This is a genomic window from Rhodanobacter sp. T12-5, assembly GCF_008329435.1.
Classification (GTDB): domain Bacteria; phylum Pseudomonadota; class Gammaproteobacteria; order Xanthomonadales; family Rhodanobacteraceae; genus Rhodanobacter.
The window spans coordinates 745,192-860,534 of sequence record NZ_NPKN01000001.1; the positions used below are offsets into that span (position 1 = coordinate 745,192).

General features: G+C 64.7%; 89 protein-coding genes and 1 tRNA gene (2 of these 90 only partly in view). 48 read left to right on the plus strand and 42 right to left on the minus strand.

What is annotated here, in order from left to right:
• Nucleotides 1-550, plus strand: the 3' end of a protein-coding gene (locus tag CIW53_RS03135) for a glycine betaine ABC transporter substrate-binding protein (RefSeq protein ID WP_149363228.1). It extends 932 nt beyond the left edge of the window; only the last 550 of its 1,482 coding nucleotides appear in the window; its start codon lies beyond the left edge, outside the window; its stop codon occupies nt 548-550.
• Nucleotides 551-559: 9 nt separating this feature from the next.
• On the opposite strand, the gene CIW53_RS03140 is transcribed toward CIW53_RS03135, so the two are convergent.
• The 12 genes from CIW53_RS03140 to CIW53_RS03200 all read right to left on the minus strand — a co-directional run bounded on the left by CIW53_RS03140 (nt 560) and on the right by CIW53_RS03200 (nt 14,261).
• The gene (locus CIW53_RS03140) at nt 560-2,155 is read right to left on the minus strand and encodes an MFS transporter (RefSeq protein WP_149363229.1); all 1,596 of its coding nucleotides are present in this window, start codon (nt 2,153-2,155) and stop codon (nt 560-562) included.
• Between the two features lie 153 nt (nt 2,156-2,308).
• The gene (locus CIW53_RS03145; protein ID WP_197736608.1) at nt 2,309-2,611 is read right to left on the minus strand and encodes an antibiotic biosynthesis monooxygenase; all 303 of its coding nucleotides are present in this window, start codon (nt 2,609-2,611) and stop codon (nt 2,309-2,311) included.
• A 79-nt stretch (nt 2,612-2,690) separates the two neighbouring features.
• A complete protein-coding gene (locus CIW53_RS03150; RefSeq protein ID WP_242451748.1) occupies nt 2,691-3,044 on the minus strand; it encodes a cupin domain-containing protein in 354 nt (117 codons plus the stop codon).
• A gap of 121 nt (nt 3,045-3,165) precedes the next feature.
• On the minus strand, nt 3,166-3,375 hold the full coding sequence (locus CIW53_RS03155) for a DUF1737 domain-containing protein (protein WP_149363231.1): 210 nt from the start codon (nt 3,373-3,375) through the stop codon (nt 3,166-3,168).
• Between the two features lie 73 nt (nt 3,376-3,448).
• Nucleotides 3,449-3,844: a VOC family protein gene (locus CIW53_RS03160; protein ID WP_149363232.1), complete on the minus strand. Its 396-nt coding sequence runs from the start codon at nt 3,842-3,844 to the stop codon at nt 3,449-3,451.
• Nucleotides 3,845-3,931: 87 nt separating this feature from the next.
• The gene (locus tag CIW53_RS03165) at nt 3,932-4,795 is read right to left on the minus strand and encodes a methyltransferase domain-containing protein (RefSeq protein WP_197736609.1); all 864 of its coding nucleotides are present in this window, start codon (nt 4,793-4,795) and stop codon (nt 3,932-3,934) included.
• 126 nt (nt 4,796-4,921) lie between these two features.
• On the minus strand, nt 4,922-5,353 hold the full coding sequence (gene arr, locus CIW53_RS03170) for an NAD(+)--rifampin ADP-ribosyltransferase (RefSeq protein ID WP_149363233.1): 432 nt from the start codon (nt 5,351-5,353) through the stop codon (nt 4,922-4,924).
• Nucleotides 5,354-5,811: 458 nt separating this feature from the next.
• Nucleotides 5,812-6,201 carry a VOC family protein gene (locus tag CIW53_RS03175; protein ID WP_149363234.1) on the minus strand — a complete coding sequence of 130 codons (390 nt, stop codon included), beginning with the start codon at nt 6,199-6,201 and terminating at the stop codon, nt 5,812-5,814.
• Nucleotides 6,202-7,827: 1,626 nt separating this feature from the next.
• The gene (locus CIW53_RS03185; RefSeq protein ID WP_149363236.1) at nt 7,828-8,223 is read right to left on the minus strand and encodes a hypothetical protein; all 396 of its coding nucleotides are present in this window, start codon (nt 8,221-8,223) and stop codon (nt 7,828-7,830) included.
• 554 nt (nt 8,224-8,777) lie between these two features.
• Entirely contained in the window at nt 8,778-10,460 is a 1,683-nt protein-coding gene (locus tag CIW53_RS03190) for an alpha-amylase family glycosyl hydrolase (protein ID WP_149363237.1), read from the minus strand.
• A gap of 109 nt (nt 10,461-10,569) precedes the next feature.
• Nucleotides 10,570-12,057: an MFS transporter gene (locus CIW53_RS03195; protein ID WP_242451749.1), complete on the minus strand. Its 1,488-nt coding sequence runs from the start codon at nt 12,055-12,057 to the stop codon at nt 10,570-10,572.
• A 14-nt stretch (nt 12,058-12,071) separates the two neighbouring features.
• A complete protein-coding gene (locus CIW53_RS03200) occupies nt 12,072-14,261 on the minus strand; it encodes a Six-hairpin glycosidase-like protein (RefSeq protein WP_149363239.1) in 2,190 nt (729 codons plus the stop codon).
• Between the two features lie 313 nt (nt 14,262-14,574).
• Between CIW53_RS03200 and CIW53_RS03205 the strand changes: the two genes are divergently transcribed.
• The 6 genes from CIW53_RS03205 (at nt 14,575) to CIW53_RS03230 (ending at nt 23,234) form a co-directional block, all read left to right on the plus strand.
• Nucleotides 14,575-15,585 (plus strand): LacI family DNA-binding transcriptional regulator, encoded by a 1,011-nt coding sequence (locus CIW53_RS03205; protein ID WP_149363240.1) that lies wholly within the window; start codon nt 14,575-14,577, stop codon nt 15,583-15,585.
• 355 nt (nt 15,586-15,940) lie between these two features.
• Nucleotides 15,941-18,442 (plus strand): glycoside hydrolase family 3 protein, encoded by a 2,502-nt coding sequence (locus tag CIW53_RS03210; RefSeq protein ID WP_242451750.1) that lies wholly within the window; start codon nt 15,941-15,943, stop codon nt 18,440-18,442.
• A 257-nt stretch (nt 18,443-18,699) separates the two neighbouring features.
• Nucleotides 18,700-19,815 (plus strand): histidine kinase, encoded by a 1,116-nt coding sequence (locus CIW53_RS03215; protein WP_149363242.1) that lies wholly within the window; start codon nt 18,700-18,702, stop codon nt 19,813-19,815.
• Complete coding sequence (locus CIW53_RS03220; RefSeq protein WP_149363243.1) at nt 19,812-20,552, plus strand: LytTR family DNA-binding domain-containing protein; 741 nt, start codon at nt 19,812-19,814, stop codon at nt 20,550-20,552. Before CIW53_RS03215 ends, CIW53_RS03220 begins: the two co-directional genes overlap by 4 nt.
• A 143-nt stretch (nt 20,553-20,695) precedes the next feature.
• Nucleotides 20,696-22,000 (plus strand): FtsX-like permease family protein, encoded by a 1,305-nt coding sequence (locus CIW53_RS03225; RefSeq protein ID WP_149363244.1) that lies wholly within the window; start codon nt 20,696-20,698, stop codon nt 21,998-22,000.
• A gap of 1 nt (nt 22,001) precedes the next feature.
• The gene (locus CIW53_RS03230) at nt 22,002-23,234 is read left to right on the plus strand and encodes an FtsX-like permease family protein (RefSeq protein ID WP_149363245.1); all 1,233 of its coding nucleotides are present in this window, start codon (nt 22,002-22,004) and stop codon (nt 23,232-23,234) included.
• A gap of 295 nt (nt 23,235-23,529) precedes the next feature.
• Here the strand turns inward: CIW53_RS03230 and CIW53_RS03235 are convergent, their stop codons facing one another.
• A complete protein-coding gene (locus tag CIW53_RS03235; protein ID WP_149363246.1) occupies nt 23,530-25,947 on the minus strand; it encodes a TonB-dependent receptor in 2,418 nt (805 codons plus the stop codon).
• Nucleotides 25,948-26,119: 172 nt separating this feature from the next.
• Here CIW53_RS03235 and CIW53_RS03240 point away from each other — a divergent pair, with 172 nt between their 5' ends.
• Complete coding sequence (locus CIW53_RS03240) at nt 26,120-27,712, plus strand: tryptophan halogenase family protein (RefSeq protein ID WP_149363247.1); 1,593 nt, start codon at nt 26,120-26,122, stop codon at nt 27,710-27,712.
• 195 nt (nt 27,713-27,907) lie between these two features.
• On the opposite strand, the gene CIW53_RS03245 is transcribed toward CIW53_RS03240, so the two are convergent.
• From CIW53_RS03245 to CIW53_RS03270, 6 genes are all read right to left on the minus strand, one after another.
• Nucleotides 27,908-29,464, minus strand: coding sequence for a glycosyl hydrolase family 39 (locus CIW53_RS03245; protein WP_149363248.1), 1,557 nt, complete (start codon nt 29,462-29,464; stop codon nt 27,908-27,910).
• A gap of 201 nt (nt 29,465-29,665) precedes the next feature.
• Entirely contained in the window at nt 29,666-31,693 is a 2,028-nt protein-coding gene (locus tag CIW53_RS03250; protein WP_149363249.1) for a glycoside hydrolase family 13 protein, read from the minus strand.
• Nucleotides 31,694-31,853: 160 nt separating this feature from the next.
• The gene (locus CIW53_RS03255; RefSeq protein WP_242451751.1) at nt 31,854-34,229 is read right to left on the minus strand and encodes a TIM-barrel domain-containing protein; all 2,376 of its coding nucleotides are present in this window, start codon (nt 34,227-34,229) and stop codon (nt 31,854-31,856) included.
• Nucleotides 34,230-34,431: 202 nt separating this feature from the next.
• Nucleotides 34,432-35,982 (minus strand): alpha-amylase family glycosyl hydrolase, encoded by a 1,551-nt coding sequence (locus tag CIW53_RS03260; RefSeq protein WP_149363250.1) that lies wholly within the window; start codon nt 35,980-35,982, stop codon nt 34,432-34,434.
• Nucleotides 35,983-36,061: 79 nt separating this feature from the next.
• Nucleotides 36,062-37,609, minus strand: a complete 1,548-nt coding sequence (locus CIW53_RS03265; protein WP_149363251.1) for a tryptophan halogenase family protein — start codon at nt 37,607-37,609, stop codon at nt 36,062-36,064.
• A 125-nt stretch (nt 37,610-37,734) separates the two neighbouring features.
• On the minus strand, nt 37,735-40,641 hold the full coding sequence (locus CIW53_RS03270; RefSeq protein WP_149363252.1) for a TonB-dependent receptor: 2,907 nt from the start codon (nt 40,639-40,641) through the stop codon (nt 37,735-37,737).
• Nucleotides 40,642-41,103: 462 nt separating this feature from the next.
• Here CIW53_RS03270 and CIW53_RS03275 point away from each other — a divergent pair, with 462 nt between their 5' ends.
• Nucleotides 41,104-42,726 carry an alpha-glucosidase family protein gene (locus tag CIW53_RS03275; RefSeq protein WP_149363253.1) on the plus strand — a complete coding sequence of 541 codons (1,623 nt, stop codon included), beginning with the start codon at nt 41,104-41,106 and terminating at the stop codon, nt 42,724-42,726.
• A gap of 5 nt (nt 42,727-42,731) precedes the next feature.
• A complete protein-coding gene (locus CIW53_RS03280) occupies nt 42,732-43,754 on the plus strand; it encodes an alpha/beta hydrolase-fold protein (RefSeq protein WP_149363254.1) in 1,023 nt (340 codons plus the stop codon).
• A gap of 90 nt (nt 43,755-43,844) precedes the next feature.
• Here CIW53_RS03280 and CIW53_RS03285 read toward each other — a convergent pair whose 3' ends face one another.
• Nucleotides 43,845-45,503, minus strand: a complete 1,659-nt coding sequence (locus CIW53_RS03285) for a M28 family metallopeptidase (protein WP_149363255.1) — start codon at nt 45,501-45,503, stop codon at nt 43,845-43,847.
• A 147-nt stretch (nt 45,504-45,650) separates the two neighbouring features.
• A complete protein-coding gene (locus CIW53_RS03290) occupies nt 45,651-46,085 on the minus strand; it encodes a PepSY domain-containing protein (RefSeq protein WP_149363256.1) in 435 nt (144 codons plus the stop codon).
• A 195-nt stretch (nt 46,086-46,280) separates the two neighbouring features.
• Here CIW53_RS03290 and CIW53_RS03295 point away from each other — a divergent pair, with 195 nt between their 5' ends.
• The 4 genes from CIW53_RS03295 to CIW53_RS03310 all read left to right on the plus strand — a co-directional run bounded on the left by CIW53_RS03295 (nt 46,281) and on the right by CIW53_RS03310 (nt 56,508).
• Nucleotides 46,281-48,713, plus strand: coding sequence for a PQQ-binding-like beta-propeller repeat protein (locus CIW53_RS03295; RefSeq protein ID WP_149363257.1), 2,433 nt, complete (start codon nt 46,281-46,283; stop codon nt 48,711-48,713).
• Between the two features lie 159 nt (nt 48,714-48,872).
• Nucleotides 48,873-53,609 carry a PAS domain S-box protein gene (locus CIW53_RS03300; protein WP_149363258.1) on the plus strand — a complete coding sequence of 1,579 codons (4,737 nt, stop codon included), beginning with the start codon at nt 48,873-48,875 and terminating at the stop codon, nt 53,607-53,609.
• Nucleotides 53,606-54,064 carry a response regulator gene (locus tag CIW53_RS03305; RefSeq protein WP_149363259.1) on the plus strand — a complete coding sequence of 153 codons (459 nt, stop codon included), beginning with the start codon at nt 53,606-53,608 and terminating at the stop codon, nt 54,062-54,064. The genes CIW53_RS03300 and CIW53_RS03305 overlap by 4 nt, the downstream gene beginning before the upstream one ends.
• Nucleotides 54,061-56,508, plus strand: a complete 2,448-nt coding sequence (locus CIW53_RS03310) for an EAL domain-containing protein (RefSeq protein WP_149363260.1) — start codon at nt 54,061-54,063, stop codon at nt 56,506-56,508. Before CIW53_RS03305 ends, CIW53_RS03310 begins: the two co-directional genes overlap by 4 nt.
• Nucleotides 56,509-56,526: 18 nt before the next feature.
• Here the strand turns inward: CIW53_RS03310 and arsB are convergent, their stop codons facing one another.
• The 7 genes from arsB to CIW53_RS03345 all read right to left on the minus strand — a co-directional run bounded on the left by arsB (nt 56,527) and on the right by CIW53_RS03345 (nt 63,106).
• Nucleotides 56,527-57,594, minus strand: coding sequence for an ACR3 family arsenite efflux transporter (gene arsB / locus CIW53_RS03315; RefSeq protein ID WP_149363261.1), 1,068 nt, complete (start codon nt 57,592-57,594; stop codon nt 56,527-56,529).
• Entirely contained in the window at nt 57,584-58,093 is a 510-nt protein-coding gene (locus CIW53_RS03320) for an arsenate reductase ArsC (protein ID WP_149363262.1), read from the minus strand. Before CIW53_RS03320 ends, arsB begins: the two co-directional genes overlap by 11 nt.
• Nucleotides 58,094-58,095: 2 nt before the next feature.
• On the minus strand, nt 58,096-58,572 hold the full coding sequence (locus CIW53_RS03325; RefSeq protein ID WP_149363263.1) for an ArsI/CadI family heavy metal resistance metalloenzyme: 477 nt from the start codon (nt 58,570-58,572) through the stop codon (nt 58,096-58,098).
• Nucleotides 58,569-58,964 (minus strand): metalloregulator ArsR/SmtB family transcription factor, encoded by a 396-nt coding sequence (locus CIW53_RS03330; protein ID WP_242451752.1) that lies wholly within the window; start codon nt 58,962-58,964, stop codon nt 58,569-58,571. The genes CIW53_RS03325 and CIW53_RS03330 overlap by 4 nt, the downstream gene beginning before the upstream one ends.
• A gap of 393 nt (nt 58,965-59,357) precedes the next feature.
• Nucleotides 59,358-60,125, minus strand: coding sequence for a ribonuclease H-like domain-containing protein (locus CIW53_RS03335; protein WP_149363264.1), 768 nt, complete (start codon nt 60,123-60,125; stop codon nt 59,358-59,360).
• A gap of 182 nt (nt 60,126-60,307) precedes the next feature.
• Entirely contained in the window at nt 60,308-62,719 is a 2,412-nt protein-coding gene (locus CIW53_RS03340) for a DEAD/DEAH box helicase (RefSeq protein WP_149363265.1), read from the minus strand.
• A gap of 90 nt (nt 62,720-62,809) precedes the next feature.
• Nucleotides 62,810-63,106 carry a 2-hydroxyacyl-CoA dehydratase gene (locus CIW53_RS03345; RefSeq protein ID WP_149363437.1) on the minus strand — a complete coding sequence of 99 codons (297 nt, stop codon included), beginning with the start codon at nt 63,104-63,106 and terminating at the stop codon, nt 62,810-62,812.
• 315 nt (nt 63,107-63,421) lie between these two features.
• Here CIW53_RS03345 and CIW53_RS03350 point away from each other — a divergent pair, with 315 nt between their 5' ends.
• From CIW53_RS03350 to CIW53_RS03360, 3 genes are read left to right on the plus strand one after another with little or no spacing between them, the layout of a single operon-like run.
• Nucleotides 63,422-64,936: an efflux transporter outer membrane subunit gene (locus CIW53_RS03350; protein ID WP_242451753.1), complete on the plus strand. Its 1,515-nt coding sequence runs from the start codon at nt 63,422-63,424 to the stop codon at nt 64,934-64,936.
• Nucleotides 64,926-66,128 (plus strand): efflux RND transporter periplasmic adaptor subunit, encoded by a 1,203-nt coding sequence (locus tag CIW53_RS03355; protein WP_149363267.1) that lies wholly within the window; start codon nt 64,926-64,928, stop codon nt 66,126-66,128. The genes CIW53_RS03350 and CIW53_RS03355 overlap by 11 nt, the downstream gene beginning before the upstream one ends.
• A complete protein-coding gene (locus CIW53_RS03360) occupies nt 66,125-69,250 on the plus strand; it encodes a CusA/CzcA family heavy metal efflux RND transporter (protein WP_242451754.1) in 3,126 nt (1,041 codons plus the stop codon). Before CIW53_RS03355 ends, CIW53_RS03360 begins: the two co-directional genes overlap by 4 nt.
• 85 nt (nt 69,251-69,335) lie before the next feature.
• Here the strand turns inward: CIW53_RS03360 and pyrC are convergent, their stop codons facing one another.
• The 3 genes from pyrC to CIW53_RS03375 form a co-directional block, all read right to left on the minus strand.
• Nucleotides 69,336-70,394, minus strand: a complete 1,059-nt coding sequence (gene pyrC / locus CIW53_RS03365; RefSeq protein WP_149363268.1) for a dihydroorotase — start codon at nt 70,392-70,394, stop codon at nt 69,336-69,338.
• 103 nt (nt 70,395-70,497) lie between these two features.
• A complete protein-coding gene (locus CIW53_RS03370) occupies nt 70,498-71,292 on the minus strand; it encodes a lysozyme inhibitor LprI family protein (RefSeq protein WP_149363269.1) in 795 nt (264 codons plus the stop codon).
• Nucleotides 71,293-71,471: 179 nt separating this feature from the next.
• Nucleotides 71,472-71,547 (minus strand) — tRNA-Phe (locus tag CIW53_RS03375).
• 570 nt (nt 71,548-72,117) lie between these two features.
• Between CIW53_RS03375 and CIW53_RS03380 the strand changes: the two genes are divergently transcribed.
• Together CIW53_RS03380 and CIW53_RS03385 are read left to right on the plus strand one after the other, a co-directional pair.
• Complete coding sequence (locus tag CIW53_RS03380) at nt 72,118-73,953, plus strand: P-loop NTPase fold protein (protein ID WP_172969566.1); 1,836 nt, start codon at nt 72,118-72,120, stop codon at nt 73,951-73,953.
• Between the two features lie 89 nt (nt 73,954-74,042).
• On the plus strand, nt 74,043-76,286 hold the full coding sequence (locus CIW53_RS03385) for an AAA family ATPase (protein ID WP_149363271.1): 2,244 nt from the start codon (nt 74,043-74,045) through the stop codon (nt 76,284-76,286).
• 15 nt (nt 76,287-76,301) lie between these two features.
• On the opposite strand, the gene CIW53_RS03390 is transcribed toward CIW53_RS03385, so the two are convergent.
• Entirely contained in the window at nt 76,302-79,175 is a 2,874-nt protein-coding gene (locus tag CIW53_RS03390; protein ID WP_149363272.1) for a DNA methyltransferase, read from the minus strand.
• A 208-nt stretch (nt 79,176-79,383) separates the two neighbouring features.
• On the minus strand, nt 79,384-79,734 hold the full coding sequence (locus CIW53_RS03395; RefSeq protein ID WP_149363273.1) for a hypothetical protein: 351 nt from the start codon (nt 79,732-79,734) through the stop codon (nt 79,384-79,386).
• A 79-nt stretch (nt 79,735-79,813) separates the two neighbouring features.
• Here CIW53_RS03395 and CIW53_RS03400 point away from each other — a divergent pair, with 79 nt between their 5' ends.
• The gene (locus tag CIW53_RS03400; RefSeq protein ID WP_172969567.1) at nt 79,814-80,236 is read left to right on the plus strand and encodes a DUF1488 family protein; all 423 of its coding nucleotides are present in this window, start codon (nt 79,814-79,816) and stop codon (nt 80,234-80,236) included.
• Nucleotides 80,226-81,080 (plus strand): DUF4238 domain-containing protein, encoded by an 855-nt coding sequence (locus tag CIW53_RS03405; protein ID WP_242451755.1) that lies wholly within the window; start codon nt 80,226-80,228, stop codon nt 81,078-81,080. Before CIW53_RS03400 ends, CIW53_RS03405 begins: the two co-directional genes overlap by 11 nt.
• 418 nt (nt 81,081-81,498) lie before the next feature.
• On the opposite strand, the gene CIW53_RS03410 is transcribed toward CIW53_RS03405, so the two are convergent.
• The 4 genes from CIW53_RS03410 to ftsY form a co-directional block, all read right to left on the minus strand.
• Nucleotides 81,499-81,777 (minus strand): oxidative damage protection protein, encoded by a 279-nt coding sequence (locus CIW53_RS03410; RefSeq protein WP_149363276.1) that lies wholly within the window; start codon nt 81,775-81,777, stop codon nt 81,499-81,501.
• A 100-nt stretch (nt 81,778-81,877) separates the two neighbouring features.
• Entirely contained in the window at nt 81,878-82,918 is a 1,041-nt protein-coding gene (gene mutY / locus CIW53_RS03415; protein WP_149363277.1) for an A/G-specific adenine glycosylase, read from the minus strand.
• Nucleotides 82,919-83,086: 168 nt separating this feature from the next.
• A complete protein-coding gene (locus tag CIW53_RS03420; RefSeq protein WP_149363278.1) occupies nt 83,087-84,166 on the minus strand; it encodes an AsmA family protein in 1,080 nt (359 codons plus the stop codon).
• A 17-nt stretch (nt 84,167-84,183) separates the two neighbouring features.
• A complete protein-coding gene (ftsY, locus tag CIW53_RS03425; RefSeq protein ID WP_149363279.1) occupies nt 84,184-85,320 on the minus strand; it encodes a signal recognition particle-docking protein FtsY in 1,137 nt (378 codons plus the stop codon).
• 74 nt (nt 85,321-85,394) lie between these two features.
• Here ftsY and rsmD point away from each other — a divergent pair, with 74 nt between their 5' ends.
• From rsmD to CIW53_RS03460, 7 genes are all read left to right on the plus strand, one after another.
• The gene (gene rsmD, locus CIW53_RS03430; RefSeq protein WP_149363280.1) at nt 85,395-85,976 is read left to right on the plus strand and encodes a 16S rRNA (guanine(966)-N(2))-methyltransferase RsmD; all 582 of its coding nucleotides are present in this window, start codon (nt 85,395-85,397) and stop codon (nt 85,974-85,976) included.
• 28 nt (nt 85,977-86,004) lie between these two features.
• Nucleotides 86,005-86,556 (plus strand): pantetheine-phosphate adenylyltransferase, encoded by a 552-nt coding sequence (gene coaD / locus CIW53_RS03435; protein WP_172969569.1) that lies wholly within the window; start codon nt 86,005-86,007, stop codon nt 86,554-86,556.
• Entirely contained in the window at nt 86,549-87,049 is a 501-nt protein-coding gene (locus tag CIW53_RS03440; RefSeq protein WP_149363281.1) for a hypothetical protein, read from the plus strand. Before coaD ends, CIW53_RS03440 begins: the two co-directional genes overlap by 8 nt.
• A gap of 100 nt (nt 87,050-87,149) precedes the next feature.
• A complete protein-coding gene (locus CIW53_RS03445) occupies nt 87,150-87,410 on the plus strand; it encodes a YfhL family 4Fe-4S dicluster ferredoxin (protein WP_149363282.1) in 261 nt (86 codons plus the stop codon).
• A complete protein-coding gene (gene ggt, locus CIW53_RS03450) occupies nt 87,407-89,152 on the plus strand; it encodes a gamma-glutamyltransferase (protein WP_149363283.1) in 1,746 nt (581 codons plus the stop codon). Before CIW53_RS03445 ends, ggt begins: the two co-directional genes overlap by 4 nt.
• Nucleotides 89,153-89,161: 9 nt before the next feature.
• Nucleotides 89,162-90,034 carry an MBL fold metallo-hydrolase gene (locus CIW53_RS03455; protein WP_149363284.1) on the plus strand — a complete coding sequence of 291 codons (873 nt, stop codon included), beginning with the start codon at nt 89,162-89,164 and terminating at the stop codon, nt 90,032-90,034.
• Between the two features lie 17 nt (nt 90,035-90,051).
• A complete protein-coding gene (locus tag CIW53_RS03460; protein ID WP_343192077.1) occupies nt 90,052-91,068 on the plus strand; it encodes a TMEM43 family protein in 1,017 nt (338 codons plus the stop codon).
• Nucleotides 91,069-91,165: 97 nt separating this feature from the next.
• Here CIW53_RS03460 and CIW53_RS03465 read toward each other — a convergent pair whose 3' ends face one another.
• From CIW53_RS03465 to CIW53_RS03485, 5 genes are all read right to left on the minus strand, one after another.
• Nucleotides 91,166-92,446: an HDOD domain-containing protein gene (locus tag CIW53_RS03465; RefSeq protein WP_149363286.1), complete on the minus strand. Its 1,281-nt coding sequence runs from the start codon at nt 92,444-92,446 to the stop codon at nt 91,166-91,168.
• A 107-nt stretch (nt 92,447-92,553) separates the two neighbouring features.
• A complete protein-coding gene (locus CIW53_RS03470; RefSeq protein WP_149363287.1) occupies nt 92,554-93,000 on the minus strand; it encodes a flagellar protein FlgN in 447 nt (148 codons plus the stop codon).
• Entirely contained in the window at nt 92,997-93,320 is a 324-nt protein-coding gene (gene flgM, locus CIW53_RS03475) for a flagellar biosynthesis anti-sigma factor FlgM (RefSeq protein WP_149363288.1), read from the minus strand. Before flgM ends, CIW53_RS03470 begins: the two co-directional genes overlap by 4 nt.
• 111 nt (nt 93,321-93,431) lie before the next feature.
• Complete coding sequence (gene flgA, locus CIW53_RS03480; protein ID WP_149363289.1) at nt 93,432-94,151, minus strand: flagellar basal body P-ring formation chaperone FlgA; 720 nt, start codon at nt 94,149-94,151, stop codon at nt 93,432-93,434.
• The gene (locus CIW53_RS03485) at nt 94,148-95,452 is read right to left on the minus strand and encodes a methyl-accepting chemotaxis protein (RefSeq protein WP_149363290.1); all 1,305 of its coding nucleotides are present in this window, start codon (nt 95,450-95,452) and stop codon (nt 94,148-94,150) included. Before CIW53_RS03485 ends, flgA begins: the two co-directional genes overlap by 4 nt.
• Before the next feature lie 194 nt (nt 95,453-95,646).
• On the opposite strand from CIW53_RS03485, the gene CIW53_RS03490 reads away from it, so the two are divergent.
• The 20 genes from CIW53_RS03490 to fliF form a co-directional block, all read left to right on the plus strand.
• Nucleotides 95,647-96,585: a chemotaxis protein gene (locus CIW53_RS03490; protein ID WP_149363291.1), complete on the plus strand. Its 939-nt coding sequence runs from the start codon at nt 95,647-95,649 to the stop codon at nt 96,583-96,585.
• Between the two features lie 169 nt (nt 96,586-96,754).
• Nucleotides 96,755-97,171 (plus strand): flagellar basal body rod protein FlgB, encoded by a 417-nt coding sequence (gene flgB / locus CIW53_RS03495; RefSeq protein ID WP_149363292.1) that lies wholly within the window; start codon nt 96,755-96,757, stop codon nt 97,169-97,171.
• Complete coding sequence (gene flgC / locus CIW53_RS03500) at nt 97,171-97,587, plus strand: flagellar basal body rod protein FlgC (RefSeq protein WP_149363293.1); 417 nt, start codon at nt 97,171-97,173, stop codon at nt 97,585-97,587. Before flgB ends, flgC begins: the two co-directional genes overlap by 1 nt.
• A gap of 25 nt (nt 97,588-97,612) precedes the next feature.
• Nucleotides 97,613-98,263 (plus strand): flagellar hook assembly protein FlgD, encoded by a 651-nt coding sequence (locus CIW53_RS03505; RefSeq protein ID WP_149363294.1) that lies wholly within the window; start codon nt 97,613-97,615, stop codon nt 98,261-98,263.
• A gap of 37 nt (nt 98,264-98,300) precedes the next feature.
• Nucleotides 98,301-99,524, plus strand: coding sequence for a flagellar hook protein FlgE (gene flgE / locus CIW53_RS03510; RefSeq protein WP_149363295.1), 1,224 nt, complete (start codon nt 98,301-98,303; stop codon nt 99,522-99,524).
• Nucleotides 99,525-99,615: 91 nt separating this feature from the next.
• Complete coding sequence (gene flgF / locus CIW53_RS03515; RefSeq protein WP_149363296.1) at nt 99,616-100,356, plus strand: flagellar basal-body rod protein FlgF; 741 nt, start codon at nt 99,616-99,618, stop codon at nt 100,354-100,356.
• A gap of 52 nt (nt 100,357-100,408) precedes the next feature.
• Nucleotides 100,409-101,194: a flagellar basal-body rod protein FlgG gene (gene flgG / locus CIW53_RS03520; RefSeq protein ID WP_149363297.1), complete on the plus strand. Its 786-nt coding sequence runs from the start codon at nt 100,409-100,411 to the stop codon at nt 101,192-101,194.
• Nucleotides 101,195-101,205: 11 nt separating this feature from the next.
• Nucleotides 101,206-101,892, plus strand: a complete 687-nt coding sequence (flgH, locus tag CIW53_RS03525; RefSeq protein ID WP_149363298.1) for a flagellar basal body L-ring protein FlgH — start codon at nt 101,206-101,208, stop codon at nt 101,890-101,892.
• A 224-nt stretch (nt 101,893-102,116) separates the two neighbouring features.
• Nucleotides 102,117-103,181 carry a flagellar basal body P-ring protein FlgI gene (locus tag CIW53_RS03530; protein ID WP_242451763.1) on the plus strand — a complete coding sequence of 355 codons (1,065 nt, stop codon included), beginning with the start codon at nt 102,117-102,119 and terminating at the stop codon, nt 103,179-103,181.
• Between the two features lie 15 nt (nt 103,182-103,196).
• Nucleotides 103,197-104,273 carry a flagellar assembly peptidoglycan hydrolase FlgJ gene (flgJ, locus tag CIW53_RS03535; protein ID WP_149363299.1) on the plus strand — a complete coding sequence of 359 codons (1,077 nt, stop codon included), beginning with the start codon at nt 103,197-103,199 and terminating at the stop codon, nt 104,271-104,273.
• A 198-nt stretch (nt 104,274-104,471) separates the two neighbouring features.
• Nucleotides 104,472-106,346 (plus strand): flagellar hook-associated protein FlgK, encoded by a 1,875-nt coding sequence (flgK, locus tag CIW53_RS03540; RefSeq protein WP_149363300.1) that lies wholly within the window; start codon nt 104,472-104,474, stop codon nt 106,344-106,346.
• A gap of 3 nt (nt 106,347-106,349) precedes the next feature.
• Nucleotides 106,350-107,552 carry a flagellar hook-associated protein FlgL gene (flgL, locus tag CIW53_RS03545; RefSeq protein ID WP_149363301.1) on the plus strand — a complete coding sequence of 401 codons (1,203 nt, stop codon included), beginning with the start codon at nt 106,350-106,352 and terminating at the stop codon, nt 107,550-107,552.
• Between the two features lie 131 nt (nt 107,553-107,683).
• The gene (locus tag CIW53_RS03550) at nt 107,684-109,150 is read left to right on the plus strand and encodes a flagellin (protein ID WP_242451756.1); all 1,467 of its coding nucleotides are present in this window, start codon (nt 107,684-107,686) and stop codon (nt 109,148-109,150) included.
• Nucleotides 109,151-109,213: 63 nt separating this feature from the next.
• Nucleotides 109,214-110,608 carry a flagellar filament capping protein FliD gene (fliD, locus tag CIW53_RS03555; protein WP_149363303.1) on the plus strand — a complete coding sequence of 465 codons (1,395 nt, stop codon included), beginning with the start codon at nt 109,214-109,216 and terminating at the stop codon, nt 110,606-110,608.
• 12 nt (nt 110,609-110,620) lie between these two features.
• A complete protein-coding gene (gene fliS, locus CIW53_RS03560) occupies nt 110,621-111,031 on the plus strand; it encodes a flagellar export chaperone FliS (RefSeq protein ID WP_149363304.1) in 411 nt (136 codons plus the stop codon).
• A complete protein-coding gene (locus CIW53_RS03565) occupies nt 111,028-111,333 on the plus strand; it encodes a flagellar protein FliT (protein ID WP_149363305.1) in 306 nt (101 codons plus the stop codon). The genes fliS and CIW53_RS03565 overlap by 4 nt, the downstream gene beginning before the upstream one ends.
• 140 nt (nt 111,334-111,473) lie before the next feature.
• Nucleotides 111,474-112,025 carry a PilZ domain-containing protein gene (locus CIW53_RS03570; protein WP_149363306.1) on the plus strand — a complete coding sequence of 184 codons (552 nt, stop codon included), beginning with the start codon at nt 111,474-111,476 and terminating at the stop codon, nt 112,023-112,025.
• Between the two features lie 358 nt (nt 112,026-112,383).
• A complete protein-coding gene (locus CIW53_RS03575; protein ID WP_149363307.1) occupies nt 112,384-113,808 on the plus strand; it encodes a sigma-54 dependent transcriptional regulator in 1,425 nt (474 codons plus the stop codon).
• 118 nt (nt 113,809-113,926) lie between these two features.
• A complete protein-coding gene (fliE, locus tag CIW53_RS03580; RefSeq protein ID WP_149363308.1) occupies nt 113,927-114,256 on the plus strand; it encodes a flagellar hook-basal body complex protein FliE in 330 nt (109 codons plus the stop codon).
• Nucleotides 114,257-114,302: 46 nt separating this feature from the next.
• Nucleotides 114,303-115,343, plus strand: partial view of a flagellar basal-body MS-ring/collar protein FliF gene (fliF, locus tag CIW53_RS03585; protein WP_149363309.1) — the 5' portion only. The gene runs 657 nt beyond the window's last position; the window shows 1,041 of its 1,698 coding nt (coding positions 1-1,041); its start codon is at nt 114,303-114,305; its stop codon lies beyond the right edge, outside the window.

A 115,343-nucleotide genomic window follows, 5' to 3' on the forward strand; every position in this document is an offset into this window, starting at 1 on the left:
CGTGCTGGCGATCCCGCTGGGCATTCTCGCGGCGCGGCTGCAGCGGCTCGGCCAGGTGGTGCTCGGGCTCACCGGCATCCTGCAGACGGTGCCGTCGCTGGCGATGTTTGTGTTCATGATTCCGCTGTTCGGCATCGGCACGTGGCCGGCGGTGGCGGCGCTGTTCTTCTACAGCCTGCTGCCGATCGTGCGCAACACTTACGCCGGCCTGGTCGGCATCGCGCCGGAGCTGCGCGAATCCGCCGCCGCGCTCGGTCTTCCGCCCGGCGTGCGGCTGCGCGAAGTGGAGCTGCCGATGGCGATGCGCTCGATCCTGGCCGGCGTCAAGATCGCGGCGGTGATCAACGTCGGTACCGCCACGCTGGCCGCCTTGATCGGCGCAGGTGGTTACGGCCAGCCGATCCTCACCGGCATCCGCCTCGACGACATCGGCTTGATCCTGGAAGGCGCCGTGCCCGCCGCGTTGCTGGCGCTGCTGGTGCAGGGCGTGTTCGAAGGTATCGAACGCTGGCTCACGCCGCGCGGCCTGCGCATCGAGGCGCGGCTGTGATACCCGGCGTCAATCCGTGGCGTCCGCGGTGCGTTGAAACTTGCCGTCGAGCAGCAGCCATGCGCACAGCGCGCTGAGCAGGGCGAGGCCGGCGGACAGCCACATCACCCAACGGAAACCGGCCACGAACGCGTTGCCGATCGCTTGCCGCAAGGCCGCCGCCGCGGCCGCCGGCGCATCGTGGGGAATCACGATGCCGGCCAGCTTGGCGCGTTGCTCCACTACGGCCGAGGCGACGCCGGCCGGCGGCGACAGCTGTGCGAGCGCTTCGTCGAGGCTGGCGTCGAACGCCGCCGTCAGCACGAGGCCGAACGCCGCGATCGCCAGCAAACCGGCCGCGCGCGACACCGCGTTGTTCACCCCCGACGCGGTGCCGGCGAGCTCCGCGCCCACTGCGTTCATCACGGTGGTGGTCAGCGGCGCCACGGTGATGCTCATGCCCAGGCCGAGCACGCAGATCGCCGGAAAAAATCCGGTCCAGTAGGCCGCGCCGGTCGACGGCAGGGTGAACAGCGCGAACCCGCACGCCGCGATGGCCGGACCGACCATCAGCGGCAGCTTCGAACCGAACACGTCGACCAGGCGGCCCGCCCAGCGCGACAGCAGGAACATGATCGCGATGAACGGCAGCAGCGCCGCGCCGGCCGCGGTGGCGCCGTAACCCTGCACCTGGATCAGGTTGAGCGGCAGGAAGAACAGCGCGCCGCCGAGCGCCGCGTACAGCAGCAGGGTCAGCAGGTTCGCGCCGGCGAAATCGCGCTGGCGAAACAGTGCCAGCGGCAGCATCGGCGCGTTGCCGCGCGCCTCGACCCGCACGAACACCACCAGCGCCAGCACACCGATCGTGGCAGCCAGCAGGATCGGCGCGGCCGTCCAGCCGCGCGCCGGCGCCTCGATCAGCGCGAACACCACGCCGGCCAGTCCCAGCGTAACCAGCATCGCGCCAACCACGTCCACTGGCTGGCGTCGCGACGCGCCCATGCTTTCGGGCACCTTCATCGCGCAGACCACCAGCAATACCGCGCCGACCGGCACGTTCAGCAGAAACGCCCAGCGCCACGAATAGTGTTCAATCAGAAAGCCGCCGATCACCGGCCCGACCGCCGCGGTGATACCGCTGAACGCCGACCACGTGCCGATCGCCGCGCCGCGTTCGGCCTGCGGGTAGGTGGCGCTGATCAGCGCGAGGCTGCCCGGCACCAGCAGCGCGGCGCCGATACCCTGCAGTGCGCGCGTAGCGATCAGTTGATTCACGTTGCCGGAAAGCGCGCAGCCGATCGAGGCCAGCGTAAACAGCGCCACGCCCAGCATGAACATGCGTCGGCGACCGAAGCGATCGCCGAGCGCGCCACCCACCAGCAACAGCGAGGCGAGGAACAGCGCATACGACTCCATCACCCACTGCGCATCGGCGGTGCTGGCATTCAGATCCCGCTGGAGGGCTGGCAGCGCCACGTTGACCACGGTGCCGTCGACGAACGCCAGGCCGGAACCGATGATCGCCGCCACCAGCGTCCAGTGCCGCGACGAAGCCGGGCACGTTGTCCCCGCCTTGCCACTCAGGATGACGGCGGAATCGCAAGGTGGTTTTCCGATATGGCTCATGGCGATCGCAATAGTGGAACGCATCCAGGCTTAGCCACCCACACCCACTTGTAGGAGCGACTTCAGTCGCGATGCTCTTCGCCCGGAATCCCGTCCGCCCATCGCGTTTGAAGCGATGCCTGCAAGAAGCTGACGAGACATCCCTGCGGAGCGTCAGCCGGCTTCCGCAAACGCCGTGACAACGAAATGCTGCACCTGGGGCTCGAACTCCAGAAGGAAGTCCCGATCCTCAGGATAGTATTTGGCTTTGAGGAGCTCATCGCCCGCAAAGGCGCGGATGCTCTCCTCCGAGTCCCAACGCGTAACGGTCATGAAGTGCGTGAGCTCGGACTCGTCGCGTCGCAGCACGGCAACGCTCAGGTTGCCGGGGACGGAACGGTAATCCGGAACGGCCCGTTGCTCCAGGAAGGCCTCATACGCATCGGCCTTCGAACGTGCGGTGACCCCATGCCACATGCGACAAATCATTGAACCCTCCCATGCCACTGAACGCCGGCGTCAAGCGGCGGCGCCGCGATCCGCCTTGACCGAAATGTCAGGTGACGGCTTCGACAAACACCGTCTGTGCGCCTTTTCTTTCGCAGGTGAGGTTGACCGTGCGACCGATGGCTCGCGTCCGATGCACCGTACCCGCCGGGATGACGACGCTTTGCCATTCGGTGAGCTCGATACAGTTGCCGCCCGCGAGATCGATTTGCAGCGTGCCCGCCACCACCAGAAACAGCTCGTCGGAATCCGGATGCTGATGCCAGCGATACTCGCCCTCGAACACCGCCAGCCGCATGCAGTCGGAGTTGACGTCGACCAGCACCTGGTTGCGGTAAGACTCGGTGACTTCGGCTTGTTCCGCGCGAATGTCGATGACCGCCAAAGCGGGATGGCGTGCCATCTGCGCTGAATACTCCTGTGCGGAAGGGAATTGCGATGTCATGTGGGTGCTCCAGTTCGCGGGCCAGCTCGCAACAAGGCACGCGCGTGAACAAACACAAGTGGCCACGGTGCCAAATTCATCATGGCGCAGTGCTCGACGAATGATGTTTCGTGCCGGGCCAGATGATGGCTTGCGCCAGGATGACCTGGTGGCCGTCGAACGTGGCTGCCGGCGGACCATAGAGTTCGTAGCCAAGCGCCAGCGCTTCGCTGACCCGGCGGCAGAAAGCCGCATCGTCCGGACCGGTCAATGCGCGATACACGGGCAGGTCGTTTGGCGGATGTTTCATGGTGACCTCGACGGCGTTGATGGGTCCCGGACTCAAACCCCGCCGCATCGCGGCGGTCGGTCCGGGCGAATGGCTAGTCCGTTTTTCTTTCGCGTAGCTGCAACACGTTGCCTTCCGGGTCGTGTCCATCACAGACGGTGGATTGCTGAAAGCGCCATTCTTGTCCAGGCGGATTCAGTTGGCCACCCAGCCTGGCTGCCGCCTCGCGAGATGCAGCGATGTCGGGCACGAAGAAGACGAGCTTGATGGGCGTTTCTGCGCGCCGCGCCGGTGGGCTTGCGATTTCGATGGATGACGCGATGGTCGGGGGAATGGCAAGAACAACCAGCTGAAACGCCGGCGATTCAAGCACGACGTGGTTCGCTTCCGTGTGCGCCACGTCTAAGCCGATAGTGCCGGCGTAGAACTTGCTGACCAGCGAAATGTTCTTCGCATAGATGACGGCGCCGGCCATAGCCTGACTGGACATGGATGCTCCCTGTGTTGGATGCGCTCAAGGCGCGGAACGCGAGCTCTTGCTGGCTGGCACATCCGCGGAGAGCCGATCCGCGGCCTGTCATCGGCCATGCACGGGTGAAGATGGCTTGCGCCCACGGACGGAAATCATGGGCGGTTGGGAAAGGTCAAGCATTCCGGCGCGCACGTTCTCAAGGTGCTGCTCGATCTCGTCATCCGCGACTATGCCATGGCTCAGCAGATCGCTTCGTATCATCTTTATCGTGGCAATTTCCAATGGTACGCATTCGGGCAGGGCGATCGGGAAATACGCCTCGGCCGCCATGTCCGCCAGGCCAGCTTCGCGAAACATCCGCGGCAGCTTTCGGCCGAAAGACAGGTCGGCGCCCCGATTCGACAACAGCGCCCGGAACCCCGATCTGATCCTGTTGGCCAGTTCCTGCTCGGCGCCGTATGGGTCGATGCAGCTCAAAGGCTGCAGTGCAGGATCGGCATCTTCGACCACCAGCCAGCCGCCGGGTTTCAGCGCGGAAATCATGTTGCGGAAGGCGCGCTCCCGTTCGGGTACGTGAACCAGGACCAGCCGGGCGTGCACCAGATCAAACAACTCATCGGGCGGTGGGTCGCGGGCCACGTCATGCTTGCGCACTTCCACGTTGCGGGTCGCCGCCTCTTTCGCCCAGGAGTCGTCGATGTCGGTTGCCAGTACGCGACCGGCCTGCCCGACGCGCTCGGCGATCATCCGAGCCAGCGCAGGCCCTCCGGCACCGACCTCCCAGCAGCGCCATCCGGCAGTCATGCCACAGGCATCGAACTGACGAAGCGTGCCTGGATTGAACAGCGCCGACAGTGCCGTGAAACGCTGTGCCGCTTCCGTGTTCCGGTTTTCCAGCAGGTAATCAGTCTCGGACATCTCTTCCTCGGTTCGAGCGTCATGTTGCGAGTTAAACGAGCTGTTCGCCATGAATACACCATTTCGATATGGTCGATCCAACTAGGCCGGTTACAAGCAGTCTGACAAGGTAAAATGGGGGCGGAGAAAAATCGAATGGAATTAATTTCCTGCGCCCCTTTTTTTCCTCGCTTCCTCTTAGTTGATGATTTCACCCATGCCCGTTTCGATGCGACTTCTCAATTGCTGGATGAACCCCGGGTCGTAGGGTTCCCAGCTTTCAAGTTCGCCAATGATCTTTAAAGGAAAATCACTCCGGTATGACTGAGTTGGGTTGCCTGGGAACTTCTTGTTTGTGACATTCGGGTCATCTTCGAATTTTCCCGTCGGTGCAATGACATAAACTCGCGGCCTTCCATCACCCTTGGCCATTTCAGCAGCAAGACCAGCTCCCTTTGGCAAGGCTGTGAAATAGATGTGATTCATCACAATCCTATCGTCGTAGTTGGATATGAAACCTGGAGTTAACAAATCGCCGACCGATAGGCTTGCCTTTGTACCGTGGTAGAACGGACCAGCCACCGAATCGCAGTTTTCATGGGAGACGGGAATCCACTCGTCATCATGCATTATCCGGGTTACCTCACGCTTTCTGCCCTATCGACAGGGTGGCGATTCTAGTTCCCACCTCGGGCCTTGTCGCAAGCCTCCGTGGCTGGTATAAATTCGTAGTGGGAGGCGCAATGCGCCTCCTTTCTTATTTTGGGTGCCACCACATCTTTCGTGGTGGACATTCAGGATCATCCGGTGCTTGGGTCAAGCGGTAGTTCGTGCCTGAGGGTCGCTATCTCCTGGCCGCGTGGCACGCCCGGCCCGAGAAAGCCTTCGTCTTGCCGGCCTGCAGTTCACGCCGTCGACGCCCAGAACCCCTGCACCCATGCCGATGTCGCGGATCACCTGACTGAGCTGCGCACCCGGGAGACGGGTCAGGGCGACGGCTTCGCGTGTGAGCTCGTCGTTGAACTTTCTTCGCTTGGACATGACACTCTTTTTTTTGGCCATGATCGGCCTTCATGGAAGTGCCCGCATCAACGGGGTAGAACCCCACTGACCATGACGTAATACCCATCAGGATCGCGCAGAGCGAATTCTCTGGTGCCCGTGTTGGGACTGACATTAGGCTCCTCCGCAAGCGCGGCTACAAGAGAGCATGCGCGAGACAGCGTCCCATCAAAATCATCCACGCGGAAAAAAAGAAGCAGCCCGTTACCAGGCTCCGCGCGTTCCGGACTGGCGAGGGATGGATGCTCGTGGTCTCCCCACCGATGAAGGCAGAGTAGGACGGTCCCGTCTGTGTCGATGATCTGCCCAAAATAGGCATGGGCCGGCTGCGCGGCAGGCAGCCCCAAAAGCGACTGATACCACGCGAAGCTGCGAGTAACGTCAGTGACACCGATGATTGTCCACAAGCGCTTCATAGTTGGTTCTGCGGCCTAACGCTGGAGTTGAGCGGCGCGCGGCTATTCGCGCGTCCGCTTGGACGATTGGTTAGAACGACCGGCCGGGAACATCGCCCCGGTTGACGCTCCAAAATGTACTACCAGAATGTTTGCGGTCGACAAAGTAGTGATGGTTCTTGCTCGAGATTGCGTCTATGGCGGCGGCAGCGGCAGCGCGGGTCTTGGGATCTGGGTGAACTTGCAGTGACGTGAGCTGGGGAATGACGTCGGGCCGCAGCGAGTACGCCAAGATTGAACAGGCATATTCCCGAACGATGTATGAGCGGTCGGACAGTGCTGATAGCGCGAGTGACACGACATCTTGACGCACCCGAGCATAACGAGGGAGCCAAAAAAGAATCCTGGCTCGACCGCTGCCTCGCCGTATGAGTAGATATGCGCTCGCAAGCAAGGGAATTAAGGGCTCAAGGCCGTGCTGTTGAAACAAGCGATGCTCGGCCTGGCCAACGTCACCGCCCTTAACCTGGCTATACAGCGCTACAAGCTCATCAACTGTAGGCAGAGACATAAGAGTTCTAACGCTGGAGTTGAGCGGCGGCGTAGCCGTCCGCCTCGAACGAGTGGTTAGGTGGCCACTCGGTGAACCACGAATTGAAAGTACAGAAATGCGCAAACCGCCAAGGCGCAAATTGCAAATTGCACCTTGCGCAGGAACATGTATCGGTCAGCATTGATAGTGAGCCCGACGTCGTGCAGATGTTTGTAACCACGCTGAGATAACCACATTGATAATTCGCTGTACTCTGTAGGTGGCCGCACGTCTAAATTTATTGGTCTCGAAGTAGCGTAGTCCCTAAATCTCGTGAAATATGTGGGTTCTGGGCTGCCCATTGCAAGCCATAAAGGCATATCAACTTGCTTTAGACGCGCCACTACACGCCTTAGGCTGATCTGCATTGCGACGTACGTGATCAGGAAAGCCGCGCCCGCCAAGATTATATATACAGTGGGTATGTAGTCGATCATGGGCACCTAACGCTTGAGGTAAGCGGCGGCGGAACGCCGTCCGCTTGACCGAGTTGTTGGGCGGCAGGCACCACGTTCGCGATGCAATGGCGGCCAACGGAGATCCAATAATGGAATCATCCGTTGCGTCGCATTATTGGGTGAGAAACATGCCAACAACTTTGGCGTCCTTTGCGTTGAGGTCAATTTCGAGTCCACCACCTATGACATCGTGGCCGAGTGGCTTCTCGCGAACATGCCATACCCCGTTAGACAAAGTCGCGATCATGCTCTGTTGCCAATAAAGCTCCGAGACCTTCGGCAAGGTGGGATTTGTTGAGAACCAGATGGCACGAGCAATTGTTATTGCTGCTACGCCGTTTCTGATAACACCTTGCGATGGAGGCTCCCACGTAACCCGATTGTCCTTTGTGCCGGAGTGCCAAGTGGCACACGCGGAGACGCACAGCACAATCAACACTGGTGCACTACGAAGAAAGGCAGTCATTGTGTCACGTGATCTCATGCTCCTGCATTCCACCCGGATTACTTTAACCGATGCCGTCCACTGCCGCCCAACGCTGGAGTTGAGCGGCGGCGGAGCCGTCCGCCTCGAACGAGTGGTTAGGTGCCGCCCGCTTACGGTACATAGACTAGATGAATCTGCATGAGGAAGCCCGGATTGGCCTCATTTACTCGTACGTGCAACACCAAATCGCTTTGACCCTCCTCTTGTGTCCAGAGGTCTACTAGAGCATCCCAGTGGTCGCCGTACCAGATACAGACGGAAGAACCCCAGGTTGTGTCTGGCAATGCTATGAGTGTCGCGCCGTAGTCCTGAAGATATTCGCGGATGCACGAAGCGGTCTCGGCGGATACCGGTGCGACGTTGGCCACCCTTTTCTCTAACCCGTAGTCACCAGCGACGAAAGCCTCAACGATGGCACTGAGAGTTTCTCGCCACGCCGTCGGGATCGGTCCCTCAGCCTCATTTTTGAGCGCGATAACTTCGCCGTTGGGACTCGTACTCTTCATGCTGCGAGGCGTTCCATTGCGGCACCTAACGCAAAAGTTGACCGGCTGCGGCGTGCAGCGCTCGGTTGTCGCGACATCCTATACCCGCAGTCCGGTCGAACGCATAGTTCGGGAGCGAGAGTGGCGGGGGCCCGATGGCTTGATCTGGTCGTGTCATTTCCGATAGCGGACCGCAGCGACGACGCTGTGCGTCTGAAACCAGCAAGGCGCCTGTGGCGGTCGGATCAACACAGTTATCCGACCGCCACAGGCGCCTTGCTGAGTATGCGTGGTCGCGCAGCTTCGTCAATCAGGGTGCACCGATATCTTACGCAGCGACTTTCCCCTGAAACGTGTCCGCCGCTCTTGATGCCGAACGCTTATTAGACCCCACATCGGGTCATAAGCACTGATGGTGGGCCGTCTGGTGGCCACGCGTCAACCGCAAATATTCTCGTTCGGTCAGGGTGTTGCGCCATAGCCGGTGTTCTGGGCGACGTAAATCCTTCATTTGCTTATTGCGCCACTTGAGGTCATAACGCTTATCACCTCGTTTCCGCAGCATATGCACGGTTTCAGCGTTCTGGATGCCCTCGTTCGTCCATCAGCCGTGTCAGCTCCGCGACCAGGTCCGCACGCTTCGCCACCGCATCCAGCAGGTAGACCTGCACGTCGTGCGCGGCGACGTCGGCGTGCAGGCTGCCGCCCTCGGACACATTGATCGCAGCGCCGCTGAAAGCTGACGTCCAGCGACCGGCCTGCAGATAATCGCTGACGTCGAACTGCGCAGTGGTATCGCCCTTGTTGAGCAGCACCAGCGCGATCTGGTGCATGTCGCCTTTCTGGTACACGCGATAGAACGCGGCCTGGTTGCCGGCGAAGCGGAGCGGCAGCATCAGGCCGCGTTGCAGGGCGGGTGTCTTCTCGCGCAGCGAGGCGATGCGCTTGAGATGCTGATAGATCGGACTCTTCGATGCGGCGTCGACACGCTGCTGGCCGTAGTAGTTGCGGTTGCCCTGATGTTCGGCCTTGCCGCGTTCGAAGCCGGTTTCGGAGCCGTAGTAGATGGCGGGGATGCCGCGCGCGGTGAACAGCCAGTTGTTGGCGTCGATGAAGCCGTTGTCGCTGGCGTCCAGGCGCGCCATGTCGTGGTTGTCGTAGAAGGTGACCAGTTCGTAGGGATTCGCGTAGGGGCCGTTGGTGAGGTACAGGCGGTCGAGCAGTTTGGCGTAGTCGCTGCCGGGGTGTTCGAACACGTCGGCGATGCGGCCGCGCAGCGGGAAGTCGAGCACGCTGATGCCGCCGTTCTGCGGCCAGGTGTACTGGCCGATGTTGTCCGGGCTGTAGTCGAAGGCTTCGCCGAACATGAAGAAGCCGGGATGCCTGGCGCGGATGCGCGCGGCGAACTGTTTCCAGAAGGTGGTGGACATGTGGCTGATGGTGTCGATGCGGAAGGCATCGGCGCCCTGGTCGGCCCACTGCAGGTAGGCGCCGACGAAATATTCCAGCACGGCCGGGTTCTGATCGTCGTTGTTGGACAGCTGCACCAGGTCGTCGTACGCGTGATAGAAGCGGTGCAGCGGATTGCGCACGGGGTCGAGCCGGTACGGCGGCAGGTTCTGTTCGTCGGCGACCAGCTTGCCGGCCTTGTCGTAGATCTGGCCGAACATCGGCTGCGCCTTCGGCATCGTGAAGGCGGGCGAGCCGTGGTTGGCGACGATGTCCTGCACCACCTTGAGTCCATCCTTGTGCATCGCTGCGGTGAACTGGGCGAAGTCGAGACCCTTGCTGGGCAGGTGTTCGTCGAGCTTGTAGAAGTTGACGCCCCAGTAGCCGTGGAAGCCGGTCTTGCCACGGTCGGTGAATTTCGAGCCCCAGCTGACCGGGTCGCCGCCGGTGAACGCCTCGTTGGGGTTGTCCACGATCGGCGTGATCCACACGGCGCCGAAGCCCATGCCGCGGATGTAGCCGGCGTTGTCCAGCACGCCCTTGAAGTCGCCGCCGAGGTAGCCGATGTTGGCGCTCTGGCCTTTCGGTGCGCCGGGCACCGGGATGTCGAAGGTGGGGTGCGCGCCGCCCTGGTCGCGCTGGTCGTTGGACGGATCGCCGTTGACGAAGCGGTCTGTCATCACGAAGTAGATCGCGTTGGATGCGAACGGTGCGTCGGTGCCGACGAAATCGGGCGGCGTGCTGGCGGCGTGGGCGAGGCCGGCGGCCAGCATCATCGCGAGGGCCGGGAATGCGGTTTTGCGAAGCATGTATGCGTCCTGTTGCAGCAAAGGTGGGGGCGCTGTGGGAGCGACTTCAGTCGCGATGCTTTTCGAATACCCGGCTGAGAGCATCGCGACTGAAGTCGCTCCCACAGGGCTAGCCTGCCGGCAATGGTTCGGTGCTGGCCTCCGGCTCGTGCACGCGCAGCGTGAACAGCCCGGCGATCAGCAGGCAGACGCCGCCAAGCGCCAATGCCCAGATCGGCTGGTTGTGGAAGCACAGTCGCAGCAGCAGGCCGAGCACGCTGGCGGCCAGCAGTTGCGGGATCACGATGAAGAAATTGAAGATGCCCATGTAGACGCCCATCTTCGCCGCCGGCAGGTTGTCCGACAGCAGCGCGTACGGCAGCGACAGGATCGAGGCCCAGGCGAAACCGACGCCGACCATCGAGGCGAGCAGCCACTGCGGGTCGCGGATATACAGGAACGACAGCAGCCCCGCGCCGCCCAGGCACAGGTTGATCAGGTGGCTGATGCGAATGCCCCAGCGACGCACCATCAGCGGAATCACCACGGCGGCGACCGCCGCGAATCCGTTGTACGCGGCGAACAGCACGCCGACCCAGTTGGCGCCTTCGTTGTACAGCGCCGAGCCGACGTCGGTGGTGCCGTAGATGGTCTGGGTCACGCCCGAGGTGGTGTAGATCCACATCGCGAACAGGGCGAACCAGGAGAACAGTTGCACCCAAGCCAGCCGGCGCATCGAGGTGGGCATGCCATAGAGATCGGCCATCACTTCGCGCAGCATGCCGCTGCTGCGGGTGCGGCTGAGCCAGGCGAACAGCAGGCCGGACACGATCAGGCCGCCGGCCAGCACGTAGACCTCTTTCTCCAGCGCGAAATGCCGGATCGCGAACAGCACCGCGATGCCGACCAGCAGCAGCACCACGCCCAATCGCCAGGCACGCGAGGTGTCCGCTGCCGGTTGCTGCGCGACGTCGTCGGTGAACGATTGCAACTGTGCAGGCGGATATTCGCGCGTGCTCAGGATCGTCCACAGCACCGCGCCCAGCAACACCGCACCGCCGGCGTAGAACGCGTACTTCACGGTGTCGGGAATGCCACCGTGCGGGGCCACGTTGGCCACGCCGAACCGCGCCAGCAGCCACGGCAGTGCGGAGGCGACCACCGCGCCGATGCCGATGAAGAAACTCTGCATCGCGTAGCCGGTGGGGCGTTGCTGCGTCGGCAACTGGTCGCCGACGAAGGCGCGGAATGGCTCCATCGATACGTTGATCGACGCGTCCAGGATCCACAGCAGGCCGGCGGCCATCCACAGCACCGGTGCGTTCGGCATCCACAGCAGGGCGAGGGAGGCGAATATCGCCCCGACGAGAAAATACGGTCGGCGCCGACCCAGCCGGTTCCAGGTGCGGTCGGAGAAGTGGCCGATGATCGGCTGCACGATCAGGCCGGTCAGCGGCGCAGCGATCCACAGAGCAGGGATGTCGTTCACGTCGGCGCCCAGGGTCTGGAAGATCCGGCTGACGTTCGCGTTCTGCAGTGCGAAGCCGAACTGGATGCCGAGGAAACCGAAGCACATGTTCCAGATCTGCCAGAACGACAAGGTCGGCTTGGTATTCAAGGTTGCGCGGTCCTTCATCGGGTGGCCTGGCGGGTGGCGATCGGCGCGATCAGCAGGTCACGCACTTCGGCCTGGTTCAGCGGGCCGGCGCTGCCACCGGCACCGCCGGTGTAGTGGGCGAAGTGGGCGAGGTAGCTCATGTTGAAGCCGTCGTCGAGCGCGAAGCGGCAGGTGCTGCCGACGTTCGCGCTGAAGCGGCCCCAGCTCGACTGCTGCGTGCGCACGCTGTGCGGCATCACGATCGGCAGGCGCTGCTCGTCGCTGCCGCTGCAACGAATCACCAGCATCTTCACCGCGGCGGTGATGCCGGTATTGATCGGGCCGTGGTCGTTGGCGTAGTCGAGTGCAACACGGAAGTTGCCGTTGGCCGGGGCCGTCCACGTGCGTGGCCAGCTGCCGCCGATCTTTGCCACCTTGCCCACGCAGGTGGTCGGACTGTGCAGCGATTCGAGACCGTGCGTATCCGCGCGGGTGACGCTGATGCAGGTGAGGCCCGGTTGCTGCGCGAGGTGGCCGTTGCCGTCGATGCTGCCATGGGCCTGCCCGTTGACGTAGAGCTGCACCTTGCCGTCAGCGGTGATCTTCCAGCTGTCGCCGTCGGCCCGCACCGAGGGGGCGGCGGGGGCGATCGGCGCGTACAGCGACGCGTCGGTGCGCAGCGGCGCGTCGGGCACCTGTACTGACTTGAGCCTAACCGTGGTGGCGGTGCCTTCGGTGGTGGTGCGATCGGCAACCAGCAGGTTGCCGGCATGGCTCTGCGGAAGTTGCAGCGTGATGCTGCGGTCGTGCAGCTTCAGCGTGATCGAGCGGCGCGTGCCGAACAGCATCGGCACCAGCGCGGTCGGCAGCTTCGGTTCCACGCGGCCGTCCTCGGCAAGGCCGAACACGCCCTCGGTGACCACCGCGAAATAGGCGGCCACCGACCACAACTGGCGCGGCGAATTCACCACCGGGCCGCTGAGCTTGCCTTCGTCGACGTGCTGGCCCTGGGTCAGCAGCTCGTAGTTCTCCATGTTGGAGCCGTACAACGCGGCACCGCGCATCACCGATTCGATTTCGTGCGCGATGCGTGCGGGCTGGTCGAGCTGGCGCGCGGCGCGCAGCGCGTACGCGCTGACGAACGGCCAGATCGCGCGGTTGTGGTAGATCGGCTGGTTGGAACGCTCCGGCCAGATCACCGGGCTGCCGGCAGGCCAGGTCGGGTAATTCGCCAGCGTCTGCCGTGCACGTTCGCCGTCGGCTACGCCGCTGGTGATCGCCAATGAAATGCCGAGCAGGTCGTAGGTGTCGTACGGCGTGCCGTCGCCGCCGATGTAGCTCATGTACATGCCGCGATCGGCGCGCCAGAAGTGGGCATTGATCGCCGCCTTCAGGGCGATGGCCTGTGCACGGTAGCCGGCGGCTGCGCGCGTGTCGTGATGTTGCGTGGCCAGCGTGGCGGCGAGCTGCAACGCCTGGTAGTGCAGCACGTTGGTGGACAGCGCATACGACTGCGCGATGAAACCCACCGCGTCGGCCGTCCATGCCGGATAGCTCTGCTCGCGCCAGTCGAGGAACGAGGTCTCGCCGCGATACAACCCGAACGTGGCGTCGAAGGCGTATTGCCGATCCTGCGCCAGCGTATCGCCGAGCGCCTTGTACACGTCGCCGGCAAACGCCTTGTCGTCGAGCAGGTGGCGTGCGCCGAGAAACCACACCACGCGATCGGTGCTGATCGGCCAGCTGCCGCCCGAGCCGGTGTCCTGCATCGGGTACAGGCCCTGCGGTGCCGTGGCGACGCGCACGCCCGACAACTTGAACTTCAGCCCGTTGCGCGAACGTGCGGGATCGAATCGCCACAGGCCGAGGTCGATCGAATACGACAGGTCGCGCGTCCAAACGTATGGCCACTTCAGGCCGGTCTCGAAGCACTGGCAGGGAATCGGCTGGCCGTGATCGAACGCGCCGTCGCGGATCGCACCGACCGAATCCTGCTTCAGGTCGTCCTGCGCCATCGCGAACAGGCCGTCGAACAACGGACTGGCGGTGTCCGCCTGCATCGGCTGCACCGCGATCACACGCTGGCCGTAGGGCCAGGCCAGCGTGTAACCGTGCTGCGCATCGCCGCTGATGCCGACGTGCACGCCGTGCCAGTCCAGTCCGTCCTGCCAGGCTGGCGCGGCGGCGCCGGCGGCCATCGCGGTGGCCAGCAGCAGGCTCAGCATGGCGCGGCCACGTGAGGTTGGGTACGGGTAATTCGGATCATCGACATGAGCCCTCCGGCGGCTGTTATGTCACGGCGCGGCATATCCCGCATGCTGCGGTTGCAACATCGACGACGGGCTGGTGTGTCCCTGCATGGTAGGTAGCGTCGCAATGCAGCAACCAGTGGTTGCATACGTATTCATGCGGCGGATCGTAACGGGCAAGGCCCGCCGCCATACTTGGGGGCCCATGCATCGCCGGCGACGAGTTCTTGTAAAGCGGCAGGCGATGGCGGCATAGTCGATCGACAGCAGCAACGACACCGGAGATTCCATGCGGGTCCGCCTCGAAGATGTGGCGCGCGCGGCGAGCGTATCGCCCAAGACGGTGTCCCGCGTGCTCAACGACGAGGCCAACGTAAGCGACGAAACGCGCAAGCGCGTGCTGGCCGCGATGGAGGCGATGGACTATCGCCCGCATCCGTCGGCGCGCAGCCTGGCCGGCAACCGCTCGTTCGTGGTGGCGATGCTGTACGACAACAACGACAACCCGGCCTCGACCTACCTGGCCGAGATCCAGGACGGCGTGCTCGAGGCCTGCGATGCGCACCGCTACAGCATGATGGTGCGCCCGCTGCGCATGCGCAGCGACGACTTCATCCGCCGGCTCGACGCACTGATCTCAGATCATCACCCCGACGGCGTGGTGCTGACGCCGCCGATCACCGACTACGCGCCGCTGCTGAAACGCCTGCGCGAACGCAACGTGCCGTATGCCAGCGTGTCGCCGCAGGGCGATGACGGCATCGGCGTGCGCATGGACGAGCAGGCCGCGGCCCGGGCGATGGTGGAACATCTGCTGGCGCTGGGCCATCGGCGCATCGCCCACCTCATCGGCATCGCCGATCACGGCGCCAGCCGCTGGCGACTGGCCGGCTACCGCGAGGCGATGGCCGCCGCCGGCCTGCCCGAGGACCCGGCGCTGGTGGTGCAGGGCGCGTTTACCTTCGGCTCCGGCGTTGCCGCCGCACGCGAGTTGTTCGCATTGAAGTCGCGGCCCACCGCCGTGTTCGCCGCCAACGACGACATGGCCACCGGCGTGATGTGGGCCGCCGGCGAATACGGGCTGAAGGTGCCGCACGACCTTTCCGTCTGCGGCTTCGACGACACCCCGCTGGCACGCCAGCTGTGGCCGGCGCTCACCACCGTGCAGCAGCCCAGCCGCGAGATGGGCCGGCTGGCTGCGCTGCAACTGCTGAACGTGCTGCGCGGGCGTGGCCCGGGGCAGCTGGTGCAGGTGCCGTTCTCGCTGCAGGTCCGGGACTCGACCGCGCGGGTTCCCTGAGTTCGTCGCTGCCGGATATCGCGACGCTTCCGTAGGAGCGACTTCAGTCGCGAGGGTGCGCAAGGCGCACCGCTTTCACCTCTCGACATGTATCTGCCCGCGCCGATGACGGGGCCGCTCTGGCGGCCCCTCGCGACTGAAGTCGCTCCCACAGGAAAAGCGGCGTGCGGGTCGGATTGGCTGCCGCGGGCATGTTGCGCAGCAAATTGACAGCGCTGTCATACGTGCCACTATGCGGTTTCGACGCGCGCCGCCGGCGCGCCAGCCTGGAGCCCCGCCCGTGCCCTTGTCGCCCCCGTCGCCCCTGTCCCTGCGTCGTCTCTTCCTGGCCGTATCACTCGCTGGCGTGCTGCTCATGCCCATTCATTCCGCCTCGGCCGACGCTGCCGCTACCGTCCATCCCGAGCAGTGGCCGCAGGGCCACTGGCCGCTGCCGCCGGATCCGGCGCTCGAAGCCCGGGTCAAGGCGTTGCTGGCGAAGATGTCGGTGGAGGACAAGGTCGGCCAGATGATCCAGGCCGACATCAAGTACGTGACCCCGGACGACGTGCGCCAGTACCGCCTCGGCTCGATCCTGGCCGGCGGCAACTCCGGCCCGGATGGCGGCCAGTACGGTACGGCCGCGCAGTGGCAGAAGTTGTCCGATGCGTTCTATCGCGCGTCGATGGATACCTCGGGCGGGCGGCTGGCGATTCCGGTGCTGTTCGGCATCGACGCGGTGCACGGCCACAACAACCTGGTCGGCAGCACGCTGTTCCCGCAGAACGTGGGCCTGGGCGCCACGCGCGATGCGCAGCTGATCCACGCGATCGGCGAGGTCACCGCGCGGGAGTTGCGCGCCAGCGGCATCAACTGGACTTTCGCGCCCACCCTCACGGTGCCGCAGGACGGGCGCTGGGGCCGCGCCTACGAAGGTTATTCGCAGAACCCGGCGCTGGTGGCGCAGTACGCCGGCGCGATCGTGGAAGGTCTGGAAGGCAAGCTGGGCACGCCGCATTACCTCGATGCTCATCACGTGATCGCCACCGCCAAGCATTTCGTCGGCGATGGCGGCACCAGGGACGGCAAGGATCAGGGCGACGCCGAGGTCAGCGAAGCGGTGTTGCGCGACGTGCACGCAGCCGGCTATCCGCCGGCAATCAGGGCCGGCGTGCAGGTGGTGATGGTCTCGTTCTCCAGCTGGAACGGGGTGAAGATGGCCGGCAACAAGGCGCTGATCACCGACGTGCTGAAGGGCCGCATGGATTTCGGCGGGATCGTGCTGGGCGACTGGAATGCGCACGGCCAGGTGCCCGGCTGCACCAACGAGGATTGCCCGGTGGCGTACAACGCCGGGCTGGACATGCTGGAGGCGCCGGATTCCTGGAAGGGCCTGTACAAGAACACGCTGGCCGAGGTGAAGTCCGGGGTGATCCCGATGAGCCGCGTCGACGATGCAGTGACCCGCATCCTGCGCGTGAAAATGCGGCTGGGCATGTTCGAGGCCGGATTGCCGTCGGGCAACCCGCTGGCGGTCGATTCGGCAAACGTGGTCGGCAGCCCTGCGCATCGTGCGCTGGCACGCCGCGCGGTGCGCGAGTCGCTGGTGCTGCTGAAGAACGACGGCGTGCTGCCGATCGATCCGCGCAAGCACGTGCTGGTTGCCGGCGACGGCGCCGACAACATCTCCAAGCAGAACGGCGGCTGGACGCTGACCTGGCAGGGCACCGGCCTGACCAACGCGAACTTCCCGGGTGCTACCTCGATCTTTGACGGCATCAGCGCGCAGATGAAGGCGGCTGGCGGCACGGCGGAATTGTCGCCCGACGGCAACTACAAGCAGCGGCCCGATGTCGCCATCGTGGTGTTCGGCGAAGACCCTTATGCGGAATTCCAGGGCGACCTGCCGAACCTCGCGTACCGACCCGGAAACGATCACGACCTCGACCTGCTGCGCCGTCTGCGCGGGCAGGGCATTCCGGTGGTGGCGGTGTTCCTCACCGGACGCCCGTTGTGGATGAACCGCGAGATCAACGCTTCCGATGCGTTCGTGGTGGCGTGGTTGCCGGGCAGCGAAGGCGAGGGCATCGCCGACGTGCTGTTGCGCGCTCGCGGTGGCATCGCGCACGATGGCATCGTCCATGACTTCCGCGGCAAGCTGGCGTATGCGTGGCCGCGCACGGCGGCGCAGATTCCAGTCGCCGCGGCGCAGCGCGGCGAGCAGCCGCAGTTTCCGTATGGCTTCGGCCTGACCTATGCCGATCGCGGCGACACCGGCCCGTTGTCCGAGGATGCCGGGATCGAACTGAGCAGTGCGCGCGCCGGCGTCTACTTCATCCACGGCAAGCCGGCGCAGGGTTTCGCGTTGCGCCTGACCGGCACCGACGGCGCAGCCGCCAACGTCACCGCCACGCCGGCGGCGACGAAGGACGGCAGCCTGCGCATCACCTCGTTCGACTACAAGGCGCAGGAGGATGCGCGCAGCCTGGGGTGGGCGGGCAAGGGCACGGCTCGCGCCGCGCTGGTGGCGCCCACGCCGCTGGACGTGGAGCGCGAGACCAACGGCGACATGCTGCTGGTGACCACGCTGCGCATCGATGCGGTCTCGCCCACCGGCACCACGATCGGCGTCGGTTGCGGCAGCGGTTGCAGCGGCGAGGTCTCGATCGGCCGGCAGCTCGCCAGCCTGCCGCACGGGCAGTGGCTGCGCGTGGGCGTGCCGCTGAAGTGTTTCCGCGAGGCCGGTGCCGACATGACCCGCCTGCAGCAGCCGTTCGAATGGAGCAGCGGCACCGGCGAACGCATCGCCATCACCGACGTGTCGCTGGGCACGGTGGCCGACCAGACGTTGGCGTGTCCGGCCGCGGGCGGGAACTAGTTCGCGAAAGCGATCGCTCCCTGCCTGGCATCGTCGACTGCGCGACATCGCTGAACGATCGAAAATCGAGTGCAGCCAGGGGCCGTCGAAGGCTGCCTTGGCAAAGTTTGTCGCGCGTCGCGAAGCGAGTGCCGGCGGGGAGTGACTGAATCGGATTATCGGGGCAGGGCGACGCCGATGTCCGCGTTGCCCATCGCAAGTCCCGCTTGCCACATATCAGGCGTCCGTCGTCGCTGGCGCGGCTACACTCAAACCTGATGAACATGCTGCCTCGCCCACCTTCGACGGATGTCCGCGCTGACTACGGCGCGACGTTCCCTCAGAAAAGCATGGCCGCGTTGTGGGCTTTGTGGGCAGTGTTCTGGCTGCTCATGATCGGCGTTTCCATCGAGGATCAACTCCGTAATCCGCTCACCCGGTGGTGGGAGCCCGTCCTGACGGAGGGGAGTTCGGCGCTAGTGTCGACCGGATGGATGTGGCTTGCCGTCCGGGTTCGCGAGCGCCATGTGCCCTATCTGGACAAGCCGCTGGTCTGGTTCGCCAGCTACTTGCGGTGGTTGCCGTTGATCTTCGTCACGTGGATTACGGCGGTTTACACGATACGACATGGCGTCTACGCCGCCGTGGGCCGCACCTACGAGCATCCAGGCTGGGGCTTCGTCTCTGTATACGAGAGCATCAAACTGACGATTTTTGCGGGACTGTGGCTCGGGATCCTGTTTGGCATCGATTCCTATGGACAGTGGCAACTCCAGCGGCACCGTCTGTTGCAAACGCAGAAAGCGCTGGCCGAGGCGCAGCTTGCGCAGCTTCAGGGTCAGCTGCGGCCGCATTTCCTGTTCAACGCACTCAACACCGTCTCGGCCCTGATGCATACGGATGTGGCGCGGGCCGACCGTCTGGTGGCGGCGCTCGGGGATCTGCTGCGTATCAGTCTTCGATCCATTGAGCATGAGATGACGCCGCTCGCTGAAGAACTTCGCACGCTTGAGCTATACGCGGACATCATGCACGAGCGGTTTCGGGATCGCGTGACACTGAGCTGGCAGACCGATCCGACGCTCCTCGACATTCCCGTTCCGGCGCTACTGCTGCAGCCCTTGCTTGAGAATGTGTTCAAACACGGTGTCGAGCCTACGGTGATGCCCGTACGCATCCATATCAGCGTTCTGCGCGAAAGCGACTCGCTGGCAATCGCCGTGAGCAACTCGAGCTCCATGCTGGCACCGGAGCATCGTGACGGGGTGGGATTCCGCAACTGCCGGGAGCGGCTGGGCATCATCTACGGCGATGCAGCGTCCCTGCGGGTCCGCAACGAGGACGACGGCGTTGCCGCGCGCGTCTTGATACCGCTGGCGGATACCGTCCAGTGATCCGCGTCGTGATCGCCGACGATGAGGCGCCGGCCCGCGAGAAGCTCGAACGCGGGGTAGGCGAACAACCGGATATGGCAGTCGTCGGATCGGCTGAGGACGGATTGTCTGCGGCGCAGTGTATCGAGCAACTCCGCCCGGAAGTGGTCTTTCTTGATGTCCAGATGCCGACCTTGTCGGGACTCCAGGTCGCCGCACAGCTCGAGCCGTCGAATGCACCGCTGATCGTGTTCGTGACTGCATTTGACGAACATGCGGTGAAGGCGTTCGATCTCAATGCGGTCGACTATCTGCTCAAGCCTTACGACCTGGATCGTTTTGCGCGAACCGTGCAACGCGTCAGGGAGCGACTGAACGCCCATGAGTCGGGCGCAACAGCGGTAGCGGTTGGACGAGCACGGGCACTTTCCTGCGAGCGCTTGCTCGTGCCGGATGGCGAGCGGCTACAGCTGATCGATGCGGCATCCGTCGAATGGCTCGAAGCCGACGACAACTACGTCCACGTGCACACGGCTGCGCGCAACTACCTGTTGCGCAGGACACTGCAGGATCTGCTGTCCCAGCTGGGGGAACAGCGCTTCGTGCGCATCCACAAGTCGACAGCGGTGAACCTCGATTCTGTCGCATCGCTCACCCCCCTCTTCAAGGGCGACTACGAAATCCATCTGCACAACGGCCGCATTCTCCGGCTCAGCCGACGGTATCGCGACGCGTTGTTCGCCCGCATGGGTCGATAACGTCCGGCTCACCACGCCGACGTCTCCATTCACCCCCAATCTGCTGCTGCCTTGGTGCTGCCGGATCAAGCTGCAGTGAAGGGAAGCGTGTGGGTCGTACACGCTCCCGTTTGCAGAAGCGGAAGTGAATGAAGGGGAAAGGAATGTTCGGCTACTACTTTGACCTTGCCTTGCGCAGCCTCCGACGCAACAAGGTGCTCACCGCGCTGATGGTGATGGCTATAGCGCTGGGCATCGGTACCAGCATGACCACGCTGACCGTACTGCACGTGCTGTCAGGCGATCCGTTGCCAGGGCGCAGCAGCACGTTGTATGCGCCGCAGCTTGATCCACGCGACATGGGTGACTATCAAGCGCAGGGCGAACCACCGGATCGAGTCACCTGGATCGACGGCATGAACCTGTTGCAGGCGAAGCGGGCGGATCGCCAGGCGCTGATGACAGGCGGTTCGGTGGCTATCCAGCCAGCGCAGTCCGCGTTCGATCCATTTTACGAGACCGCGCGCTATACCACGGCCGATTTCTTTCCCATGTTCGGTGTGCCGTTCCGGTACGGCCATGCCTGGGGCGCGCCGGAGGATGCGGCCAGCGCAGCCGTGGTCGTGATCAGCAGCACGCTCAATGACAAGCTGTTCGGTGGTCGCGACAGCCGCGGACGCATGCTGCGCGTGGAGGGTCATGCCCTGCGCATCATCGGCGTGCTGGGTGACTGGCGGCCGAATCCGCATTTCTACGATCTCAACCTGAAGAGCTACGGTGGGGACGAAGGCGTCTACCTGCCGCTGTCCACCTCGCAGGATCTGCATCTGGCGCATGTCGGCGGTGCCGATTGCTGGGGCAATGGTGGTGACGGCGCCACTCCCGCGCATACGGCACCCTGCGTGTGGCTGCAGTTCTGGGTGCAGTTGGATACGCCGACCCGGGTTGCCGCGTACCGGCAGTTTCTGATCCATTACTCGCTGGAGCAGAAGTCGCTGGGCCGCTTTCTGCGTCCGCCCAACGTACGCCTGCGCAATCTGATGCAGTGGCTGGACTACGAGCAGGTCGTGCCTGGTGATGTGCGGTTGCAGAACTGGCTGGCACTGGGTTTCCTGCTCGTGTGCCTGGTCAATACGGTAGGCCTGATGCTGGCCAAGTTCCTGCGCCGCTCCGCCGAACTGGGGGTGCGCCGCGCGCTGGGCGCATCGCGCCGTGCGCTGTTCATGCAGTTGCTGGTGGAGTCCGGTGTGATCGGGCTTGCGGGTGGGCTTGGCGGCCTGCTGCTGGCGTATCTCGGGCTGTGGCTGGTGCGACGACGGCCGGCCGATTACGCGCCGCTGGCACATCTGGATGGCGCGATGCTGGGGATGACACTCGTGCTGGCGGTGGTTGCCAGTCTGCTGGCCGGCGCGCTGCCAGCCTGGCGCGCCTGTCAGATCACTCCCGGCCTGCAACTGAAGAGCCATTGACATGGATATCCGACCGATTCTGTCCACCCTGCGCCGGCACAAGATCACCGCATCGCTGTTGATCCTGCAGATTGCGCTGACCTGCGCCATCGTGTGCAACGCGGTGTTCCTGATCCATCAACGCCTGCAGCAGATCGACATTCCCAGCGGCATCGCCGAGCACGAACTGCTGCAGATAAGGTTTGCGTACATCGGCGATCGACCGAATGCCTATGCGCAGGCTCAAACCGATCTGGCGACACTGCGGCAGATCGCCGGGGTGCAGGCGGTGGCGCTGGCAAACCAGTTGCCGCTGAGTGGTTATTCCATGTCCAACAGCGGCATCAAGCTGCTTCCTCAACAGCAAAAGACCTCGCTCGAAGTGGCCAGCTATTACGGCCAGAACCTGTTGGCTACGCTGGGTGTACGGCTGATTTCGGGGCGAGATTTTCAGCCCGACGAACTGGTCGACCTGAAAACCGCGCTGCCCGCGTTGCACAGTGGCGACATGAAAAATCTGCCGCACACCGTAATCATCGATCAGCCAGTCGCCGCGCGTCTGTGGCCGGGCCAGAACGCGCTGGGCAAGACGATCTACTTTGGCAACGACATACCGATGCAGGTGGTCGGCGTGAGCTCGCCACTGGCACGGCCGGACTCGCTGCAGATGGGCGCCCAGAACAGCATCGTGTTTCCGATACGCCTGACCGCGACGGAGGGCGGAAGCTATGTGATTCGAACCACCACGGGGGATCGCGAGCAGGTGCTGAAATCCGCACTGGCTGCGCTCAAGCGCCTCGATCCCAATCGCATCGTGCTGGAGCAGCGCACCTATGACGAACTACGCCATGGGTACTTCCAAGACGACCGGGCCATGGCCGGCATGCTGGCTGGGGTTATCGCGGCGCTGTTGCTCGTCACCGCGCTGGGTATTGCCGGACTGGCCAGCTTCTGGGTTGGGCAGCGCCGCCGCACCATCGGCGTGCGCCGCGCTCTCGGTGCCACCCGCGGCAACATCCTGCATTACTTCCAGACGGAGAACTTCCTGCTGGCGACAATCGGTATTGCGCTGGGAATGGCGCTGCCCTACGGCATCAACCTGCTCTTGATGATGCGCTACGAATTGCCGCGGTTGCCCGGCATCTACTTGCCGGTCGGCGCGTTGGCTCTGTGGGCCATCGGCCAGCTCGCCGTGCTCGGTCCCGCGCTTCGTGCCGCCGCCGTGCCGCCGGTGGTGGCGACGAGGGGCGATTGAACCTGGAGGCGGATCCAGCGGCGAGGCATCGGTGAAGGAGAAGGATGATTAGCCCGTGTTATCGGGGGTAGGGTGACTTCCCCCTGCTTCGCGGGGGAAGCGAGAGCCACCATTCACAGGCCCCGAGCACGAGCGGAATCGCCAAACGTCTTCAATCACTCGGGAGCGACGGACGGTGTCCGCCTTGCAACGTCGACGGATCGAACCTCTCGCGCATAAAAAAAGGATGCCCCGTTGCCGGGGCATCCAGTGGCGACCGAGGGGAGGGGTCACGTCGCCAGAGGTAACCTGAAACCTAGAACCACACGCCGACGTCGACGCCGTAGGTGCGTGGCGGCAGGTATTGCGAGGTGTAGATGAAGCCGCCGTCCGCGGTGGTGAAGCGGTCGGCACTGGTGCGGACCTTGCCGTCGGTGACGTTCTGCACGTAGGCCGAGACCCACCAGCGGTCCTGCGGCTCGGAGTAGCGCAGCGAGATGTCGCCGCGGCCGTAGGCCTTCTGCTTGTCGCCGTCGCCCAGGTTGAACGTGCTCAGCCACTGCGCGCTCTGGTATTGCGCGGAGATGCGCGGGGTGAGGCGGCCGCCGTTGGGCAGGTGGAAATCGTGTTCGTAGATCGCGGTGAGCGAGGTGTTCGGCGCGTGCGGCAGGTCGTTGCCGCTGACGTCGACGCAGTTGCTGATGCCGGACGCCGGGTCGCAGGCGGGCAGGCCCTGGTAGTCGTTGCTGCCGGCGTACTTGAGCGTGCCCAGCTCCTTCTTCGGGATCGCCGAGAACACCAGGTTGAGCCGGTCGTTCTGGCCCGAAAGCGCCAGCTCGGATTCGAAGCCCATCACCTTGGTGGTGCCCTTGACGTTGGAGAAGCCCAGTCCGCGGTTGCCGTCGGGGTAGGTGATCGGCGCAGCCAGCTGGAAGTTCTTGAACTGCTCGTAGTAGATCGCGCTGTTCCAGGTCAGGTGGCCGTCGAGGAAGCTGAACTTGGAGCCGACTTCGTAGTTGGTCAGCGTCTCCGGCTCGTACAGCGTGCCGGCGTCCTGGGTGCCGCCGGACTTGTAGCCGGTGGATACGCTGGCATACAGCAGGCCGTGCTGGCCCACGTCGCCATCCAGCCGCGCCAGCCAGGTGACCTTGCTCTTGTCGTACTTCGCGTCGTTGACGGTGGATACGTTGAAGCCCACGTTGCCCGGTTCGACGTCCGGCGAGATCGGCACCTGCGGCACGGTCGGATCGTAGGCCCAGCCCCAGCCGCGGCCGCCCTCGTTCTTCTTGGTGTCGTTGGACCAGCGCGCGCCGCCGGTCAGGCGCAGGCCGTCGGTGATGTGCCAGGTGGCCTGACCGAAGAACGCCTTGGACTCCACCGTCTCCTTCGGCTGGATGAACGAGCCCTGCCAGGACACCGTACCCTGCGAGGTGCCGTTGAGAATCGGGATATCGAAGCGGATGTTGTTGTCCTCCGCCGCGTAGTAGGCGCCGAGGATCCAGTCCACCGCGTTGTCGCCGGTCGATTTCAGGTCCAGCTCGTGGCTGTAGTTCTTGTAGTTGGAGAAGTTGGTGCGGTCGGCCTGGTAGGGCGCGCCGGTGGTGAAGCTGGTCGGCACCTGCGCGCCGTTGTCCTGGTCGAAGTTGCTCTTGCCGGAGAAACGGTTGAAGCCGGCGACGTAGCTCAGCGTCATCGAATCGCCGATCTTGAAATCCATCCGGCTGCGCACCGTGTTGGAGTCGCGCTTCAGGTAGGGCGCGGTGTCGATCAGCGCCGACCAGAAATCCTGTCCGGCGCGCGGCTGCTGCATCAGGCTCATGCCGGGCGTGCCGCGATCGCGGAAGTATTCCCAGGACAGGTTCCAGGTGAATGCATCGCTGGGCTGCCACAGTGCGCTGACGCGCGCCGCGCTCTGGTCCTGCGCGTTGTACTTGTCGCCGCCGGTGACGTAGTCGCTGGCGTTGATCGGCTGGAACGTGGCCAGGCTGCCGCCGCTGGCGAGATACGCGGCCTGCTGCTGGGCGAGCGAGGGCAGTTGCTTCGACGGGTTCTGGTAATCCACGTAGCCGTCGTGCTGCTCCTGCGCGATCGCCACGCGCATGCCGAACGTGCTGCTGATCGGCAGGTTCACCATGGCGCGGGTGCCGACATGGCTGTAGCTGCCGGCCTCGATTTGCGCGTTGCCGTAGAAGCCGCTGAGGTCCGGCTTGGCGGTCTGGAAATTGACCACGCCGGCGGTGGAGTTGCGACCCCACAGCGTACCTTGCGGGCCGCGCAGGACTTCCACGCTGTCGATGTCCAGCAACAGGCCGGCGGCCGCTTCCGGGCGCGGCGAGTACACGCCGTCGATGAACATCGCCACTTCCGGGTCGGCGTATTCGGTCTTGGCGCTGTCGTTGCCGATGCCGCGCATGGTCAGGGTGACCACGCCGTGGTCGCCCTGCGAGGTGGCCTGGAAACCCGGCACCAGCTTGGTGATGTCCTGCACGGTCATCACCCGTTCCTTGTCCAGCGTATCGCCGCCGATCGCGCTGATCGCGACCGGCGTTTTCTGCAGCGGCGTCTCGCGCTTGGTGGCGGTGACCTGGATGGCGTCCAGGTCCTGGACTTTCTTGGTCGTCGCCGTCTTTGGCGTGCTCGTGTCCGGGGTCGCATCCTGCCCTGCGGCATGGACGGCACCCGTGGCAAATATGGCGGTCATGGCGACGTACAGTGCCGAGTAGCGTAGTTTCATTTCACCCTCTCCCCAAATCGTCGTGGACATGCGATGCAGTGGTCATGGACATGCGGTAGTCTGTACATGACAGCGCTGTCAATTTTTATGACAGCGCTGTCATAGGGGCCGATCCTACTGCGAAATTTCACGATTGGCTTGTTGCTGCGCAGCAAAGCGGGGAGGACGGGAAATGGCACGTATTCAGAAGATTCTGGTGGTGGGCGGCGGTACGGCCGGCTGGCTGACGGCCTGTTACCTGGCCAAGGCGCTGAACAGCGCGGCCCCGGGCAGCATCCGGGTCGAGCTGGTCGAGTCGCCGAACATCGGCCTGCTCGGCGTGGGCGAGGCCACGTTCCCGTCGATCCGCGGCACCCTGGCCGCGATCGGCCTGGACGAGCGCCGTTTCCTGGTCGGCGCCAGCGCGACGTACAAGCAGGGCATCCAGTACGTGAACTGGGTGCGCGCGCCCGGCGAACCCGGGCCGGACCGTTTCTTCCACCCGTTCAACCAGCCCAGCCAGCGCAGCGGCAGCCCGGAGCTGCTGCCTTACTGGCTGCTCGGCGGCGCACCCGCGGGCACGCGGTTCGCCGAAGCGGTGAGCATGCAGGCGCACGTGGTCGAGCATGGCCGCGCACCGAAGCGCGCCGGCGATCCCGATTACCAGGGGCCGCTGAACCACGCCTACCACTTCGACGCCGCCTGCTTCGCCGCCGTGCTGGCCGAGCATGGCCAGAGCCTGGGCGTCAGGCGTCACCTGGCTACGGTGGAACGTGCCGAGCTCGACGAATCCGGGGCGATCGCGCGCATCGTCACCAGGGAAATCGGCGAGCTGAGCGCGGACCTCTACGTCGATTGCACCGGCCTGCGCGGCGCGCTGATCGGCAGCGTGATGCAGTCGCCGTTCCACAGTCGGCGCGACGTACTGTTCGCCGACCGCGCGGTGGCACTGCAGGTGCCGTACCCGCGTCCGGACGCGCCGATCCTGCCGTTCACGCGCGCCACCGCGCAGGAAGCCGGCTGGATCTGGGACATCGGGCTGCGCAAGCGGCGCGGCATCGGCTACGTCTATTCGTCGCGGCATACCGACGCGACCCGCGCGGAAGCCGTGATCCGCGATTACGTGGGCGATCAGGCGGCCGGACTCGACGCGCTGCACATCAAGTTCGAGACCGGCCACCGGCCGGAGCACTGGCGCCGCAACTGCGTGGCGGTGGGCCTGGCCGGCGGCTTCGTCGAGCCGCTGGAATCCACCGGCATCGCCCTGGTCGAACTGGCCGCCTACCTGATCACCCACCTGCTGCCAGGCGACGTCGACGACATGGAACGCACCGCGCGCCGTTTCAACGAAATGATGGTCGCGCGCTACGAGCGCATCATCGACTTCATCAAGATGCACTACTGCCTGTCGCAGCGCCGCGACCACGCGTTCTGGATCGACAACACCGATCCCGCCAGCATCCCGCAGACCCTGCAGGACCGCCTGGCGCTTTGGCGCCACCGCCCGCCGCACCGGCTGGACTTCGTCACCGACCTGGAGATGTTCCTGCCGGCCAGCTGGCAGTACGTGCTGTACGGCATGGAATTCAAGACCGATCTCGAACCGATGCGCAGCGCCTATCCGCAGATGGAGGCGGCGCAGCGCGAGTTCGCGATGATCCGGCAGATGGCCGGCCATGCGTTGAACGACCTGCCCGACCATCGCGCGCTGGTCGAGCAGCTATGTCGCGAACATGCCGAGCGGGTCGGGCAGGAAGACAGCGAGACCGCCGAACGTGTTGCGTGATCCCGGCGTAGCCGAACGTGCGATGCATTCGTCGCAGGAGCCCGCTCGCGGGCGATGGTCTTGTTCCGATCCACCCGAATGGAGATTCAGGGCAGGAGCATCGCCCGCGGGCGGGCTCCTGCGGGGTGGTTTCATGTGGTCGTCGCGGCTTCATACGTCCTGGCCCTGAAAGGGATGGCCGTGGTGCAAGCCGCCTCAACGCAGCTCGATCACCACCAGCCCCTGCACCGGCACGTCGATCGCGAGCTTGCCGTCGCGCACATCGATCGTTTCCGGCGCGGCCAGCTTGCCGGCTTCGCGCAGCTGGGCGATCTGCTGGCGACTGGGGAAGTCGGGGCGGCCCATCTGGTCGAATGCAGCGACGGCGTTGCCGTGGGTTTCATCGAGTCGCCAGACGGTGGCATGAGCGTCGGCCGGCAGGTGGCGCATGTCGAGGCTGAAGTGTTTCGGCGTGCCGACGGGTCGGCCCGGCGTGTAGCTGGCGGTGTTGCCGACGGGCGGAGCGTAGTTCCATAGCGCGATGACCACGGTGCCGTCGGCGCGCCTGGTGACCAGGGCCGAATCGGACTTCACCGCGAGGCGCGTGCCGCCGAGCTTGTGCAGCATGGCGAATGCGTTGAACGCGGGCTTGTCGATGCGGTCGGCGGCGATCAGGCCGAAGCCGCCGTAGAACGGGTTGCGCACGATACCCTGTTCCTCGAACACGTCGGAGAACGACCAGTAGCTCATGATCTCGACCTTGCCGGCGCATTCGCGGATGGTGTTGGCCATCCACGGGCCCATGAACACGGTGTCGGTGACGTTGGGCAGGTTGGCGTAGCTGGCGTTGTATTCGCTGAACACCAGCGGCATCTTCGGGTAGGGCGAGGCGGCGATTTCCTTGTGCACCTTGTCCACGGCACGGCAGACCATGTCGGCGCGCGGGATGTTCTCGCTGGTGTGAAACACGTTGTCGGCGGTGTCGTCGCCGTAGACGTGGGTGCTGACGAAATCCACCGGTACGTTGTCGTCTTTCGCATGCTTGAGAAAGGCCGGGATCCACGCGGCCTGCGCGGTGCTGGGGCCGCCCACGCGCAGGCGCGGATTGACCGCCTTGAGCGCGCGCACGGTGTGGTCGTACAGGGTGAAGTAGGTGGACTGCGCCGGCGTGCCGGTCCAGAAGCCGATGTTCGGCTCGTTCCACACTTCGAAATACCAGCTCGCCACCTCGTCGATGCCGTAGCGCTCGACCAGGTGCCTGGCCAGTGCGCCGATCATCGCGTCCCACTCGGCATAGTCCTTCGGCGGCGCGACGTTGGGCTGGTACCAGAACGCCTGCAGCGCCTTCGGATCGGAGGTCAGCTCCGGCGGCATGAAGCCGAGTTCGACGAAGGGTTTGACGCCGTGTTCGAGCAGGCCGTCGTAGATCTGGTCGATGTAGGAAAAGTTGTAGGAGATGCGGCCCTGCGCGTCGCGCTGCACCAGGCCCACGTCGTGATCGAGGATGCCGTGGAAGCGGATATAGCCAAAGCCGGTGGCCTGGTGCACCGCGTCCAGATCCTTGCGGTAGTCGTCGCGCAGCGAGAGCGCGGCGCGGCCGGAGCCGAACATCTGTTCCCAGAAGTGCGGGAACGCCACGCCCTTCGCGCTGGCGTCGATGCGCAACTGGGTGGTGGTCGCCGCGGGCGGCGCGGCGCTGGCCGCACTGGTGAACAGCAGGGCGGTGGCGCAAACGGCCAGGGCCAGGTTGCGTAACTGTGCGGAAAGAGTCATGGCGGGGTCCTGTTCGACGCGTGGTGTGGCCCGGGAAGGAGTCGGGCAAGGCCTGCAACCATCAGGATGTAAACGTTTACATCGAGGTGGAGTTTCCTACACGTCGGGGACCGAGTCCAGTCATCCGCCACCGGGATTCCGTGGGGTCGAAAGCGATCCCGCGGCGGCGGGGCGAATCCGCCCCGCCGCCATGAAACCGGCCTACTGGGCCAGGATCGCCCCGTAATGGCCGTTCACCGTCACGCTGACCTGGCCGTTCTGCACGGTGTACTGCGTGCCCGAGATCAGCTCGGTGAGATGGCTGCCGTTGGTTACGCTGAGCTGCCACACCGGCACCGTGATGGTGTGCGAGACGCTGTCGTTGTTCAGCGCCACCGCGATGCGGTTGGTCGCGTCGAAACGGCCATAGGCATACAGCTTGTTGGCATCGTCGGTGAGCAGGGTCATGAACGAGCCGGTGCGCAGCGCCGGGTAGGCGTTGCGGATCGTGGTCAGTTTCTGGGTCAGCGCCACCGCGCTGTTGGTGATGCTGCCGGTGCTCCAGTCGAAGGTGCGCCGGTTGTCCGGGTCGGCGCCGCCCTGCATGCCGTACTCGTCGCCGTAGTAGATCGTGGGCGTGCCGACATAGGTCATCTGGAAGAACAGGGCGAGGTAGGTCTTCCAGATGTCGCCGCCGGCGCGGTTGCCGAAGCGGGTGATGTCGTGGCTGCTGAGGAAGTTGCTCATCGCCTGTTGCACGTTGGTCGGGTAGTTCGCGCGGGTGCCGTGCAGCCAGCTGTCGAACTGCGAGACCGGGATGCTCGCCGCGTTGCCGCCGTAGTCCTTGCCGGTGATCCACTCCGACACCGGCTGGGTGAAGCCGTCGTAGTTCATCGCGCCGTCCCACTGGTCGCCGCCGCTGGTCCATGGACCGGCGTTGCCCCAAAACTCGCCGAGGATATCCGCGTTGGCGTTGACCGATTTCACCGCGCTGCGCAGCTCGGCCATGATCTGGTGGTTGGTGGCGTCGCTGCCGTTGCCGCCGCCGGCGTCGAGGTACTGCGCCGCGTCGAGGCGCCAGCCGTCGATCGAATAGGGCGACTTCAGGTAGGTCTTCACCACCGAGCTGGTGCTGCCGTAGATCGCGTTGCGCACCACCGAGCCGCTGGCGCCGTAGTCCAGCTTGGGCATGCTGGAGAAGCCGAAGAAGGCCGAGTAGGTATTGGGCCAGCTCTGGAAGGTGTAGTAGCCGTAGGTCGGACTGGACTGCGACTCGTAGGCGCCGGTGATGCTGGTCCACCAGTTGTAGCGGTCGAACCACTTGTGGGTGTCGCCGGTGTGGTTGAACACGCCGTCGAGCACCAGGTAACCCTTCGGTCCGTTGCTGGTGCTGTGGATGTCGGCGCTCAGCGTCTGCAGCGTGCTGTTGCTGCCGAACGCCGGGTCCACCGTCATGTAGTCCTCGGTGTCGTACTTGTGGTTGCTCGGCGAGAGGAAGACCGGGTTGAGATAGATGATGTCGGCGCCGACGGTGTTCTTGATGTAGCCGAGCTTCTGGTCGATGCCGACCAGGTCGCCGCCGAAGAACACGGCGGTATTGCAGCCGCTGACGTTGGCCACCACGCTCGACCCCCAGGCATGCTTCTCGGTGGCGCAGCCGGCGTAGGTGTACTGGCCGTTGCCGACGTCGTTGGCGGTGCTGCCGTTGTAGAAGCGGTCCGGGAAGATCTGGTACATCACGCCGTTCTTCATCCACGCCGGCGTGGTGAAGCCGGGCAGGATGAAGAAGTCGCCGGAGGACGGCTCGGCGGAAGTGATGCCGGCGGCATTGAGCCAGGCGGTGGCGCTGCCGTCGTTGATCTGGAAGCGGTAGTACTTCTTCGAGGCGCTGGCCGGTACGGTGCCCTTCCAGTAGTCGAAGTTGCCGGTGGGGTCGTTCGCCGTCCAGCTCATCGCCACCCAGTGGAATGCGCCGTCCGCGCTGTCGTAGTACTTGATGTTGGCGCTGCTGATGTCGCCCTTGAAGGTGCGCAGGGTCAGCGTGACCGCCTGGGCGGAGGTCGGCTCGACGTGGTTGTCGTAGAGCGGGCCTTGGTCGTGGAACAGTCCGCTCCATTCCACGTTGTTGTCGTTGCTGGAGGCCCGCGCCTGATCGTGCAGGGCGGGCAGGGCGTAGAGCGCCAGCGCGGCGCCGAGTGCATACGCCATTGTGGATTTCGAACCGTGTTTCGCGTTGCCTTGGTGGCTCATCGAACATCCCTCCGCAGGTGAGTGGATACGCTGGTCCGAGGTGCACGGTGGTGCGCGGGACCGGATGCCCTGTGGGAGCGGCCTCAGTGGCGATGCCCTGATTGACGTCTTGCAAGAGCATCGCGACTGAAGTCGCTCCCACGGGAACTTGTGGGCTGGTTTACTGCTGCATGTCGAGCGTGATATTCGTCGCCTGGGCCGCTGCCACGCGGACCCAGGTGACATCGCCGTAGCGATCGGCGCCACTGGCCCAGCCCTCGCCGCCGCTGCCTTCCAGCGCGTCGAGGCTGTCGAAGAATTTCAGCGCGCCGTCGACCTTGCCGGCGGTGCCGCCGTGGATCTTCAGCAGGTAGAACTTCAGCGCCGGTTTGAAACTGCCGCGAGCGGCACCGATGTCGAACTGCACGATGTGGCCGCGTCGCTGCACCGCCAGCGACTGGCTGAAGTACATGCCGTGTTCGTAGTCGTAGGTAGTGCCGTCGTCGTCGTAGTAGTCGAACTGCGTGCGCCGGGCGGCGGGAAACACGTCGACGTCGAGCTGGGTCACCGGATGTTCGCCGACGTAGTCCATCACCGACTGGGTCGGGATGATCGCGCCGTCGCGGATGAACAGCGGAATGTCGCTCCAATGTTTGCTGTCCACCGCCAGGTGGATGGTCTGGCCGCCGTTGTAGACCTTGCCGCTGAACCAGTCGGTCCAGCGTCCGGACGGAAGGTAGATGTCTTTCGCGGTCTGGCCTTGCGCGACCACCGGCGAGACCAGCAGCCAGTCGCCGAACAGCCAGCTGTCGACGTCGTTGCGCACGTGCCGATCGTGCGGCCAGTCGAACAGCAGCGGGCGCACCAGGCCGAGGCCATCGACGTGATGACGGTGGGCGTAGCTGTAGATGTATGGGATCAGCGCGTAGCGCAGACGTATCGCAGCGGTTGCGGCCTTCTCCGCGACCGGGCCGTACACCCACGGCTGGCGCTTCTGGCCGAACTCGCCGTGCACGCGGAAGATCGGCGTGAATGCGCCGAACTGGATCCAGCGCGCGTAGTTCTCCGGCGTCGGCGTGCCGTCCTTGAAGCCGCCGCCGTCCATGCCCCATTGCATCGCGCCCACGTCGATCGCGCTGAGCATCCGCGCGCGCTGGCCGGCCATGCTGGCGAAGCCGGTGGGGATGTCGCCGGACCACAGGCCGTAGGCGTAGCGCTGCGAGCCGAGCCAGAAGTTTCGGTTGATCGACCACACGCGTTCGTTGGAGACGGCGCGCTGGCTGTCGTAAAGCGCCCGCTGCATGTTCATGAATTCGGTGTCGCTGCCGGTGGTGTCCGCCTCGTCGTTCCACCAGCCGACGAGGCCGTGGTCGTAGCCATATTTGACTGCCAGGTCGCCGAACCAGCGGCGTGCGGCGGGCAGGTCGAAGTCGATGTTCTTTACCGGCTTGTGCGAGAAGTAATCGTCGCTGACCGCTTCGCCCGGCACCCAGAAATCGTGGGCGCTGGCGTAGCGTCCTTCCACCGTATCGACGTGGATGCGCGGCTTCATGATGCCGGCCAACCGGATTCCGCGAGCGTCCAGTTGCTTCTTCAAGGCGCCGCTGGGGCCATCCGGGAACTTGGTGGCATTCCAGCGGAACTCGCCGTAGTTGTCCTCGCCCCAGGCCTTCCAGTCGAAGTCCAGCGTGATGTTGTCGATCGGAATGTGTTTGGTGCGGTAGGTGTCGACGATCTGCAGCAGCTCCTTCTGGTCGATGCCCCACTGGCTGTTGGTGAAACCCATCGCCCACTTCGGGAACAGCGGCGACTGGCCGCTGAGCCGGGCCAGCGAGGTGAAGATCCGGGACGGCGTACCGAGCAGGATATAGACGTCCGGATGGGTGCGCCCGGTAGCGCTGGCGCCGACCGTGCCGGGTTGCAGCTTGAACGTGGCGCCGTCGCTGTCGAGCAGGATGCCGTAGCCGGCGGTGCTCCATACAAACGGTGCGCCGGCATGGCCTTGCTCGCCGGCGTCGGCTACCTGGTTGCCCTTGCGCAACAGGCCGGCGCTGGCATCCTCGGTCGCGTTGTAGCCGCCGATGCCATACAGCGGGTCGGACGCGGCGTGGTGGGCAATCAGTTTGCCGTGGTCCAGTGCAGCGATGTCCAGACGCAGCAGCGGATGCTGTTGTGCGTCGTCGATCCGCAACTGCCGGTGCTGCGGATCCCAGCGAATCGAGCCCTGTTCGGTGGCAAGCTGCGGCATGCCTGCGCTGGCGTCGCGGCGGACCGCGTCGAACGCCGGCAGATTGAGCGCGGGGTCGAGTACCAGCGCGGCCGCACTGGCCTGTCCGTCGGGCTTGAACTGGACATGCACGATGCCTGCCGCAACGAACTGGACGTCCAAACGGTTGGTGCCGAGGTCGATCGTGATGGCATGAGTGGACGTGCGTGCCACGGTGGGGTCCTTCGGCGGCGGTGATGTGGCGGCGGTCGCGCCGAGTGGTGCCAGCGCGAGGCCGAGCCACCAACTTGCGGCCATCGCGAACCGGATGCGGCGTGTCGATCGATTCATTTCCGTCATTCCATCACTCCCGCGATGCTTTGATTTCCACGGCTGTCATTCCGGCGCAGGCGGGAATCGCTTTTGAGCAAAACTGCCGGTTGGCACGCTCTCGTCACGCAATCGGATGCTGCCGGCAACGCGCGAAGCCAGTGCGATTTCCGCCTGCGCGGGAATGACGATGGGGGGACGAGGCACTTCGCAGCCTGGCTGCTCATTGCAGTACCGCCGTCGCGTAGGCCGGTATCTCCAGCCGGCCATGCTGCAGCGTGGTGCCGGGTTGGCTGTGCAGCAGCACCTTGCTGAAACGGCTGTCGTCCAGCGCTACGTCCTGCGCTTGGCCGGACAGGTTGTGCAGTACCAGCACGTGGCTGTCGGCGTCGTCGAGCTGCCATGCGGCGATGTGCGGGTTGGTCATGGCGTACTCGTGGATCGCGCCGTCGCGCAACGTGGGCACCGCGATGCGCCAATGGATCAGCATCGTGTAATAGCGCAGCAGCGAGTCGTCGGCCTCTCGCTCGGCATCCACCGAGACGGCGGGGCCGTCGCCGGCGCTGAATGTCTTCCAGCGCGTCTCGCCCGCGCCATGCGGGTCGCGATGCCAGCGCATCGGTTCGCGCAGGTCGGGGTCGGGCTTCTTGCCGCGCATGCCCAGCTCCTCGCCGTAGTAGACGAACGGCTGGCCGGGCAGGGTGAGCAACATCGCGGCGGCCATGCGCATGTGCTGCGGGTTGCCGTCGAGCTGGCTCATCACCCGTTCCTGGTCGTGGTTGGACAGGAACGGCGCATCCACGCCCGACTTGCCGGCGACCTTGCGGTAGGCGGCATCGGTGCGCGCGAGCAGGGCGCCGAGTTTGCCGGCGCGTTCGTTGCGCGCGCTGTCGATCAGCTGCACCGCCAGCGGGAAGTCGAACACCGCACTGAGCGGCTTGAAATACGGCGCCAGCGCTTCGGCGGAATCGCGGGTCACCTCGCCGACGACGTAGGCCGCGGGATTGACTGCATCCAGGCCGCGCCGGAATTCGGACCACCAGGCAAGGTTCTTCTTGAGCGTCAGCGGATTGTCCATGTCCGCCTTGAAGTCGTAGTAGATGTGCTGGGCGGCATCGAGACGGAAACCGTCGACGCCCTTCTTCAGCCAGTACTGGCCGAGTTTGACCATCTCCTTGCGCACCGCCGGCGTGTCGTAGTCGAGGTCCGGCATGTTGGCGGAGAAGTCGCCCAGGTAGTACGCATCGCCGAGTGCGTGCCAGCCCTGCGCGCCGGCGGCGTCCGCGGCGTGCAGGTCGGTATGCGGGCCGGCCCAGCTGTACCAGCGGTGATACGGACTGGCGGGATCGCGCGCGGCCTTGAACCACGGGTGCTGGTCGCTGGTGTGGTTGATCACCAGGTCGATGATCACCTTGATGTGGCGCTTGTGTGCTTCGCGCAGCAGCCGTTGGAAATCGGCCATCGTGCCGTACTGCGGATTGATCGCGTAGTAGTCGGTGACGTCGTAGCCGTGGTAGCTGGGCGAGGGGTTGATCGGCATCAGCCAGATGCCGCTGACGCCGAGCGACTTGAGGTAATCGAGTTTCGCGGTGACGCCGTTGAGATCGCCGATGCCGTTGCCGTCGGTATCGACCCAGCTGCGCACGAAGATTTCGTACCAGACGCCGGAGGATGCCGGCCGGGATGACGGGTTCGCCGCAGGCGCCGCCGTCGCGGGCAGCATCGCACAGGGGGCCAGCAGGACGAGCAGGGCAAGCAAGGAACGACGAATCATCAGGGTCTCCTGCGGCAAGCGAAGAACGGTCCGGCGCACGGCCTGCAGCTTTCGTACTGCCGGTGTCTGTCGAGGCAGGTCAACTGTCCGCCTTGAAATGGCGGGCGATGAATTCGGCATGCTCCGGCATGGTCGCCACGGCGCGCTCGACCAGGGTGCGTATGTCGGTGAGAAAGCCGTCGAGCTGCACCTGCGACAGTCCGTCGGCGAGCGGGTGATAGCGGACCGGCTGGATGCCCTGGCCGATCATCACCTGCAGCCAGCCCATCGGGGTGAACAGTTCCTCGCCGTCGCGAAAGACGTGGCCGCTCTGGCGGAACAGCTCGATCCGGTGCGCCAGGCCCTCGGGCAGTTCCATCGTCGCGCATTGCCGCCAGAACTCGGTGTCGTCGCGTTCGGTGGCGTGGTAGTGCAGGGCGATGAAGTCGCGTGTGCGCTCGTATTCGAAACGGGTCTGCCGGTTGTACTCGGCGACCAGCGAGGGGTCGAAGTTCTTGTCCGGAAACATCGTCAGCAGGCGGCCGACGGCGGACTGCATCAGGTGGATGCTGGTCGATTCCAGCGGCTCGATGAAACCGCTGGCCAGGCCCATCGCGATGCAGTTGCGGTTCCACACGTTCTTGCGCATGCCGGTGTGGAAGCGCAGCTGGCGCGGCTCGTCCAGCGCCGGGCCTTCCAGGTGCGAGAGCAGGGTGGCCGTGGCCTCGTCGTCGCTGACGTGGCGGCTGCAGTAGACGTGGCCGTTGCTGTCCAGGTGCTGCAGCGGAATACGCCATTGCCAGCCCGCCTTTTGCGCACTGGCCTGGGTGTATGGGCGGATCGTGTCGCCGTGTTCGCTGGCGATCACCACCGCACGATCGCAGGGCAGCCAGTGCTGCCAGCTGTCGTAGCCGGTCTTCAGCGCGCCCTCGATCAGCAGGCCGCGGAAGCCCGAGCAGTCGATGAACAGGTCGCCGGCGACGGTCTCGCCGCTTTCCAGCCGTATCGATTCGATGAAGCCGTCGATCTCGCGCAACGCCACGTCGACCACCTTGCCCTCGGTGCGCACCACGCCGCGTTGCTCGGCATGCCGACGCAGCAGCTGGCCGAACCGCGCGGCGTCGAAGTGGTAGGCGTAGCGGATGCCGGTGAGCGGACTGTCGCCGACCTTGTCCATGCGCGCGAAACGGTTGAGGTTGGCCGCCTGTGCGTTGATCGAGTACGCCCACAGGTCGGGCACGGAATTCCCGCGGCGGCTGGCCGCTCCGGCGCTCGCGTCACTGGTGCGTTCCTGCAGGTCGCGCAACCAATAGTGCTGGAAGCCGGCCAGGCCCAGCGGCAGGCCGACGTCGCTGAAGGCGTGCAGGTAGGTATCGCCGATCCGGCGCCAGTCGTTGAACTGCACCGCGAGCTTGATCGTGCCGCGGCTGGCCTTGAGCAGTTCGTCCTCGTCGATACCGAGGAACTTGCTGACGTGGCGTATCTGCGGAATGGTCGCCTCGCCCACGCCGACGATGCCGATCTCGCTGGATTCGACCAACCGGATCTGCACCTGCGAGCCGAGTGCCTGGGAAAGCAGTGCCGCCGTCATCCAGCCGGCGGTGCCTCCGCCGACGATGACGACATGGCGGATGCGTGGATCGTTCATGTCATGGCTCCTGCGCATGCCGTTTTCGTTCTCGCGCAACCACGGTCGCGGATGCGCGGATCAGGAAAAAAAGCCCCGCTGGACAGAGCGCAGCGGGGCATCAGGGGAGTCACATTTGGTGGGGCTTACTGGAACTTGTACGACACGCCGATATCGAACCGGCGACCGTAACGCTCCCACGTCTGCACCTGGCGGGGATCGTTGTTCTGGTAAGTGATGAAGGTCTTGTTGGACAGGTTGGAACCCTGCGCGATCAGGGTCAGGCCCTTGAGCGCGCCGCTGTCGAACGAGTAGCTCACCTGGGCGTCATAGCTGCTGCCGCCCTTGATGGTCTGCTCGATGCGCGAGGCGCTGATGCCCGACACCTCGCCCAGGAAGCTGGAGCGGTAGCTGTCGCTGACGCGGGCCTCGAAACCTCCGTGCTGGTAGTAGATCGTGCCGTTGGCGACCCACTTCGACAGGCCTGGCACGGTGATCGGGTTGCTGTTGCCGGCGAAGACCAGCGAGCTGTTGGTGCGGTTGCCGGTGAGGATCATGCCGAAACCGTCCAGCGGCTGCGCGATCAGGTTGAACGGCAGGTTCAAGGTGAGCTGGGCGCCCTTCACATAGCCGTGGCCGTCGTTGGTCGGGCCGGAGACGATACCCAGCGGCGTGCCCAACTGGGCTTGCTGCGCCGGCGTCAGACCGAACGGCAGGAACGAGCTGAAGTCGTACAGATAGGCCGCGTTCGGGTTGATGTAGTCCGACAGCTTGAGGTAGTAGCCCGACAGCGCGACATAGCCACCGCCACCGCTGCGGCAGACGTCCGAGTTCTTCGCGTCGCTGGCCTTGCACTCGTACCCGTTGCCGCCCGAGAAGTAATGCTCGTAGCTGACGTTGTAGTTGTCGGCCATGGTCGGCTTGAGCTTGGCATTGCCGCCCGAGGCGCTGAAGAAAGCCTGGTTCGGATCGGTCGACGTCAGGTGCGTGATGTTGCCGCTCACCCCGAGGCTGGCGTTCATCTGATCCATGCGCGGGCGAGCCAGGGTACGTGCGGCGCTGACGCGCAGGTCGTCGTTGTCGCCGAAGCCGAAGATCAGGTTGGCGCTGGGCAGGAACTTGGTGTAGCTGGTACTGCCGACTACAGGAATCAGCGTGATCGCATTGCCGGTGATCGCACTGCCGGGTGCAACGCGCTCACCTTCCGCGCGCTGCGAGGTGTGCTGCGCCTGTGCGCCGACGTTGCCGCGCAGGCTGACGCCGCCAAGCTGGGTGTCGAGGTTGAACTGGAAGTACGGGGTCAACGTCTTCTCGCGCACCTTCCAGTTCGGCGGCATCGACAGTGACGAGCCGAAGGTGGGCACCTCCTGCAAGGTGCCGTTCCTGATCAGGTCGAACGGGTTGTAGCAGGTCTGCGCACCGACACCCATCCACGACAGCGGGCTGCAGCTGCTGCCGCTGAACGGCGCGGTCTCGACGGCATTGCCACCGCTGATCGTGCCGCCGCCCAGGGTCAGGAAGCTCTGGTCGATGTTGTAGGTCTTGTTGCGGGTGCTGTGCGCCACGCCGAACTCCACGCTGGAGAACGGACCGTTGGAAAAGCTGCGCTCGACTGCCAGGTGCAGGTTGGCCAGGTAGTCGACGGTGTGCGGCGCGTTGATGAAGCCCGCCTGCACCACGTCGTTGCCGCCGCCCCAGCCCTGCGGATCGGTCAGCACCATGCCGTTGCTGTAATCCAGTGACGGGGTGACGTAGAACAGGCCGTCGTTGCGCTCGACGAAACCGAGCGTGTCCCTGGCGCCGTTGTTCGCGCCGAAGGCGGTGCCGGAATAGCTTTCGAGGTTGACGTCGCGGCGGGTGGCGCGCGAGTAGTTCGCGTCGAGATCGGCCGACCAGTCCTCGTTGATGGTGAACTTGTTGTCCCAGTTGAAGTTGTAGACGCGGGCGCTGGTGCTGTTGTAGTCGTTGCGAATGACCGCCTTGACGCCGTCGTAGGTGCCGCTCTGCACGAAGCCGTTCTGCACGTTGCCGCCCGGCTGCAGTGTCGCGTTGCCCCAGAACAGCGGGAACTCCATGCCCTTGGCCTGCTGCACTTCCTTGAAGTTGTCGTAGGTGAGGTCGACGGTGCCGGTGTAATGCTCGTTCGGCTGCCACTGCACGGTGGCCAGCAAGCCGCGACGCTTCATCGAATCGGAGATGCCGTAGTTCTTCGAGCCGCCGATCACGGCGTTGCCGTCGGCGTCGGTCGGATAGCCCCACGGGCCCTGGTGCTGGATCTGCGACGGGTTGGATTCGATGTCCACGCCCAGGGTGACGCCGAGGGTGTGGTTGGCGAACTGGTTCACCCACACGCCGTTGAGGTTGTAACCCTTGTCGCTGACGCCGGGGCCGTTGGCCGGCTGCGACATGCTGTCCCAGATGTAATGGGCATTCACCGCAGCCTCGGGGCCGCTCTTTTCCAACGGGCGGATGGTGTGCATGTCCACCGTGCCGGTGAGGCCCTGGCCGATCAGGTTGGCCTGCGGGGTCAGGTGCACCACCACGTTGTCGAACCAGCTCGAGGGGTACTGGTCAAACTGCACGTCGCGGTTGTTGGATGTGGAGACCTGCTGGCCGCCGTTGACCAGCGCGGTGGAGAAGTCCGGGCCGAGGCCGTGGATGGTCAGCACCTGCGGGCGACCGCTGACGGTCTGCACCGCCAGGCCGGGCAGGCGGCCGAGGGTGTCGGCGATGCTCACGCCGGGCAGTTTGCCGATCTGCTCGGCGGAGACGGCCTCGACAATGCTGGAGGCATTGCGCTTGAGCGCGGTGGAGTTCTCGATGCTGCTGGCGAAGCCGCTGACCTGGACGGTCTGCAACTGCTTCGCCTTGGCTTTCTCGGCGCGCGTCTTGGCGTCGGGGGTGGTGGTGTCCTGTGCCGGCGGCACATCCTGGCTGGTCGCCTGCGGGCTGTTTGCCGGGCCAGGCTGCGGCGTGGCCGCGTAGGTTGCGGAGGTCGCGCAGAAGCCGACCGATGCCAGTGCCAAGGCAAGCACATTACGTTTGAATATCACCGTTATCCCCTCCCAGGGTTGCGCGTCATTTTTGTAGTGGGTTGTGATCGTTGCCCCAAACATCTTTGCCGGACGCGTCTGGCGTGGCCGTCAACGTGGGCCATGGTAGGGCGGCGATTCGCGGCCGAAGCTTTCCTGCATACGTATTCATTGTGTTGCTATGCATCGCAAACGCGCCTCGAAGGTCTTGCGCTGGTTGCGCTTTCGCGAGTCGTTGCCGGCGCGCCGTTGCCGACGGCAGACCCTGCCGTGCTAGTGTTTCAGCGTGGCTGCGGCAATTTCATTTGGACGTCCAAACGACATGGGTAAAGAAAATGTTGCGTTGCGATGAAGGTTGCCCATGAATACGTATGCAGTGTCGCAACCGGTCAACGTACAGCCGCTAAGCTGCTGGAAAGCCATGACAGCGCCGTCTTCGGGCGGTTCGCTGCGACTGGGCAGAGAACCCACAGGAACTTGCGAATGAGTGATGCACCCTGGTGGCGCGGAGCCGTCACCTATCAGATCTACCCGCGCAGCTTCCAGGACACCGACGGTGACGGCGTGGGCGATCTGCCGGGCATCATCGAACGGCTGGACTACGTGGCCAGCCTCGGCGTCGATGCGATCTGGATCGCGCCGTTCTTCCGTTCGCCGATGGCGGATTTCGGCTACGACATCGCAGATTATCGCGACGTCGATCCGTTGTTCGGCACGCTGGCAGATTTCGACCGGCTGCTGGACAAGGCGCATGGCCTCGGCCTGAAAGTGATGATCGACCAGGTGCTCAGTCATACCTCGGCCGAGCATGCGTGGTTCCGGGAAAGCCGCGAGAGTCGCGCCAACCCGAAGGCCGACTGGTACGTGTGGGCCGATGCGAAGGACGACGGGAGCGCGCCGAACAACTGGCTGTCGCTGTTCGGGGGCTCGGCCTGGCAGTGGGAGCCGCGCCGCGGGCAGTACTACCTGCACAACTTCCTGACCTCCCAGCCGGACCTGAATTTCTACAACCCCGACGTGCGCGCGGCGATCCTGGACAGCGTGCGCTTCTGGCTCGACAAGGGCGTGGACGGCGTACGGCTGGACGCGATCAACTTCTGCTTCCACGACCGCCGGCTGCGCGACAACCCGCCCAAGCCGAAGGAGAAGCGGGTCGGCCGTGGCTTCAGTCCGGACAATCCGTACGCGTTCCAGTATCACCACTACAACAACACGCAGCCCGAGAACCTGACCTTCCTGGCCGACCTGCGCGAGTTGATGGATCGTTATCCGGACGTGGCCGCGCTGGGCGAAATATCCTCGGAGGATTCGCTGGCGACGATGGCCGAATATACCCGGGCCGGTCGCCTGCACATGGGTTACAGCTTCGAGTTGCTGACTGCCGATTTCAGCGTGGCGCACATCCGCGGCACGGTGCAGACGCTGGAAGCACAGATGACCGAAGGCTGGCCGTGCTGGGCGATCTCCAACCACGATGTCGAGCGCGTGCTGACGCGCTGGGGGCGCGGCCAACCGTCGCCCCAGCTTGCCAACCTGCTTACCGCCATGGTCTGTTCGCTGCGCGGCTCGGTGTGTGTCTTCCAGGGTGAGGAGCTGGGCCTGACCGAGGCGGAGCTGCCGTACGAGGCCCTGCAGGATCCTTACGGCATCGCATTCTGGCCGCAGTTCAAGGGTCGCGACGGGTGCCGCACGCCGATGCCGTGGAGCGACGCTGATGCGCACGCCGGTTTCAGCCATGGCATGCCGTGGTTGCCGATCCCGCCGGAGCATCGCGCGCTGGCGGTGTCGCGTCAGGAGGGCGATGCGGGTTCGGTGCTGAACGGGTTTCGCACGTTCATGCACTGGCGAAAATCGCGGCCGGCATTGCGCTGGGGCGACATCCGCTTCGTCGACACCATCGAGCCGGTGCTGGCCTTCACGCGCAGTCTGGATGGAGTCTCCGTATTGGTGGTTTTCAATCTTGCCAGCGCCGCCACCGAGATCAGCCTGCCGCCAGGATTCGACCAGGCGCAGCCGCTGGACGGCCACGGCTTGCTGCAAGGCCATCGACATGGCGACCGGTTGCGGCTGCCCGGCTACGGCGTATGGTTCGCACGCGTGGACTGAGCGTCATGACGTTGCCACGATCGACATGGCTGTGCGTGCTGCTGCTTTGCGGCGTCGGCATTGCCAGTGCGAACCCGACGTCTCGTGCGGATCACGCGTCGGCTGGCCAGGTTCCGTCGGTCGGCTGGAGTGCGCAGGCGCTCCAGCTCGACGCGCGCGCCTTCGCGCCGGAGCGGATCAAGCTCACGATCTATCTGCCACCCGGTTATGCCAGCGGCGCCGCGGCCAACCGGCGCTACCCGGTGCTGTATGCGAACGACGGCCAGGACATGGCCGCCGTGGGTCTGCAGGCGACCCTGGCGCAGCTGTATGGCGAGCATGCGATCGAGCCGATGATCGTGGTGGCGATCGACATGCTGGCCGACCGCGCCAGCGGCTACGGCCTGTCCGATCGCGCCAGCTCGCGCAGCCTCGTCGGCGGCTCGCGCATCGGCCCGATCGGTACGCGCGCGCAGGACTATTCCGCGTGGGTCGCCACGGTGCTGGTGCCGTATGTCGACGCGCATTACCGCACACGCAGATCCGCACATGCACGCACCATGCTGGGGTGGTCGCTGGGTGCGCTGAATGCGTTCAACCTCGGCTGGCAGTATCCGGAAGTGTTTGGCCGGGTCGGCGCGTTCTCGCCCTCGTTCTGGCTTGCCGCCGATCGCAGCGATGCCGCGTCGGTGCAGCGTACGCGGCTGGCCCAGGCGATGGTCGACCGCGGCGGCAAGCGCGCCGGCATGAAGATGTGGTTCGCGGTGGGCACGGCGGAGGAAACCAGCGACCGCGATGGCGACGGCATCAACGATACCGTCGACGACGTGCAGGATCTGATGGAAGGCTATCGCGGTGCCGATGGTTTCCACGCGCGCGGGCTGAAACAGCTCGGCTATTCGATCGACATGGATGCCGCGAAGCATTCGTCATCGGATGCCGACGCGGTGTTGTTCCTGTTGCCGGGCGGCGTGCACAACCAGGCTTCATGGAAAAAGATGCTGCCGCCGTTCTTGCTGTGGGCCTACGGCAGGCATCCGGTCAAATAACGTAGGAGCCCGCTGGCGGGCGATGCTTTGCTGGTTACATGGCAAAGGCATCGCCCGACAGCGGGCTCCTGCAAGAACGCGGTTGCGGGGTTACTTGCGCTCGGCGGCCGTCTTGTCGCGGATACCGCGGAATTCGGAATCCTTGCTCCAGTCCGGCCACTGGTCGGAGTTCGCCAACTGGCTGCCCACGGTGTAGAGCAACTGCAGGTCGCGCGCCATGCCGGTGAACGACCAGCTTGCCTGCCATTCGTCGGACGGCTGGTGGTAGTGCTTGGCGGTGTATTCCTTCTCCGCCGCCTTGCCGGCCGCGAGGCCGCCGTCGACCAGGTCGTTGCCCGAGCCGAACGACACTGCCGGCACGCCGCGCTTGGCGAACGAGAAGTGATCGGAGCGGAAGAAGTAGCCGGCCTGCGGATTCGAGTCCGGCGTGTAGACCATGCCGTACTGCTTCGCGTCGGCGATCATGTCGTCGAGCAGACCGAGCTTGGCGCTGCCGGAGATGGTGAAGTTGCGCGACGGGCCATGCGGGTCGAGCGCGTCCATGTTGATCACGCCGGCGGTGGTGGCCAGCGGATACAGCGGCTTGGATGCGTAGTACTCGGAGCCGAGCAGGCCCTTCTCTTCGGCGGTGACGTTGAGGAACACCATCGAACGCTCCGGCTTCGGCGCGTGCGCGAAGGCGCGGCCCAGTTCGATCAGTGCTGCGGTACCGGTGGCGTTGTCGACAGCGCCGTTGTAGATGCGGTCGCCTTTCGCGTCAGGCTGACCGACGCCCAGGTGATCCCAGTGCGCGCTGTAGATCACGGTCTCGTCCGGGCGCTTGCTGCCCTCGATGCGACCAACGACGTTGTGCGAGGTGATCACGCTCTTGTCGACCTTGAAGCTGGCCGACAGGGTTTCGCCCTTCAGCTCGACCGGCTTGAACGCGCGCGTCTGCGCCTGCTTCTTCAGCGTGTCGAAATCCAGCCCGGCGTGCTTGAACATCTGCACGGCGAGGTCGCGCTGGATCCATGCCTCCAGCGGTACGTGCACGCTGGACGGGTTGTCGCGCACGATGTCGAACATGGTGTTGGTGTTGGAGTTCTTCACCGTGGCCCAGCCATACGAGGCCGGCGCGGTTTCGTGGATCACCAGCAGGCCGAGGGCACCCTGGCGGGCGGCTTCCTCGTACTTGTAGGTCCAGCGGCCGTAGTAGGTCATCGCCTTGCCGCCGAAGTCGCCCTTGCCGGTTTCGAAGTCGGGATCGTTGACGAGCACCACGGCGATCTTGCCGTGCAGGTCGACGCCCTTGAAGTCGTCCCAGTGGCGCTCCGGTGCCTCGACGCCATAGCCGACGAAGACCAGTGGCGCATTCGCGATCGCCACCGAGGTCGAGCCGTCCATCGGTGCGCGTACCGCGATCTGCTGGCCCTGGGTCAGCGCCTCGGTCTTGCCGCCCATGGTCAGCGTGAGTTTCGGCGTGCCGATGATTTCGGTGCGCAGCAGCGGCACCGCCTGGGTCCAGCTGCGCTTGCCGTCGACCAGATCGCCACCGGGCTGCAGCCCGGCATCCTTCATCTGTGCCACCACGTAGTCGATGGTTTTCGTTTCGGCCGGCGTGGCCGGGCCGCGGCCTTCGAAGGCATCGGAGGACAAGGTCTTGACCTCGTCGGACAGCCGGTGCGGATCGAATGTCGGCGCCTGGACCGCGGTGGCCATCAGGGCCGACGAGATGGAGAGCGCGAGAGTACAGAGGATCAGTCGTTTCACTGGCAGCTACCTGTGGGGGGAAGGGATGAACCTCCCCGATACTAGTGAGCTGCCAGCGTTCGGTCCAGCCAGCGCCATCGGCGCCGGCTGGCGAATGGCCGACATCGAGCAAGCTGCGGTGTCGGATGCGTGACTCGTCGTTGGCGACTAGTCGGTACCGATCACCTTGCCGCTGCGTGCATCGACTCTCAGCTTGACGTCGTTGCCGGCGGCGTTGTCGGCTTTGGCCTTCCATATGCCGTCGTCGAAATCCACGTCGTGCACGTGCGTGTAGCCCTGGGATTCCAGCGAGGCGCGCACGTCCTGCTCGCTCAGCTTCGAAACGAGTTCGTCGGGATAGACCTGGCCGGTCTTCGCGTCGATGCGCAGGTGCACCCGGTCGCCGTTCGCGCTTTTCGCCTTGGCGTGCCACATGCCATCCGTGAACTTCAGGTCATGCACCTTGGTGTAGCCCTGTGCGGTGAGCTGGCCCTGCACCTGCGGCTCGGTCATCGCCTGTTGTGCCATCGCGATGCCGGATGCACCCAGCGAGAGCGTGCCCAGTGCCAGTGCAAACGTCAGTGACGTGATCTTTTTCTTCATGGAACGTACCTCGTTGCCTGCGGGAAACGCGAGTCTTGGCCGGGCCGTGCAAACGTGCGGTGAACACGAGCGGCGAGGCTGAATCGCGGCTGACGTCAACGAAGCGCGGGCACTGCCTGTGCTACATAGGCAGGCGATCGTGAGCGGCTTCGGCTGCCGCGTTCAAACCGTGACTTCATCCGATCGAGGACGCCCATGACACGAATGCCGCGCTCCGGCCTCTTGCTGCTGATCAGCGGCTGCGTGTTCGTACTGCTGGGTTTGACCCTGGTCATTGGCGGTGCGCGTCTGCTGATGCTGGGCGGCTCGCCTTACTACCTGCTTGCCGGGCTCGGCATGGCCGTCAGCGGCGCGCTGCTGATCGCGGGTCGGAGCGAGGCGCTGTGGCTGTATGCGCTGTTGCTGTTCGGCACGACCGTGTGGGCACTGGCCGAGGTGCGGCTGGACTGGTGGCAGCTGCTGCCGCGGCTGGATGTGTGGTTCGTGCTGGGGTTGTGGTTGGCGCTGCCGTTCGTCAATCGTCGTTTGCGTGTGATGCAGGACGGTGGCGACGTGAAGTGGCGTGGTGGGTGCTGGGCGCTTGGTAGCGCGCTGGCGATCGCCGCCATTTTCGGTATCGCCGCGCTGCTGCGCAGTCCCCAGGATCATCCAGGAGCGTTCGCCGCGGCCCGCATGGAGGCGAGCGGCAGCGTCGCATCGCCGTTTGTGGCAGCCGGTGACTGGACGGCTTACGGCCGCTCCGGTTATGGCGACCGACATGCACCAGCGCGGGAGATCACGCCGCAGAACGTGCAGCAGTTGCAGGTGGCATGGACGTTCCACACCGGCGACTTGAAGGGCTCCGATGATCCGCGGGAAACCGCCAGCGAGGTCACGCCGTTGAAGGCCAACGGCATGCTCTACCTGTGCACGCCGCAGCACGTCGTGATCGCGCTCGACCCGGATACCGGCAAGCAACGCTGGCGCTACCGCCCGGAAAGCAGCCGGCAATCGACGCATCGTCGGCCCGCTGCCTGCCGCGGCGTGGCGTATCACGACTCGGGCGCCTATGTCGGCACTGCCGCGGCGGCGTGGTTGCCCGCGCCGGCCGCGTCCAGCGCAGCACCGAGCGCACCGCGCGTGGTGCCGAAAGGCGCGGTGGCGATGTCGAGCATCCGTTTCGACGAATGCCCGCGCCGCATTCTTGCGCCGACCGCCGACGCCACCATCGTGGCCATCAATGCCGATACCGGCCAGCCGTGCGGGAGTTTTGGGGACCACGGCGTCATCGGTCTGGATGGAGACCAGCCGATGCGCAAGCGCGGCTTTCTCGACCCGACCTCGCCACCGCTGGCAACCCGGCATGTGCTGATCGTCAGCGCCGCCGACACCGATGGCGCGGACACCGGCGTGATTCGCGGCTACGACATCGACACCGGCAAGCTGTTGTGGAACTGGGATCCGTCGAACCCTGCGGAAACCGCACCAGTCGCGCCGGGTCAGACCTCCGTGCACCATTCGCCGAACTCCTCGGGCGTGTCCAGCGTCGACGAGAAGCTAGGCCTGGTCTACGTCCCGATGGGCGGCCAGACGCCGCGCGCGCGTGGTGGTCGGCGCGATTCGCCGGGCGAGCGTTTCGGCAGCGCGATCGTGGCGCTGGACATCGCCACCGGCAAGCTGCGTTGGGTCTACCAGAGCGTGCATCACGATGTGTGGAACCTCGGGCCTGGCGGTCAGCCGAGCCTGGTCGATCTGGATACGCCGCAGGGCAAACTGCCGGCGCTGATCGCCGCGACCCGGCGCGGCGACATCTACGTGCTCGATCGCCGCGACGGCAAGCCGATCGTGCCCGCACCGGAACAGCCGGTGCCGCAGGGCGCAGCGACGGGGGACCATCTGGCGCCGACCCAGCCGTTCTCCGCGCTGTCGTTCCAGCCACCGACATTGCGCGAGCGTGACATGTGGGGCGCCACGGCATTCGACCAGCTGATCTGCCGGATCGATTTCAGGAAATTGCGCTACGACGGCATCTTCACGCCGCCGTCGGCACAGGGCTCGTTGATGCATCCGGGCGGTTCCGGTGTCTTCGATGGCGGCGGCATCAGTATCGATCCGCTGCGCCAGCTGGCCATCGTCAACCCGAATGACATGGCCTTCGTGTCGCGGCCGATGGCTGGAGCCGGCTTCGCGACGGACCCGCATCCGCTGCTGTCTCCGCTCGGCATCCCCTGCCAGGCGCCGCCCTGGGGTCATGTCGCGGCGGTCGACCTGAAGACCATGCAGCGCGTGTGGATGCACAGAAACGGCATCGTGCAGGGTCGCCTGCTCTTTGGCATGGCATTGCCGCTGGGCGTGCCCAGCCTTGGCGGCCCGCTGAGCACCGGCGGCGGCGTGGCGTTTCTCGGTGGCACGGCGGACGACTACCTGCGCGCTTATGACGTGCGCACTGGCCGGCAGTTGTGGCAGTCGCGCCTGCCAGCCAGCAGCCACGCTACGCCGATGAGCTATGTGTCGGACCGCAGCGGCCGCCAGTACGTGGTGGTGATGACCGGTGGTCGCGATCGGCGGGGCACGACGATGGGCGGTTCGCTGGTCGCATACGCCCTGCCGGGCAGCCCCGCCGCGTCGGCATCGACGGGTTCACGGTAAACCTGCGCAGCTTTCGGCCGCTATAGCCATATGATGCGCCTGCCCGATCCGGGCCGAAAGACGCGGGCCGGGCTGGCGGCGACGCCTGCCTTGGCATTGGCCGTCATTTGCTTTATGACTGGTTGGCGGCATGGACATCCCTGAGGGGGAGGATCGCGCATGACCCAACGCCAGTGGCATCCGCGATCTGCGCTGAACCGGTCGCTGACGGCTGAGGCCGGCGTGTTGCTGGTGCCTGCGCTCGGGCTTGTCGATGCGGGCATCGCGGCCGCCACGGGACAGCTGTCGCCGATGCGCGGCGCGACCGACCTGGTACTGGTGCTGTTGGCGCTTTCGACCTGGCTGGTTGCGCGCGATCGCCTGCGCGCAGGCCGCGTGCTGGCGCTGCTCACCGTCGTGCCGGCGTTGCTGGCGGCGCGCCTGAGTACGGCCGGCTGGGCCGATCCGCTGTTCGCGCCCTTGTGTGCTGCGCTGCTGCTGGTGCCGGCAATCTGCTGCAGGGGCCTGCCGGCCTCCGGCTTGCCCTGTGTGATTGCGCGCGGCGTCGCGGCGACGGCGATGTTTGTGGCGCTGGCGTGTCTGCTGCATGGATCGGGCGGCTATGCAGCGGTGGGCGAGATTCGCCCGGGCGCGCTGGTGGCCTGCGCGCTGGGTTGGCTGAGCCTGAGCTGCATCCTGCTTGGCCAAGGATTGGTCTGGTCGATTCCTTCGGCAGCTTCGGTGGCACTTTCCGGGCTCGGCTGGATGGGTGTGCTGGGCTGGCTGATCCAGTCGGCAACCCTGGTCCAGGGTGGGACGAACCTGGTACCCATCGCCTTCAACTCCGCGCTGGCTTTCGTGCTGATGGGTCACGCCCTATGGCTGCTGGCGTCGGGGCGCGCATTCAGTGCCTGGTGCCTGGGCTTGCTGTGCGTTCCGCTGGCGATCTCACCCTTGCTGGCCGAGTGCCTGGGGTGGCCGGACTTCCTCGGCGAATTGTTCTGGCGACAGCAAGGCATCACGGCAGAGGGTGCCTTGCCGGGACGGCTGGCGCCGAATACGTCGCTGGCGTTGCTGGCGGCCGAGCTGGGACTGAGCATGGCGCTGCTGGCACGGCGCAACGCCGGTCTGTGGAGTGTCGCCTGGGCCAGTGGCTTGCTGGTGCTGATGGCCGGAGCGATATCGCTTGCCGGCTACCTGTTCGCGCTGCCGGCGATGCGTACGCTCGGCGTGCATGCGCACACGCCGATGTCGCTGCCGGTCGCCGTCGGCATGGCCGTCCTCGGCATCGGGCTGGTTGCCAGCAGCCCGCGTTCGCCATGGGAGCGACGCTATCGCACGGTGATCTTTCCGGCCGTGACGTGCCTGTTGACGGTGTCGCTGTCGCTGTTGCTGTGGCTTTCGCTGGAGCGACAGCAGGTCCAGTTGCAGCAGGCCGCCGGGCAGGTCTGGCGCGAGAATGCAGAGACCCTTCTGCACGGTGGCATGGATACGCTGGTGCGTGCCACCGATCGCCTGGCGGCCCGGCTGTCCGCCACGACGGATACGCCGGGCGCGATTCGCGATCGGCTGTTCGACGCCGATGCGTCCGGCTACCTGCGCGACATGGACGGACTGCGCACGCTCGGCTACGCCGATGCCGGGCGTGTGTTGCGCCGGTTGCGGGCACCCTCGTCCTCGGACATCAGGGTCGGCGCGGTGCTGGATCGCTCCGTCAGGCGCAAGCAACTGTTCGACCGGGCCGATGCCAGCACGCAGCCGGTGCTGAGCGCGCCGTTGACGCTGATCGGCGGCAAACGCGGCCAACTGATCGTCGCGCCGGTGCGCGACAACGCGGGGATCCAGGGCTACGTGATCGGTGCGCTTGAATTCGACCAGCTGTTTCCGCGCCTGCTGGCGGCCTTGCCGGGGCAACACGGCCTGCGCATCAGCCAGGCGGGGGAGGTGTTGTATGCACGCGGTGCCGACAGCGGGGTCGCTCCGGTCAGCACGGATATTTCGTTGTACGGCCAGCACTGGCGAATGGACGTCTACCCGGATCGCGAAGGTATCGAAGCGCGCGTGCCGCAACTGGTCCTGCTGCTCGGTTTTGCCCTGGGCGGGTTGCTGGCGGTGGCGTTGCGGCTGTCCGCACTCGCGCGCGAACGGGCACGCCATGCCGAGGCCACCAGCGCCCAGTTGCGCGGGCAGGGCCGCGCGCTGGAGCGTGCACTGGAAGCGTCCCGGCTGATGATGGACAGCGCTCCGGACGTGATTTGCGTGATCGATCGCGACGGCCGCTTCCTGCAGGTCAGCGCGGCCGCCTTGCGCATGTGGGGTTACACGCCCGAATCGCTGGTGCGCGAGCCGCTGTCGCGGGTGGTCCATCCGGAGGATCGCGCAGGTACCGTGGCGGCGCTGGCACTGGTGATGCGCGGCGAACCCAATCCCGACTTCCGCAACCGCAACGTGACCCGCGATGGCCGGGTTCTTTACGTGCAATGGTCCGCGACGTGGTCGGCGCAGTCGCAATGCATGTACATGGTGGGGCGCGACTACACCGAGCTGCGCCGCGCCGAGAACCTGGAAAACCGCCGGCGCCTGGTGCTTGCCGCGGTGGCCGGCGGGCGGCCATTGCCCGAAGTGCTGGAGTCGCTGGTGACGGCTTACGAGGAGCACTACCCCGGCGCGTTGTGCTCGATCCTGCTGCTGCGTGAAGGTCGCCTCTTCCATGGCGCCGCGGTGCATCTGCCGGCGGACTATTGCCGCAGCATCGACGGCGCGGCGATCGGGCCGGAAGCGGGTTCATGCGGTACCGCGGCCTGGCGCGGCGAGCGCGTGGTAGTCACCGACATTGCCACCGATCCGCTGTGGCAAAACTATGCCTCGCTGGCGCTGCCGCACGGATTGCAGGCGTGCTGGTCCACGCCGATCCTGGCGCGTGACGGATCGGTGCTGGGTACGTTCGCGGTGTACTACACGACGCCGCGTGCGCCATTGCCGGAAGAGGTTTCCGGCATCGACACGCTGGCGGCGGTGGCGGCGGTGGCGATCGAGCATGAGCAGTCGTTCCAGCGCGTCAGCGAAAGCGAGCAGCGTTTCCGCTCGCTGTTCGACCATCATCCCGACGGCGTGTTCGCGCTGGGTCCCGACGGCCAGGTGATGCAGGGCAACCCGGCCGGTGCCGCATTGCTCGGTCTGGAGATGGTGGAATTGCGCGGCCGCCCGTTCGCGTACAGCTTCGTGGCGGCGGAGGGTGCCAGGGTACGGCAGTTGCTGACGGCTGCCACCCATGGCGAATCGGCCCGGCTCGACGTCACCGCGCAGGATGCGCGCGGCAACCGTTTCCCGGCGCATCTGGTCGGCATCCCGATCATCGTGGAAGGCGAGGCGCGCGGCGTCTTCGCCGTGCTGCAGGATCACCGCGAATTGCGCCATGCACAGCAGGCCATGGTCAGCCAGCTGGCGCTGATCGTGGCGATCGCCGAAAGCGTGAATGAAGGCCTGATCGCGGTGGATCTGGAGGGACAACCCACCTTCCTCAACCACATGGCCTCGCGGGCGCTCGGCCTGCGGGTCGACAAGCTGCCCACGGGCAGTGAACTGCCCGCCGACATGGTGGCGCCGCTGCGGCAGATCCTGGGCGGCACCGCGCTGGTGTCCGACAGCGACAGCCAGTTCGCGTTGCACGACGAGCGCACGCTGGAAGTGGCCTACCTGGCCAAGCCGCTGATGATCCACGGGAAGCTGGCGGGCGCCATGATGGCGTTTCGCGACATTGCCGCTGCCAAGGGAGCGCAACGCATCCTGCAACAGCGCAATCACTTCTTCGAAATGTCGCAGGAAGTGTTCTGCATCGCCGATCCGGTCACCGGCCGTTTCCTGCAGGTGAATCCGGCTTACGTCAAGCTGCTGGGCTTCGCGGAGGCCGAGATGCTGGCGATGCCGTTCATCGATTTGCTGCACCCGCTGGACAAGGCGCCGACGCAGGAGGCGATCGAGCGGCAGATGTCCGGCGCCGAGGCGATCAACGGGCTGCTCACCCGCATGCGCTGCGCCGACGACAGCTACCGCTGGCTCGAATGGGTTTCGATCACGGCATCCGATGGCCTGCTCTATGGCGCGGCGCGCGACGTTACCGCCCGGCGCGAGGCCGACATCGCGCTGGCCAAGGCGATGGACGACCTGCGCATCCGCAACCGCGAACTGCAGGATTTTGCCTACGTCGCCTCGCATGACCTGCAGGAGCCGCTGCGCAAGATCCAGTCATTCTCCGACCGGCTGCAATCCAGGCTGGGCAGCAGCCTGGACGATTCGTCCCACGACTACCTGCGGCGGATGGGCCAGGCCGCACTTCGCATGCAGACCCTGATCGATGACCTGCTCGCCTATTCGCGGGTGGCGACGCGCACGGCCGGTGTCGCGCCGGTCGACCTGGCTGCGGTTCTGGCGGCGGTGCTGGACGACCTGGAGGCGCGCATCGCCGAGGCAAAAGCGGTCGTCACCTTCGATCCGCTGCCGACGATCCAGGCCGATGCCACGCAGATGCGCCAGCTGCTGCAGAACCTGCTGGCGAACGCACTGAAGTTCCGCGACGCCGAGCGGCCCTGCGTGGTCGCGATCAGCGTGCGCGGGACCGGTGCGGTCTTCGAATTGCGCGTCAGCGACAATGGCATCGGCTTCGAGCCGGCTTACGCCGAGCGCATCTTCGCGCCGTTCCAGCGACTGCATCCGCGCAACGTCTACGAAGGCACCGGCATCGGCCTGGCCATCGTGCGGCGCATCGTCGAGCGGCACGGCGGCACGATCCGCGCCGAATCCGATGCTGGACAAGGGGCCAGCTTCATTGTCACTCTGCCCGTCATGTCGGCCGAACGGCTGTCTGCGGGCCGCGATGCTTCATCTATCGATGGCGAGATTCTGGAGGCGGATTCATGATGAAGGACCATGCAACATTGTCGATCCTGATGGCCGAGGACGATGCCGACGATCGGATACTGCTCAGCGATGCATTCCGCGACAGCGGCGTCGACGTCGCGCTCGAGTTCGTCCCCGATGGCGTCGAGTTGATGGCGCGGCTGCAGCGCCTGCTCGACGATCCGCACAGCAAACTTCCCGACTTGGTGCTGCTGGATCTCAACATGCCGCGCATGGACGGCCGCGAGGCGCTGCATGCCATTCGCGAACACGCCGGCCTGAAACACCTGCCGGTGATCGTGCTGACCACGTCGCGCGCGCAACTGGATATCCTGGCCAGCTACCGGCTCGGCGCCAACTCCTTCGTGACCAAGCCCAACCGGTTCGACGACCTCATCGGCGTGCTGCGCTCGCTGGAGCGCTACTGGATGGACATCGTGCAACTGCCCTCGGAATCGCAGGAGAGCAAGCCGTGAGTCTGCCGCCGCTGCGCGTGCTGGTGGTGGATGACGACGAGGACGACTTCGTCCTGATCCGCGACCTGCTGAAGGATGCCGAGGGAAGCAATTACGCGTTCGACTGGTGCGCAACTCCCGAGGAAGGCCTGCTCCATCTGCGCCGCGGCAAGCACGACGTCTACCTGGTCGACTACCTGCTGGGACCGTTCAGCGGCCTGGACCTGATCGAGAAAGTGAGCCGCGAAGGATTGTCGCGCGCCTTCATCGTGCTCACCGGCCGCGGCAACCATTCGGTGGACGTGGCGGCGATGGCGGCGGGCGCCAGCGACTACCTGGTCAAGGGTGCGATCGACTCCGAACGGCTGGATCGCAGCATCCGCTATGCGGTCGATCGCACCCACTTCGTCGATGCGCTGCGCGACAGCGAGATGCGCCATCGCCTGTTGTTCGAGCAGAGTCCGGTGCCACTGCTGGTGTTCGACCAGAGCTCGCTGTCGATCCTGACCGCCAACGATGCGGCCAACCGGCAGTATGGCCGCCTGCGATCCGGCCTGGTCGGCCAGTCATTCGAAACGCTGCTGGCCCCCGCCGAGCGCGATCGGTTTCATGCGGCCCTGCATGCGGGCGTGCTCGCATCCGGTGCCGCGAACGTGTGGGAGCACCAGTCGGCGGATGGAAAGTCGCTGCAGGTTGAGGGGATCTTCCATCCGCTGAACTACCACGGCAGTCGTGCGGTGCTGGCGCATCTGCAGGACATCACCGAGCGGCGGCATGCCGAGGCGCAACTGCGCCTGCTCGAGCGCGCGATCCAGTCCACCGGCAACGGCGTGGTGATTGCAGACGCGAAGGCCGAGGACATGCCGATCACCTTCATCAACAACGCCTTCGAACACATCACCGGATACCCCGCGGCCGAGGTGATCGGCCGCAATTGCCGCTTCCTGCAGGGCGACGAGGGCAACGCGATGGAGCGCGCCGCCATCCGCCAGGCACTGAGCGAGCAACGCGAATACTCGACCGTGCTCAGCAACGTGCGCAAGGACGGCACGCTGTTCTGGAACCAGCTCTACCTCGCGCCGGTGCGCGACGAGCAGGGCGAGGTGTCTCATTACATCGGCATCCAGAGCGACATCACCGGACATCGCGACACCGAAGCCCGGCTGGCCTACGCCGCCACCCACGACGTCTCGACCGGGCTGGCGCGGTATCCGGTGATCGAGGCGCTGCTGCAGGACCACGCGCTCCATCACGTCGGCGAACCGCTGACCCTGATCTATGCCGATATCGATCGCTTCCATGCGATCAACGAGGCGATGGGCCACGAAGTGGGCGATCGGGTGATGGCCGAGGTCGCGATGCGGATGAGCGGCGAAGTGGGCGACGCGGGGCGCGTGGCGCGTTTCACCGGCGACGAGTTCGTGGTCGCCTTGCCCGGGATCGGACTGGACGAGGCCGTGGCCGTGGCCGAGCGGTTGCGCCACGCCGTCGCGCAACCGGTGGAGATATCCGGCGGCGAAGTGCTGGTGACGATGAGCATGGGTGTGGCCAGCTATCCCGGGCGGGTTGCCGATATCGACGACCTGCTGCGCCGCGCCGAGGCATCGATGTCGCGCGCCAAGCAGCTTGGCCGCGACATGGTCTGCCAGTACTCCGAAGCGGACATGCGGCGCATGGAGGATCGCCGCATGCTCGGCATGCGTCTGCGCGGCGCCATGCTGCATGGCGAACTGCACCTCGAGTACCAGCCCGAGCTGCGCACGGCGGACCGCCTCGTGATCGGCTTCGAGGCCTTGCTGCGCTGGAACAGTCCCGACCTGGGACTGGTCATGCCCGAGCGCTTCATTCCCGTCGCCGAAGCCATGGGCCTGATGCCGGCGCTCGGCGGCTGGGTGCTCGATCGCGCCTGCGCGCAGTCGCGCGCGTGGATGGACGCCGGGCTGGGTGATTTCTTCGTGGCGGTGAACGTGTCCGCCCAGCAGATCCAGCGCGGCAACTTCGCCGACCAGGTCGCCGACGCGCTGCAGCGGCACGGCCTGCCGGCCGACCGGCTGGAACTGGAGCTGACCGAGAGCGCGCTGTTGGAAAACGCCGATCGCGCGCTGCACTCGATCAACCAGCTTTCCGCGCTGGGTGTGCGGATCGCGTTCGACGATTTCGGCACCGGCTATTCCAGCCTGTCCTACCTGCGCCAGTTCACGGTGGACAAGCTGAAGATCGACAAGTCGTTCGTGTGCGACCTGCCGCACGATCCGAGCAGCGTGGCGATTGCCACCACCGTGGTGGCGATCGGCCACCAGTTGCAGATGAGCGTGATCGCCGAAGGCGTCGAGACCGCCGAGCAGGCGCAGCTGCTGGCGGAAATCGGCTGCGACGCGCTGCAGGGCTATCTGCTCGGCCGCCCGATGAAGGCATCGGCGGTGGCCGACTGGCTGGCGCATAACCAGGTGATCCTGCCGGCCTGAGTCGGCACCACCTCGTTTTCATGGAGGGTCGGCGACACGCCCGTCGAACCAGTGGCCGGTGCGATTGACGATGCGCACCACCGAGAGCATCACCGGCACTTCCACCAGCACGCCGACCACGGTCGTCAGCGCCGCGCCTGAGCGCAGGCCGAACAGGCTGATCGCCGCCGCCACCGCCAGCTCGAAGAAGTTGCTGGCGCCGATCAGCGCTGCCGGGCCGGCCACGCAATGCGGCACTTTCAGCCAGCGGCTCAGGCCATAGGCGATGCCGGCGTTGAGGTAGACCTGGATGACGATCGGCACCGCCAGCAGCGCGATGATCAACGGCTGCGCCAGGATCGCCTCGCCCTGGAAACCGAACAGCAGGACCAGGGTGGCCAGCAGTGCTGCCGTCGACCACGGGTCGATGCGCCGCAATGCCGTTTCAAGCGCGGCGGCGCCGCGCCGGCGCAGCAGCCAGCTGCGCCAGAGCTGGGCGACGATCACCGGCACCACGATGTACAGCAGCACCGACAGCAGCAGGGTGCCCCATGGCACATGGATCGACGCCACGCCGAGCAGCAAGGCCACGATCGGTGCGAAAGCGACGACCATGATGGTGTCGTTGAGCGCGACCTGGGCCAGCGTGAAATTCGGTTCGCCGCCGCACAGTCGCGACCACACGAATACCATCGCCGTGCACGGTGCCGCGGCAAGCAGGATCAGTCCGGCGATATACGAATCGTGCTGGGCGGCCGGCAGCCACGCGGCGAACACGTGACGGATGAACAGCCAGCCCAGCAGCGCCATCGAGAACGGCTTGATCGCCCAGTTCACCAGCAGCGTGATGCCGATGCCGCGCACCTGGCGATGCACGCCTGCGAGCTGCGCAAAGTCCACCTTCAGCAGCATCGGCACGATCATCAGCCAGACCAGTGCCGCGACCGGCAGGTTGATGTGCTGCAGCTCGGCCGCGGCCAGCATCTCGAATACGGTCGGGATGAGATGGCCGAGCGCGATGCCGGTGACGATGCACAACGCGACCCAGAGGCTCAGGTAACGTGCGAAGAATCCGAGCTGCGGTGCGGCGGAGGTTTCATGACTCATCGGCGGCAGCCTGCGGTCCGATGGCGCGAAGTTGTTGCTGCAAGGCCACGCGATCCAGCTTGTCCAGGGGAAGAGCCAGCAGCAGATCGATCCGGCGCCGCAACATCATCCAGGCCGACTGGAACGCACGACGACGATCTTCGCCGGAACCGTCGGCGGCAACCGGATCGGGCACGCCCCAGTGCGCGGTGACCGGCTGGCCTGGCCAGACCGGGCACAGCTCGCCGGCGGCGTTGTCACAGACGGTGATCACGATATCGATCGCCGGCGAGTCCGCCCGTGCAAACTCGTCCCAGCTCTTGCTGCGCAGCGGTTCGGCATAGCCGAACGCCTGCGCCAGTTCCGCCGCGATCGGCTGCACTTGGCCGCTGGGGAAACTGCCGGCGCTGAACGCCCGGAAGCGGCCTTTGCCGAGTACGTTGAGCAGGGCCTCGGCCATCACGCTGCGGGCGGAGTTGCCGGTGCACAGGAACAACACGTTGTACGGTCGCGTCGACATGTTCAGCAGCAGCCGCTGCTTGGGCCGCACGCGGCGGCGGGTTTGCTGGCGGCTGCCGGGCCGCAACAGGAGCCACCCTCGCTGGCGCCGGTATCGTCCGCCGCGCCGGCATAGACGGTTGCCTCGCCATGCGTGTGGAAACTCTCCCAGCGCACGCCTTGGGGGTCTTCGGCCCAGAACTTGTCGGAATGGGCGTAGCAGCAGGTCGTGGCTTTCTCCGCCAGCGCGACGGCATCGGCGGCGTGCAGCCGCGCGCCGATCGCGGCGAGTTCGGCATCGTCCTCGGCCTGCATGCCGAGATGATCCACGCCGGCCTTGCGGCCGCGCTGCGAGATGGCGAAGTTGACCCGCGGATCGTCCAGCATCCACTTCGCGTAGTCCGGCTTGACCACGCTCGGAGCGGCGCCGAACAAGGTGCTGTAGAAGCGGATGCTGCTGTCGAGCTGCTCGACGTTCACGTGCACATGGAAGCGTTTCATCGTTTGCTCCTTGCCGGCTGGCAGGTTTTAGCGGGGGCGCAGTCGGCGACGGCCGATCCTGCGCAACAGTTCTCGGTGAGGAAACCGAGCAGGGCATTCATCTGCGGATAATTCGCGCGGCACTGGATCACCCGCCCGCGCCGCTCGTCGCCGACCATGCCGGCCCGGCGCAGGATGTGCAGATGATTCGTCAGCGTCGCCCCGGCGAGGCCGGTCGCGGCGGCCAGCTCGCCCACCGCCATGCCCTCGTCGCCAGCCTGCACCAGCAGGCGATACAGGTTCAGACGATGTTCCTGGGCGAGGGCATGAAGGCAGGCGAGCGCGTCCTTTGATTTCATAATTCCAGAATTATGGAAATAATTTCGGATGTCAAGCCGGCTATAAAAAAGCATCTTTGCGATCTGTTTTGCGATCTGTTCGTGGCATCGCGTGAAGCTTGCCCGTGGCCGCGAACTGCGTCACGCGCCCATTCTTTTCAGGATCGCTTCACCCCGAGTTGACCCCCGCAGGCTCACTTTTCTTGCCCGTCAGGATTCATGTCGCTCCTGCACGAGCCGGAAAACCGAGGAGAACGTTCATGCAGATCGATCACCCGTGCGCACACGATTCATGCAAATGCATGGTGTCCGAGCAGGGCAAGTATTGCAGCGACTATTGCCGCGACGCCGATGCGGCCCGTGACGGCTTGCCCCGCAGTGGCGAGTGTCAGTGCGGGCATGCCGAATGTGGTTTGCCGAAAGCCTCCGCCCCACGCCAGGCGGCAACGTCGACCGTGGAGTAGCGCTTCATCGGCGTGGCCCGGATGCGCCGGGAATGTCGCCCAGCGCCGACATGTACAGCAACACGCCGGCCAGGCTTTTCAGGTCCTGCGCGTTGTGCTCGGCGACGCGGCGCAGATCCTTCGCCGAGCCGCCGCGCAGATAGCTCAGCCATGCGGCCGGCGCCTCCGATCCGGGCAGGTCATCCTCGCGCACGACCCCGAGCAGTTGGCGTTCGGCGGTGGCCAGCCGGCAGTTTTCCCAGCAGCCTTTCCAGTGCCGGCGCACCGGGTGGAGCAGGTCCAGATGACCCAGCCCGGCCAGCGGATCGGCCAGCCGCGCCAGCCGGTAGCGGGTGCGCAACAGCGGCGCGTCGTAGCATTTGCCGTTGTAACTCACCAGCACCGTATCGGGTTCGATCCATTGCGCGAACGTGCGCAGCATGGCGCTCTCGGCGGCCATGCTGGTGGTGGTCAGCTGGCGCAGGCGCAGGCGGCCGTCCGCCAGCCAGTCCGCGGCGCCGATCATGAACGCGCGCGTGCCGGTACCGCCTGCCAGTCCGGTGGTCTCGGTGTCGAAGTGCAGCAGGCGACGGGTCGCGACCGGTTCCGGCCAGCGCGCGAACGCGGTTTCGATGAGCGGGGGCGGAGCGAGCCAGTCCGCGAGGATCTCGATGTAGCGCAGGCCGGGCGACAGTTCGACGCCGGACACGTCGCGATCGCTGGATGCGCGAACCGGCGGGCCGTGCCTGAGCTGGGCGTGGCGTTGCAACAGCCGGCGGACGTCGGGCGACATCGTGGAGCGGGCGGTGGCAACGGCCGATGGAGGGTGCGCAGCGTGGAGGGTCGGGTCTTTCGACTTTGCTGCGCTACGCTCAATACGAACGGGTGGGGACGAAGCGAAGGATGGGGACGGCGCGGTGGGTGAGACTTGCCCCGCTTCCGCGCGCAGCCGGCGCAGTTTCGCGATCAGCTCGCTCACAGCGCGGCCAGCAGGGCGAGCACGCGCAGGGCCGCCGCCTTCGGGCTCGCGTGTGCATCTTCATCGGCGGCCAGCACCGGGCCGACGCAGGCCGGACAGCCGCCGCGGCAATCGCAACGTTCGATCAGGCTTTGCGACCGGGCGATCAGGTCTTCCCGGCGCTCGAACAACGGCGCACTCAGGCCGACCCCGCCGGGAAAGGCGTCGTACAGGTAGACGGTCGGGGTGAACGGCGCATCCGCCGCCAGCGAGGTGGGCTGGCCGTCCGCGCCGCGGAGCTGGCCACGCCCCGAGATGTCCGCGCTGACAAACCAGGCGCCATCGCCGCTGCCCACGGATTTCTGCAGGTCGCGCGACTCGGCCATGACGGCGACGGTGGCCACGATGTGGATCGCGCAGGCGGCGCCGAGGAAGCCGTCGAGCGCCTGCTGGCGATCGTCGAACTCGGCGTCCAGCACGCGTTGGGTGAGCTGCCACCACACGGCGGTGGTGTGCAGCTCCTGGTCGGGCAGGTTGACCGGGCCGTAACCGATGTTCTCGTGCGAGTAGTAGCGGATCTTCTTGTAGCCGGCGACGCGTCGCACCACATGCACTTCGCCATGGTGCGCGTGGCCGCGGCCGGCCGACGAGCTGTCGAAGCAGTCGAGTACCTTCAGCCGGGTGTAGTCGATGGCGTCGGTGTAGTAGTCGACATGGGTGCGCGTCACGTAGGCCTTGCGACCCTCCCAGTCCAGCCGTTCGACCTGGAACGGGACCGACTGGATCATGTGGATCGCGCCCTCGTACAGGGTCACCGCCGCGGCGCTGAAGTCCACTTCCGCGATGATGGTCTGCTTGCCGCCGGTGCGATCGACCACCACGAAATTGCCGTCGGCAACCGAGCGCAGCGACACCGCGTTGGCCGGATAACTGTCGGCGATCCATTCCCAGCGATCGCCCTCACGGTGCAGCACGCCTTCTTCGCCGAGGATTTCCAGCCATGGTGTCGCCGCTTCATTGCCGAACACCTCGTCGCCCCTGAATGGAAGTTCGAACGCGGCGCAGCGGATATGGTCGAGCAGGATCAGCGGCTGGTCGGGCGCGATGCGCGCATGTTCCGGCGAGGCGCCCTGGAAGAATTCCGGGTGGCGCACGAGGTATTGGTCGAGCGGGTCGGAGCTGGCCACCAGCACGCCGAGCGCCGATTGCTGGCGGCGCCCGGCACGGCCGAAACGCTGCCACGTCGCGGCGACCGAGCCGGGATAACCGTTGAGCACCACCACGTCGAGGCTGCCGATGTCCACGCCCAGTTCGAGCGCGGACGTGCTCACGATGCCGTCGACGTTGCCGGCGCGCATCTCGCGTTCGGCCGCGCGGCGCTCCTTCGGCAGATAGCCGCCGCGGTAGGCGCGGATCCGCGGCGGCTTGCGCGGGTCATGGTCGAACACGTCCTTCAGGTATTTGGTCAGCACCTCGACCATGCTGCGGCTCTGCGCGAACACCAGGGTCTTCATGCCCGACTTGATCGCCAGCCGCGCGATGCGGTTGGTCTGCGAGCGTGCGGAGGCGCGCAGGCCGAGATCCGGGTTGATCACTGGCGGGTTCCACAACAGCACGTGCTTGTCGCCGGTGGGGGCGCCGCTGCGTGTGATGGCGATGACCGGACTCTCGATCAGCGCCTCGGCATGCTCCTGCGGGTTGCCGATGGTGGCCGAGCACAGGATGAATTGCGGGGTGACGCCATAGAACGCGCAGACGCGTTGCAACCGGCGGATCACGTTCGCCACGTGCGAGCCGAACACGCCGCGATAGGTGTGGATCTCGTCGATCACCACGTAGCGCAGGTTCTCGAAGAACTGCGCCCACTTGGTGTGATGCGGCAGGATCGCCTGGTGCAGCATGTCCGGATTGCTCACCACCACGTCGCCGTGCAGCCGGATCGCCTGGCGGGCGTCGCCGGGCGTGTCGCCGTCGAAGGTGAAGGCCTTCACGCCGAGGTTGCCGGCCTGGTTGAGTTCCAGCAGCTCGGCGACCTGGTCCTGCGCCAGCGCCTTGGTCGGGAACAGGTACAACGCTTTCGCGTTGTGCTGCATCGCCGCCGCGATCACCGGCAGCGTGTAGCACAGCGACTTGCCCGAGGCCGTCGGCGTGACCACCGCGACATGCGCGCCCGCCTGTGTCGCGACCCAAGCTTCGTGCTGATGGCTGTAGAGCTGCCCGATCCCGCGCTCGCGCAATGCGTTCGCCAGTGCGGGCGGAAGATCCTCGGGCAAGGGCGCGAACGAGCCCTCCCGACCAGGCACCACGAACGCGCCGGTGATCCGTGACGCGTACCGTTTCGACAGGCGCTGGGCCAGCGTTCGCCCATCGCCTGGCCCGCGCAGGATGACTTCGTCGGACGCCTGGTAGCGGTCGGGGAGAGCATTCATTCGCGGCGGCCTGACTGACGGAATCGCAGTAGACCGGCGGCGGGTCTCACGGGATGAGACCGGGCGGGTTCGGCAATGTCGCGGCGGGCGTCAGTCCTTCGGCTTGCGCGTCCGCCGTGGTTTCGCCTGCGCCGCCACGATGAGCTGCTGCAAGTACGCAATGCCTTCTTCTTCGGGGAAGAACGCGACCACGTCGGCAACGCTCAGGTCGTGCCGCTTGCGCAATGCCAGAAATTCATCGCGCGCCGTCGCCAGTCGCTGGGCGGCGGCGGCCTTCTTGCCGAGCGGTTTCGAGGGTGGCTGCTTTTCAACTTTGCTTTCGACCTTGCTTTCGAGCCTGGCGAGTTCTTCCTGGAACTGGCGGTAGTCATATTTCGGGGTGGTCATGAATGGCGAGTTGTCAGGGAGTGGATGGATTTTCGCACGGCGCCGGCGTTGCGTCGCCACGCTGGTTCCGTTCATCGGCGCGACGAACCTGCCTTGCGCCGGGTTTGGGCAGGAGCATGACTTCCGGCAGGGTGCTTGCCATTGATTGATACATTATAATGTTCCATTCGAGGTTTCCTCCCCAGATACGGTCGCATGAACAAGACGTGGGTCGATGTACTTGCCAGGACTCCGGAAACGGAAGCTGGAATGGCAGGGAGAACATCGTCCCCGGCCCGTTTGTCGCCCTCGCGCATCCGGCCTGTCGTTGCCGCATTGGCGTCACTGCTCATGGCGGGCTGCGCCGTAGGCCCCGACTTCAAGCGTCCCGCCGCGCCGGACGTCAGCGGTTACGTCGCGCACCCACTCGCCACCACCGCCAGCAGCGCTGGCGTCGCCGGTGGGGAAGCCCAGCACTTTGCCAATGGCGGCGACATCCCCGCCGACTGGTGGACCCTGTTTCATTCCGCGCCGTTGAATGCGCTGATCGAACAGTCGCTGAAGCACAATCCCGATCTCGCGGCGGCGCAGGCGGCATTGTCGGTGGCAAGGGAGGACGCGCTGGCGCAACGCGGTGCGTGGTCGCCCGGCGTCACGGCCGGCATGTCGGCCACCCGCGAGCAGGATCCGCCCGGGGCGCTGGCGCCGGTGCCCAGCAACAACGCCTATCTCTACAACCTTTTCACCCCGCAGCTCAGCATTTCCTACGTGCCCGACGTGTTCGGCCTGAACCGTCGCACAGTGGAGTCGGCGAAGGCACAGGAGCAGGCGGTCCGCTTCCAGATGATCGCGACGCAGGTCACGCTGAGCGCGAACGTGGTGGTCGCCGCGATCCAGCAGGCATCGCTGCAGTCGCAGGTGGATGCGACCCGCCAACTGGTCGACATCAACGCGAAGATGCTGAAGATCCTGCGGTATCAATTGGCCAAGGGGTATGCCGGACGGCTGGATGTGTCCGCGCAGGAATCGCAACTGGCGCAGGTCACCGCCACGCTGCCGCCGCTGCTCAAGCAACTGGCGCAGCAGGACAATCTGCTGGCGGTGCTGGCCGGCCAGTTTCCGGGCCAGTCCAAGACGCCGAAATTCGATTTGGCGAGCCTGCAATTGCCGCAGGATCTGCCGCTGAGCCTTCCGTCCCAACTCGTGGTGCAGCGACCGGACGTGCGCCAAGCCCAGGCGAACATGCATGCCGCCAGCGCGCAGGTGGGCGTGGCCACCGCGAATCGCCTGCCGAACATCACCTTGACCGCGAATGTCGGCAGCAATGCGCTGGCGATCGGCCAGGTGTTCAAGGCGGGTACGGGTTTCTGGAGTCTGGGCGCCGACATCGCCGCGCCGATTTTCCAGGGCGGCACGCTGCTGCACCAGCAGCGCGCCGCCAAGGCCGCTTACGTGCAGGCCGCCGCGCAGTACCGCAGTACGGTGCTGACTGCGTTCCAGAACGTCGCCGACACGCTGGCCGCGCTCGAGCAGGACGCCGAAGGCCTCAAGGCCGCGGCACGTGCAGCGGACGCCGCCAAGGTCACGCTCGATCTGTCCCAACGGCAATTGAAGGACGGCTACGCCAGCTACCTGACGGTGCTGAGCGCGGAGCAGGCGTATCAGCAGGCGCGGATCGGCCTGGTCCAGGCGCAGGCCAATCGTTACGTCGACACGGCGGCGTTGTTCCAGGCGCTTGGCGGTGGCTGGTGGCACCGCGCGGATCTTCAACAGGCCGATTCGAAGCAGGCGGGTTCGAAGCAGGCCCATCCCATCGAGGCCGGTCCAATTCAGGATGCAGATGAAAAGTAGATTCTTGCCCGGGATGACCGCGGCCGCGCGCCGGGGCTGCTTGCCGCGCGCTCTTGCGATGGCCGTGATGACGTCGGCGATGGTGATCTCGGCCGGCGGTTGCTCGTCCAGGGCCGACAAGACCGACGACAGCGCACAGGCGGCGCCAGCGAAGCCCAGTGACGTCAGGATGACCGCGGCCCAGCGCAAGCACATACACGTTTACACGGTGGCACCGTCGAGTTACCACAAGACCATCGAGACCACCGGCGTGGTCGACTTCGACAACGACCAGGCCACCAGCGTGCTGGCGCCGTTCTCCGGCCCGGTATCGCGGTTGCTGGTTTCGCCTGGCGACAAGGTCAGGAAAGGGCAGCCGCTGGCGCTGGTCGATTCGCCCGATTTTGCGGCCGCGATCGGCGCTTACCGCAAGGCACTGGTCACCGCCAGAAACGCGCGCCGGCAAGCGGACATGGACAAGGATCTCGTCCAGCACGACGGCGTCGCCCAGCGCGAGGCGCAGCAGGCCCAGGCCGATGCCGCCAGTGCCGAGGCCGATCGCGACGCGGCACTGCAGGCAGTGGTCTCGTTGAATGTCGATCCGCAAACCATCAAGGACATCCAGGCCGGCCGGCCGGTGTCGCGCGTCGAGGGCACCATCCGCGCGCCGATCGCCGGCACCGTCGTGCAGAAACTGATCACGCCCGGACAGCTTCTGCAGGCCGGCAGCACGCCATGTTTTACGGTTGCCGATCTGTCGCGGGTCTGGGTCATGGCGCAGCTCTCCGATAGCGAGGTCGCGTCGGTCAAGATCGGTGATCCGGCCGACGTGGCCAGCAGCGGCAGTGCGAAAAAGCTCACAGGCAGCGTCGCCAATATTGCGGCGCTGGTCGATCCGGATACGCGTCAGGTGACGGCACGCATCGTCGTCGGCAATCCCGGCGAGGTCCTGAAAAAGCAGATGTACGTCAACGTGCAGATCCATTCGCATCAGTCGGAAAGCGGCCTGCTGGTGCCGGTGTCGGCGATCCTGCGCGACGACGAAAACCTGCCGTTCGTCTATGTGGCCCAGCCCGACGGCGGCTTTGCACGTCGGTCGGTGACGCTGGGTTATCGCGCCGCCGATCGCTACGACATCACCGCCGGGCTCAAGGTCGGCGACCAGGTCGTGGTCGACGGCGGCATCTTCGTCCAGTTCATGCAAAATCAATGAGCGATCCATTGCCGCCCACCGGGTCGTTGCCGCGCCAGGCCTCGATCATGAACCGGATCGTCGCCGCCGCGCTGGCGCAGCGCTTCATCACCGTGCTGCTCACGCTGCTGCTGATTGGCGCGGGTGCGTGGGCGCTGAAGCACCTGCCGATGGATGCCTATCCCGACCTGTCGCCCCCGATGGTCGACATCGTCACCCAGTGGCCGGGCCACACCGCCGAGGAAGTCGAGCGGTTGATCACGGTGCCGGTCGAGCTGGGCATGAACGGGGTGCCGCAGACGACCGCGAAGCGCTCGGTCTCGCTGTATGGCTTGTCCGATGTCGTGCTCACGTTCAAGGACGGCACCGACAACTACTTCGCCCGCCAGCAGGTCATCAACCGGATGGGCGACCTCGGCCTGCCCGATGGCGTGACGCCGTCGATGTCGCCGTTGTCGGCGCCTTCGGGACTGATCTACCGCTACGTGCTGCAGAGTCCAGACCGCTCGCCGATGGAGCTGAAGACACTCGAAGACTGGACCGTGGCACCGCAGTACCGGTCCGTTCCCGGCGTCGCCGACGATTCGAGTTTTGGCGGCGGGACCATGCAATACCAGGTGCTGCTCGATCAGGCGAAAGTCGCCGCGCTCGGGCTGTCGGTGGCGCAGGTCGAGGCCTCGCTGACGGCCAACAACAGCAACGCCGGCGGCGGCTTCTATTCGCAGGGCGGGCAGTTCTATTACGTGCGCGGCCTGGGTCGGATCGACACGCTGGACGACATCCGCAACGTGGTGCTGGCCGTGCACGACGGCACCCCCATCCTGCTGAAGGATGTCGGTCGGGTAGTCATCGGTACCGCGCCACGCCTGGGCGAGTTCGGTTTCGAGAAACAGGACGACGCCGTCGAAGGCGTCATCCTGATGCGCAAGGGCGAGAAAACCCAGGACGTGCTGACCCAGGTCGAGGCGAAGACGAAGGAGCTCAACGAGCACCTGCTGCCGAAGGACGTGAAGATCCACGTCTACTACGACCTCAGCGACCTGATCGCGCAGACCACGAAGATCGTCGAGCAGAACCTGCTGCGCGGCATGGTGCTGGTCATCGTGGTGCTGGTGTTTTTCCTCTACGACTTTCGCGCCGGACTGATCGTTGCCGTGACCATTCCGCTGGCGCTGCTGTTCGCGTTCTTCTGTCTCGACCTGCGCGGTGCGTCGGCCAACCTGCTTTCCATCGGCGCGGTGGATTTCGGGATACTGGTGGATGGCGCGATCTTCATGGTGGAAAACATCTTCCGCCAGATCGCTGCGCGCGAAGGCGCGCCGGTCAACATCCGCGAAATCATCCAGGATGCGGCGGCGGAAGTGGACCGTCCGCTGTTCTATGCGGTCGCCGTGATCGTCGCCAGCTTCCTGCCGATCTACGTGTTGTCCGGGCCTTCGGGAACGCTGTTCAAGCCGATGGCGGACACCATGATCCTGGCCCTGATCGGCTCGCTGGTCGTCACGCTGACGCTGCTGCCGGTGCTGTGTTCGTGGTTCATGCGCAAGGGTGTGCGCGAGCGCCGCAATCGCGCGTTCGAGGCGATCAAGTCGGCCTACACCAGGGGACTCGATTTCTGCCTCGCGCGTCCGTGGGGAACCACGCTGGCGTCCGGCGTCCTGCTGCTCGCATCGTTGTTGCTGGTGCCGCACATCGGCGCCGAGTTCATGCCGCAGCTGGACGAGGGCGCGTTGTGGGTGCGTGCCACCATGCCGTACACCATCTCGATCGACGAGTCGGCGAAGATCGCACCGAAGATCCGCGAAATACTCGGCTCGTTCCCCGAAGTGACCGTGGTCGCCTCGGAACTGGGCCGCCCCGACGACGGCACCGATTCGACCGGCTTCTTCAACGCCGAGTTTTTCGTCGGCCTCAAGCCGTACTCGCAATGGACCGGCGCCTATCGCACCAAGCCCGAACTGATCAAGGCGATCGACAAGAAGCTCGAAGACTTTCCCGGCATCACCTTCAACTACACCCAGCCGGCCGAGGATGCGGTGGACGAGGCGGAGACGGGATTGAAGAGCGCCCTGGCGGTCAAGGTGTTCGGCCCCGACCTGGCGACGCTGCAGCAGAAGGGCAAGGCGGTCAAACAGGTGCTGGAGAAGGTGCGCGGCATCACCGACGTGACCCTGGTGCAGGAGCTCGGCCAGCCGAGCCTGACCATCAAGATCGACCGCGCGAAAATCGCCCGTTACGGACTCAACGTCGACGACATCAACGGGCTGATCCAGACCGCCATCGGCGGCGACGTGGCAACCCAGGTGGTGCAGGGCGAAAAGCAGTTCGACCTCGTCGTCCGGCTCGATCAACAGTACCGCGACAACCCCGACGAAATCGGCAACATCCGGGTAGCCACGCCGGGCGGCCAGCAGATCCCGCTGAAGGAACTGGCCGACATCGGCGTGACCAACGGCGCATCGTTCATCTACCGCGAAGACAACTCGCGCTACATCGGCGTCCAATTCTCCGTGCAGGGCCGCGACCTGGCCGGCGCGGTGGAGGACGCCATGCAGAAAGTCGACAAGCAGGTGCCGCTGGCGCAGGGCTATCGACTGGATTGGGGCGGTGAATACAAGGAATACACCGCTTCGCGCGCGCAGCTCAACCTGATCCTGCCGCTGACGCTGGGCCTGATCTTCCTGCTGCTGTTCTCGCTCTACAACAACGTCAAATTCCCGCTGATCACTGTCCTTGGCGTCCTGCTGTCCGCGCCGTTCGGCGGCATCGTGGCACTGTGGCTCACCGGCACGCCGTTCTCGGTCTCCTCCGGCATCGGCTTCCTTGCCTTGTTCGGCGTCTCGGTGCTCACCGCCGTCGTCTACATCTCGTACGTCAACGAATTGCGCCGCAACGGCACGCCGCTGGCCGACGCGATCCGCGAGGGCGCGATCCTGCGCTTGCGCCCGATCATGATGACCGCCCTCGTCGCCGCACTCGGCCTGTTGCCGGCAGCGCTGGCCACCGGCGTCGGCACCGACTCGCAAAGGCCGTTCGCACTCGTCATCGTCTGCGGCATGCTTTCGCGGTTGCTGATCAGCATCTTCCTGATGCCGGCGCTGTATGCGCTGGTGGCCAGGCCGGATGACCGGTTGGAAGTGTGAGGCACGGGCGATGGACGCGAGGCATGCGCCCATCGCCCATATCGGCACGCAGCCCTGGTGGCGACTGGAGTCGCCGCGCTAGTTGTTATTCCGGCTGCCCGCTACCGTGCACGATCGACCACGGCATGCTTTTGCCAGCCCGAAACGGTATGCAGGTGCTCTGCGCCAGCGGGAATGCGTCGGGCACGATCCACGGTTTGCGTTCGAGGATGAGCCGCTCGCTGTTGCGCGCAAGGCCGTAGAAATCCGCGCCGTGGAAACTCGCGAACGCTTCCAGCCGATCGAGCCTGTCGACCTGTTCGAAGGCTTCGGCATACAACTCGATCGCCGCGTGCGCGGTGTAGACGCCGGCGCATCCGCAGGCGGCTTCCTTCGCTTCGCGCACGTGCGGCGCGCTGTCGGTGCCGAGAAAAAAGTGCGGGTTGCCGCTGGTCGCCGCATCCAGCAGGGCGAGGCGATGCGTTTCGCGTTTCAGGATCGGCGCGCAGTAATGGTGCGGCTGGATGCCGCCTTCGAACAACGCATTGCGATTCAGCAGCAGGTGATGCGCAGTGATCGTGGCGCCCACATGCGCCGGGGCCTGGCTGACGAACTCCACCGCGGCGCGCGTGGTGATGTGCTCGAGCACCATGCGCAAACCCGGAAACCGCGCCTGCAGCGGAATCAGATGACGCTCGATGAAAACCCGCTCACGATCGAAGATGTCCACGTCCGGATCGGTCACCTCGCCATGCATCAGCAAGGGCAGGCCGTGGCGCTCCATCGCTTCGAGCACGGGGTATACGCGCGCCAGATCCCGCACGCCGGCCTGCGAGTTGGTGGTGGCTCCGGCCGGGTAGTACTTCACCGCAAACACGGTTCCGCTGGCGCGCGCGCGCGCGATCTCGTCGACCGCGGTGGCCTCGGTGAGGTAGAGCGTCATCAACGGCTGGAAGTGCGTGTCCGCCGGCAAGCTGGCGAGAATCCGGCGACGATAATCCTCGGCCTGGGCCACGGTGGTCACCGGCGGCTTGAGATTCGGCATCACGATGGCGCGCGCAAACTGCCGCGCCGTATCGCCAACCACCGAGCCGAGCGCCTCCCCATCGCGCAAATGCACATGCCAGTCATCGGGACGGCTGATGTCGAGACGCATGGACTTCATGGCGGTGCTACTCCGGTAGGCAGATCGAAAGGCGTTCAGTGCGCAATTATCACCTTGGCGATGGGGATAAGTCCTGCGGGGAAGGGGCGCCATGCATGGGCGGTCATTGCTGCATCAGCTGGTTCACCCGGTCGCGCATGCTCTTCGCCAGGCAATCGACGTCGACGCCGCAGGCGTCCCGGCTCCTGAGCCAGTCGCGCTGTGCCTGCCGCAGCGGCGCGGTGTCATCGTCCGACAGCTTCAATGCGCGTCGATACGCGGCACTGACACTACGGTCATATCCGGCCAGCGTCGCCGACCTGCAGATCGTCCGTTCGGCAGCATGGTCTGTCGGGGCACAGGCAAACGAGGGCTTTACGGGATCGGAAGCCTGATGCCGGCGCAGTACCAGAACATAGCCGCCGTTGTCGTAGTTGGTCAGCAGTCGATCCATCGACAGGGGAATGATCCAGGCACCGTTCCATTGGGAATTTTCCGGATTACAGCTGACCCGCAGCGGTTGCACCGACGAATCCGGGAAGCTCAGCCTGAAATCGGACAGAGCCGGGTGCAGCGGCACTCCGTAATGCGGCGGGCGCGGGAATGCCTGCCCGATGAATTGCTGGAGCGAGCTTTTTGGAAGCGCGGAAAATCCCGGCTTCAGACAGTCGCGCGAATCGTTGTCCATGCTGATTGCGGAGCCGGCGATGCGCACCTGACGACCGAGCAGACGGGGGTCGGCGGGAACATACAGCCAATGGGGCTGATCCTGCCGGTCGACGTCCACCTGGATGACTTCCCACTGTCCTTGCAGCGAATCCGGCTTCGAGGCCGCGAACGCCGTGCTGCACGAGGCGATGCCACCGAGAGATAGCAGTAGCCAGGACAGATGCGAAGACAGGCGGCGCGGATCAGGCATGACTATCCCGGGACAGGGTTTGACGGCAAGGCAAAACGGGTGAGGTTCACTTACTAGGCGAAGGTCGCTGTAGCGTCAAGGCGTTGACCCGCTGCCGACGCCCTGCTGCTCCATCCTTGCGTAGGCCCTGCACAACGAAAAAGCCCATCCGGTGAGGATGGGCTAGTCGTTGACATACATGGTGGCCGGGGACGGAATCGAACCGCCGACACGGGGATTTTCAATCCCCTGCTCTACCAACTGAGCTACCCGGCCAGGGTGTTTCGGTAAGCCGCACATTAAAGCGGCGTGCGGCGGAGTTGTCAAGAAAAACAACCATGTTGCGCCGGCCCCCTGATCGGGTGCGTGTAACTATTTGGCCTACTGGAAAAAGTTAGCCGCGAAGGGGGGCGACAATCCCCTGCTTGGCGAACAAGATTGCCTTGAACGCACCTCGGGAACTTCGTGGCAAGCATAGTGCCGCCCCGGATGGCTAAGCTGCGCCATTTGTCGAGTGCGGGCTGTTATTCCGGAACTTGGGAAATGCAGCGGTAAGGGGGCCGCCGGGGGACCGCAAAAACGATGAAATCAGCCATCACCGTTTTGGCCAAGGCGGTGTTGAATACCTGGGCAGTGGCCGTCTTGCGGACCATGTTCCGCGGCGGCTTCCAGTCGAGGTGATGCTTGATGACTTGCGACCGAGGGGCCAGCGTCAAAGCGCTCTGTTCAACGCGTAGTGGTCGGCTCAGGATCGGTGCTGGTTGAAACTGATGGGTGCGCTCGATCGGACCAATAGCAAGTGAGGTCGTGGGACGATGGGAGCAAGAACAGAGGGGAGTAAACAATTTGATTAACAAAGGCACGAAACAAAAGCTCACGCAATACCTGAGAGCTGCGGCACCCAGTTATGCCATCCTGCTCCGGGGAGCATGGGGCTCAGGTAAATCATTTTTCTGGGGAGGCTTCAAGGAAGGGCAACTCCACAAACTTCGTAAGAATGACATCACCTTCTCAGTGGCTGGCCTCGCCACGCTTGAAGAACTGGAACAGGCCATGTTCCTGGCATCGGTGAAAGACCTGGGAACAGACACGCTTCGCGAGACGGGCACCATCGTTGGCAGGGCGCTTCTCCGGTTGGTCAAAGTTGATCCCGATGACATCAAGCTCAAAGCAGCCGTGCGATCAGGCAAGACCGTTATTTGCATCGACGACCTGGAACGGTTCGGCGGTGACTTCAAGGTGCTGTTCGGCTTCATCGTCTCGCTGCTGGATGCCGCCAAGCTCCACGTCGTGTTGATCTCCGACGAGGAACGGGCCGTCAAAGATTTGGCGGGTTACCAGGACTATAAGGAGAAGATCATCTCCGTGACGGCAGAGGTGCGTCCCGACATCGAGGCGTTCTACAACGATACCGTCAATGGGTTTGAGCACAAACTCACACGCGAAACCCTCTTGGATATTCAAGATCACGCCGTTGCGTTCTTCAAGGAGAAGAGGCTTAAAAATCTCCGGTCACTCCGCAGCATCCTGGAAGAAATGAAACTCATCATGGAAGACATGAAGTGGCCCGAGGGGCAAGCTGCGTCCCTGGGTGCGTTGCTCTCAGCGGTGACATTTCACGTGATGGCCGTAACCAAAGATGTCACGAACGAAGCTTTGGTGCGGGAGGTCTTTCTACACGGCGATCTTGGCACCACCTTCATGATGAGCCGGGTCAATCAGAAAAAGAAGGCGGGTAGTGAGAGCGAGGGAGAAAGCGGTGCGCCGCTCAGCAAGCTGGTCGACGATCTAGGTTTTGAAAGTGACATCTACGAGTGGCATGGCTCTAAGGCCTATGCCGAATACGTGACCGCAGAGGGATTCCAGCCAGATCAAATCGCCCAAGACTTCCAGGTTTTTGGACACGTCAAGCAGGAAGGCGCGTCTTTGTTGGAGCGGTTTAGGTCTTACCGCACGATGGATGAAACAGAATTTCGAGCTTGCGTGACGGAGTTGGAGCAGAAGGTGGCCGCGGGTGACTTCGAACATCTGCAACACATGTGGGAGGCATACGAAATCCTGGAGCGCCTATCGCAGCAGAAGTTGATCACCACATCTCCCGAGGTGTGGCGGGACAAATTTATTCAACTCGCGAAGAACTTTAAGGTGACTAGTGACACCCCGTCTTCCTTCGAGGTCTGGCCAGAGAAGCGTGACGGCAATCATGAGGCCGTTTTAGAGGCGTTGAAAGCGCTCGAACAAAGGATCCGGGTGATGAAGATGAAGGCCGAAAATGATGCCGCCCAGAAGGTCATCATCGAGGGCGAAGATGGTCCGACGATCGAGGGGTATAGAACGCCCTTTGTGGATGCCAAAGCTACGGATATTTACGCTCGCCTTCGCGCAGCAGGGCGCGCCGGAACCGATCGAATGGTGCAGTTTTTTCGTAAACGTCTTGGCATCTCGAACCTGCACGACTTCGCTACCGGCGAGGTGCCATTCGCAAAGGCCTTGGCGAAACTCATCGAGGCCAGGACCCCAAACACCGCGCCGATTACCCTGGACGATGCGGCGTGGTTGCAGTTGGCCGCCATCCTTCGCCACTTCGTCACCAGGCTTTCCCCACCCAAGAAAGCGGTAACACCACCGCCATCAGCCCAGAGGGGGAGTGCCAAAGGCACCGCCACCGAAGGAAGTGCATAGCTGACGAAGTCCAATCGGACGATTGACGGCGTTAGAAGTTCCTGTCGGTCGGTGAGACGATAGGTCATGGCCGGCGAGAGGGGACAGGGATGATCAGTAGCATTTCGATTCACAAATACAAGAGTTTTCACCCGACAGATCCGACGAACATCACCTTCGCCGTGAACCCTGCGAAGCCGGTTTTCATGTATGGCCTCAACGGTGCGGGTAAGTCTGCGATCGGCGAAATGATCCATCGGATTGGGCTGCATGACGAATCGGTGAATCATTGCGGGATCACGACGACGGGCGATGGACCGTTCCGTTACCTCGTTTACAACCATGAGTTCGTGGAGCGTGCCATTGGGCAAGCGGCGGGGATGCCTGGCATTTTTACGTTGGGTGAGATCGACACCGAACTCCAAAGGACGATAGAAGCCTTGATTGACGAGTCGGCGCAGCTCGAAACCACGCGGGCGGCGTTACAGGATCCTATTCAAACCACCAAAGACTCGATGGAAAGCACGACCGAAGCGGCCGTCACTGGTGTATGGAAAGCGCACACCGATCATGTCGACGGCCCGCTGAGTGAACTGTTGAAGAGCTATGGAAGGAACCGAAGAAAGTTCTTCAATGACCTTCGCACCTTTGCTGTCCCTGATGACCTGGTCTTGCCGGGTCTCGAAGAGCTGACGCAGCGGTGGGCGGATGTCAGTGGAGACGCCGCCGCGAAAGAATTACTGCGCGTCGATTTCGCAGGCCTCGACAACATCGAGCTCGACCCGATCTGGGCAGAACCAATTGAGGTATCTGGTTCTAGCCGACTGGCTCCTTTGATCGAACGGCTGCGCAATTCAGATTGGGTCGGCGCTGGGCGCCGCTACATCCAAGGCGATGAGTGTCCGTTCTGTCAGCAAGATCTTCCCTCCGACTTCACGGACGAACTGGCCAAGCTTCTCGACGGAGATCGGCAGGTCAAGCTTGAACATGTTCGAGTGCTGGCCCAAGCCTATGAACGGCGGGCATTGGAGATCGACCAGGCCATGGAACGCGCGCTCCAAGAGCCGCTCGCCAGTCGAAGCAAAATGCTGCATGAAGCGTGGGAATTGGCCAAGGTTCGCATCCGGCTCAATCTTTCAGCCATGCGGAACAAAGTGGAAAAGCCCGGTGATCCGGTCGAAGTGGAGCGAGTCAACACAACGGACATGCAGCAAATCTTGGCGGCGATCAATATCGACATCGAAGCCTTCAACAGGCGTGTCGCCGATCGAGAGACTGAAAAGAAGTGGGTGCGCACGGCCTTCTGGCGTTTGCTCTGGCGAGATCGTATGGAGGTCTATCACGCCTATGACTCCGCCATGGCGCCACTCAACGAGGCGTTGAAGCGATTGCAGCAGGAAGAGGGCGACGCGGCGGCACAGGTGGCGGCCATCACCGCTGGATTGGCAGAGCTGAGGCGCAGCCAAACTGGTGTGGACGCTTCTGTCGTAGCGATCAATGCACGACTCTTGAACATGGGTATCGACTCGTTTTCGATCATCCGCAAGCCCGGAGAAGGAAGCCTTTACTGTCTGGCCAGGCCGGGGCAGGTAGACGTGGCGATGAATTCGTTGAGTGAAGGGGAGAAGACCCTAATTTCCTTCCTCTACTACATGGAGATGCTTAAAGGCTCAAACGATGAGGACAATGTTCCATCCTTGGGGAAAACCGTGGTGGTGATCGACGATCCGATTTCTAGTCTGTCGGTAAACTACGTCTTCGACATCGCCAGCACGATCCACCACGAGCTGATCAAGCAGGACGAGCAAGGAAGAGCCAGGGTCAGGCAAGTGATCGTCCTGACGCACAATCTTTTCTTTTTGCACGAGCTGCTCAAGCTGTCGAGCGGCAAGTTGGCGACGGCGGAGAAGAGGTGCCAGCTTCTACGAGTCACCAAGCAGCAGCACACGAAAGTGTTGCCGATGTTGGCCAAGGATCTGATGAATGACTACGACTCGCTCTGGCAGGTGCTTCGCGATGCGAGGGATGGGAATGTTCCTGCAATCATGGTGCCCAACACCATGCGATGCATTCTCGAACTCTTTTTCTCTTTTACTCAAAAAGAGGACGAGTTTGCGAGTGCCTTGGCTACGCTGGAAACAGACACAAAGTTTGTCGCACTCAGCCGGTTTCTCAATCGCGGGTCCCACAAGGACGGCATCAACATGACCGTCATGGACTATGCGCAATATGACGTGTCTTATTATCTTGAAAAATTTCAGGCAGTGTTCGAACAGGCCGGTTTCCCAGACCACTTCACATTGCGCATGGGCGTAGCACCTCCCAATGACGGTGAAGCTGTCAGAGTGGCTTGATGAAGCAGACAGTCGTCAGGTGAACTTGATAGCTGCCGCAGTCACAAGAGACGCGGGTTTGGGGAAAGTGGACGGCACGCCGGGTCCGCAAACGGACTGTCCACTGTCAAGTCGTTTCGCGACCGCGGCATTGAGAGCAAGTATTCTTTCGAGAATGTTCGACTTACTGGTGAGACCGTAAGCAGCCAGCACCGCTGCGTCTAGGGCCGCGTGCGCATCTTTCAACGGGCTCTTACCTGGCAGGTCAAGTGTTCGATACATACCGCGCAAGCCCCCCTCCGACGTGCTCAGGGTGTCGTCACGCAGCTTTTGTAGCGCACGAGCGGCGGTCGCCACCGCCAACACTTGGGCTGACGTTGCGGATTGGGGCCAAGGAAACGTGTCAAAAACAGAAGCAGACGTATAGCGAGGGTCGGACTTCATGTTCGAGCACTTCGCGTGAAACCAGTGGTAATGCACAGAAGATTGGAGGATCCCAAAGCTGTAATCGTCAGCCAGGGCAAACACCTGCAATGCGTCGCCGGGCAGCACTGAGCGGTCAACAAACGCAAAGATGGGCCGCTTGGTTACGCGTGAGCATGCAAGGTAACGTGGAAGCTCCTTGATCGCGTCCACCAATTTGGTGCGTGGCCGCCAGTGCCGCCACCAATAGTCCATGGACGCCGCGCGCTCAGTCGCTTCATCGCCAATCTTGGCGGCTTTGGCCACCATGTCTGGTAAGACGGTTGTTTTGATGTGTGAGAAGGCATTCGGGTATTTTTTTGCTTCAAGGATGCTCATCTCACCAAAGTTGATCAGATAGCGATGTTTGAGCCGGTCGCCGAGCAAATCATCCCCGACCAAGTAGGGATGAGTGACGGCTTTTTCGCCGGCGACAGTCAACGACTTCCGAAACGCCCTGTCGATGACGAAACCCGAATGGCCTGGCGTGATGCCCTGACTAACTACGGTCGGCTCTTCATATTCGAGAACCGCAGCAGTCCCTACGTCGGTCTGATCGGACAGCGATGCGTTGATGTGAGCGACCTCGCGGGTGCCTAACTCGAACTCCTTGTCTGCGCGGCCGGGCTTGACTTTTTTCTTGCCGCCGGCGGCTTCGGTCGCCTTGAACCATAGCTGGCGTGTTTTCGGTAGGAGCTTGGCGTCCTGCGTGTGCACCCAGTTCGCAATCGACACGTGGACGACAGCTTCGCCGGACCATGGCTGGTTGTCCACGGCGTCTACGATTGTTCCAGTTTTACAAATCACCTCTAAGCCACCCTCACGGCTGGCGTTGTTCCGAATGTTCTGCGTGCCCACGAGACCTGCGCGACCAGCAAGTGGATCTTTTGCAGTGCAATTGGGCAAAGTCTTGGCGGCCCGGTTGAACCAATAAACGCAGAAGTCAGCCATGCCCGGCACTTCCGGGTATGCGGCGCGTAAACGGTTGACGTAGGTTGCCCCAAGGTTTGGTTTCAACAGTTTGGCGCCGAGGAACGGGGGGTTTCCGATGATGACGTCGGCCTTGGGCCACGGAGTCCGCTTGCCATCGTCCTGCATCAGTGCATCACCGGTGTGGAAGTTTCGATCCAGGTTGTCGAGGGGCAGGGCGTTTTCGCTGATGTGCAACTCATCTATTGCGAGCTTGTGAGCCAGCATCATCGTGACCTTGGCCAACTCAACTGCAAACGGGTTCACATCTATGCCAAAAAAATTCTTCGCCGTCACAAACCCGAACGGTCGCTGAGATGCATCGACGCTCTCGAACTCGCCCATTTTCTCGTAGATCGATGCTTCCAGACGTTTGAGTTCGCGGTAAGCAACATAAAGGAAGTTGCCCGAGCCACATGCGGGATCAAGCACGCGAAAGGTTTCAATCCGCGCCAACAGTCCTTTCAAGGCCTTCAATGTCGTGGCTTTTTCAATCTGCTCACGCCAGGGAAAGACAATGGTGGGAGTCACGACTTTCATGATGTCCACGGGACTGGTGTAGTGAGCGCCCTGAGCGCGACGTTCGTCCGTGTCCATGCTGTGTTCGAAGATCGCGCCAAATATTTCTGGTCGGACTTTCGACCAGTCGAACTTGGCCGCTTCGCGCAACATCCCAATCTCCTCCATGGTCAGCTCGATGCGAGCGGGGAGCGCGAATAGGCCGCCGTTAAAGTAGGGAACTCCTTTGAAACGTCCGCCGCCGGTAGTGCCCGGGGAATTCATTTCGAAAAAAAGCTGTCCAATCAGGTCAAAGGCCCGAGCTGGGGTGGTGCAGTCATCGAGTAAGTGGGTGAAGAAATAGCGATCTAAGAGGCCTATGTTCTGGGAGAACAGAGCCATCAAGGTCTGCATCGTGAACCGCTGGGCGAGCGAACGATCCACCTTCCGGTGGATCAACGATCGGAAAAGCAAGACGAGCAGATCAGCTGCGTCGCGGGTGACAGTTTCTTGATGGTTGCCGAATACGGGTTCGTTGTCCGTCGGGAACAAAAACTTCAACGGCCCAAATTTCGTGGGGAGCTCTGTCAGCTTCACCATATCGACAGGGCTGTCCATTTGGGTTTCGAAGTCGTAAACCCAAAACTCGTCGAAATTGCAAAGGACAACCCAGCGCGGGCGCCCCGGGACCAAGCGCGTCCAATAGTCGAAGGCCTGGCGGTAGTGCTTGCTGAGGTTCTCGCCTCGCTTTTTCATCTCTATCAGGACGGTAGGCTTCCAGACCAGATCCGCAAAACTGGTCCCCTTCGTCGCCTTCTTGATGCGATCTTCGAGGACAGCGCCAGCTTCCTTGACGCCCACTTGGCCGAAGGCCTGAAATAGGTGGTCTAAGAAGATCTGGGCTTCGCCTTTCTCGTCGCCGTTGACGTGCTTGGTGCACCAGTCCACGAATGTTTGTAAGACTCGGGTGCGATCAGACATTCGGGCGTTCCTGCCAGCGTTGTGGAATAGAAAAGCTTAACCCGTGGTGACACATTAAGCATTAAGGGAAAGAAGGTGCTGACCTCTGTTGCAATCAGCCGATTCTCCATCTGTATTTCTGTCGCTCGGCTTGCGGCGCTTCGCTCTCTAACCCCTTCCGCGCTGACCTCAGTAAAGAGAAGAGGCGCCATATGGCGCCTCTCTTTCGTCAACGGTAAAGGTCCTGCTGGACAGCTACGGTCAGGGTCCCGTGGTCGCCCAAGGTCACTTGGATCACGGATTCATCGTCAGCGGCCGGGTCTTGGGCTGGGATGTAGGTGATGGGCACGCCTGCCTTGCGTGCCTGGTTGATGGCGCGGGTGTCAGCGAACCCTGCCACGTCCACGAACTTCTCCTGGATGTCCTCTTCCAGATCTTCCAGTTGCTCCTGGGTCTTGGCATCCGTGGCACGGCGGAACGAAGGACTGCTAAGGTCCCCAGTGTCGTCAGGATTGCTGACGTTGCGGTTGGCAATCGCGTCGATTTTGGACTGAAACGCATCGATGTCGTCTTTCTTCATACAAGCCGCCTTTGGCTGGGCGCACTGCTCCCCCAAGGGAACCCCTTATGGCCCATCTGCCCATCATAGAGATGGCCCCATGGCGATCCAAGGGGCTCTGACTGCATCAATCGATAACTCATTGATGGAACATAAATTGCGACGGGACAGCTTGCTCGTTTCCCGCGAAGCGCTTGAAGACTTGGAGGGCTTGCACCATCCCGCCAACGAGGCTCTGTTGCAGAGCTTTGAAAACCATACCGGCAAGATTTTGGATGCCGTGGCGCGGGCCATCTCGGACCGATCGAACTTTGATGATCGTGGCCTGCTGCATGTCAGGACCAAAGACATCGAATGGGGAAACACCACAACTCAGCGCCGGCGGCGGATTGTATGGGCCACTTTCATCAACGAATTCAAGGGGAGCAGAGCGAATGACCGTTACTCGGAGCCAACACTACGTGTGGCGCTATTACTTGCGCGCATGGGCATCCCAGGAAAGAGTGTGGTGTATGCGGGATAAGGAACCTTTTTTGGTCGGCTTGATGAACATTGCCCAAGAAAGCTACTTCTACGAGGTCAAGGAGATCTCGGACGACGAGGCCAATTTTCTAGAAAAAGTCTTTGAGCAACCGAATCAGTCACCGATGCTCAAAAAGATCAACCAAAACTGGGTCCAAATTTTTAAGCAGCCGTCAACGCTCAAATGCGAGTTGGAACGTAGGCAACTGCTCGAAGGCGAGGTCGCTCAACAGTTGAAAGACGCCTGCCGGCAAAGCGGAGAAGATCTGCAGGGGGCCATCGAGAACATGGGGCGGCCTGGCCTCGATTTTTTGAAGAACGGTGATGTTTCGTTCTGGAAGAATGAGGATGACCGAATGGCATTCCAGATCTTCCTGTGTTCACAGTATTTTCGAACCAGACGAAGGCGCGAGGCGGTCTTGAGCGAAACGAAGGGCGCTGCGCCAAGTTGTGTCAACGTCGAAAACATTGTTGGCCCAATCATGCATATGGCGGCCACGACGGTAGCGTTTTCCATGTTGCGTAAGCCGCTGGACTTATACCTGCTGCGTAACGCCACCTCAGAGCCATTGATCACTGGTGATCAACCCGTCATCAACACCCATGCGAGCGATTTAGGGGGCAGGGAGGAAGTTACGGAGCTGCAGTTCTATTACCCCATTTCGCCCACGCTTGCTGTCCTGCTTTCGGAAGAGGTCCCAGATAATTCTGGGCTAACCTTGGAAAAGGTGCGTGACTACAACCGACAGATGCACATTCAGGCAGATTCTCAAACTTTTGCGAACGGCGAAGCGGCTTTGCTGCCCTATAAAGGCATGGAGCGACAGGGGGCCGCCCGATCGTGATGCACCAAAGAGATTGCTCGGCTAAGGTGATGGTTTAACTTTGAAAGCCAGCATTCACAACGACCGCAGGCAGAGATCTACCTCTCGCCGGCCAATGAACGCAGGCATCAAACCGATGCCGATTTTTCAGAGGGGCCGTGAGATCGATGCACAAACCAAGCAGGGGATGGCTTTCGGTAGCAGCACCAAAAAAGGGGGCCGCAAGGGGGCCGCAAACGAAAAAGGCCACCCGCTTGGATGGCCTAACTGATTGATCTTGCTGACTTTTCTGGCTTTCGGCAACTGGCGGAGATCGAGTTTTTCAATCCCCTGCTCTACCAACTGAGCTACCCGGCCAGGAAACCTGGAACCACGTGCAACCGCGAGGGTTGCCGATGTTGCGTGGAGCCGCGCATTAGACCGAATGCGCGGGGTTTCGTCAAGACTCGGGGTCGGGCGGGGTGAGTCCGGCGGCCTGGTCGAAGTCGCCGCCGAACAGGAATTTCTCCATCTGTTCGGCGAGGTATTTGCGGGCTTTCGGGTCGAGCGGGTTGAGGCGGTATTCGTTGATCAGGGTGGTCTGGTGGGCCAGCCACTGTTGCCACGCGGGCTTGGAGATTTCGGCGTAGATGCGCTGGCCGAGCGGGCCGGGCCAGGGGGCGAAGTCGAGGCCTTCGGCGTCGATGTCGAGTTTGGCGCAGTGGATGGTGCGGGTCATGGGTGGTTCCTCGGACAGACAGATCTTTGAGTAGGAGCCCGCTTGCGGGCGATGCCTTTTCTTGCGGGGATCGCCAAAAGCATCGCCCGCAAGCGGGCTCCTACGGGGAGAGGTTCTGGAGCAGGGTGCGGACTGGGGCGGGTAGGCCCAGTGCGGCCAGTTCGTCGGCGCTGCACCAGCGCAACTGGGGATTATCGGCGATGCCGCGTGATGCTGTCGCGCGATCGAACAGCAATGGTTCGATGGCGAGGCGGTAGTGGCTGAATACGTGGGTGAAGGGGGCGAGGGCCTGCGCGTCGTCGATCCGCGCGTGTTGTTGCGCGAGGCGCCATGCGGCATCGGTGTCGGCGGCTTCGGGCAGGCTCCACAGGCCGGACCAGACGCCCTGCGGGCCGCGGCGTTCGAGCAGTATGCGACCCTGGTTGTCGCGCAGGATCAGCATCATGGTGGCGCGGGTGGGGGTGGTCTTGGCGGGCTTGCGGCTGGGCAGCTGCGCGGTGAGGTCGTCGCGGTGGGCGATGCAGTCGCCGGCCAGCGGGCAGGTTTCGCAGCGCGGGCGCGAGCGCACGCACAGGGTGGCACCGAGATCCATGATCGCCTGGGTGTAGTCGGCGACGCGGGTGTCGGGCGTGTGCGTTTGTGCGTGTTGCCAGAGCTGCTTTTCGACGGCGCTTTCGCCGGGATGGCCGTGGATGCCGTGGTAGCGGGTAAGCACGCGCTTGACGTTGCCATCGAGGATGGCGAAGCGCAGGCCGTGTGCCTGCGCGAGGATCGCGCCTGCAGTGGAGCGGCCGATGCCGGGCAAGGCGCTGAGCGCAGCGAAGTCGCGCGGCAGTTCGCCACCGTGCTGCTCGACGCAGATTTGCGCAGTGCGATGCAGGAAGCGTGCGCGGCGGTAGTAGCCCAGGCCGGACCACAGTGCCAGCACGGTGTCTTCTTCCGCTGCGGCAAGATCGGGCAGGCTGGGGAGCGTGTGGACGAAGCGTTCGAAGTAGCCGATGACCGTGGCGACCTGGGTCTGCTGCAGCATCACTTCGGACAGCCATACGCGGTAGGCGTCGCGTGGGTGTTGCCACGGCAGGTCCTTGCGGCCGTGTTGGTCGTACCAGGACAGCAGGCGGCTGGACAGGGTGGGGGTCATGGGGCTTTCAGGGTGGAGGGTTTCATGGGTGTCTTGTGGGCGGACGCTTCAGTTCATCGAGGGCTGGCCCTTCGACTTCAGCCCTGCGGGCTTACGCTCAGGGAGACCGGGGAAGGTATCTGCGCTCAATGCGATCGGATGATGTGGGGCACACGGCTGATCAATCGATCATTTTTGCTGCGGCGGCGGCTTGGTCGAGGCGGGACTTGCCGGCGCGGCGGCCGTGGTTGCGGGGGCGGGTACGGCGTCGCCGGCCTGGATGACGAGCCCCTCGATGCTGACGCCGGCGGCTTCGAGTTTGGCGATTTCTGCGTGGCCGCTGCCGGGCGGCACGGTCAGCTGCGGATTCTGCGGATCGCCGAGCTGGCTCCACCAGTGCGCCAGCGCCAGCGGTGGCAGGCGCAGATCGGCGTGATTGTCGGGTCCGTCGAGTTTCAGGGCGAGCAGCAGCGGTTTGTCCCGTGTGGCCGGGGTCAGCGTCAGCGAGACATCGTATTGACCGGCGTTGGCCTGATCGAGCGTGCCCGCAAGACTGGCGGCGGCGCCTGCCGCGCCGTGCCAGTGTGCGCTGCCATTCAACGTGAGTGTCATCGCGCTGCCTTGCGAAAGGTGCAGGGCGATGTTGTCCAGTTGCAGCGTATTGCCCGCGATGCGCGGCGTGGCGAACAGCCGCAGCTGCAGCGGCGTGCCGGCGGCGGTGGTGGCCGATCCGCTGAGCGGGAATGGCTGGCCGGAGATCAGGCTGCCGGCCGCGAGCGAGACGTTGCCGAGCAGCACTTCGTTGCCGCGTACCACGCTGCCGTGGCTGATGCTGACGCCGGTGTCGATGCGCGGGATATTGGGCGGACTGCCTTCTGGCTGCGCCGGCAGCGCGGCCAGCCATTCCTGCAAGGCGTCGAGGTCGACGCGCGGGGAGTCGATCTCCAGTTGGGTAATCACGGTCGGGCCACCGAACACGGTCCGCCACGGCAGCACGAGGCGGCCGTGCGCGGCGAGCAGGATCGGCGCGTTGGCGCCCTGCGCGTTCAGGGTGATGCCGCTGAGGTCCAGCGCAGGCCGCGGAAACAGGGTCGGACTGGCCGGGCTGGACAGATTCAGTTCCAGTCCCGCATTGCTTGCCTGGGTCTGCAGCATCGCGGTGAAGCGATCCGGCTGCAGCAGCAGATAGACGGCCACCGCGGCGATGAGTACGACCGTCAGGGCGAGGCCGCCCAGGGTCAGCAGGATCAGTCGCAGCCGACGGGACATCGGCTCAGTCCTGCGCGTCAGTCATGGCGATTGCCGAGACTGGCCGGCAACAACCCATCGACGAAGGCCTCGGCTTCGAACACGCGCAGGTCGGTGGCGGTTTCGCCAAGCCCGACGTAGCGGATCGGCAGGCCGAACTCGCGTGCCAGCGCGAACACCACGCCGCCCTTGGCGGTGCCGTCGAGCTTGGTCACGACCAGGCCGGTGACGCCGACGATCTGGCGGAACTGGCGCACCTGGTTGACCGCATTCTGGCCGGTGGTGCCGTCGATCACCATCAGCACTTCGTGCGGCGCGTCGCCGTCGATCTTCTTCAGCACGCGAGCGATCTTGCCCAGTTCGTCCATCAGGCCGCCCTGGGTGTGCAGTCGGCCAGCGGTGTCGGCGATGAGCACGTCGATGCCGCGCGAGCGCGCTGCCTGCAGTGCGTCGAAGATCACGCTGGCGGCGTCCGCATCCTGGCCTTGCGAGATCACCGGTACCTGGTTGCGCTCGCCCCAGGTCTTGAGCTGCTCGACCGCGGCGGCGCGGAAGGTGTCGCCGGCGGCCAGCATCACGGCATGTCTTTCGTCGCGCCAACGTCGGGCCAGCTTGCCGATGGTGGTGGTCTTGCCGGCGCCGTTGATGCCGACGACCAGCACCACGAATGGCTGCCTGCCACGCACGTCCAGGGGCTGTTCGACCGGCTTGAGCAGGGCGATCAGCGCCTGGCGCAGCGCGGCCAGCAGCGCCGGCGCGTCGGCGAACTCGCGCTTGTGCATGCGGCGGCGCAAACCCTCGACCAGTTCAGTGCTGGCTTCGATGCCGACGTCGGCGGTGATCAGGGTGGTTTCAAGCTCGTCGAGCAGGTCGTCGTCGAGCTTGGGATGACGCACGAACAGCGAGCTGAGCCCACGCGCAAACGAGTTGCCGGACAACCGCTCGCGCCAGCTGAGCCTGGTCGCAGCCGGTTCTTCCGCGATGGGCGTGGCTTCGACTTGCGGTGCGGCGAAGCGCTCGGCTGCCGGCTCGAGGTCGGCGGGCGCGGGAATTTCCGCCAGTGCCTCGTGCAGCAACGGATCGCCGCTTTCGGGCGCGACCGCATCGGCCGGCCGCTCGTCGGTGGCTTGTCCGGGGTCCTTCCCTGCGGGTTTTTTCTTCCAGAATTTGAGCATTGCGGCGATGATTCAAAGACAATGGGCGGCATGCTAACACTCCAATCCGTACTGGCCGCTGAGGATGCGGCCGCGTGAACGGCGGCCGCCACGCCGCGCCGGGTCGGGTCCGCATCATCGGCGGCAGCCTGCGCAATTCCCGCCTGAACGTGCCCGATCTGCCGGGCTTGCGGCCCACCGCCGAGCGCGTGCGCGAGACGTTGTTCAACTGGCTGGCGCCGGTGATCGGTGGCGCGCGCTGTCTGGACCTGTGCGCCGGTACCGGCGCTCTCGGCATCGAGGCCTTGTCGCGCGGTGCGGCCAGCGTGCAGTTCGTCGAGCGCGAGGCGCGTGCTGCGCAGGCGCTGCGTGACAATCTGGCGCGGCTCAAGGCCGATGCCGGCCAGGTGGCGACGCTGGATGCCGGGGTGTTCCTGCATGGCAAGGCTCAGGCTTTTGAGGTGGTATTTCTCGATCCGCCGTTTGCACTTGAGCTGTGGTCGACGCTGGCGCAGCAGCTGGAGCAGGGCGGCTGGCTGACCGCGCAGGCGTGGATTTACGTGGAATCGGCACGCTCCAGCACGCCACTGTTGCCGCCGGACTGGCGGCTGCATCGGGAAGGGCAGGCTGGCGAGGTGCGTTTTGCGCTCTATCGGCGCGCGCTTCCGTTAAGCTAGGGGCCATCCTCAGCTACCGCTTCGTCTCGTGAGCAAATCCTTGGGCAATCCGCGCCTGGCCGTCTATCCGGGTACGTTCGATCCGATCACCAACGGTCACACCGACCTGGTGGCCCGCGCCGCGCCGCTGTTCGATCGGGTGGTGGTGGCGGTGGCCGACAGTTCCAGCAAGGGGCCGGGCTTCAGTATCGGCGAGCGCATCACGCTTGCGCGCATGGCGCTGGCCGACCTGCCGAACGTGGAAGTTCGCGGTTTCGATTGCCTGCTGGCCACGTTCGTCGAGCAGATCGGCGCCGGGGTGATCATCCGCGGTTTGCGCGCGGTATCGGATTTCGAATACGAATTCCAGCTGGCCAGCATGAACCGGCATCTGATCCCGCAGGCGGAGACGTTGTTCCTGACGCCGGCGGAACAATACAGTTTCATCTCCTCGTCGCTGGTGCGCGAGATCGGCCGCCTCGGCGGGGATATCTCCGGTTTCGTGCATCCGGCGGTGCAACAGGCCATGCGGCAGCGCTGGCAGAAGGGCCTGTCCGGCTCCAACAAACAACCCGAAACCGAAGGTGATTACCATGCGTAAGTTCGTTCTCGTCGCTGCCATCGCGCTGACCGCCACCCTGACCCTGAGTGCCTGCAACAAGAAAGGTGGCGAGGAGCAATCCGCGCAGCAGGTACAGCAGGCACCCAAACCGACCGACGTGAACGACTCGAAGGCCTGGAATGCCTATCTTGGCCAGATCGTGCAGAAGAACATGCAGGGCATGAGCGCGAACCAGCCGTACGCCTACATGGTGACGGCGGCCACCACCGACGAGCAGAAGGCGCAGAACCAACGGCAGCTGGAGAGCGTGCAGGACACCGTCGCGCGTGGCGTGCTGCCGGGCAATCTGCTGGCCTTCGGTGGCCCGGTTTCGGCCACGACCGCCGATCTGATCGTGGCGGCGTTCAAGGACGCCAAGCCCGGTTCGTTCAAGGACGTGATCGTGTTGTTCATCGGCGACCAGGCGGACGAACAGCGCGTCACCGACGCCCTGAAGCCGACCGGCGCGACCGTCCGCTTCGTCGCGATGTAATAAGGCGGGAGTGAGGGAGGAGGAGTGAGTGGAGAGAGAAGGCGGCTGTGTTTCAGCTTTCGCTTTCTCTCACTCCTCTTCACTCACTCCTGTTTCAAGCATGTCCCTGAAAATCCTCGACACCTGCGTCAATTGCGACGTCTGCGAACCGGCCTGTCCGAACAAGGCCATCTCGCTGGGCGAGGAGTTCTATGTCATCGATCCGGCCCTGTGCACCGAGTGCGTCGGGCACCACGACGAGCCGCAATGCGTGGTGGTGTGTCCGGTCGAATGCATCATCGGCGACCCGGACCACGTCGAATCGCCGGAACAGCTCGATCTCAAATATCGCCATCTGATGGCCATGGAGCCAGCCGCATGATCTTTTCGTTGCGTGCAGTAGCCCTGCGTGGGCGTGTCCTGTTGCTTGCCGCGCTGTGCAGCGGCGGTGCGGCGTTTGCCGCCGATGGCGCGCCTCGGGCCGCACCGGCGCCCGCCGTCAACGCTGCCGCGATCTCGCAGCGGCCCGGTCACGCGGCGATTGCCAGTGCCAACTTCCTCGCTACCAACGCCGGTTTCGAGGTGCTCGCCAAGGGCGGCAACGCGTTCGATGCCGCCGTCGCGGTGGCGGCCACGCTGTCGGTGGTCGAGCCGGAGAGTTCCGGTATCGGTGGCGGCTTCATGGCCGTGCTGCATCGGGCCAAGGGTGACCGCGACGTTTTCATCGACGCGCGCGAAACCGCGCCCGCCGCGGTCGATCGCAAGGACTATGTCAATGCGGACGGCAGCCCGAATCGCGACGCCGCGCTGAAGGGGCCGCTTTCGGCTGGCATTCCGGGCGAGCCTGCCGGGCTGGTGCTGATCGCCAAACGCTACGGCCGGCTGTCGCTGCAACAGTCGCTGGCGCCGGCCATCCGCATTGCCCGGGACGGTTTCCAGCCCGATCCCCGTCTGCGCGATTCGATCGCCGAACAGAAGCAGGACCTGCGCCGCTGGCCGGCCTCGGTCGCCAAGTACCTGCCGAACGGCAAGCCGCCGGCCGAAGGTGCGATCTGGCGCGATCCCGATCAGGCCCGCACGCTCGAGCTGATCGCTGCGCATGGCGACGATGGCTTCTATCGCGGCGAGACCGCGAAAAAGCTGGTCGCCGCGGTGCAGGCAGCGGGCGGCAACTGGACGCTGGCCGACCTCGACGGTTACCGGGCGAAGGAGCGCGCGCCGATCGTGGTGAACTACCGCGGCTACCGCATCGTCACCGCGCCGCCGCCGTCATCCGGTGGCGTGGCGATCGCCGAGATCCTCAACATCCTGTCCGGCTTCGACCTGACCAGGATGGCCCAGCCGCAGCGCGTGCACTACATCGTCGAGGCGATGCGTCGCGCATTTCGCGACCACAACGATTACCTGGGCGACCCGGATTTCGTGACGATGCCGCTGGACATGCTGCTGTCGCCGTTCTACGCCGATGGCCTGCGCCAGAGCATCCTCCCCGACAAGGCCACGCCGTCGTCCATGCTGCCGCGCGCCGAGGCCAGCGAGCCGGGCATGCACACCACCCATTTCTCGATCATCGATGCCGACGGCAACATGGCGGCGGTCACCTCGACGGTGAACTACGTCATGGGCTCCACCTTCGTCGCCGCCGGTACCGGTGTGTTGCTGAACGACGAAATGGACGATTTCGCGCTGGTGCCGAACAAGCCGAACGTTTACGGCCTGCTCGGCAGCGTGGCGAACGCACCGAAGCCCGGCAAGCGCATGCTGTCATCGATGTCGCCGAGCATCGTGATCGGCGCCGATCGCACCGCGGTGATCGGCTCGCCCGGCGGCTCCACCATCATCACCCAGGTGCTGGAAGGCATCCTGCATTTCATCGACGGCGAGAGCGCGCAGCAGATCGTGGCGCACAAGCGCTTCCACCATCAGTACATGCCCGACGTGGTCAACGTCGAGCAGGGCACCTTCGATGCGGCCACCAGCGATGCGCTGACCCGGATGGGCTACACCTTGAAGCCGCGCGCATCGTGGGGCTTCATGAACGTGGTCACCTGGGACCGCAAGACCAACCAGCTCGACGCCGCCAGCGATCCACGCCGACCATCGGGACTGGGCAAGGTGCAGTAAGGTCAGGACATGGAACTGTTCTCGATTCAGGGCAACTCGCAGCAATTGGATGGTGGTGCCATGTTTGGCAACGCCCCCCGAGCGCTGTGGTCGCGCTGGATCGCGCCGGACGCGGAGAACCGGATTCCGCTGGCCTGCCGCTGTCTGCTGGTGAAAGATCTGGATGGCCGCAACGTGTTGTTCGAGACCGGCATCGGTGCGTTTTTCGAACCCGCGTTGCGCGAACGTTACGGTGTGGTCGAGTCGCGGCATGTGCTGCTGGAGTCGCTGGCGGCGGCCGGCCTGACGGACGCGGATATCGACATGGTGGTGCTGTCGCATCTGCATTTCGACCATGCCGGCGGCTTGCTGGCGGCATGGGAAGAAGGGCGGCCGCCGCGCCTGCTGTTTCCGAAGGCGCATTTCGTGGTGGGCGCCGAACACTGGCGCCGTGCGCTCAACCCGCATCCGCGCGACCGCGCCTCGTTCGTGCCCGAGCTGCAACCGCTGCTGGAAGCCAGTGGCCGGCTGGAACTGGTCGAGGGCGAACATTCGCGCGCATTGGGCGAGGCGGTGCGTTTCACTTTTTCGGACGGCCATACGCCCGGGCTGATGCTTGCCGAAGTTGCCGGCGTGGTGTTCTGCGCCGACCTGATCCCCGGGCGCTTCTGGGTGCACCTGCCGATCACGATGGGTTACGACCGCTGGCCGGAGAAGCTTGTCGACGAGAAGCGCGTGTTCCTGGAGGACAAGCTCGCCCGGGGCGTGCAGCTGTTTTTCACCCACGACCATGATTGTGCGTTGGCGCGCGTGACGCGCGACGAGCGCGGTCGATTCGGTACCGCCGACGAACAGCGCGAGTTGCGCGGTGTGTCGGTGCAAACAGCCATGGGCGCAAGTTGATGGAACTGCGCCGTTCGATGTCGGTTCACAAGCTCGGGCTGAATGTCGTCGGCGCCTTGCTGGTACTGGCGGGCGTCGGGCTGGTGGCGATGAACGCCCGAGGCCTGATCAACTATCGCGCAGCGGCCAGCCGTCATGGTGGCGAAGTGGTCGATCTGGGTGCCGACGCGCATCCCCAAGCCGGCCAGCATGGGTCCATGGTCCGGGTGGTCGGTGTCCCCACGGTGGTCGAGTCACCGCACGATCCGGAGTTCAACCTGAAGGTGAATACGCCGGGGTTGCTGCGCCACGTGGAGATGTTCCAGTGGCGCGAAGTGCGCATCGGTGCGTCCGTGCACTACGAACTGGACTGGGTCGACCGGCTGCTCGATGCCCGCCGCTTCGAGGATCCGACCGGGCATGTGAATCCCGACCGGTTTCCGATCACGGGCAAGCATTTCGACGCGGGGCTGGTACAGATGGGCGGTTTCAAGCTGGGACCGGTGTTGCTGCATGCGCTGCCGGGATCAAGGCAGGTCACCCCCGATCCGGCGGCTTTGCCGACGAACCTTGCGGCCAGCTTCAGCAAATATGGCAATTACCTGGTGACCAGCCAGCGTCCGGGCGATCCGCGGCTGGGCGATGTGCGGGTCAGCTGGGACGAAGTGCCATTGCAGCTGGTGACCATTGTCGCCCGGGTCGATGGCGACCGGCTGGTAGCCGCTTCCGATGCCGACGACGGGAAAGGCTACGAAGTGCAGATCGGCGATGTCTCGCTGTTCGACATGTTTCCGGACCTGCCGGTGCCGCCGGAGCTTGTTCTCAGTGGGCGGATCCTCGCCGTGCTGCTGGGCGCGCTGGGCGCGTTCGTGTTGCTGTCGACGCATCCGGGGCGACGCGACCCGCTGCTCGCTTTGGGGCTGGGCGGATTGGCAGTGGGCGCAGTGGCCGGCATGCTGTGGCTCGGCAGCGACTTGCGCATGGCCGGCGCATGGCTTGCGGCGGTGGCGCTCTGCATCGTGCTGGTTATCTGGCGACTGCGGCGCACGCATTGAGAGCCGCAAGCGCAGCGCGGGCTGCAGTCGAGTCGTCATCGTTCGCGCCGGCGGTGGGTCGCTCCCGGACCGCCGCAGAGGTGGCTCCGAGGATCGCTCAGTTCGTCGGTTTGCCGCTGGCGTTGGCGTAAACCTGATCGGCCCACTGAGTGGCCTCCAGGTAAATCGCGGCCATTCGCTGGATACGCTGCGGCGGCACGTGCTCGCTGGTCAGCTCGCCGGCTTCCCAAGCGAGAATCTGCTTCAGCAAGGTGCCGAACGGGCCGCCGCGACTGGTCAATGCGTCGCTGATTTCGGGTACCAGTCGCAGGTGGGTCAGCAGGAATTCCATCGGTGCGCACATCAAGGTGTCCAGCAGCGAGAACAGGCCGACCGTGAACGCCATTTCGGTGTGGCCGTTGGGCATGCCGGTGGCCAGCTTCTCGCACATGTGGGCACGGATCAGCGCGGCGCGCAAAAGCTCCGGCGGGCGATCGTCCATGCTGCACATGGACATCGTGTCGATCCAGTTGCGCATGCGGGTGACGCCGAAGAAGATCGCCGCCTGCTGCACCGACTTCAATTGCCGCGGCAGCGCAAAGTAGGCCGAGTTGACGCAGCTGAGCAACTTGTAGCTGAGCACCGCGTCGTCGCGAATGATGTTGCCCAGTTCCACCGGGCCGGGATTGCTTTCCTGCAGCACGCGCATCAGTCGCAGCATGCTCAGCCGGTTGGCGGTCAGCACCGGCACCGCGACCGGTTGCGGGATCAACAGGTAACGTCCCTGGATCGCCTGCAGCGGCATTTCCAGGCAGCGTTCGTAGGTGGGGTGGTCATTGACCTGGCCGGCCACCACCCAGATGCCGCGGGCGTGCAGATGTTCGGCGCGCGCCTTCAGGACTTCCGGCGTCAGCCGGCTGGCATCCAGACGCACGAACTGGACCATCTGCAGCAGCGATTCGATCGCCAGGCTGCTTTCCGGGTCGACGTCGGTGGCGTCGAGCATGAACTGGCAACCGCGCTGCGCCATTTGCTGCAGGCGCTTCACCAATGCGGGGTCGGATGCGACGTGGGGCTGCAGCACCACGCCCAGGCGGGGTTGATGCAGGAGTACGTCGGAATCTTCCGGCAGCAATTCGGCCGGCATGTTGAGGAACGCACGATTGCCGCGCACCAGGCGGGTCAGGGCGCCATCGGTGATGGTCGACAACACGGCCTGCAGCAGGTTTTGCTCATCGCCCGGTTCACGATGGAACGTGATCTCGTAGGCGAACAACTGGCGCTCGCGATCGAGCATGGGCACCCGCAATACCGGCAATGGCGTCGACGCCACCGGCCCCCCGCTGCCCTGTGCGGAGGTCGACGGAGAGGTTGCGGCGGAGGCGGTCGGGTTGCTCATGATCAGTCATCGCGTTCAACGCGAAGGCTTGCCGGAGGGCTGCTTCGCAATCAGTGGGAATGCCGTCTGCACGAGGCAGTCGGTGACGCCTTCTCTGTCATCCAGCGTCAAGCCGCAGCCAGCACCTGCGAACGCAGGCTGGCGTGCAACTCTCCGCTGCGGCCGTACAACTCGCTTTCGCCGGAGTGCCCGGTCAGGATGGCGAGCGCCTGGCGCACCTGGTTCAGTCGCTGGTTGACCGTGTTGCCGTTGCGCTGGTTGAGTTGCTGGCAGCGGCGCAGCGATTGCACGATGCCGGCCCAGGTCGGCTCCAGCGTGCCTGCCATGGCAGGATGTTCGCGGCCCAGTTGCTGCCGCTCGGTGTCGAGCTGTTCAAGCTGCAGCATGAGCGCCTGCTTGCGGGCGCCGGCCTGGTCCAGCGCTTCGCTGTTGTTTTCGCCCAGCGCGGTGCGCTCGGCCTCGAGCACCTGCGCCAGTTGACCGACGGCTTGCTGCATGTCGCCGAGCACCGCCTTGAGCGCGCTGTCCAGTTCGTTCTGCAGCTGCCGGTTCATGCCTTGGCCACGCCCCCGAATTGCTGGTCCAGCGCGATCATGCGATCGGCGATGTTGCCGGGGTTGACCTTGTAACTGCCATCGGCCAGCGACTGGCGTATCTGGTCGACGCGCGATTGATCGATGACGGCGGCGTCGCCGGGCTTGGCGGCTTCCTGCAAGGCAAGTGCCGAGTCGGTCAGCTTGAGCTGGTCGTCGGGCTTGGATGCGGCAGCACCGGAGGCTGTCGACGTCGTCGAGGCCGCCGCCGAGCCATTGCCCGGGTTGTTGGTGGCCTGCGTGAATTTCGGCAATCCGCTATTGGAAATGGTCGTATTCATGGGTCCGTTCTCGCTGGGTTTTTGGCCCTGTAACTCACAGATCGGCCGGTTTTGCGGAAACTTTAGGGCTGGACGACAAGAATAAACGGTGTTGGCGTCAATCCGCCGGATTCATGGCAGCGCGATCACCACACCGGGTGCGCTGACCATCGCGTCGACCACCTTGCCGGAGCTGTCGTTGCGTACCCGCAGGCGGGCGCCGTTGTCGCCGCTGCCCAGGGCCACGCCTTCCGCGCGCACTTCGATGCCGTCGAGTCTGGCCACCATCTGCACGTGATCACCGGCGCGCACCATGCGCCGGCCTCCCAGTACCCCGGGACTCAACACGCTGCCGCTGGCCACGGCGCGGGTCAGGGTACGGCCGCCCACCTGGTCGAGGTTCTCCAGGTAGCCGTAGCCGAGCCGGGTGACGTCACGTTCCTCGGCGTGCACATCCGCGCTGCGCAGCCCGTCGCCGCGCAGCAGCGGCCGGTTGGCCACCAGCACCTTGCGGAACAGCTTCAGTTGCAGCGGCACGCGGACGGTCCAGCCGTCGGCTTGCGGACACTGTATGCGCACGGTCATGCGCGACCGGGTCGCTGCGTTTTTGGCGATCAGCGCCTGCAGTGGCTCGCGGCAGGGGGTCAGGTGCAGGCGCAGGTCCAGTGCTTCGGACTGGACTTCGACCCGGCTGCCCGGCATTGCGTAGTGCTGGCGCAAGGCCTGTTCGGCCGCGCTGCGCACTTCGTCGAGCGATTGCGTGGCCGCAACGGCAGCGGCGCCGGCAGGTCGCGGCGAGCCGAGCCACAGCATGGCGATCCCCAGAACCGCGCTGGCCAGGCCATGCCTCATGCTTCGGCCAGCAAGGCACCGAGCTGGCCCAGCAAGGCCTCGCGTCCGGCTTCGAGCTGTTGCGACAACCGGGTGGCCTCGTCGATCTGGCCGTCGCACAACAGTGAGACGAAGCGGTTGCCGTGCTCGCACAATTGCGCGCCGGCTTCACTCAGGCTGGCGGTGGCGGCAGTGTCGTCGTGCAGGGCGGTCAGACGCCCGATGCTGCGATTGATCGTATGCGTATCGAACCAGCGCCGATCCAGCGCGCCGGGTTCGAGCAAGGCCAGCTCCATCGCCTGGCGCAGGTTCAACGCACCCTCGCGCACGGTGAGGCTGAGGCTGGCCGGATCCTTGCCGCTCTCGCTCTCCAGCCAGTCCAGGCCGAGCCGGTGGGCCAGCAGCGCGGCGCGGTGCATGGAATCGGATTGACGGCGGGCCTCGCTGCCGCGGCGTTGCAGGGCGCCGAGTGCGGCCTGCGCAGCGGTCGCGCGCGCGTGCTGCACGTCGTGGTTCTGCTGCAGTTTCTGGATGCGCCCGCTGGCCGTGCGCAGCGCTTCGCCGCCTTCGCGCAGGGTGGTGCCGGACTGGCTGACGCCCGATTGCGCCCGTTCGAGCTGCTGCAGGCCATGGCGCACGTCGCCATCCAGCTGCAACGAGAAATCGCCGATCGAGCCGGTGACGGCTTCGATTTCGGTGGTGGTGAGCGTGGTTTTTTCGGCGAGCTGCTTGACCTCGTCGGCGACCACCGCAAAACCGCGGCCCGCCTCGCCGGCACGGGCGGCTTCGATCGCCGCATTCAGCGCCACCAGGTTGGTCTGGTGGGCAATTTCCTGCACCACGCCGGTCAGCTTGCGAATCTGCGCGACCTGTTCGGCCAGTTTGCTCTGGTTGCGGTTCATCGCCGACAGCGCACTGCGCAGCAATCGCAGCTGGCCATCGAGCTCGCTGACGCTGGCTTCGCCGACGACGCCCGCGTGGCGGGCCACGTCCAGATCGGCGCCGACCTGTTGCAGGGATGTCGAGATACCGGCACCGCCATCCGTCAAACGATCGACGCTGCTGCGGCTTTCGCTCGTGGCCTTGTCCAGTGCGGCCTGTTCGCGCGACAGCTGCTGGACGGCGCCCAGCACCAGGCTTTGCTGCTCCACCGTCTGCAGCGCCACGGAAACCGGCGGCCGGCTGGCGACGCGGGCGAGTAGCGGGGCCAGCGCCCGTGCGGCACGCGGATACTTGCGCCGCAGCAACGCGAGCTGCGCGTCGTTGCCGGCCGCTGCGGCCTCGACCAGGGCGTCCAGGTGCGGTTTCCAGATCAAACTCATGGGGCAGGCATCACCTTGTGTGGCGCGGGAGTGCAGCAAGTACATCGTCAAAAGTCGTCGAAACTTGAGGAAGCAAGTCGCATGCCACTTCGCCGCGGGCGGCCCGCTGCAGGCAACGCTCAAGCGCACGGCGTTGCGGCCGATAGGTTACGCGTACAGCCGCCGTGGCGGTCAACGCATTCAAAGGAGTCCGCATGGGCGGCACGTTGCTGGAAAAGGTGGAGCGGCATACCCGGCTGGCCGGTCATAACCGGGTCGCGATGCTGCTGTTCCGGCTGGGTGACGAGCAATTGTTCGGCATCAACGTGTTCAAGGTGCGCGAGGTATTGCGACGCCCGCCGATGGAGCGCATGCCCGGCGTCCATGACTTGCTGGCGGGCAGTTGCGACTACCGCGGCCAGACCATCCCGGTGATCGACCTGGCGGCCGCGCTCGGCTATGCGCCATTGCGTGACGTGGAGTCGGCCCACCTGATGGTCACCGAGTTCAGCCGCTCCGTGCAGGGCTTCCTGGTCGCCGACCTGCAACGCATGGTGCAGTGCGAGGGCGAAACACTGATCGCGCCGCCCGGAGCGCTGGGCTTCGGCGCGCGGGTCAATGCGGTGACCCGGATCGACGGGGCACTGGTGGCGGTGATCGACGTGGAACACGTGCTGGCCAGCATCGACGCCTCGCCGGCCGAGCTGTCGGTGCGGATGATGCGGGTGGCCGGTGCGCGCTCGCTGGCCCCGCGGCGCGTGATGGTGGTCGACGATTCGCTGATCGCCCGTCGTCGCCTGGTCAGCCTGTTCAAGCAGATGAACATTGAATGCATCGTGGCGAAGGACGGCCGCGAGGCGCTCGACCGCCTGCTGGAGCTGGCCGCGGGCGATCCGGCCGAAAGCATCAAGCTGGTCGTGTCCGACATCGAGATGCCGCGCCTGGACGGCTACGCGCTGACCCGTGCGATCCGCGAGGCGCCGAGCCTGCGCCAGCTCAAGGTGGTCTTGCACAGTTCGCTCAGTGGCATCTTCAACGAGGCGATGGTGAAGGAGGTCAAGGCCGACGGTTTCGTGGCCAAGTTCCAGCCGGACCTGCTCGCGCAGGCGGTGCTGGAGCTGCTGCCCGATCCGGCCGAGGCGCCAGCGGACTGACGCCCCGCCACGGCTGCGGCCGCTGGCGTCAACAATCCGTCTTTCCGCCGACGCCGCATTCGTGGCGGGTCGGCGAAGTGGGCGCAAGCCCAGCAACAGCAAGGGGTTCAGCGTGGTGGCATGCAATTTGCCTCCAGCTCCGTGCGGCAACTGCACGCGGAGCGAACCGATGAACCCGACCACTGACAATCTATTCGGCATACATACCCGGGCACTGGACCTGTGGCAGCGCCGTACCGAGGTGCTGGCGAACAACCTCGCCAACGCCGACACACCGGGCTATCTCGCCCGCGACATCGACTTCCGCAAGGTGTTGGCAGCCGCAAGCGGCACGTCGGACACCCTGCCGTTGCAGGCATCCACTCCGGGTCAGATTGGGGCAGGTCAGATCGGCAGCGCAGGACCGGCCGCCGAGGGACTCGCCTATCGCGTGCCGACCCAGCCGAGCATGGACGGCAACACCGTCGATGCCCAGGCCGAACAGGCTGCCTTCGCCGCCAACGGCGTGCACTACCAGGCCAGCCTTTCCTTCATCACCGCGCAGATCCGCATGTTGCGTACGGCGATCACCGGAGCATCAGGCTGATGTCACTCTTCTCCATTTTCAACGTCGCCGGTTCCGGCATGGCCGCGCAGTCGGTGCGGCTGAACACGGTCGCCAGCAACCTGGCCAACGCCGACAGCGTGGCCAGCACGCCCGAAGCGGCGTACCGCTCGCGCGAGCCGCTGTTCGCCGCGGTCAAGAGCCAGTTCGATGGCAAGGACTCGGTCGGTGAGGGCGTGCAGGTGCTCGGTGTCACCGAGAGCCAGGCCGCGATTCCCAGCCGCTACGAGCCGGGCAACCCGCTCGCCGATGCTTCCGGTTACGTCTACAGCAGCAACGTCAATCCAGTCGATGAACTGGTCAACATGATCTCGGCCTCGCGCTCGTATCAGAACAACGTCGAAGTGATGAACTCGACGCGCCAGCTGATGCAGAAGACGCTGGATCTCGGCAAGTGAACCGTGAACAGATGAGGCCCGCGGCATGAGCGACATGAATGTACCCAACGTCGGTGCCAACACCGCCGGCAAGGCGGCCAGCGCCGCCAGTGGACAAACTCTCGGCCAGGCCGACTTCCTGAGCCTGCTGGTGCAGCAGATGCGCAACCAGGATCCGACCAAGCCGATGGATTCCTCGCAGATGGTCAGTCAGCTGGCGCAGATCAGCCAGGTCTCGGCCACGCAGGCGCTGCAGACCTCGTTCGACAGCCTGAGTGCGTCCTTGCAGGGCAACCAGATGCTGCAGGCCAGCAGCATGGTCGGGCGCAACGTGGTGGTGCCCTCCGCCGCGGGCACGCTGCAGGACGGCGGCATGGACGGCGCGGTGAATGTGCCGGATGGCGGCGGCCAGGTATTCGTGCAGATCACCGATGCGGACGGCAACGTGCTGCGCACCATGAGTCTCGGCACGCCCGCGGCCGGCCTGGTTCCGTTCCACTGGGACGGCATCGGTGACAGCGGCAAGGCGCTGGCGAAGGGCTCCTACAAGATCACCGCGCAGGCGGGCAATGCCGCCGTCGCCACCTATGTGAGCGGCAAGGTCACCGGCGTCGGCATGACCGGCAGTGATGGTGCGTATCTGGACGTGGATGGTTTTGGTGGGGTCCTGCTGAGTCAGGTCGCGCAGATCAATTGACGGGCCCGGCGGGCTCCAACACACAGGAATCACTCAGATGGCTTTCAACATCGCACTTAGCGGCCTCAACGCGGCATCCGCCGACCTTGAAGTCACCGCCAACAACATTGCCAACACCGGCACCACCGGCTTCAAGGGCTCGCGCGCGCAATTCGCCGAGCTGTTCAGCGCCGCCGGGCCGAACCTCAGCGCCACCCAGATCGGCAGTGGCGTGCGCCTGACCAACGTGGCCCAGCAGTTCACCGCAGGCAGCGTGGAAACCACCGGGAACAGCCTGGATTTCGCCATCAGCGGCGGCGGCTTTTTCACCCTGCACGACAGCAAGGGCTATTCCTATACCCGTGCCGGTGCGTTCCAGAAGGACCCCAATGGATTCGTGACGAACGCCAACGGCCAGCGCCTGCAGGTGTTTCCGCCCACCACCAGCGGCACCTTCGACACCAGCACGATGACCGACCTGCAACTGGTGACTTCGCAGAATGCAGCCAAGGCCACCAGCAACGTGCAGATGGCGCTGAACCTGCCGTCCGATGCCACGCCGCCGGCCACCGCGTTCGACCCGCTCAACGACCCGACCAGCTTCAACCAGTCCACCCCGTTCACCGCCTACGACTCGCTCGGCGCGGCCCACAACGGCGTCGTGTACTTCGTCAAGGATCCGGCCGCCAACGTGTGGAACGCTCACCTGTATGTCGATGGCGTTTCGACCGGTCCGTCGCAGCAGTTGACCTTCAACAGCAGCGGCGCCCTGGTCGCGCCGGCGAACGGCAAGCTCAGTTTTCCGGCCGTATCGGTAAGCCCTGGTGCCGACCCGATGCAGCTCACCCTGGACATGGGCAAGGCGACCCAGTTCGGCAATGCCTATGCAGCCAGTGCGATCAATCCGGATGGCTATCCGACCGGCATCCTGTCCAGCATCGACGTGTCGCGCGAGGGCGTGGTGCAGGCCAAGTATTCCAACGGCCAGACCACCTCGCTCGGACAACTGGCGATGGCTCAGTTCTCCAACGAACAGGGCCTGCGCCAACTCGACAACACCAATTGGTCGGCGTCGTTCGACTCCGGCACGCCGGTGATGGGCGCGGCCGGCAACGGCACCTTCGGCAGCGTGCAGGCCGGTGCGCTGGAGGCATCCAACACCGCCGACCTGACCGCGCAGCTGGTCAACATGATCAAGGCCCAGCGCAACTACCAGGCGAACGCGCAGGTGATCTCCACCGACAACCAGCTGACCCAGACCATCATCAATATCCGCAATTGACGAGGAGTGAGCGATCAGGAGTGAGTAGTGAGAGAAAGCTGCCTTCTCTCTTTTCCCACTTCTCTCCACTCACTTCCTGAGGATCTTCCCCATGGATCGTTCACTGTACGTAGCCATGACCGGCGCCACCCAGATGATGCGCGAGCAGTCGGAGGTGGCGCACAACCTGGCCAACGCCGACACGGTCGGCTTCAAGGCACAGCTGTCGGCGTTCAAGCCGCTGCCGGTGCAGGGGCCGGGCATGGCCACGCGGATCAACAGCGTGGCGCAGTCGCTGGGCGTGGACATGCGCGATGGCGGCCAGATCGACACCGGCCGCGAGCTGGACGTGGCGGTGCAGGGGCAGGGCTGGATCGCGGTGCAGGGTGCCGACGGCAGCGAAGGCTATACGCGTGCCGGCGAGTTGCGGATGACCCCGGACGGGCTGCTCACCGACTCCCGTGGCAACCTCGTGCTGGGTGATGGCGGCCCGATCAGCGTGCCGCAGAGCACGCAGATGACCATCGGCGCCGACGGCACCATCTCGGTGGTGCCGATGGGGCAGTCGCCGGAAACCATTGCCGCGATTGGCCGCATCAAGCTGGTCAACCCGGCGGTGGACCAGCTTTCGCTGGGCACCGACGGGCTGATGCACCTGAACGGTGGCGGCACCGCCGATGCCGACCCGGCGGTCACCCTGAAATCCGGCGTGCTTGAGTCCAGCAACGTCAACCCGTCACAGACGCTGGTGCAGATGATCCAGTTGTCGCGCCAGTACGAGCTGCAGATCCGCGCCATCCACAGTGCCGACGAGAACGCGCAGTCCGCGTCGCGTCTGCTGCAGATGAGCTGATCCGCGCGAATTCACATACAGACATCCAGACGTCCAAACGGAGTCAATCGACATGTTCTCATCCCTGTGGGTAGCCAAGACCGGCCTCGATGCGCAGCAGACGCGCATGGACGTGATCTCGAACAACCTCGCCAACGCCAACACCACCGGCTACAAGAGTGCGCGCGCCGCGTTCCAGGACCTGGTCTACCAGAACCTGCGCCAGCCCGGCGGCCAGACCACCGAGCAGACCCAGGCCCCGGCCGGCCTGATGCTCGGCACCGGCGTGCGCGTGGTCGGCAGCGAGAAGCTGTTCACCCAGGGCAACATCGAGCAAACGGGAAATTCGCTCGACGTGGCCGTGCAGGGACGCGGCTTCCTGCAGGTGACGATGCCCGACGGCACCATCGCCTACACCCGCGACGGTTCACTGCACCTGGACCAGAACGGCCAGATCGTCACCGCCAACGGTTACGCGGTGGACCCGGCGGTCAGCGTTCCGGCCAATGCCCAGAGCATCACCATCGGCAGCGACGGCACCATCAGCGTGAGCCTGCCGGGCCAGGCCGCGACGCAGCAGATCGGCACCGTGCAGCTGGCCGATTTCATCAACCCCGCCGGCCTGCAGCCCAACGGCGACAACCTTTATCTGGAGACCGCCTCCAGCGGTTCGCCGCAGATCGGCCAGCCCGGCCTGAACGGCCTGGGCACGCTGTCGCAGGGCGCGCTGGAAAGCTCCAACGTCAACGTGGTCGAGCAGATGGTCGACATGATCGAGACCCAGCGCACCTACGAGATGAACTCCAAGGCGGTGTCCGCTGCCGACTCGATGCTGCAGTTCCTCACCAACAAGACCTGAGTGATGCCGTGATGTCCCATCTTTGCCGCTTTACCCTCGCGTTGGGCACGTTCGCCCTGCTGGCCGGTTGCGCCAGTTCGCCACGTGCGCGCGACGACGCGCAGTGGGCGCCGACGGCGCCGCTGGAACAGCCGCCGGTGGCGTCCGCCGCTTCCGACGGCTCGATCTACCATGATCAGCAGAACATGGAACTGTTCACCGATTCGCGCGCACACCGCGTGGGCGACATCCTCACCGTGGCGCTGGTGGAAAGCACCCAGGCCAGCAAAAAGGCGACCACCAGCACCAGCAAGACCGACAAGGCCAACATTGCCTCGCCGACGATTCTCGGGCAGGGACTTTCGATCGGCGGCAAGGTGGCCAATATCGGACTGGATGGCGAGCGCAGTTTCGACGGCGCCGGCTCCAGCACGCAGAGCAACCAGCTCACCGGGCAGATCACCGTCACCGTGGCGCAGCGCCTGTCCAACGGCAACCTGCTGGTGCGCGGCGAGAAGTGGCTGACCATCAACCAGGGCCAGGAGCTGGTACGCATCTCCGGCATCGTGCGCCCGCAGGACATCGGCCAGGACAACGTGGTGCCGTCCACCCGCGTCGCCGACGCACGCATCGCCTACACCGGCCGCGGCACGCTGGCCGACTCCAACACGCGTGGCTGGCTGTCGCGCTTCTTCAATTCCAAATGGATGCCGTTCTGATGAAAACGCATCGCGGCAAATCGCCACGGCAGTGCCTCGCCATGAATCACGGCGAGCACGGCCGTGGCGCGGATGTGTCGGTGCGCGTTTCGGCACTGGCGCACGAGGCCGATCCGGCTGACGTGCTTGCCCACGCCGGGCACCGCCGTGCGGCTGTCCGCGCACTGATCTCTCGCTGGAATGCATTCGGGGCGACCCTGCTGTGCTGCGTGCTGGCCTTGTCGATGGCTCCGACTGCGGCGCACGCCGACAAGATCCGCGACCTGGTGCAGGTCGCCGGCGTACGCAGCAATCAGCTGATTGGCTACGGTTTGGTGGTCGGCCTGGACGGCTCGGGCGACCAGACCACGCAGGCGCCGTTCACCACGCAGAGCCTGGAGAACATGCTGCAGCAGTTCGGCATCACCGTGCCGGCGAACGCGCGGCCGCAGCTCAAGAACGCGGCGGCGGTGATGGTGACGGCGGAGCTGCCGGCGTTCGCCAAGCCCGGGCAGGCCATCGACGTCACGGTCGCCTCGATCGGCAACGCCAAGAGCATCCGCGGTGGCCAGCTGCTGATGACGCCGCTGCGCGGCGCCGACGGCAACGTCTACGCGGTGGCGCAGGGGAGCGTGGTGGTCGGCGGCATCAGCGCGCAGGGCAAGAGCGGCTCCAGCGTGCAGGTCAATATTTCCGCCAGCGGGCGTATCCCCAACGGTGCGTCGGTGGAACGCACCGTGGCCTCGTCGTTCGCCACCAGCAACAACCTCACGCTCAACCTCAACACCGCCGATTTCACCACGGCAGCACGCATCGCCACCGCGATCAACCAGGCCTATGGTGCGGGTACCGCGCAACCGCTGGATGGCGGTTCGGTCTCCGTGCGCGGTCCGCAGGATCCGTCGCAGAAAGTGGCCTGGCTGGGCGCGATCCAGAGCCTGGACGTGCAGCCAGGCGATGCGCCGGCGCGGATCGTGGTGAACTCGCGCACCGGCACGGTGGTGATCGGCTCGGACGTGCGGGTCAGCGCAGCGGCAGTCGCGCACGGCGCGATCCAGGTCACCATCGGCGAGCAGCCGCTGGTCAGCCAGCCGGCGCCGTTCAGCCAGGGCCAGACCGCGATCGTGCCGAGCAGCAACGTACAGGTCAGCGAAGACGGTGCGCACATGTTCAAGTTCGGTCCCGGCGTCAGCCTGGACACGATCGTGCGGGCGGTCAATCAGGTCGGCGCCACGCCGAGCGACCTGATCTCGATACTGCAGGCGCTGAAGCAGGCTGGCGCGCTTCATGCAGATCTCGTCGTGATCTGATCAGGTGACAAAATCATGACGCCCCTCAACGGCACATCCCCGGCACTCGATACCTGGACCGAACTGTCCGGCTTCCAGCAGCTCAAGGCACAGGCGCGCAGCGATGGCGGCAAGAGCGCGTTGCCGGCGGTAGCCAAACAGTTCGAGGCGATCTTCACCAAGATGATGCTCAAGTCCATGCGCGACGCCAACGCCAGCATGGGCAGCGACATCGCCGGCAGCGAGCAGGTCAATTCGTATCGCGACCTGTTCGACCAGCAGTTGTCGTTGAGCCTGGCCAACGGCCACAACGGCATCGGCATCGCAAAAATGCTGGTGCGCCAGCTTGGCGGCAAGATGGCGGCGGCCGATGCCGCCACGAAGCCCGGCGACGGCAGCCAGGCGCTCGCGCCGCCGGCCGCCAGCGTGATCAATGCCAATGTGAGGGCATTGCTGCAACTGGGTTCCGACAAGGATGCATCCGGTGCCGACGATGGAAGCGACGGCATCGGTGCGATGCCGTCGACCGCTGATGCTGGTTCATCCTGGCGCGATGCACTGGACCGGTTGGCACAGGGCGCAATGGACGTGGCCGGTGCGGCATCGAACCTGCTGCCGGGCGGCGACCCGGTGAAATTCGTGCAGGCGCTCGCGCCGCATGCCGAGGCCGCGGCAAAAAAACTGGGCGTGTCGGTGCGCGCGCTGCTGGCCCAGGCCGCGCTGGAAACCGGCTGGGGCAAGCACCTGCCCAGTCATGGCGACGGCAGCAGCAGCAACAACCTGTTCGGCATCAAGGCCGGCGGCGGTTGGGGCGGCGACAAGGTCAGCGTGCCCACGCTGGAATACGAAAATGGCGTGGCCGTGCGCAAGCGCGACCAGTTCCGCGCCTACGATTCGCCGTCCGATTCGTTTGCCGACTATGCGCGCCTGATTGCCGACAGCCCGCGTTACGCGCAGGCGCTGGACCAGGGCGAGAACATTGCAGGCTTCGCGCGTGGACTGGTGCGGGGCGGTTATGCGACCGATCCGGCCTACGTGGCCAAGCTCACCGCGATCGCCAACAGCCCGCGCATGCGCGAAGCGCTGGCCTCGTTGAATCTGGACGGCGAATGAGCCGGGCGCTGCGCATGGGGTCGCTCGCCGCAGCGCCTGCCCGCCACATCACGCCGGAAATCCTGGCCGCGGCGGCGGCCGTGCTGGCCTGTCCGCCTCGCGCGAACCGGCCGCAACCTCAAGTGATCGGCTCTTGTGCCGCTAACGTTGACAAGCCTTGCGCCGAAACGGTGGCGCTCCATGCACCGAGGATGTTCCATGGCTGACATGCTTTCGACCGGCGTGTCCGGGCTGCTTGCCGCGCAGATCGGGCTCAGCACGGTAAGCCACAACGTGGCCAACGTGAACACCGACGGCTACAGCCGCCAGCAGGTGTCGTTCGGCGCCAGACTGCCCGAGGGGCAGGGCGGCTATTACATCGGCACCGGTGTGAACACGGTGGCGGTGACGCGTGCCTACAGCCAGTTCCTCAACCAGTCACTGTGGTCGGCCTCGTCCGGGCAAAGCCGCGCAACCACGATGGCCGCACTCACCGGCCAGCTCAACAACCAGCTTTCCGGCAGCGTCAACCTGCAGACTTCGCTGGACCAGTTCTATGGCGCGGTGCAGGACATGGCGAATGCGCCGTCCGACGCGGCATCGCGACAGGTACTGCTGGCGCGCGCCGGCGCGCTGGCCAGCACCTTCAATTCCCTGTCCGGCCAGTTCAGCCAGCTCGACGGCCAGGTGCAGCAACAGGTCAGCGACACCGTCGATTCGATCAACAACATCAGCCAGTCGATTGCGAAATTGAATGGCCAGATCCGCTCCTCGGCCGCCACCGACGGTACGCCGCCGGCGGATCTGCTCGACCAGCGCGATGCACTGGTCAAGCAGCTGGCCGGCCAGGTCGGCATCAGCGTGACGGCGCAGAACGACAACACCATCAGCGTCTTCGCCGGCAACGGCATGGGCCTGGTCACCGGCACCGAGGCGCATGCGCTCGGCACGGCGCCGAACATCTACGACGCCACACGGCAGGAAGTGGTCGGCACCTCCGGCAGCGTGCTGAGCGGCCGGCTCGGCGGTGGCGCGCTCGGCGCGTTGCTGGATTTCCAGCGCACCGTGCTCGACCCGGCACAGACCCAGCTCGGTCGCGCCGCTCAAGCTATGGCCAGCAGCTTCAACGCGCAGCACGGCCAAGGCGTGGATCTGAAGGGTGACGTGGGCGGCGATTTCTTCGACGTCGCCGGGCCGGCGGTGCAGGCGGCCAGCACCAATGCGGGCAGTGGCACGCTGGATGCCAGCATCAGCGACATGGGTGCGCTCAGCGGCAAGGATTATGTGCTCAGCTACGACGGCACCAGTCCCTGGACACTGCGCGACAGCAACGGCACCAGCGTCGCCCTGAGTGGCAGCGGCACCGCCGCCGATCCGTTCAAGGCGGCCGGCTTGAGCCTGGTGGTCGGCGGCAGCCCCACGGCGGGCGACAGTTTCCGCATCCAGCCCAGTCGCAACGGCGCGGCCGGTTTCACGGTGGCGATCGACGATCCCGACAAGATCGCCGCCGCTGCCGCATTGACGGCGAGCGCCGGCAGTGCCAATACCGGTACGGCCGTCGCCAGCGCGAGTGTCAGCGACGGCAGCGACCCGAACCTGTTTACCCCCAGTTCGATCGTGTTCACTTCGCCGACCAGCTACAGCATCGACGGTGGCCCCGCCCAGGTATTCACCGCCGGCCAGCCGATCGTGCATGCCGGCTGGAGCCTGAAGCTCGCTGGTGCACCGGCGGCCGGCGACAGCTTCAACGTCAAGGGCAATACCAATGCGCAGGGCGACAACACGAACGCGCTGGCGCTGGGCAAGGTCGCCAACCTCGGCGTGCTCGATGGCGGCGTCACCAGCGTGGGCCGCGCCTACAGCCAGCTGGTCGGGCAGGTCGGCGGTGCCGGCGCGCTGGCCAAGGACGACCTGACCACGCAGACCGCGGTCTACAGCCAGGCGATGTCGTCGCAGCAAAGCGTGTCCGGCGTGAACATCGACGAAGAGGCCGCCAACCTGGTGCGCTACCAGCAGGCCTACCAGGCTTCGGCCCAGGTCATCACCACCGCCAACACCATCTTCAGCGCGTTGCTCAGCGCCGTGCAGAGGTAAGCCATGCGAGTTTCCACCAGCTGGATGCAGCAGCAGTCCGTCGGCAGCATGATGGACCGGCAGAGCGACCTGTCCGACATCAATACGCAGCTCAGTACCGGCAAGCGCATCAACCAGCCGTCCGACGATCCGGTCGGCGCGGCGCGCGCACTGGACCTGACGCACGTCACCGCCGATACCGCGCAATACCAGCGCAACATCACCAGCGCCAACGCGCGACTGGGGCTGGAAGACCAGAGCCTGTCCAACGTCACCAACGTACTCGGCCGCGTGCGCACCTTGCTGCTGCAGGCCGCCAACGGCACGCAGACCGACGAAACCCGCGGCGACATCGCCGCCGAGATGGTGCAGTTGCGCCAGCAATTGCTGGGGCAGGCCAACAGCAAGGATGGCCAGGGCGAATACATCTTCGCCGGCAACCGCACCGGCACCGAGCCGTTCGCCTCGCAGAACGGCGTCACCTACGTGGGTGACGACGGCCAGCGCATGGTGGCTGCAGGCCCGGGTCTGCAGGTCGCCACCGGCGATCCGGGCAGTGCCGTATTCGCCAACATTCCCACCGGCAACGGCACCTTCGCGATCAGTGCCGCCGCCGCCAACACCGGCAGCGCCGTGGCCGGTGCCAGCAGCGTCAGCGATCCGCATGCGAATCCTTCGGCGTGGGATGGCGGCAGCTACAGCATCGTGTTCACCGCGGCCGATACGTATGAAGTGCGCGATGGCGGCGGCGCCGTGCTGGACAGCGGCAGCTACGACCCGGCGGTCGGTGGCAGCGTCAGCTTCCGCGGTGCGCAGGTGGCATTCAGCGGCACGCCCGCGGCGGGCGACAGCTTCGCCCTGGGTGCATCGTCCACGCAGGATGTGTTCACCACGCTGGACAAGATCATCGGCACGCTGCAGCAGCCGAACGGTGGCGGCGCGGACACGCAGAACGACATCAACACGCAGTTCGCGAATCTCGATCAGGCGATCAACACCATCACGCGTACGCGCGGTGCTGTCGGCGCGCGCATGAATGCGCTCGATCAGCAGAGCGGGCTCAACGACGACCTGACCCTGCAATACAAGAGCGCGCTGTCGGACGTGCAATCCGTGAACTACTACGACGCGATCAGCCAGCTGGGCGCGCAGACCACCGCCCTGCAGGCGGCGCAGCAGACGTTCACCAAGATCCAGGGCTCGAAGTTGTTCGATTATTTGCGTTGACAAGGCTCAAGTTTCGGTGTGGTGCGTCGAAACAGTCCACAAGGCGGATGTATTCAATGGTGAATCCCCGCCGGATTGTCTGAGCCGACTCACCTCGGCACATCACCCCGATTCGGAGAATTCCCATGGTCATGAGCGTCATCACCAACATCAGCTCCCTGAACGCCCAGAAGAATCTGGCGTCGTCGCAGAGCAAGCTGGCCACCGCGATCTCGCGTCTGTCGTCCGGTATGCGCATCAACAGCGCCAAGGACGATGCCGCCGGCCTCGCCATCTCGACCCGCTTCACCACCCAGATCAACGGCCTGAACCAGGCGGTCAGCAATGCCAACGACGGCATCTCGCTGGCGCAGACCACGGAGTCGGCGTTGAACGAGGTGACCAACAACATGCAGCGCATCCGCACACTGGCGGTGCAGTCGGCCAACGCCACCAACTCCGACAGCGACCGCGCCGCGCTCGATGCCGAAGTGCAGCAGCGTCTGTCGGAAATCACCCGCATCTCGCAGCAGACCACGTTCAACGGCCGCCACGTCCTTGACGGCACGTTCGGCAGCGCTGCGTTCCAGATCGGCGCCAACGTCGGCGAGACGATCTCGGTGAACCTGAGCCAGGGCGCCGGCGCCAAGCAGGTCGGCCAGGTAGCCACCTCGGCGACCGGTGACATCAGCAGCCTGTTCACTTCCGGCGGCACCGCCGCAACCGCGTCGGTGGCCACGGCCACGGGCGTTGCAGGCTTTGACTACAGCGCTGGTACGGGTACGCCCAAGACCTTCACGGTCGACGGCACCACGGTTGCCCTGGCGACCGCCGAGACCGACCAGGCGACCTTGGTGGCTGATGTGCAGACCCAGTTGGATGCAGGTGCAGGTGGCGCAGGCGTCTACACCGTCGCCGCCAGCGGTACCGACGGCTTCACCATCACCACGGCAGCGACGGGCTCGGCCAGCGCCATCACGATCGGCGGCGCCGATGCGGCGTTCATCACCGGCAACGTCGCCGGTGCGGACGCGGTCGCCGGCACGCCGGCCGACCTGACCCTCGGTTCTGGCGATCTGAAGATCGACGGTACCGACATGGCGGGCACCTACAAGGACGCCCAGAGCCTGGTCGATGCGATCAACAGCAAGGGCATTGCCGGCGTCTCCGCCTACTACGACAGCAGCAGCAAGGCATTGCACCTGAACTCGCAGTCTGCGCTGACCGTGGACGGCACCAAGGCCGCTTCGGGTGCGGGCGACTTCGGCTTCTCCGGTGCCGGTGCCACCGCCATCGCTACCGGCGGCGACCTGGCCAGCAGCAACGTGAAGACGGTGAGCGGCGCGAACGACACCATCAGCCGCATCGATGCCGCCCTGGGCACCATCAGCTCCATGCGCAGCGATCTCGGCGCGGTGCAGAACCGTTTCGATTCCACCATCGCCAACCTGCAGACCATTTCGCAGAACCTCAGCTCGTCGCGCAGCCAGATCCAGGATGCCGACTTCGCTGCCGAGACCGCGAACATGTCCAGCGCGAACATCCTGCAACAGGCCGGTGTCTCGGTGCTGGCGCAGGCCAACGCTTCCACCCAGAGCGTGCTCAAGCTGCTGCAGTAACTTGCCACCGGAACGGCCGCGGATGTCCGCGGCCGTTCCATTTGAATCCAGGACGACCCGACCATGGCGATCACCGTCAATTCCGCCACACCCACCACCGGCCTGTTGACCTCGATGGGCGTCGGTTCGGGTCTTGACGTAGCCACCCTGGTCACCCAACTGGTCAATGCCAAGAAGGCACCCCAGCAAAACCAGATCACCGATCAGGCGCAAACCGCCAATACCCAGCTTTCCGCGCTTGGCCAGGTCAGCGCCGCGCTTTCGGCCTTGCAATCGGCGATGGCCTCGATCAGCGATGGCAGCGCATTCAGCGCGCACAGCGTGAGCAGCAGCGACACCACCATATTGAACGCCACCGCGACCGGCAGCGCCGTCGCCGGCAGTTACAAGATCGAAGTGACCCAGCTGGCCAGCGCCCTCAAGGCCTCGTCCGGTGCGTTCACCGGCAGCAGCACCACGGTCGGTACCGGCACACTCACCATTGCGGTGGGCGGCCAGACCATGAATCTTTCCATCGATGGCAGCAACAACTCGCTGGCATCGATTCGCGATGCGATCAACAAGGCCAGCGACAACCCCGGCGTCAGCGCCACCATCGTCAACGGTACCGACGGCGCGCACCTGGTGCTGAGCGGCACCCGCACCGGCGCAGCCAATGGCTTTACGGTGTCGAGCAGCGGCGGCGATGGCGGTCTTGCCGCACTCAACTACGATGCGAGCGCCGGCAGCGGCAACAATCTGACCGTGATCACCGCGGCCAGCGATGCGCTGTACACCATCGACGGCCTGGCCGCGAACAGCGCCGGCAACAGCATCAGCACCGCCATCGACGGACTCACCCTCAACCTGTCCGCGCTGGGTACCAGCACGGTCAGCGTGGCCAATGACCCGTCCAAGGCGACCAGCGCGCTGACCAACCTGGTCAATACCTACAACAGCTTCGTCGGCATCTATCAAAACCTGACCAAATACGATGCGACGACGAAGACCGCCGGCGCGATGATCGGCGACGCCACGCTCAACGGCATCAACAGCACCTTGTCGCGGATCATCGGCGGCAGCGCCAATGGCGCCACGCTGTCCTCGATCGGCATTTCGTTGCAGGTGGACGGAACGCTCAAGCTCGACAGCGACACACTGAACGCGGCACTCGCCGATGGCGGCAAGCAGGTCAGCGACGTGTTCGGCGGCGACAACGGCTTCTCCGCGCAACTGGGTGCCCAGCTGACCAACTGGGTTGGCGACAGCGGCGTACTGGCCGGGCGCACCGACAGCATCAGCCAGCAGCTGAAGGACCTGGGCGACCAGCAGGACGCGCTGAACGCCCGCATGGACAGCCTCACCGCACGTTACCAGGCGCAGTTCACCGCGCTGGACACGCTGATGTCCAAGCTCAACAGCACCAGCAGCTACCTCACCCAGCAGTTCGACGCGCTTACCAACAGCAACAAGAAGTAAGGAGATACGGTCATGGGATTCGGTTACGGCGCAGGCGCCTACCAACAAGTCCGTTCGCATGGCGGCGTGGAGTCGGCCGATCCGCATGGCCTGATCACCTTGCTGATGGATGGTGCGCTGGAGCGGATGGTCAAGGCCCGTGCACACATGCAGCGCGGCGAGACGGCGGCCAAGGGCGAAACCATCTCGCGCTGCATCGAAATCCTGGGCGGGCTGCGTGACAGCCTCGATCCCAAGGCGGATCCGGCCATGGTCGAGCGGCTGGATGCGTTGTACGACTACATGAGCCGGCGCCTGCTGCAGGCCAACATCCGTGACGACACCACCCTGATCGACGAGGTCAGCCAGCTGCTGCAACAGGTGCGCGACAGCTGGGTGCAGGTCGCTCCGGCCGGCGCCGCTGAGCATGCCGCAAGCGCATGACCGAGCCAGCGAATGTGTCGCAGCAGACGCCTTTGGCGCAGGCGCTTCAGTTGACCCGCGACATGCTGATCGCCTGCCACGCACAGGATTGGGAGCGATTGACCGCACTGGAAGCCGAGCGCGAACCGCTGGTACTGCGCCAGCATCCTCGCGATGCCGCCACGCATGCGCAACTGGATGAATTGCTGGCGTGCGACCGCGAGCTGCAGGAGCTCGTTCGGCGGGCACGCGACACGGTGGCGGGGCAGTGGCAGAAGGAAACCGACCGATCCAAAGCGATCCTCGCCTACGCGCAAAAGTAGGGCGTATATTGTTGCCAACCGGCGTCGGGGGAGCCATGGCCGGCGTCGGGTTTCCGCACAGGGCAGTGGCTTCTTGAGCCAGCGCCAAAAGACCGCCTTCATGGCGGTTTCGGCATATCGCCGCGCCGCAGGATCGAACGATGACAAACAGCTGGGACGATTTCGAGCAACGCGTAAGCAGTGAGGAAGCGCTGCATGTCGACAGCGAGCCGCTGGCCTGGCCTCCGTCGCAGGCGCAACAGCTGCGACTGGCCGAACGAAATGCCAACACGCTGGCGGCCATCGCCGCGCTGGAAGAACGTCGTGCCGACATCGGCGAGGACGACACCCCGTTGATGCAGGAAATGCTGCGGATGGACGCCAAGCTCACCGCCCTGGTGGATATCGTCAACCACCTGCTCGTCCCCGCCGACACCTTGCCCCCGCGCCAGATGCTGCGTTTCAACGCGGTCGGGGCGTTGTTGCCTGCTGCGTTGCTGCCGCCGGGGGAAGCCTTGCTGCTGCGCCTGCATTTCGACGTGTGCCGCAGCCTGCCGCTGGAATTGCCCGCGCGCGTGGAGCGCCGGCTGGATGACGGCCGGGCGTTCGTGGTGTTCGCCCCGCTGAGTGACGTGATGAGTGACGCAATTGAGCGTCTGGTTTTTCGCCATCACCGACGCAAAGTGGCAGAAGCACGGCAACTCACTGATTGAGGTGTGATTTTGTTGACGAGGCAAATGTGATGCACCTCACATCCATGAAAGTTGGCATGCAATTTCCCTGACGCGGCCCCACGCCCTTCAGCACCCCGAGGTCGCCTCCGTGGCCTTGTGCAAACCTCCGTTGTTTCAGTCAGTTAAGACAGAACTGTTGAGTATGTGGGCAGCAGCAGGCCATCGCGGTCATGCATGTTTTGCCGACATGCGACGTTTTGTTGTCGCCACGGGTCGCAAAGCTGGCCTTCTTATTGCTCACGTTTCAACGTCGCCGGCGACGGAAAGTCGGCACCGATGAAAATGCAGATCCGCTGGGAAGCATGGATCTCCACACGTGCAGTAAGGAGAAAGAGTGATGCAGAAATTCGACTTCCTGGTGATCGAATCCGATCAGGCTCGTGTGGAATCCGTGCTGTCGGCGATCCACTTCCTCGGCTACCGGCCGCAGCATGCGGCGGCGTGCAGCGAGATCGACGACGCCACCCAGGCTTGGCGCGCGGTCTATGTCGGCAACGTCGATGATGATGCCGAGGCCGAGCGCCAGTTTGCGCTGCTCGGCGCGGCGGCTGGGCACATACCGCTGCTGGTGGCCAGCGACTCGCCGTGGGTCGAGCGCTTCAGCGCCGAGTCCTCGCCGTTTGCCGGCAGGATGGCGATGCTGGAATTTCCGCTGCGCTACGAAAAAATGGCCGAAGCGATGCGCAACATCTATGCGCGCCTGCTGGGCGGGCAAGCCGGCGGTTCACGGTTCGTCGGCAATTCGGGGCCGATGGTCCGGGTGAATGCGTTGATCCGCCAGGTGGCGCCGTTCGATTCGAGCGTGCTGGTACTGGGCGAGTCCGGCACCGGCAAGGAGATGGTGGCGCGGGCGATCCACGGGCATTCGCCGCGTCGCGACAAACCCTTCGTGGCGATCAACTGCGGAGCGATCCCGGCGGAGCTGCTGGAAAGCGAGTTGTTCGGTCACGAGAAGGGCGCCTTCACCGGTGCAATCAGCGCACGCAAGGGTCGCTTCGAAATGGCCGAAGGCGGCACGCTGTTTCTCGACGAGATCGGCGACATGAGCCTGCCGATGCAGGTGAAGTTGCTGCGGGTGCTGCAGGAGCGCGCGTTCGAGCGTGTCGGTGGCAACAAGACCCAGCGCTGCGACGTGCGCATCATCGCCGCCACCCACCGCAACCTGGAGCAGTCGATCGCCAACGACCAGTTTCGCGAAGACCTGTTCTACCGACTGAGCGTGTTTCCGCTGGAGCTGCCGTCGCTGCGCGAACGGTTGGACGACCTGTCGACATTGGTGAACGAATTCAACCAGCGGCTGGCCCGGCGCGGCCTGGGCGTGGTGCGCTTCAGTGCCGGTGCCATGCAGGCGTTGCGTGCGCATGCATGGCCGGGCAATGTGCGTGAACTCTCCAACCTGGTCGAACGCATGGCGATCCTGTTTCCGCACGGCGAAGTGCGCAGCAGCGACCTGCCCGAAAAATATCGCGGCCAGCATGCGGTCGACGAAGTGCACGGTTCGGCCCTGCTGGCGCTGATGGAAGATCAGCCGCTGCCGACCGAGGCCGGCGTGCAGCCGGTCGCCGATGCGCTGCGCATGTTGCCGGTCGAGGGGCTGGATCTGAAGGACCACCTGGCCGACATCGAAGTGGGGTTGATCCGCCAGGCACTCGACGCCACCGGCGGCGTGGTGGCCCATGCCGCGCGGCTGCTGCACATGCAGCGCACCACGCTGGTGGAGAAGCTGCGCAAGTACGGCTTGCAGAACAGCATCGCCGTGTAGCAGCGGCATATGCCCCATTCGCACCGGGTGTGGTCCCCGACAGCGTGGCACGGCTCGTGCATCCATCACTGCAAACCCGTCATGCGCCGGGATTCCGTCATCACATGGGTCAACCGACATGAGCACGATCGACGTCAACAACCTGCTTTCCCAGATGCGCCAGATGACGGCGCAGGTGCGCCCGCCGGAAGCCGCGTTCAAGGCGGCGCCTCCGGTTGGCGGTCAGGCGGATTTTTCATCGGTGCTCAAGCAGTCGATTTCGGCGGTCGGTCGCAACCAGATGGAAGCCGGCCGCATGGCGGCGAGTTTCGAACGCGGCGACCCCGGCGCTGATCTGGGCCGCACCATGATCGCGGTGCAGAAAGCCGACCTCTCGCTGCGCACCATGGTCGAGGTACGCAACAAGCTGGTCGATGCGTACAAGGACATCATGAACATGCCGGTCTGACGCATTCGCGTCGACCCGACCCCGCCCCTAGAAAACGAGCAGCAACATGGCAGACAACGCCATCGCGACGACCGGAAACAACGGCTCGCGCCTGGACCCCTTCAAGCAGATCGCCAGCAACCCGGCGACGCGCCAGCTCGTGCTGCTGGTGGCGGTTGCCGCCGCGGTGGCGCTCGGAGTGGCCGTGGTGTTGTGGTCGCGCGGACCGAACTACGGCCTGCTCTATGCCGGCCTGGAGCAGAAGGACGCCTCGGCGATCGTGCAGGAGCTGCAATCGAACAACACGCCTTACCAGCTGGGCAGCGATGGTTCATCGATCATGGCGCCGGCCGCCGACCTGGCCGCACTGCGGCTCAAGCTGGCCGCGAAAGGATTGCCGCAGGGCAGCGCCAACAGCAGCGCGTTGCCGGCCGCCGATTCGCCGTTCGGCATGAGCGACCTGGCCGAGCGCACCCGCTACCAGCAACTGCTGGAAACCGACCTCGGCACCACCATCAGCGGCTTGCAGTCGGTACGCTCGGCGCGCGTGCACCTGGCGTTGCCCAAGCCTTCGGCCTTCATCCGCGACAACCGCGAGGCCAGCGCATCGGTGCTGCTCACGCTGTACCCGGGCCGCCAGCTCGACGCCGGCCAGGTGGCGGCGATCGTTCACCTGGTGGCCGCCAGCGTGCCCGACCTGGACGCACGCCAGGTCTCGGTGATCGATCAGCAGGGCCAGTTGCTGACCACCGATCCGGACAGCCCCGGCGCGGTGGGCGACAAGCGCCTGGCCATGGCCACGCGCATCGAGAACACCTATGCCGAACGCATCGAGCAACTGCTGACGCCGCTGGTCGGGCCGGGCAGGGTGCGGGCGCAGGTCTACGCCGATCTCGATTTCAGCCAGACCGAAAAAGCGACCGAGACCTATGGCCACGATCATCCGGCCCTGCGCAGCGAACAGACCAGCGACGAGCATCACGGCGCTGGCGTGGCAGCGCCTGGCGGCATACCTGGCGCGCTGAGCAACCAGCCGCCGACCTTGGTGGCGCAGCCGACCGCGGCCAACCCCGCCGGCGGCAAGCCCGCTTCGGCAAGCAGCACGAAG

Coding starts and splice junctions, on each gene's coding strand:
- CIW53_RS03485 (WP_149363290.1), bottom strand. CDS start 95,452: ATGAGTTTGATCTGGAAACCGCACCTGGACGCCCTGGTCGAGGCCGCA.
- flgG (WP_149363297.1), top strand. CDS start 100,409: ATGTTCTCATCCCTGTGGGTAGCCAAGACCGGCCTCGATGCGCAGCAG.
- CIW53_RS03150 (WP_242451748.1), bottom strand. CDS start 3,044: ATGGCACGCCATCCCGCTTTGGCGGTCATCGACATTCGCGCGGAACAA.
- CIW53_RS03250 (WP_149363249.1), bottom strand. CDS start 31,693: ATGAGCCACCAAGGCAACGCGAAACACGGTTCGAAATCCACAATGGCG.
- CIW53_RS03530 (WP_242451763.1), top strand. CDS start 102,117: ATGGCTCCGACTGCGGCGCACGCCGACAAGATCCGCGACCTGGTGCAG.
- CIW53_RS03160 (WP_149363232.1), bottom strand. CDS start 3,844: ATGTCCAGTCAGGCTATGGCCGGCGCCGTCATCTATGCGAAGAACATT.
- CIW53_RS03455 (WP_149363284.1), top strand. CDS start 89,162: ATGGAACTGTTCTCGATTCAGGGCAACTCGCAGCAATTGGATGGTGGT.
- CIW53_RS03390 (WP_149363272.1), bottom strand. CDS start 79,175: ATGTCTGATCGCACCCGAGTCTTACAAACATTCGTGGACTGGTGCACC.
- flgA (WP_149363289.1), bottom strand. CDS start 94,151: ATGAGGCATGGCCTGGCCAGCGCGGTTCTGGGGATCGCCATGCTGTGG.
- CIW53_RS03155 (WP_149363231.1), bottom strand. CDS start 3,375: ATGAAACATCCGCCAAACGACCTGCCCGTGTATCGCGCATTGACCGGT.
- CIW53_RS03465 (WP_149363286.1), bottom strand. CDS start 92,446: ATGAGCAACCCGACCGCCTCCGCCGCAACCTCTCCGTCGACCTCCGCA.
- flgE (WP_149363295.1), top strand. CDS start 98,301: ATGGCTTTCAACATCGCACTTAGCGGCCTCAACGCGGCATCCGCCGAC.
- CIW53_RS03215 (WP_149363242.1), top strand. CDS start 18,700: ATGAACATGCTGCCTCGCCCACCTTCGACGGATGTCCGCGCTGACTAC.
- flgF (WP_149363296.1), top strand. CDS start 99,616: ATGGATCGTTCACTGTACGTAGCCATGACCGGCGCCACCCAGATGATG.
- flgC (WP_149363293.1), top strand. CDS start 97,171: ATGTCACTCTTCTCCATTTTCAACGTCGCCGGTTCCGGCATGGCCGCG.
- CIW53_RS03305 (WP_149363259.1), top strand. CDS start 53,606: ATGATGAAGGACCATGCAACATTGTCGATCCTGATGGCCGAGGACGAT.
- CIW53_RS03210 (WP_242451750.1), top strand. CDS start 15,941: ATGCCCATTCATTCCGCCTCGGCCGACGCTGCCGCTACCGTCCATCCC.
- CIW53_RS03185 (WP_149363236.1), bottom strand. CDS start 8,223: ATGAAGAGTACGAGTCCCAACGGCGAAGTTATCGCGCTCAAAAATGAG.
- CIW53_RS03320 (WP_149363262.1), bottom strand. CDS start 58,093: ATGTCGACGCGACCGTACAACGTGTTGTTCCTGTGCACCGGCAACTCC.
- CIW53_RS03280 (WP_149363254.1), top strand. CDS start 42,732: ATGACGTTGCCACGATCGACATGGCTGTGCGTGCTGCTGCTTTGCGGC.
- CIW53_RS03260 (WP_149363250.1), bottom strand. CDS start 35,982: ATGATTCGTCGTTCCTTGCTTGCCCTGCTCGTCCTGCTGGCCCCCTGT.
- CIW53_RS03140 (WP_149363229.1), bottom strand. CDS start 2,155: ATGAGCCATATCGGAAAACCACCTTGCGATTCCGCCGTCATCCTGAGT.
- CIW53_RS03325 (WP_149363263.1), bottom strand. CDS start 58,572: ATGAAACGCTTCCATGTGCACGTGAACGTCGAGCAGCTCGACAGCAGC.
- CIW53_RS03290 (WP_149363256.1), bottom strand. CDS start 46,085: ATGAAGAAAAAGATCACGTCACTGACGTTTGCACTGGCACTGGGCACG.
- CIW53_RS03420 (WP_149363278.1), bottom strand. CDS start 84,166: ATGTCCCGTCGGCTGCGACTGATCCTGCTGACCCTGGGCGGCCTCGCC.
- CIW53_RS03345 (WP_149363437.1), bottom strand. CDS start 63,106: ATGACCACCCCGAAATATGACTACCGCCAGTTCCAGGAAGAACTCGCC.
- CIW53_RS03440 (WP_149363281.1), top strand. CDS start 86,549: ATGCGTAAGTTCGTTCTCGTCGCTGCCATCGCGCTGACCGCCACCCTG.
- arr (WP_149363233.1), bottom strand. CDS start 5,353: ATGCATGATGACGAGTGGATTCCCGTCTCCCATGAAAACTGCGATTCG.
- CIW53_RS03265 (WP_149363251.1), bottom strand. CDS start 37,609: ATGAACGATCCACGCATCCGCCATGTCGTCATCGTCGGCGGAGGCACC.
- flgJ (WP_149363299.1), top strand. CDS start 103,197: ATGACGCCCCTCAACGGCACATCCCCGGCACTCGATACCTGGACCGAA.
- CIW53_RS03505 (WP_149363294.1), top strand. CDS start 97,613: ATGAGCGACATGAATGTACCCAACGTCGGTGCCAACACCGCCGGCAAG.
- CIW53_RS03395 (WP_149363273.1), bottom strand. CDS start 79,734: ATGAAGAAAGACGACATCGATGCGTTTCAGTCCAAAATCGACGCGATT.
- mutY (WP_149363277.1), bottom strand. CDS start 82,918: ATGACCCCCACCCTGTCCAGCCGCCTGCTGTCCTGGTACGACCAACAC.
- CIW53_RS03445 (WP_149363282.1), top strand. CDS start 87,150: ATGTCCCTGAAAATCCTCGACACCTGCGTCAATTGCGACGTCTGCGAA.
- CIW53_RS03400 (WP_172969567.1), top strand. CDS start 79,814: ATGGCGATCCAAGGGGCTCTGACTGCATCAATCGATAACTCATTGATG.
- CIW53_RS03360 (WP_242451754.1), top strand. CDS start 66,125: ATGAGCGATCCATTGCCGCCCACCGGGTCGTTGCCGCGCCAGGCCTCG.
- flgL (WP_149363301.1), top strand. CDS start 106,350: ATGCGAGTTTCCACCAGCTGGATGCAGCAGCAGTCCGTCGGCAGCATG.
- CIW53_RS03370 (WP_149363269.1), bottom strand. CDS start 71,292: ATGCCTGATCCGCGCCGCCTGTCTTCGCATCTGTCCTGGCTACTGCTA.
- CIW53_RS03275 (WP_149363253.1), top strand. CDS start 41,104: ATGAGTGATGCACCCTGGTGGCGCGGAGCCGTCACCTATCAGATCTAC.
- CIW53_RS03175 (WP_149363234.1), bottom strand. CDS start 6,201: ATGAAGCGCTTGTGGACAATCATCGGTGTCACTGACGTTACTCGCAGC.
- fliE (WP_149363308.1), top strand. CDS start 113,927: ATGAGCACGATCGACGTCAACAACCTGCTTTCCCAGATGCGCCAGATG.
- CIW53_RS03340 (WP_149363265.1), bottom strand. CDS start 62,719: ATGAATGCTCTCCCCGACCGCTACCAGGCGTCCGACGAAGTCATCCTG.
- CIW53_RS03240 (WP_149363247.1), top strand. CDS start 26,120: ATGGCACGTATTCAGAAGATTCTGGTGGTGGGCGGCGGTACGGCCGGC.
- CIW53_RS03470 (WP_149363287.1), bottom strand. CDS start 93,000: ATGAACCGGCAGCTGCAGAACGAACTGGACAGCGCGCTCAAGGCGGTG.
- flgK (WP_149363300.1), top strand. CDS start 104,472: ATGGCTGACATGCTTTCGACCGGCGTGTCCGGGCTGCTTGCCGCGCAG.
- pyrC (WP_149363268.1), bottom strand. CDS start 70,394: ATGAAGTCCATGCGTCTCGACATCAGCCGTCCCGATGACTGGCATGTG.
- flgH (WP_149363298.1), top strand. CDS start 101,206: ATGTCCCATCTTTGCCGCTTTACCCTCGCGTTGGGCACGTTCGCCCTG.
- fliS (WP_149363304.1), top strand. CDS start 110,621: ATGGGATTCGGTTACGGCGCAGGCGCCTACCAACAAGTCCGTTCGCAT.
- CIW53_RS03200 (WP_149363239.1), bottom strand. CDS start 14,261: ATGCTGAGCCTGCTGCTGGCCACCGCGATGGCCGCCGGCGCCGCCGCG.
- CIW53_RS03255 (WP_242451751.1), bottom strand. CDS start 34,229: ATGAATCGATCGACACGCCGCATCCGGTTCGCGATGGCCGCAAGTTGG.
- CIW53_RS03570 (WP_149363306.1), top strand. CDS start 111,474: ATGACAAACAGCTGGGACGATTTCGAGCAACGCGTAAGCAGTGAGGAA.
- CIW53_RS03245 (WP_149363248.1), bottom strand. CDS start 29,464: ATGACTCTTTCCGCACAGTTACGCAACCTGGCCCTGGCCGTTTGCGCC.
- CIW53_RS03190 (WP_149363237.1), bottom strand. CDS start 10,460: ATGCTTCGCAAAACCGCATTCCCGGCCCTCGCGATGATGCTGGCCGCC.
- CIW53_RS03225 (WP_149363244.1), top strand. CDS start 20,696: ATGTTCGGCTACTACTTTGACCTTGCCTTGCGCAGCCTCCGACGCAAC.
- fliD (WP_149363303.1), top strand. CDS start 109,214: ATGGCGATCACCGTCAATTCCGCCACACCCACCACCGGCCTGTTGACC.
- arsB (WP_149363261.1), bottom strand. CDS start 57,594: ATGAGTCATGAAACCTCCGCCGCACCGCAGCTCGGATTCTTCGCACGT.
- ftsY (WP_149363279.1), bottom strand. CDS start 85,320: ATGCTCAAATTCTGGAAGAAAAAACCCGCAGGGAAGGACCCCGGACAA.
- CIW53_RS03550 (WP_242451756.1), top strand. CDS start 107,684: ATGAGCGTCATCACCAACATCAGCTCCCTGAACGCCCAGAAGAATCTG.
- CIW53_RS03385 (WP_149363271.1), top strand. CDS start 74,043: ATGATCAGTAGCATTTCGATTCACAAATACAAGAGTTTTCACCCGACA.
- CIW53_RS03230 (WP_149363245.1), top strand. CDS start 22,002: ATGGATATCCGACCGATTCTGTCCACCCTGCGCCGGCACAAGATCACC.
- ggt (WP_149363283.1), top strand. CDS start 87,407: ATGATCTTTTCGTTGCGTGCAGTAGCCCTGCGTGGGCGTGTCCTGTTG.
- flgM (WP_149363288.1), bottom strand. CDS start 93,320: ATGAATACGACCATTTCCAATAGCGGATTGCCGAAATTCACGCAGGCC.
- CIW53_RS03295 (WP_149363257.1), top strand. CDS start 46,281: ATGACACGAATGCCGCGCTCCGGCCTCTTGCTGCTGATCAGCGGCTGC.
- CIW53_RS03165 (WP_197736609.1), bottom strand. CDS start 4,795: ATGGCGAACAGCTCGTTTAACTCGCAACATGACGCTCGAACCGAGGAA.
- CIW53_RS03335 (WP_149363264.1), bottom strand. CDS start 60,125: ATGTCGCCCGACGTCCGCCGGCTGTTGCAACGCCACGCCCAGCTCAGG.
- CIW53_RS03145 (WP_197736608.1), bottom strand. CDS start 2,611: ATGTGGCATGGGGTCACCGCACGTTCGAAGGCCGATGCGTATGAGGCC.
- CIW53_RS03330 (WP_242451752.1), bottom strand. CDS start 58,964: ATGCTTTTTTATAGCCGGCTTGACATCCGAAATTATTTCCATAATTCT.
- CIW53_RS03565 (WP_149363305.1), top strand. CDS start 111,028: ATGACCGAGCCAGCGAATGTGTCGCAGCAGACGCCTTTGGCGCAGGCG.
- CIW53_RS03235 (WP_149363246.1), bottom strand. CDS start 25,947: ATGAAACTACGCTACTCGGCACTGTACGTCGCCATGACCGCCATATTT.
- CIW53_RS03300 (WP_149363258.1), top strand. CDS start 48,873: ATGACCCAACGCCAGTGGCATCCGCGATCTGCGCTGAACCGGTCGCTG.
- CIW53_RS03410 (WP_149363276.1), bottom strand. CDS start 81,777: ATGACCCGCACCATCCACTGCGCCAAACTCGACATCGACGCCGAAGGC.
- CIW53_RS03405 (WP_242451755.1), top strand. CDS start 80,226: ATGCGGGATAAGGAACCTTTTTTGGTCGGCTTGATGAACATTGCCCAA.
- CIW53_RS03205 (WP_149363240.1), top strand. CDS start 14,575: ATGCGGGTCCGCCTCGAAGATGTGGCGCGCGCGGCGAGCGTATCGCCC.
- CIW53_RS03355 (WP_149363267.1), top strand. CDS start 64,926: ATGAAAAGTAGATTCTTGCCCGGGATGACCGCGGCCGCGCGCCGGGGC.
- CIW53_RS03460 (WP_343192077.1), top strand. CDS start 90,052: ATGTCGGTTCACAAGCTCGGGCTGAATGTCGTCGGCGCCTTGCTGGTA.
- CIW53_RS03490 (WP_149363291.1), top strand. CDS start 95,647: ATGGGCGGCACGTTGCTGGAAAAGGTGGAGCGGCATACCCGGCTGGCC.
- CIW53_RS03575 (WP_149363307.1), top strand. CDS start 112,384: ATGCAGAAATTCGACTTCCTGGTGATCGAATCCGATCAGGCTCGTGTG.
- flgB (WP_149363292.1), top strand. CDS start 96,755: ATGAACCCGACCACTGACAATCTATTCGGCATACATACCCGGGCACTG.